Source organism: Enterococcus sp. DIV0436a (assembly GCF_051711605.1).
GTDB classification, from domain to species: domain Bacteria; phylum Bacillota; class Bacilli; order Lactobacillales; family Enterococcaceae; genus Enterococcus_B; species Enterococcus_B faecium.
In genome coordinates, this window is the sequence record NZ_JBIONA010000001.1 from 1,618,430 (window position 1) to 1,733,772 (window position 115,343).

The following is a 115,343-nucleotide window of genomic DNA, read 5'->3' on the forward strand; positions in this document are numbered from 1 at the left end:
AGAAAGGAACTGATTGAAATCCATTTCTTTATAAAACGGAACGAGTTTATCGAGATTTTTCCCTTCATACTTCAATGAGTCGATAGAGACATCCACAGGCGCTGAAGTATTGATGGTCGCCAATTTTTTCGATAAGAAAGCCTGCTCTTTGTCATTTATCAGATTTTCTTTCATTTTGCTTTGCTTCATTTCATCGATATGTTCATAAATTCCTTCGACTGAGCCATATTGTTTCAATAGCTTGATAGCTGTTTTTTCACCGATTTTAGTCACACCGGGGATATTGTCAGAGGCATCTCCGGCTAGTCCCTTCATGTCAATAATCTGTTTTGGCGTCAACCCATCATATTTTTCCGCTACATGTTCTGGTGTATAGCTTTCGATATCGCTGACACCTTTTACAGTGATATCCACTTTTACTTCTTTACTAGCTAATTGAGTCAAATCCCGATCACCTGAAAGCACGACGACATCAAATTGATCTTTGTCTACTTTTTCTGCCAAAGTACCGATAATATCATCTGCTTCATAATTGGGCAATTCGTAATACTGTACCCCTAGTCCTGTCAACAAATCACGTATATATGGCATTTGTTCTTTGAATTCGCCAGGTGTTTTGGATCTTCCACCTTTGTACTCCGCATACATTTCTGTCCGAAAAGTCGTTTTTCCTGCATCGAACGCAACCAGAACATGAGTCGGTTGCTCTTTTTGCATAACATTTTCAAACATCGTATTGAATGCATAGATTGCATTTGTATGAAGACCGTTTCTATTTTTGAAACGTTCAAGAGAATTGTGAAGCGCAAAGAATGCGCGAAAAGCCACACTGTTCCCATCAACGAGTAATAATTTATTTTTTGTCATCTTCTTAACTCCTTACTGTAAAGTTCTTATTCATTCTAACAAAGAATCCTGCGGAATGCGAAAAGAAAAAGCGGGACCATACCAAATAATTCGGTATAGCCCCAACTGATGAATTTTTTTCTTTTTTAGTTGTTCCGTCCAAAGATTCTCAGAAACGCCAAGAACAAGTTGATAAAGTCCAAATACAGCTTCAATGCCATGAATACAGCAATTCCACTATGTGCTGTTCCGTTTGTCTGGACATAGATATTACGGATGCTTTGGTTATCATAAGCTGTAATCCCTGCAAAGATGACGACTAACAGTAGGGAGATGAACAGCTCAACTACGCTACTTCTCAAAATGAAGATGTTCAAGACTAGTGCAATGATCACTCCGATTAAAGCTGCCTGTCCTGCTCTTCCAACCCCGCTAAGATCTCTTTTTGTTGTTACTCCGACAACAGACATCCCCATGAACATCAAAGTAGCTGTCAAGAAAGCTTGCGTTACTGTTCCAATATCGTAGTATGCAAGAGTAACCGCTAATGTTATGCCATTCAAAAGAGAGTAGGCAATAAATCCACCGATTGCTAAGCTCGGATTCTTTTGTGCTTTTACGCCTAGAACCATTACTAAAATCAGTTCAACGATCCACAGACCCACAAAGCCTAGTGGAAAATTATTGATAAAAGTTGCTAATTGCAAAGGAAATACCCAAAGAGCCAAGTAAGAAGTGACTGCACTAAGGGCAAGTCCCATACCTAAAAATCCATAAACTTTTGCATAAAAACGATTGATACCTGACATTGATGTACTTGGATTATTCATTCAATTCACCTTCACTTTCGATTGCTATTTCCAATTCAGGAACTTGTGGCGGTTGGACCATAACGACAGCATCCAACACACGATCTTCGTTCGTATTCTCCGCTTCTACAGAAATCGTCACCACATCCTTCATCTTATCTACTTTTATGACCTCAAACTGAAAAGTCAGTGTTTCATAATGGAAAACCGGTTCAATAAAATTGACAGAAAAATTGACAACATGTGATCCTGGTCCAGGAAGATGCTTTGAAATTGCACTTGTGATGATCCCCATCAGCATCACTGATGGAACGATTGGCTGTTGATATTCTGTTTTTTGTGCAAAGTCATGTTGGATATACAAAGGATTTGCATCATTCGTCAATCCCAAATACAGCAAAAGCTGGTTATCTTCAATAGATTCTGTTAAGGATAACGAGTCGCCTTCCTCGATTTCATTTATTGTTTTTCCTAGTTTTCTCGGCTTACCTATGTTCAAGATAGAAACCCTCCAGTTTATTTTTAATCATACATTATTGTACCAAAAGTAGCGTAAAAGGCAAGTTCTGCTCCCTTGATTTAACAGATTCCTATAGTTTACAGAGGTCGTGAAAAAGCTGTCCTGCATCAAATAATAAGAACAGCCAAGAAAAAACAGCTTCTCATATTTTTCATTTGGCTGGACTTATTACCGCAGATGCAAGCTTTTGAACACCGTTTATCTGAGGTCGTGAAAAAGCTGCCCTGCATCAAGTAATAAGAACAGCCAAGAAAAACAGCTTCTCATGTTTTTGATTTGATTGGGCTTATTACCGCAGATGCAAGATTTTGAACACCGTTTATCTGAGGTCGTGAAAAAGCTGTCCTGCATCAAGTAATAAGAATGGTCAAATAAAAATAGCTCCTCATATTTTTCATTTGGCTGGACTTATTATTACCGCAGATGCAAGATTTTGAACACCGTTTATCTGAGGTCGTGAAAAAGCTGCCCTGCATCAAGTAATAAGAACAGCCAAGAAAAACAGCTTCTCATGTTTTTGATTTGGTTGGGCTTATTACCGCAGATGCAAGCTTTTGAACACCGTTTATCATAAGTTGCAAAAAAGGGGGCTTGGCAAGATTTTTGCCACTCCCCCTCTTTCTATTTTTATAAGGACACTGCAGTAATTGTATTACAGTACATTTTTCGTCGTGCTGCTTAAAAGTTTTTCATACGCTTGTTCAAATTTTTGAACATCTCCAGCACCCATGAAGATTACTACTGCATCATGATAATCTAACAATGGAGATACATTATTTTCTTTGATGACTTCTCCACCTTTTTTGATTTTCGCTCCAAGGTCTTCAATCTTAACGTTTCCTTGTTCTTCCCGAGCCGAACCAAAAATATCGCATAAGTAAACTTTATCAGCTAAATCAAGTGCTTCTGCAAATTCATCCATCAATGCAATCGTACGCGTAAACGTATGGGGTTGGAAAACTGCAATTATTTCTTTATCTGGATATTTTTGGCGTGCGCCATCAATCGTTGCTTTGATCTCTGCAGGGTGATGCGCATAATCATCGACTACGGTCATGTCTGCTACGATCTTTTCACTGAATCGACGTTTTACTCCTGGGAAAGTCAGCATTTCTTCTGCAACTTCTTTCAGATCCAGTTTTTCGAAATAAGCTACTGCAATAACACCTAAAGCATTTAAGATATTGTGTTTACCGAATGCTGGTACAGTGAAGTGCCCAACAAATTCATCCCCATGATAGACATCAAAAGCAGAACCAGAAGTTGTGCGTTCGATGTTTCGTGCTTGGATATCATCGTTTTCTGTGACACCATAATAATAAATCGGCACATCTGCTTTTAATTTGCGTAAATAAGCATCGTCACCATACGCAAAAATAGCTTTTTTCACTTGTCCAGCCATTGTTTGGAAAGCTGTAAATACATCGTCGATACTTGTATAATAATCCGGATGATCAAAATCGATATTGGTCATGATTGCATAGTCTGGTGAATAGGCAAGGAAATGACGGCGATATTCACAGGCCTCAAATGAAAAGAATTCCGCTTGCGGATCACCATGTCCTGTTCCATCTCCAATTAGATAACTTGTTGGACGGACACCACTCAATACATGAGAGAGCAGTCCAGTCGTACTTGTTTTTCCGTGAGAGCCTGTTACAGCGATACTCGTATAGTTTTGGATAAAATGACCAATAAAGTCGTGATAGCGAATCACTTCCAAACCTAATTCTTTTGCTCGCTGGATTTCTTCATGTGAATCAGGAAATGCATTTCCTGCAATGATCGTCATCCCTGGTTTTACATTATCTGCGTTAAATGGCAGAATCGTGATATTTGCTTTTTCTAAATCTCTTTGTGTAAAGAAATATTTTTCAATGTCTGATCCTTGGACATTTATACCTTGTTCATGTAAAACAAGAGCCAAGGAGCTCATTCCTGAACCTTTGATACCAACAAAATGATACAATTTATTTTGATTTTCCATTTGAATCCTCTTCTCTTATCTAGCGTCCATTCTTTTAGCTATTACATTCAACACGCTCCTCATTATCTTATAAACGATTGAAAATTTCAACCAAATTTATTTGGAAAGGAGGATTCGCTTGCTAAAATGGTCAAGTACGGGAAAAATCCGTTTTTATTGACTCTTTAATTCTGGTGTAAGAAGACCAAACTTCCTCTGATATATCAATGTGAGGAATAAAATCTTTTCCTTTCGGACCATAGCCGTTCTCATCGTCATGGAGTCGTTCCATTTCTCCTAATACTAGCGCATGGAAATATTCCTTAGGCCATTGGTGGTTCAGTTCTTTTGCTGTAAAGATGATCTCTTCAGAAAAGTGAAGGATTTCCGGCACAAATGGCACAGCATTCGCGAAAATAGTTTGTTCATTTTGCCATACTTTCTCAAAAGTTGCTCGAGTCCTGCGTTGCAGTGTCGGATCATTCATCAATAAGATTTTTTCTGGTACAGCTCCTAAGGAATGAAGAATCTCCAGTGAAAAAGTGGCGTTCTCTCCAGAATTTGTAGACTTCGATTCTATCAGAAAAGCCTTATCGGGCAAATCATAGACTTCTTTTAGATACTGACGACAGATTTCACTTTCACTCATGCCATCTTCAAAATGAAATCCTTGCTTTTCAAAATTCTCATAAAGGATTCTAGTCGCATGCCCCACCCCTCCGACCAAAAACAATTGATCTACTTGGCCATTTAAATACATTTGTGCTGCTTTATCAGCTAAGATAGGAAGACAGTTTCCAGCTAAAATAAGTGTAGGTGCCGTCAGTTCCTCAAAATTTCCCTCTTCAGGTGCGGCTAAAAAATTTAATAGCTGATTCCAGTCTTTTAGATTCCTCTGCTCACTTTTTTCCAAAGGCCTTCTATCCTTTCATCTGATTTTTTGTGCTTCATTAAAGTCTTCTCTTTTTGTCTCAATCCATTTGATTTCTCCATGACATCTTCCACAACGATATTTGCGTACATCGATTCTTCTCTTGCGGCAGATCGTGGCAGAACAATCTTGGCATCGATAATACTCCATCTTTATCTGTTTCTTCGTCAAGGCTGGTGCATAGCGCAACCCTCCTGTTTTTTTCAAAAGATACTTGAAATCCATATCTTTATGCTGATACCCTCTTCCAGCTAGATGAAGATGATAATGGCAAAGTTCATGTTTGATGATTCCTGCAATCGTCTCTTCGTCTGACTCTTCAAATAGCTTCGCATTAAAATCTAAATGATGATCGTTTAAATGATAGCGCCCGCCAGTTGTACGTAAGCGTGGATTGAACATTGCTTGGTGCTTGAAAGGAAGCTGGAAGCTTTTTAATGATATCTCTTCTACTAACTGCTGCAGTTCTTCTTGTGTCAATTTTTGTTACTCCTCATTGTTACTCTTCATAAGGGGAAAGCATCGTCAAACTGATTCTGCCTTTTTTCGTATCGACTTGTTCTATCCAAACTGTTACGATATCTCCTACTGACACGACATCTGTAGGATGCTTGACGAATTTTTTGCTGAGTTTCGATATATGGACAAGTCCGTCTTGCTTCACACCGATATCAACAAATGCGCCGAAGTCAATGACATTACGGACCGTTCCAGTCAATTCCATCCCTGGTTTCAAGTCTTCCATACTCAATACATCTGTACGTAATAAGGGCGCTGGCATCTCATCACGCATATCTCGTCCAGGTTGTGTCAGCCCAGCTAAAATATCGGCTAACGTTTCTTCTCCGACTGATAGGCTTTCAGCCAGTTTCTCTACGGATAATCGTGTCAATTTTTCTACTGCTTCTTCTGTACCAAGCTCTTTTTCTGAAAGTTGGACTGAAGTTAATATTTCTTTTGCAATAGAATAGCTTTCGGGATGGATACCTGTGTTGTCCAAAATGTTTTTCCCACCAGGGACTCGCAAGAATCCGATTGCTTGTTCATATGCTTTTGGTCCTAAGCGTGGCACTTTTTTCAATTGAGTTCGTGCGGTGAATTCTCCGTTTTCTTCACGATAAATGACAATGTTTTGGGCAGTTGTTTTATTCAATCCTGATATATGCTGCAAGAGCTGCGGGCTTGCTGTATTCACATCCACGCCTACTTGGTTAACCGCTGTTTCCACAACAAAATCCAATTGTTCAGCCAAACGTTTTTGAGAAACGTCATGTTGGTACTGGCCTACTCCGACAGCTTTAGGATCGATTTTGACTAATTCAGCTAAAGGATCTTGCAGGCGACGGGCAATAGAAACAGCACTTCTTTCTTCAACTTGTAGATGCGGAAATTCTTTTCGTGCAATTTCACTAGCGGAGTAAACAGAAGCACCTGCTTCGTTGACGATGGCGTAATAGGTTTTATGGTCGGCGGATTTCAACTGCTCAGCCACAAAAAGTTCAGATTCCCGACTGGCTGTACCATTTCCGATAGCTACCATATCTACTTGATATTTATTAATTAATTGGATAAAAGCTGGTCCAGAAGCTTCTCTTTTTGCTTGCGCTGCAGGTTTATGAGGATAAATAACTTCGATTGCTAAAACTTTCCCTGTCGCATCTACGACTGCTAGTTTACATCCAGTACGATAAGCCGGATCAAATCCCAGGACAACTTTACCTTTTAGTGGCGGTTGCAACAAAAGATTACGGAGGTTTTCGCCGAAAATAGCGATTGCTTGCTCATCTGCCTTTTCAGTCAATTCATTGCGTAGTTCTCGCTCGATTGCTGGCTGAATAAAGCGTTTATAACTATCCTGATAGGCTTCTCTGACGAATGAAGAAGAAGGAGAGGCAGGATTTTTGACTATTTGGCGATCCAAGTAAGCTAAAATTGCTGCTTCATCTACTTGAAGGAATACTTTCAGAATATCTTCTTTTTCTCCACGATTAGTAGCTAATATTCGATGAGAAACCATTTTATGGACGGGTTCTGCAAAGTCATAATACATTTCATATACGCCTTTTTCATCTGCTTGCTCATCCTTGACATTGCTGACATACATACCTTTGTTATACGTATAAGACCGAATCCAAGTCCGAAATTTTGCATTATCGCTGACTTGTTCAGCAATAATCTCATGAGCACCGTGCAACGCTTCTTCGGCAGAAGAGACTTCTTTTTCTTTGTCAATATATTTTTCTGCTTCAGATTGCACCTCTCCATCTGTAAGCTGCATCAGCCACTTCGCGAGTGGTTCAAGTCCTTTTTCTTTAGCAATCGTTGCTTTTGTCCGTCGTTTTTGTTTGTATGGACGATACAAATCTTCCACTTGTTGCATTTTCACGGCTTGGGTGATTTCTGCTTCTAACTCGGGAGTCAGTTTCCCTTGTTCATCGATTAGCCGAATCACTTCAGTTTTACGTTTTTCTAAGTTTTCAAGATATGCATACCGCTCTTCGATTTCACGAATCTGGACTTCATCAAGACTTCCAGTCATTTCTTTTCGGTAACGCGCGATAAAAGGAACAGTGTTTCCTTCATTTAACAAATTAAGTACAGTAGTCAACTGCTTAGGACGATAGTCTGAAAGCTCTTTTTGTACAAGCTGAATGATCGTCTGGTTCAAATTTTCCGTCATTAAAATGCCTCTTTTCTGCTAAAAATTGCTTCTTTATTCTATCATACTTTTTATCCTGGGTTAAACTACTGAAAGAAACAATATTCTCTATACAAATAAAAAGAGCCGCAACAAAGTCACAGCTCCTTCATTCTTTCCATTAGTCAGATTCCATGCCAAGGTCCTTCGTTGTTCTGATATTCAATATCTTGAAGAATACCTTCCTTGTCAAAAACAACCCCATGCAATGACCCTCCGAATACAGCCCCACCGTCCATGCCGATTTTATGATCATGGATCCAGAGGTCTGTTGTTTGCATATCTCCATGGAGCATGGGTGTAATCGTATGTCCAAATACAATTGTCTTACCTGTATTGTTTTTCCCTTCATGAAATGGTTCCCTTATCCAAATAAAGTCTCTTAGACTTGTCTTACGCCAGTCTTTCTTTGTCAAATCCACACCGGCATGGACAAAAAGATAATTTTCCCATTCATAATACAAGGGGCGCTGGACTAAAAATTTAATCAGTTCTGAATATCTCGATTGGATCATCATCGAGATTTCAGTTGGGGAGTATTCCTCCGATGCCCCTGGGTGAAGCAGGCTTTCAAACGTTTCTTTTCCACCATTTCTCATATAAGGCGCATACCAGTCCTCCGGTGATTGCAGAAATTGCAAAAAATATTCTTCATGGTTTCCCCGGAGGTAAATGGCTCCTGTTTCTTCGACTAATTGCTTTCCTAATAAAAAACATTCTTTTGTACGAGGACCTCGATCATTGAGATCCCCTAATAAAACAAGCTGATGGATCTTTGGATCATAATAGTGAATAAGTTTTTCAAAAAGCTCATATTTGCCATGGACATCCCCAATAGCATAAAGTAATGATTTCATATAGATCACCATCCTCAACGCTAGTATAGCGCATATTGGAAATGGTCGACAATCAAAACTATTGTTTTCTATTTACTTAAAGCTGTAAACCGCAGTTCTGCTTCTTCTGGAGAGATTCCATGGTCTTGAACATAGCGATTGCGCGGATGTTTCGCACACTCTACGCTACATGCTCCTAAATGTTTTTCTTCATTTTCAATGGAAGCAAGAATCTGACGATTGCACTCAGGATTGCTACAATTGATATATCGTTCACATGGTGTTCCGTCAAACCAGTCGCGACCGACGATTTGTTTATCTACTTGGTTGATATCGACAGCGATCCGTTCATCAAACACATACATCTTGCCGTCCCATAATTCTCCTTGGACTTCAGGATCCTTACCATAAGTAGCAATACCGCCATGCAGCTGTCCGACATCTTTGAATCCTTCACGGACAAGCCAACCAGAAAACTTCTCGCAACGAATGCCACCAGTACAGTAGGTCACTACCCGTTTTTCCATAAATTCTTCTTTGTGCTCGCGGATCCAGTCTGGAAGCTCTCGAAAACTGCGTATATCTGGGCGTACAGCCCCTCGAAAATGTCCCAAGTCATATTCATAATCATTCCGTGCATCAATCACCACTGTTTGTTCATCTAAAATAGCTTCTTTAAATTCTTGCGGTGAAAGATAGGCACCTGTCACTTGGTTTGGATCAATGTCCTCTTCTAACTTTAAACTTACAAGCTCTGAACGGTATCTTACAAACATCTTCTTAAAGGCATGTCCTTCGCTTGGATCGATCTTGAACATCGTATCAGCAAATCGAGGATCAGCTTTCATTGCTTCCATATAGGCAGTCGTGTTTTCAACGGTTCCAGACACAGTACCATTTATTCCTTCTTCAGCTACTAGAATACGACCTTTAAGATCCAAAGATTTGCAAAAGGCTAAATGATTTTTGGCAAATTCCTCTGGTTCTTCGATTTTTGTATAATTGTAATAAAGCAGTACTTGATAATCCATGTATTTCTTCCTTCCTTCTTTTCGTTCCTAAACAGTATAAAGAAGGCGTTCGCATTTGACGATTTATTTGCTTGTGTATAATTACGCATGGAAAGTTTTTTGTTTACATAATATTATTATTTGAATTAAAAAGACTTCGCTTTCCTGTTTCGCACAGAAAAACAAAGTCTTTATTTCTATTATTTACCTGTAACCGCAAAGTAGTTGCCATCGGGATCAGCAAAGTTAAAGACATATTCTTCTCCAAGCTGTACCATATCACCTAATGTGACTGATTGCGTCTGCATTTTTTTATATAGTCCAAAGATATCTTTACTGTAAAACATCAAAGATGGGGCACTAGTAGCTGTGCCAGGTGAATGGGACTCAACAAATGCTCGATCATATAACAGAAATGAGGTTTGACTATCCTCAACTCCTACTTCAATTATAAGCGTCCCATCCATTTCTTGACGATCTTTTTCTGCAAAGCCAACTGCTCTCCAAAACGTTGCATTTTTTTCTACATCGTCCACATAAAGCATGATTTTTATTTCATTCGTAAACATCTGTTTCCTCCTAAACGATCTGTTCTAACATTCTCAACTTTGTCAGTTTACCATAGGAAAATGGGAAAATCTACGAAAGCTCTCAACAGAATCGTCCTACTTAAATACGCTTTTCTTTAATAATAAATAAGTTGGTTGTTTTTGTTATTTACGCTTTCACTTTTCGGAATAAATAATGTGTATTTATATGGAATAAATAAAAAAAGAGGTCGTGACTAAAAACAAGTCACAACCTCTGGTAAACGGTGTTCTCCTGACAACTCCTCGGTCACAAGACACAGTATTCAACAAACATGAGAAGCTATTTTTTGAAATTGCTCTTTGTGACTCAGAGTGAAACGGCAGGCTCACGACCTCTTTCTTAAACGGTGTTCAAAAGCTTGCATCTGCGGTAATAAGCTCAACCAAACGTAAAATATGAGGAACTATTTTTGTTTGGATGTTCTTATTACTTGATGCAGGGCAGCTTTTTCACAACCTCTTATTCACGGTGTTTCAGAAGTAGCTTCTCGGAAATAAGCCGAAATTTCACAAAAATTTGAGAAGCTATTTTTAGGAAACTTCTTCTTATTTCTTAAAGCTGACCACTTCTATCACAACCTCTTTTTGACTATGCATTCACATCGATCACTTTAGAATCATCATTGATGGCATCGCGATCTAAATCTTTGATGCGTGCACTTGTCACGATACCAGCTACCATGCTACCGCTGACGTTTACTGCTGTACGTGCCATATCGATCAATGGTTCGACAGAGATAACTAACCCAACGATTGCTACTGGCAAGTTCATTGCCCCTAAAACGATCAGTGAAGCAAACGTTGCGCCCCCACCGACTCCAGCTACACCAAAAGAACTGATTGTTACAATTGCCACAAGCATCAAAATAAATTCCAAACTAAAGACATTCACTCCAGCTGCTGGTGCGACGATCGTTGCCAACATAGCTGGATAAACGCCAGCACAGCCGTTTTGTCCAATAGACAAACCAAAACTTGCTGAGAAATTAGCTGTTGCATCATCTACTCCTAAAGCTTTTGTCTGAGTCTCGATATTCAATGGCAAAGCTCCAGCACTTGAACGTGAAGTAAACGCAAAGCTCAATACCGGAAAGGCTTTTTTGAAATAGTTGATTGGATTGACTTTTGCACCAATCAAAATCAGTGAGTGGACAATCAAAACAGCAAGCAATGCTACGTAAGAAGCAACGACAAATTTACCTAAATTGACGATAGCTGCAAAATCACTTGTTGCCAAAACGTTTGTCATCAAAGCAAATACTCCATAAGGTGTCAAACGCAAAACAAGCGTCACGATCCGCATAATGATTTTATACAGACTGTCGACTAAATCTGAAAAGAATGCTGCTTCTTTTGGCGCTTTTCTTTTCACGCCTAGATAAGCGATTCCGACAAATGCCGCGAAAATAACGACTCCAATCGTACTTGTTGCACGACTACCTGCTAAATCAGCAAATACGTTTTTAGGGATAAAGGATAAAATCTGCTGTGGAATCGATAAGTTTTCAACTGTTTCCTGACGTGTTGCCAGTTCAGAGATTCGTGCTGTTTCTGCAGCTCCTTGTGTGAATTTAGCTCCTTGGAGTCCGAACAGCATTGTTGAACCAATTCCGATCAATGCTGCAATAGCTGTTGTTCCAAGTAAAGAAGTCAATACAGTCGCACTAATTTTTCCTAGCTTTTCAGAAACTTTCATTTTTGTGAATGCACCAATGATCGAAATAAACACTAAAGGCATAACTAGCATTTGCAAGAATGATACATATCCTTGACCTACAATCCCGATCCATTCCATGGATTGAGTAACGACTTTGTCGTCTACACCAAAGATCAATTGAAGCAGACCGCCAAAGACGATACCAACTCCTAATGCTGTAAAGACGCGTGTTGAAAATTTTGTATGGCGCTTTTGCATACGATAGAACACATATAATAATGCCGCAAAAACTAGAACCACTAAAACTGTGATGAGTGTTGTCATTTTTCTCCTCCTCATATTATTAATGACAAGTCCATCGAAGGAAGTAAAGGTTCCCGAGAATGATTCTTCAACCATCCTCCTGAAAAATTTTTTCAGTGACTTTTATATTTTAGACGATTTTTATCGAAATGACATTCTTTTTGCTTACAATTAGTAATAAAAAAACATACCTGTGATAGCTTTAATCTATCGCAGGTATGTTTTTACTGTCTATTCTTGTTTTTCTGATTGAAAATTCAATTTTACCCCAGGCTGATCCAAGGCGATCTCTGTCACCTCATAAGACATTCGGCGTACGATATCGAATAACGGTGCTACTAGCTCGTCCACTTCTTCTTGTGTGACATCATTTTGACCTTCAATTTTCCGATTGAGGATATGATTGATCTGACTCACACTTCCAGATAAAACATATGTATCAAACACTAAACGGAACTCTAAGCGTGCTCCTACGATGCTATGTTCTTTCGGATAGTTTTCGATCGTTTCTTTTAAAGGCGAGAAGCCCACTTTCAAATCTGTTTCTACTTCTTGGTTCGGCAATCTCATATCATAATGAAATGCTTCTACAACTTCTTTTTGTCTTCTGATTTCCATATAATTTTATCACTCCTTTATGAAAATTATAACATATCTCCTTTGAAAGGGGATACTACTTTTTAATGATGCTCTGCAAGGTAAGGATTTCATTCAGATTTCCTACCACATAATCTGCCGGGATCTCACCCAGAAAATGATCGATGTCGTAAAGACAAGTAGCGACTCCTGCATTTTTCCCTGCTTCGATATCTAAACGACGATCGCCGATCATCATCGTGTCTGTTCTTTCTAAATGAAAAGTATCGATCAAATAATTTAAAGATGCTGGATCAGGTTTACGAGGAAAGTCCTGATCGATCCCTACTACTTCCTCAATCAGATGTGCCAATCGATGTTCTTTTAACAGGCCCCATGTTGATTCTGTCAAACGGTGGGTCAGGATGAAATGACGACCGCCGTTGTCTTTTAGCATTTCCAGTACTTGTTTCGTTTCTGGAAATGGACGGGAAACTACCGTACTTTCTTTTTCATATCGGTGAAATAATTCATTAAACTCTTTGGCATTCAAGTTTGATTCATTGATCAAATAACTAGTAGAATATTTTTTCATTTTGAAGTAGATTTCTTTTTTGTCCATACTGATACCAAAATCTTTTAGTGCTTGCCATGCACCATCTACCATTGCGGGATACGTATCAAACAATGTACCATCAAAGTCCCATATATAATTTTTCATGTTCCTTTTGTTCCATTCCTTTGCTTCTTTTTTCTATCTCTCACTTTAGATAAAGGTGTTCTTTAAAGTATTTTTTTGTCCAGAATTGTCAAATCATCTGCTAATGTATACTGGATTGGTTGTGCATTTGGGATATCGATCGTATCCATTTGATCTTCAGGAACATCTTCTAAATATTTTGTCAGTGCTCGGATGCTATTACCATGACCCACAACTAGTAAATCTTGCCGATCTTTTAGTTTTGGTGCTAGATGATCTTGCCATAAGGGAATGATCCGATTCACTGTCATTTCCAGACTTTCTCCGTATGGGATCAAATGCGGGTCCAAGTGATCATATCTGCGGTCAAATCTATTTTCTGCGGTTAACGGCGGAACTTCCGTATATCCTCTGCGCCATTTTTTTACTTGATCTTTTCCGTATATTTCTTTCATCTTATCTTTGTTTTTACCCACAAGATCCCCATAATGCCGTTCATTTAGACGCCATGTTTTTATTATAGGAAGCCATAACTGACCCATTTCTTCTAGTGCGACTTGTCCGGTAAGAATCGCACGTTTCAAAACAGAGGTATAAACGGCATCGAATTGAAGGCCAGCTTCAAGCATTTTTTGACCGGCTACTGCTGCTTGTTCTTTTCCTTTTTCTGTTAAGGCGACATCTAGCCATCCTGTCCAGTAATTTTCAAAATTTGCTTCGCTTTCGCCATGACGTAATAATACTAATTTCATTCTTTTCTCCCTTAAACATTCGTTTCGAATTTTATACCACATGTTTTGCATGTCACGCGTATTCGTCCTTTTCCTTTAGGTGCACGCTGCTTTTGATGACAATTCGGGCACTCAAAAAAAGTATAACTTTTTCGATCCATTTTAGCTTGCTTTTTGTTTGTTATCTGATGATATTTTTCTTTGACTCTATCAAGATATTTCAAATAACGTTGATTCTCATTTAGTCTGGGGTAGATTTTTTTTGATAGGAAACGAAATATCATCCATCCGAAAAAGACGATGAACAACAATTGTCCGATTCTATAGGGCAACCAACGACTTAGCAAACTAAAGACAAGCGCAGCAATCAATAGACCGCGATTCAACTGATCAAATTTCGCATATCTTCCCTGCATAAGTTTGTGATAGTTCTGCTGAAATCGTATTAGCCTTTCTAACCATGTTTGCATCATATTATCTCCTCCATCATCTAATATTTATTATGACAAAAAAATCCAAAAAGAAAAAGCCTTAATTGGCCTTTTCCATTGCAACTTGGTGAAGGACATTCCGATTTCTGGTAAAGTCAATCACAATCACTTTCTTTTTATCTTCTCTGTTGACTACTCGAAATGTGTCCGTCAATGGAAGAAATAGCTTCTTAGATGGTAGCTGTTGCATACGTATAAAACGATGGATCATCGTAATCAATTGAGGAAATTGAATAGACGTGTGAAGCAGACCTGGATATTTTTTCAACAGCTGTGTCGTTTTGATCAGATTCCGTTTTTTACTGATCACTTTTAAAAAGCTTTTTAGAATCTTTTGCTGACGTCTAAAAATAGAAAAAGAATTTTCGTCATCTATTTGATAACGCATTTGTTTTTGCAGTTCTGCTGCAGTCAGATGGATCTTCCCATCGTTTGTATCGATCATTAAACCTTCTGGAAACAGTTCAACCACTGCTCGATCCCAAGATTCAAGAGAAAGCTCGATATAATCTTTTACTGGTAATTCCAATTCTACCTTAAAAAAGTGCAAAACAGCCGACAGCCCTTCTGCTTGATAGATTTCTCCTAATGTTAGCCCCTCTAGATGGAACTCTGGTGAAAAATGCAGCAATGTTTTATTTTCCTGCAATTGAACATATAGAAATGTAGATCGCTCAATCAGAGTATCTTTTAAAACAACTAAAAAATTCATTTTTCTCCCCCTTTTTTCATCATTTTTAAAATAGCATATTTTGAAAAGAAAGTCTGATGCTTAGAGTAGAATTTCATAAAAATTTACTATTTCATAAGTATTCACGAGAAAATACAAACAAAAAAGCGGAAATAACGCTCATCCGCCTTCTTGTTTATGTTTATTTCCTCTTCAAACGCTTGTCTATGATTCAGACTTTTCTCTATCTTTATTTTCATCTAAAAGTTCTTGCATTCCGATAATTTCTCGATATTGATGAATCTTAGTGATACCAATGACTTTGTCTACATCAATACTAAAACAAATACCATTACCTGGAATATCGATGTTGATGCCTTGACCAATCGCATCCATTACTTTATTCGTCAAACTATCGGGTACTAATGTCAACACAATATCTTTTTCTGGCGAAATGTCCAAACCTAAAAATTTCCCTGAATCATGTACACCAGAACCTCTTCCATGTAAGATCGTTCCGCCTGCTGCACCTGCTTCTTTTGAAAAGTCGATAACATCTTCGCCCGTTCCTCCGTCAACGATCGTCACAATCATGTGAAGATTCAATGCTACAAGATCTTTCATTTGCTTTCCCCCAATTTTTGCAATCTTTCTTTTTCGATTCTGTCTTTTTCATCTTTTCGTTTATAAATATATCCTAGTACTAAAGTGGATAATATTGGTGTCAATGCAATCATTGCAACCACACCAAACCCGTCAATGATCGGATCTCTTCCCTCAATTTGTGCAGCGATCGCCACGCTCATTGATAAAATAAATGTCGAACACATCGGGCCCGTTGCTACTCCACCGTTATCAAAAGCCATTGCTAAAAAGATCTTGTCCACTTTTCGTCCTAAAATAAATGCTAGCCCGTATCCTGGGATCAAGAAATAATAAAGAGAGAATCCGACGAGCAAACGCCACATAGACAATCCTACTGCTGCGCCGATCCCAATCGAAATCACCATCAACATGACTTTTGACCGGATCCTTCCTTCACTCAATTCTTCAACCTGTTTGACCATTACATGAATCGCCGGCTCAGCAAACCCTACTAAGAACCCCATTAAAAAGCCAAGGGGAACCAGTATATAATTGTAAGGCAATCCCGCAATAGCACTGCCTAAATGCTGTCCTACCGGTACATAAGCCATATTGACTCCGTGCAGGAAAAGGATCAACCCAATAGTCGTTATCAAGAAACCTTTCATAATGTCAAAGAAACGCTTTTTGCGCATACGAAAACTAATGATATTCATTAAAACAAATAGGATTACGATAGGTGCCACTGCCAAAATGACTTCCATGGTAACGATTTCGATTCCATCTATCACTTGCTGCCAGAAACTCATTGGAAGATCACCCCCAAAATCATCACGGCAAGAATCGGCCCTAACGAAGCAATACCGACCATTCCAAAACTGTCATTTTCATTTTTCTTTTGTTTGATCATACTAGTCATCCCTCCGGCAAGGGCCAAGATAAATGGAACAGTTACTGGACCAGTAGTCACTCCCCCCGAATCAAAAGCAATCGGCATAAATTCGGAACTGGTGAAAAATGAGGCGATCAAAACGCCTATGTAGCCTATAGCCATCAATTGATAATAGGATAGCTTGAATACGACCCGAAGCAGCGCAAAGGCTAGAAATACTCCAGTGCCGACGCTGACGATCCCAATCAGCAACACTCTGCCAATCTCTCCGTCAGATATATCATATACTTGTTGTCCCAAAACTTGCACGGAAGGTTCAGCAATCGTGATCACGATCCCGATAGCAAATCCCAAACTGACCAAAACAGTCAAACTTTTCTTTTTGATCATATATTTCCCTACTAGATCTCCGACTTCCATCATAGAATAATCTGCTCCAAACAAAAAGAGCGTCATTCCGATCATCATGATTGCCGCACCAACCAGAAATGAAGCGAGGTCTTCTCCTTCTAACGGTGCAAAAACAAACGTTAAAATGACAATCAGGACAGTCATCGGCAATATAGCAGCAATCACTTCTTTAAAATTTTTTAGCATGTATCCTCCTCCTTTACTCTTTAAGTTTACCTTAAAATGAAAGAGTTTTCGAGCACAAACTTAAAACGTTATCATTTAATTTTTCTCAACATAAAATAACACACGTCCCAAAAGTATCTTTTTACTTGGAAAAATGACTTTGAAGGAACGCGCTTATTGTGTTTTTTTATTTTACAGAGCCGATCATTCCTTGAACGAATTGCTTTTGCAAAACGAAAAATACGATGGCAGTTGGTAAAGTAGCGATGACTAATCCAGCCATGATCATTCCATAGTCTGGTGTATAGGAAGCACCCATAGCAGATAAAATAAGCGGAACCGTCCGTTTATCAGGAGATTGCAAAGCTACTAAGGGCCATAAATAATTGTTCCAGCTACTCATGAATGTGATGATTGCAGCCGCGGCATAGGTATTTTTAGCCATCGGCATATACACTCTAAAAAAAATACTTAGTTCTTTTAGACCGTCTAATCGAGCGGCTTCTACTAGATCTTTTGGAAAAGATTTAACATTTTGTCGAAAGAAGAAGATCAAAAAAGCAGTGCTAACAGATGGCAGGATGACAACCAAGAAACTGTTGATTCCCAAAACCGTTCCGTTCAATTGTGAAAACATTCGATACAAAGGGATCATCAATGCCGCAAAAGGAACCATCATCGATAGCAGTAGAATATTGAAAATTAGGTCTTTTCGTTTACTTTGATAAATCTCAAATCCATATCCTGCCATTGACGAAATCAGCAATGCAAACACAGTGGTCACCAAAGCGATCATCGCTGAATTCCAAAGGGAACGAGTAAAATTCAGCTCATTGGAAAACAAATTTTGAAAATTGATGATCAAGTTACTGCCAATCTTTATTTTTCCCGATGTGATATCCACGGGTGTATTCGTCATTCCCAAAACCATCCAGACAAAAGGGAAAATGGAAATAAATGATAGGATGCTTAATGCTGTATACTTTAATACTGACCCAATTGTCGAACGAAGTTCTAATGCTTGTTTTTTGACGTTGGGGCGTTCGATTGTTTCTTTTTCTACCATATTTTTCATCGACTTTCTCCTCCTACTTTCGTTTGGATTATCGACAATATCACAATAAAGGAAACAATAACAAAGGAAACTGCTGCCGCATATCCAAAATTAGGCGTGAATTTATAACTCAAATTATAGATGTATTGAGATAGGGTGGTCGTTGCATTTGCTGGTCCCCCGCCAGTAATATTTTGTACTTCATCAAAAAGCTGCAATGTCCCGATCGTCGAAGTAATGGAAGTAAACAAAATGATTGGTTTTAAATTTGGGATCGTCACTTTGATAAACTGCTGCCATTTAGAAGCACCGTCAATAGATGCTGCTTCATAAATCTCCGAATCAATATTTTGCATGCCTGAAAGGAAAAAAATCATATTGTATCCAGTCCAACGCCAAGTGATCGAAAGAATGATCAGAACTCTCGCCCAAATTGGATGAGTCAACCAGCCAATCGGTGTGTCAATCATACCAATGCCCAACAACAAGTTGTTTACAAGGCCAGATTGAGAAAATAGACTTTTCATGATCAGAGAATAACTGACCATCGAAGTGATACATGGAAGAAAGATAGCGGTTCGAAACAACCCTTTATATTTCAACTTTTTATCATTTAAAAGGTTGGAAATAAAAAGTGCTAGAAACAACATGATCGGTACTTGTACAAGTAAATACAGGAATGTATTAAAAAAAGCTTTTTTAAAAGTTGCATCTGTCAACATCCGCTGATAATTACCTAACCCGTTAAATGTCATATTGACAGGGGGACCACTTTGAAAAGACGTGATCAAAGCCAAAACCATCGGAATAAAAACCATGATTGATATCAAAATGACTGGCAAGATTAAAAAAGCATGCCCGTTTTTGAATAAATCTTTCTGCTTCATTCTTTTCCCTCCAATTCTATCATTGATTATCTACATGAAAAGACAAGAAAGACAACATCTGTAAGGCAGACGTGATCTTTTTTGTCTTTTCGTTTGTCTGATGAAAAAGCGAAGAAATTCACTTTTTTACCACCGATCAATTAGCCAATTGTGCTTCTACTTGTTTTTGTGTATCTGCTAGTACCTTGTCTGTCTCTTCTCCATTGATGATTCGATGAAGAGCTTCAGCTACGACTGCTTCAATTGCATAGGTCTCATGTCCGTAATTCACTTCTGGTATTTCAGATGTCCATGTTGAAAAATCGTCAAAGATCTTTTGACCACTGTAAAATTCAGAAGCTTCTTGATAAGCTTCTTGTTCATTCGCGCTAAGCATCGTAGATACTAGTCCGATTTCTTTCGCAAGAGTGCCCATCAGTTCTTCATTCGAAGCAAACGTTGCTTCTAGGAAATCTTTCGCTGAATCTTCTCCAGCTACTCCTTTGATCACATACCAGCCAGCGCCGCCAAGGTTAGAAGCTTGCGCTTTTTGCAGATTTTCTGGAAGTGCAGGTATTGGTGCAATCTTCCATTTTCCAGATTGGTTTTCTGCTCCTTGGATCGTTGAAGAATACCAAGCGCCAGTTGGGCTAGAAGCTACTGCTCCTGATTGTATCGCAGTTACTCCAGCATTCCAGTCAGAGGTTTGTTCGACTAGATCTTCTTTCAAAAGAGTGGCAAACAATTCAAGACCATACTTTAAAGATGCATTGTCTTGGATCGTGACTGTCTCCCCATCTTCAGATGTATACCATTCTCCTGCCTGTTGCATAATCATCCTTACTCGACCAAGGTCAGAAGGATTGACTTCAGCGATTTTCTTTCCCGTCTTTTCTTTGACATCTCGCGCTACTTGAATATACTCGTCCCACTTCAGATTCTCCATATCCTCTTCTGTATATCCTGCTTCAGCCATCAGATCCGTACGATAGAAGTTTGCTGTTACGCCCGAATCGAAAGGAACACCGTATATTTTATCTCCTACTTTGTTTACCGCAAATTTATACGGTGCAAAATGATCTTCCTTTACAATAGCAGACAAATTAGCGAATGCATCTGGATAAGAAGTCAAATAGCCTTGTATCCTATAATCTTCAATCAAGACGATATTGGGCAATCCTTCTGTATTCCCGCTCGCTAAAGCGGTGTTCAGTTTCTGAACGATATCATCCTGAGACATCGTAACAACTTCTATCTCTGTTTCTTCGTTCTCATAAACTTTTTTTGCTTCATTCACTGCTTTGATATTGAATGTCTCATCCCACGCCCAGACAGTGACTTTTTCTTCGTTGTCTGCTGTACTACTAGTACTTCCGCATCCTGTTAAGAAACCTGATGCTGCCGCTAAACAAACGACTCCAGCAATTAACTTTCTGATGTTCATTTTTATTCGCTCCTTTTCCATCCATTAGTTGTTTACGTTTGCTACATTCATCATACCAAAATTCGAAAACGGTTTCTTTGTTATTCAGATACTTCAAAAATTTCTCCTAAAATAATAAAAAAATACAAATCAACTATGACAAAAGGAATAATCTTAGCATCTAGACCAAAGATCGAAATGGTGAGGTTTCTTTAAAATAAAAATATCCTTGCATTTTCTCCTAGAAATAAGTATTTTTAAATTACAAGACTATTCTTAAGGCGGGTAAAAAAATGCCAATACGCGTAATTCTTATCGATGATGAACAGACGATTTTAGACGGAATGAAACAGTTGATCAATTGGTCTGAGCACGGGTTTCAATTAATAGGGACTTTTTCCAGTCCGTTGAAAGCGCTTGATTTTTCTTTGGTACATGCAATCGATATCGTGGTCACAGATGTAATGATGCCTGAACTAAATGGGATCGAATTATCGCGGCTATTAAAACAGCAACAACCTGAAACACAGATCCTTATCCTCTCTCTAGCTATGATGAGTTTGATATGGTTAAAGATTCTTTTAAAGAAGGCGTCGCTGATTATCTTTTAAAGCCTCGATTGAGTCCTGATTTTTTTCTAAATTCCTTAACTGCCGTTTCACAAAAAATCAAAAAAAAGCCCAACAAAAGCCCAATCACCAATCGTTATGAGCAGATCTGCGAGAATCTTTCACAGCAGATTGCTGGACAAACTCGTCCATTGCTTGACCCTCTTCTTTTTGAACACACCCTGTTTTTTCTGTTATATACCGAAATACGGCCATTCAGTTCAAAACAAGGCTCTAAACAAAAACAGTCGATCACCCATTCATTGATGGATAGCGACGATTCGTTTACTATTTATCCTGTTTCTACCTTTTCGGAAGAATCCGGCTATGTGATCAATACTGATTCCAAAGATACATTTAGGAAGTTTGTTCAAAAGTTTCGTCAAGAAGTTTTTCCAGGTGATTTTTTTGTTGTTTCTGATTCTTTTGCAATCCAAGATATCAATGAAATATTCCAAGAGATCAGAAATTGCACCAAAGGACAACGTTTCTATCATAAGGGAAAGAACCTTGCTTATCAGCATGAACTTCTTCCGTTATTAACCAACCACGAGCAGCAAGCAAGTAGTTATTTAACAAAAATCGTTCATAAAGACTACGCTTTAGCTATCAAAGAACTTGAGAATTTCTTCACGACGATATTGGAACAGCCTATTGATCCAGCTTATTTGAAACATGAGGCAATCAATCGTTTCTATGCATTACTCAACGCTTTGGCTGACGAGCATGTTGGGAATGAAGAACTTTCTTTGCTCAAGATCGCCCTTCCTTCTTTATTAGCCGATGCTGAGTATTTCGAAGATTTTTCTATTCTTGTCAAAGAAACACTTGAGAAACTCACCCACTTTTCTGCAAATGCAAAAAAAGACAATTTCGATATCTTGACTTTGATCTACGAGTTCGTCCAGGAAAATTATGAGAAAGAAATCAATTTACAACTTCTATCCGAAAAATATCATTTTTCATATAGCTATCTTTCAGCCATCTTTACTGAAAAATTTGGCATCAACTTTTCAAAATATCTAAAAAAAGTCCGTATCAGTAAAGCCAAGCTCTTTTTAACGGAAACACGGCTTACTTTGACGGAAATCTGTGAGAAAGTCGGCTATACCGAACTGGGTTATTTCTCCAGAGTTTTTAAAGAAGAGACAGGAATGACACCTTCTCAATACCGTAAAGGAACTTTTGTAAAATGAGAAAAAAAATCAAAGAGCATGAACTCTTTACCAAACTTCTGTTCATTTTGTTCATCGGTCTTTTTCTGCAAGCCATCGTCATCTCTTTGTTTATTTATCATCGATCAAGGGATGCCTATATCCAGCTGTTCAATCAATCGAATGATGTGGTACTAAAAAAGATTCAATCTGAATTTGAAAGTTTGAATGATACAATCGAGAATACATTAGCCGCTTTTGATTCTAATCCAGCTGTCGAAAGCTATTTTTCCAATGATCCAGCCCAACATATGGAACAGCTTCAGCAACTAAGAACAATCCAAAAAATGAATGACTCTCTTTCAAAAATCCATCCAATGATCGATTACGATATATTGATCTTTGGAGAAAATGGAAGAACTTTTGTCGGAAACGACATGCTCACTGCCGTATCTGCCGATTCTTTTTTTCAATCTGCGATTGCTCAGAGAGTGAATGAACGTGCTGCTGATACACAAATGCTTTTTGCACACCACGGATTGACTCTTCGCGATAAGAAAGCACCCAGCGTCTTCTTTGTCAAAAAACTGAAAAATACATTGAATCACGTTTACGGATATGCTGTTTTATCGATCTCATCCAAGCAACTAGCGAATCTTTTTCAATCTGTAGTAAATCCTGAGATATCGAAGATCTCCTTCATGAACGAAGAACAGACGATCATCGCATCAAATGAAGAAAATACAATTGGGAGCCGATCAATGATTTTCAAAAAACTAACAGTAGGTGAAACAACGATTTCAAATGGACAGCAGTTGACCCGTCTTCCTTTGTACCGCCAGGATTGTACATTACTCAGTCAAGTCGATCTTCATTCTTTGTCTAACCAAATGGGCGTGATTTTTCCGATTATTTTGTATAATATCGTGACACTTGCTTTTGCTGGCTCATTGGTATTTATGTATTTGGATCGACACACAAAATCGATCTACCGCTTGATTGATTCGCTAAAATGGCTAGAGGAAGATGGCTTAAAAGCTACTGTTCCTGTACAAGGAAGCCATGAAGTCCAATTGCTAGGGAATACGATCAATCAATTGCTAAGTAATGCGCAGCATCATTATGAACAGACGATCCAAGACGAAAAGAAGAAACGTTCGCTTGAAATCCAAACTATGCAAGCACAGATACAGCCCCATTTTATTTATAATACGCTGACTAGCTTGAAATTTTTGATTTGGCAGAAAAAAACAGATGAAGCAGTTCAAGGAATCGACAGTTTCATTACTTTACTAAGAAGTACGATTGGGAAAAAAGAAGAAGTGATTCCAGTCAAGGAAGAAATCAAAAGCGTACAAAGTTACATCGATCTTTTGAGTATGCGATATGGCGAAAGAATCTCGGCTAAAATAATGATTCCTGATGAACTGCAGTCATTATCTATGCCGAATATGATCCTTCAACCAATTATCGAAAACGCCTATCTTCATGCTTTTCACAATAAAACGCAAGGATTCATCACGGTGTACGGCAAAACAAAAAATCAGCTTCTTTTATTCGAAGTGATTGATAACGGCGATGGCTTCGATACTGAAAATACCAAACAAAAAAATGATCATTTTTCAGGAATCGGCATCAGCCATGTAGATGAGCGGATACGCCTAATGTATGGCGATGCATATGGCTTAACAATCCAATCAGTGATTGGGACAGGAACGACTGTAACGATTTGTCTACCGCTTCTTCCTAAAAATCAATCAGAATATCAAAAATAAAGAATAGCCAAGCGCTGATTTTTTTATTTTAAGTTAAATAAATCAATCAGTATTCTTGACTTTCATCTACGCGTCTCTTCTACTGTCAGCACTGGATAACAGCCCAATATTTGACTTTCTCCTCCGAGCATCTTGATTTCTTGGAGCGCATTCTCTACTAATGTCATTGGGCGGTCCAACAACAAATCGATCACGAAAAAATATTCTCCCAAGCTAGTTTTCAATGGTCGGGATTCAATCTTACTTAAGTTGATTTCCCGCCAGCTAAAAGTTGCCAGCATTTTATGAAGCATCCCTGGCCGATTAGCAGGTAGTGTCAAGATGACACTCATTTTTACTGGAGCTGACTGCTGGCTGGTCATCTTTCGGTCACCGACGATCCAAAAACGTGTCTGGTTCAACTCATTATCTTGGATATTCTCAGCTAAGATCTCCAATCCAACATGCTGTGCTGTTTCTAATGAAGCAATCGCTGCTGCGTCTTCTTTCGGATGTTCTGCTACATACATTGCTGCAGCAGTTGTTGATTCTGTTGCTACTAAAGGAACATTAGGATAATGCGTTTCTAAAAACTGTTGTGATTGTGCTAGTGCTTGTGGATGTGAAAGGATTTTTGTAATCTTTGTTGCTGGATTGCCTAAAAGCTGCTGCTTGATAGGAAGAACGATTTCACTTTTAACTTCGACTTCTGGATGTTTGGAAAGAAGATCGATTGTGTGATGAACAGATCCTTCCAATGAATTCTCTACAGGAACGACAGCCAGATCGACTTGTTTGCGAAACAAAGCGCGCAAACAAGCAGGGATGGAAGCATACGCAGTCAATTGTTCTGTAGGAAATAGCTGACAAGCCGCCTGATAAGTGAATGAACTTTCTGGCCCTAGATAGCTGACGTTCATATGCTTTTGATCCTTTCTATAATGGTATCGATGATCTTTTCTGGTGTTTGATTGGTCGTGTTGATTCGATGTGTCGCACTTTCTTCATACCAAGAAAGTCGTTGTGCCAATAATGCTTTTATTTCTTCTCTTGTTTTTCCAAGAGCTAAAGGTCGAATAGACGTTTCATCTTGTTGGATACGATCAACTAGACAGTCCGCTTCTGCCTCTAAGTAAAGAACAATCGGCTGTGTTTTTAAAAAACGCCGATTTTCTGCACTTTGGACAATCCCTCCACCAGTCGCGATAATTTTGTCTTCATTTGACAGCTTTCTTAAAATATCTGACTCCACTTTTCGAAAGCTTTTTTCACCGTAATAGTGAAAATATTCGGCAATCGACAATTGGATATGTTCCTCAATCTTTGTATCTAAATCTACATACTCTTTTTGTAAACGTTGAGCTAACCCTTTACCGATTGTTGTTTTTCCAGCGCCCATGAAACCAATCAGCAAAATGCTAGCCATGAGCTTCTCCTCCTGACACAAGTTCTGCTAAATCGTCAAAAAATGCCGGATAAGAGATTGAAACAGCTTCAGCTCCTTCTAGTTCGCAAGGTCCATCAGCTATCAAAGCAGCTACTTGCAGCATCATACCGATTCGATGATCGCCTCTGCTGGACACTTTTGCGCCCTGCAGAGGTGTCGGCCCATGGATGATCAGACCGTCTGCTGTCGCTTTTATCTTTGCTCCCATTTTCTGTAATTCTTCTGCCACCGCATCAATTCTGTTGGTTTCTTTTACTTTTAATTCTTCTGCGTCTTTGATGATCGTGATTCCTTCTGCTTGAGTAGCCACTAAAGCTAGAATGGGCAATTCATCAATCAGACGTGGAATGATTTCTCCACCAATCGTTGCTTTCTTCAAATGACTCGTCTTGACACTTAAATCAGCCGATTGGTTCTGTTCATTGTGTTTCGTCTGGGTAATCGCTGCGCCCATTTCCTCCAACACATCTAAGATACCGGTTCTTGTTGGATTGACCCCGACATTTTTTAACAACAGTTGGCTTTCCGGAACAAGAAGCCCTGCTGCTAGAAAGAAAGCAGCCGATGAAATATCGCCTGGAACAGTTATCTGTTGACCAGTTAATTTTTGTGGTCCTGTTACCGTGATTGTTTTACCTTCTACTGAGATCCTTCCGCCAAATTGACGAATCATTTCTTCCGTATGGTTACGGGAACGTTCTTTTTCAACGATTACGGATGTGCCTTCTGCTTGTAATGCCGCAAACAGCAAAGCAGATTTGACCTGTGCACTGGCTACAGGCATATTGTATCGGATAGGTGATAAAGAGTTGGTTCCTGTCACAGTGATTGGTAGATACTGCTCATTCTCTTTTCCTTGCAAGTCAGCGCCCATCTCGCGTAAAGGTTCCATCACTCGCCCCATTGGACGTTTAGACAACGAAGCATCCCCGAACAGAGTAGTCGTAAAAGGCTGTCCAGCCAAAATACCCATCAATAAACGTATGGTCGTACCGGAGTTTCCCATGTCGATTGATTCGGTTGGTTGGACAAATGAGTGGCTACCGCGACCATGAATCTTGATCATCTCTTCCTCTTCTTCGATTTCAACGCCTAATTGCTGGAAGGCATGTAAAGTACTCAGACAATCTTCTGCGCGCAAAAAATTTTGTATAGTCGTCGTTCCTTCCGCAATTGCCCCAAACATGATGCTGCGATGAGAAATTGATTTGTCTGCTGGTATCCTAACAGTTCCTCTTAATCCATGTATTTGTTGTAATAATTGCATTTATCCAGCCTCCTATTTGATCCAGCAATGATAACTGGTATTAGACATAATGATTCTTTTTGCTTGTAACAAATCCTGTTGGTTTTTAAAACTGATTTGCAGTATTCCTAAAATATCTTCCCTGGTCTCTTGGATCTTCAAATTAATCAAAGAAACTCCCGCTTTTCCGATCAGTCCAGTTACTTCTGCAATCACGCCAGGTTCATCTGGCACATCGATAAATAAATCAAAAAAGGCAGGAATCGCACCTTGCTTATGGATAGGCAACTGGTCTCGACTTTCTTTTGCCCGATTGAAAAAAGAAAAGATTTCCGATTGGTTATCAGTCATGATCCATTCTGCTATTTGTGCCATTTCTTGCTGCCAATCCGCCAATCGTTCCAATAATATCTGCTTATTGCTCAACAAAATATCTGTCCACATAACAGGATCCGAGGAAGCGATCCTAGTGATATCTCGAAAGCCTCCTGCTGCCAGTTGTTTGGCTCGCGGATACTCTTGATTGAATTGTTCTGCCTGATTGACTAAGCCAGCTGCCAGAATATGTGGAAAATGACTTAGCATTCCTGTTATACGGTCATGTTCTCTTGCTGTAAGAGTTACATATTTTGCTTTGGTTCCGCAAAATAGTTCTTGCAGTTTTTCAACATCTTTTTTCGTCTTTTCCAAAGGTGTAAAGATGTAATAGGCATTTTCAAATAGTTTAGCATCTGCTGCCTGTATACCTGATTTATGAGAACCAGCCATTGGATGTCCACCGACAAACCGAAGATTTTTCTGCTCAGCGGATGTCACGACTTGCTGCTTCGTACTGCTGACATCCGTAATGATGACGTGATCAGACAAGTTGATTCTTTCAAGGACATCAAGATAAGCTAAGGTTGTACGGACGGGAACGGCTAATAAGATAACGTCTGCTTGTTCTGCACCTGTTTCAAAATCACTTGCAACGTAATCAACGATCTGCTGTTCTACTGCTTGCTCACGGGTTTTTGACTGACTATCCCAACCAACTACTATCAGTTCTGGATTGGTCTGACGAATACAAAGTGCCATAGAAGCACCAATCAGTCCAAGCCCCACGATAAAAACATGTTGTGCCATCTTATTTGCCCCCTTTTTAGTAATGTTTCAAGTAGTCACGGTACTCCTTCACTGCAGCTTTCAACTCAACAAGCGAATCACTTGGGAATTTTGACAATAGCTCTGTCGCTACCACAGTGGCTACAACATTTTCCGCAACGACGCTAGCTGCAGGAACTGCTGTACTATCCGAACGTTCTACACTTGCTTTGTAAGGTTCTTTTGTATCGATATCAACACTTTGAAGTGGCTTGTACAATGTAGGAATGGGTTTCATGACCCCGCGAATGACAAGTGGTTCGCCATTGGTCATTCCGCCTTCGAAGCCGCCTAGATTATTGGTACGTCGGAAATAGCCTCTTTCTTCTTCCCATAGGATCTCATCCATCACTTCTGAGCCTGGTAATGAACCAGAAGTGAATCCGACCCCAAATTCTACGCCTTTAAAGGCATTGATACTAACCACAGCTTGTGCGATTTTGGCATCTAGCTTCGTGTCCCATTGTACGTAGCTTCCTAATCCAGCTGGAACGCCTCCAACGAGCACTTCTACAATTCCTCCGATCGTATCTCCATTTTTCTTTGTCTGATCGATCAAATCTTTTATTCTTTGCTCAACTGCTGGATCAACAACTCGTACTTCTGACGCTTCAGAAATTTCTTTGATTTCTTGAATCGAGATATTTCCAGGTATTTCTGCTTGGATTCCACCAAGACAAATCACGTGTCCTGCTACGATGATGTCAAGTTCTTCCAGAATTTTCTTGGCAATTGCGCCGATTGCTACACGCATGGTCGTCTCTCTTGCAGAGGACCGTTCAAGCACATTCCGAAGATCTCGATGATGGTATTTCATACCGCCTACCAAATCCGCGTGTCCTGGACGCGGACGTGCAACTCGCCGCAGTGATTGGTCTTTTTCAGGCACTTCTGCTACAGACATGACAGTTGTCCAATTTTTCCAATCTTTATTTTCTACCACTAAAGTGACAGGTGAACCAATTGTTTTGCCGTGACGGATGCCAGACGTGATCCGAACACGATCTTTTTCGATCTTCATCCTTCCTCCTCTGCCGTAACCAGCTTGTCTGCGAGCGAGTTCATGATTGATTTCTTCTTCTGACAGAGGTAATCCTGCTGGTAGTCCTTCAATAATCGCTGTTAATTCTGGTCCATGAGATTCTCCCGCAGTCATATAACGCATCTTACAGTCCTCCTAAGTAATCTTTGAATGTCTCTGTGGGAACAGGAACGATTTTTGCTTGCCCAATCTTTTCTAGCAAGATGATATTCAATTGGCTTCCTCTTGCTTTCTTATCATGGGTTATCGCGTGGAATAATTCATCTGGATGACTTAGATCGTACGTAATCGGCAGATGGAATTTTTGAAGTATCCTTTCTAAAGCAGCTGTCGATCCAGTTGGAGACAAGCCGATTTTTTCTGCATGAGAAGTGATGGCTACCATTCCAATAGCTACTCCTTCTCCATGACTGACTACCCCATATCCTGCTGTATTTTCAATTGCATGGCCAATTGTATGACCAAAATTTAAAATAAGTCGATTTCCTTGGTCAAAGACATCTTCTTCCACTACTTTTCGTTTGATTTCCAACGTAGCAGTAATGATTGGAACAGCATGTTCCAGAAGATCTTTTTCGTCTTTCAGCTCGTTCAGCTGTTTCCAAAGCGTTGCATCTGCTATAGCTGCTGATTTGATGATTTCAGCGATTCCTTCTCGTAAACGACGTACCGGCAAAGTTTTTAGAACCTCAGGATCAATCAATACACCAGCTGGCTGGCTAAATGTTCCGACAAGGTTTTTCGCTTTGTTTGTATTGACTGCTGTCTTCCCGCCAATACTAGAATCTACTTGTGCAAGTAGCGTAGTCGGAATTTGAACGAAATGGATCCCACGCATGAACGTCGAGGCCACGAATGCGGCTAGATCACCCACCATTCCTCCACCAAGTGCAAGTATCCCATCGCTGCGGGTAAAATCATTATCTGCTAAAAAATCGTATAACTCAGCTGCTTGTTCTAAAGATTTACTGGTCTCACCCGCCGGTACGATTGAAAGGACTGGTTCAAAATTAGCTTGTCTCAATTGGAACATGATTTTTTCTGCATATAGTGGAGCAACGTTTGTATCAGTGATCACAGCTACTTTTTGAGGTCTCCAAATCGTTTGAAGCCATGATCCAGCCTGTTCTAGTGCGCCTTTTTCAATATGAATATCGTATTTTTGGTTATCAACATGTACAGTAAGCATTCGTTTCACTTCTTTCTTTTAAAAAGCTGGAATTAATCGAGTGTCTGAATCTTTTCCATTGCTTCTTTCATGATCGTAACTTCTTTCATCATGCGTGAGTAAGTCTTTTCATTCAACGATTGGGGACCGTCTGACCAAGCATTTGCAGGATCAGGATGGATCTCTACGATCATGCCATCTGCTCCGCTTGCCACACCCGCACGAGCCATTGGTGGCACAAGTTCCCAAATTCCTGTACCATGACTTGGATCAACAATCACAGGGAAATGAGTTAATTTTTTCATCAATGGGACAGCACTTAAATCAAACGTATTACGTGTCGCTGTCTCGTAAGTCCGAATTCCACGTTCGATAAAAATGACAGGAGATTTGTCTTCGACTGCAATGTATTCTGCAGCATTAAGCCATTCATTGATCGTACCGGAAATTCCACGTTTCAATCCAACAGGTTTACCTGTTTTACCGACAGCAGATAGCAGTTTAAAATTTTGCATATTACGTGCGCCAATCTGTAGGATATCGCTGTACTCAGCCACCATATCGATATGCCCTTCATCCATCACTTCAGTAATCACTTTCATTCCAAATTCATCAGCCGCTTGACGGATGTATTTCAATCCTTCTTCTTCTAAACCTTGGAAAGCATATGGAGAAGTACGTGGTTTGAAGGCACCACCTCGCAGAATTTTTGCGCCCCCGGCTTTGGCCATTCGCGCACATTCTCTGATTTGGTCTAATCCTTCGATAGAACAAGGACCAGCCATCGTCACGAAACTGCCGTCACCAATTTTTACTCCGTCTACATCCACGACTGTATTGCCAGGATGGAATTCTCGAGAAGTCAATTTGTATGTGTTTAAAATACGCACAGCATTTTCTACTCCTTCATAGCGTGTAAATGCTCCTTCTTGTAAACTTCGCGTATCACCTTTTAGTCCAATCACTACTCGTTCTGTTCCTTGATCGATTGAGACTTTGAATCCTTCTTTTTCGATATGATCGACGACTTTTTTTATTTGTTCTTCCGTTGCTTCTTTTTTCATAATTACTATCATTGTTTTTCCCGCTTTCTTTTGTTTACTTATCTATCTTGGCTGATTTTCTCTACTTTTTCAAGGTGGTTTTACATTAATTCCTACTAAATGACCGTGTCCTGTTGTTCTCATTTTCGCTCCTTCTTTCCTGCTTATGACCCAGATAATCAACAAAAAAAGATGTCCCTGTAGGAAATTGCCTCTACAGTGAACATCTTCAACGAGCCTTAAAAAGCGCTGCAAAAATATAAAATAGCCACTATAGATGAATTTCTCTACGTGGCTGTAAGTCGTGTTTAAAAATCTTTAGCCATCATAGATACAAACCTGGTTTGTTTGTACCCACGAAGTCATGAATACAAACCTATCTAAAATAGCTAAAGTAATACGTATTCAGTTTTGTAAGTTTTCTAGATTTCATAAAAAATCGCTCCAAACTGATGTAAGAATTGTACCTAGTATAGACATAAAAAAATCGACTGTCAATCATTTTTATGAAACTTTTTTTAATTTTCTGATAGTTGACTTTGTTTTTCAGAAAAATAACAATTGGTTTTATTGAAGAAAATAGTCATGAACAAAAGTATCTGAGAACTTTTTTACTCTCTTGTTCATGACATATAGAATAAAGCAGCTTTGTCTTGTACACTCCGTTTTTCAAATAATAATCTAAAGATTGCTACTGAATAATAAAGCCGATTTCATGGTCCTCTTCGCTGCTGATTCGGTAAGGTGACTCAACATCCGCTCCCCAGCTATTGATACCCCCGACTCCTCTTACTTTTGCAAAAATCGTAAGAACCGTTCGTCTTTCTGGCGGTAGTTCTTCTATATGTGTTGCCTGTTCCAGTTCTTCTGCTTTGAATGGTAAAGCGGAAAAAGCAAATGGCGTATCCTGCTGTTCAAATCGCAACGAAAAATCTTCTTGATCTTTATCCGTATTATCCAACGTTTGATTTCTTGTTAGTTCTACCCATTTCGTTTCCATATGCATGCCGCATTCTTGGGGAACAAGGTATGGGGAAACGGGGAGTCCTGCCACTTTATAAATACCTTCGACACCACCAGCCATCCGATCCGGATATGTTTCCCCTGATAGGCCTTCATACTCAAAAAATTTTGCTTTCGTTGGCATAATGAACCTTAAACCCAATGCGGGTAATTCCGGTAATCCTTTTTGTCCATAATAATGCATATTGACAAGCATTTTACCCTCTCCAGCGATTTGGTAGGAAATTGTCACTTGGGTTTTTGGTACTGTGTTGATTTCCAGTGTAAAAATGATTTCAACCGTTTCAGCGTATTCATTACTTGAATATTGATTATTTACTGGAGCAATCGGCAAATCGATCTTTTTATTGTCCACCAGTACTTCTATTTCTTTGACTTTTGGATACAATCCGGCTCCTAACCACATACCGGATTTAAATCCAAATCCGCTACCTCTGTCATTATCGGTCGTTGCTCGCCAAAAAACTGGAAGTGTTTCCCGGTATAGCCATTCTTTTCCGTTTTTATTGAGCGATTCCAGTCCGCCTCTTGTATAAGAAAAAATATAATGCGTATTCCCCGATTTGACACCTAATGTACAGTCGCCGAAGACGATTGCAACTTTTTCCGTATCCATATGACTTTTATTTACTGTATTTTTCATAATAATATCTTACCTCCTGCATGGCGGGTTTTTCTTGTCCATCTGCAAAAACGATTCCATTCCCTGAGAATTCATAGTCACTTGGTTTATCGTCAAAGTCACCGCCATAGCGCATCACTTCTCTGCCTGTGATTGGATCAGTCACTTGGATCGCCTGATCTTTAAAATCCCATATATAGCCTCCTTGGTACATTTCATAACGATCAAGCAACGTCATGTAAGAATCCATTCCACCTAACGAATTCCCCATGTCATGCATATATTCACATAAGATGAACGGTTTTTCCGCTTTATTTTCAAGGTAGTCAATGATCTCTTCTGGTGGCGCATACATGCAGCTTTTTACATCTGAAATCGAATCTTCGAATGCTGGATTTGGAAAATTCCCTTCATAATGGACAAGTCGATCGGGGTCTACTTTTTTGAAGTAATCGTTCATTTGTCGAATGTTTTCTTCCGCATAAGATTCATTTCCAAGAGACCAAAAAAGAATACTTGGATGGTTTTTTAATGTTTCGAAATTCGTTTTTGCTCGATCAAGAACAGCCGCCTGCCACTGAGGTACTGCACCTGGTACGTTGTAAGAAGGCTCAAATGCGCCCATTTTTTGCCATGAGCCATGGGATTCGAGGTTCGTTTCCGCCATCACATGGATTCCTGCTTGGTCGCATAAATAATACCAAGTGATCTGGTTGGGGTAATGAGATGTCCGTACGCCGTTGATCTTTGCATTTTTTATGATAGCCAAATCTTTTTCCATATCTTCTATAGTGATGGCGCGTCCTTTTTTCGGATGCCACTCATGTCGATTTACCCCGTTGATAATCATCCGTTTTCCATTGAAGTATATGATTTTATCTTTGATTTCGATTTTACGAAAACCGAAGGAATAGTCAATATATTCTGTTACTCTTTTTTCTTCGTCTATCGTCTCCAATTCAAGCTTATATAAATTGGGCTGAAAATGCCCCCACAGTGCCACATTTTCAAATCCATCGATGCGAATCGTCATTTGCTCTTTTAACGGATATTGCTGTTGATAGATTTCCTTCCCATCAGGATCTAGTATCGCTACATTCAGCTGACTGTTTTTGGCTACTTGCTCAAAAGACAAATCTACTTCAAGTTTGCCATTTTGACATTTGTCATCTAAGCGAGGTTTGATCCAAAGATCTTCTAAATGGTTTTGTCCTCGAGCAACTAAGAAGACATCTCTGAAGATCCCAAAAAATCGGAAAAAGTCCTGATCTTCCAAGAATGCAGCTGTACTTCTTTTGTAAACCTCCACAGCTAGAATATTTTCTTCTTCCAAATAAGGTGTTAAATCAAATTCAGACGGAGTGAACGAATCTTCGGCATACCCGATAAAATGACCATTCAACCAAATAAACATTGCTTGTTCTACACCAGCAAAATGAATCGAGATTTGTTTTCCCTTTAGACCTTCTTCTAATCGAAAAGTCGTCAAATACGAACCAACCGGATTGTCTTTAGCAGCTGAAAAGATCCCTTCCGCCTCTTTCTCAGGGCTTGTCGTGAAAGGGGGACGGCGAAATACATGTCCCTCCCACGGATACATCGTATTGATGTAATGGATCTTGTCATAATTTGCTAATTCAATATGACTAGGAACAGTGATTTCATCAAAAGAACAGGCATCAAAATCTTTTTTATAAAATGTTTTTGGTCGTACCGAAGGATTTGGCGAATAACAAAAACGCCATGATCCATTTAAAGACTGTTTAAGGGAGGATGTGGTTTCTACTTCTTCCCTTGTTGCATAGCAAACATGATCGCTATGTGCATTTGATTGGTTCACTCTAAAAACTTGTGGATCATCTAACCATTTTATATTTGCTTTCATACTTTTTTCCTTCTCTCTCATAACTTTTTGAAATGAAGCAGTTCTGTTTGGAAATCACCTTGAAAATCGGGGAAGTAAAGTCCAACTGTCATCAATTCGGCCCCCGAAAATATCCGCTTCGAGGTCTGTTCCTGATAAAGTGCCTCATCATCTAACCCCATCAGATATACTTCATGGAACGCTGGTTGAGCTGAAGCTAGTATCCTCCCTAAAAACACAATAGCTTCATCTTGTTTAGGAGACACAAACATCCATGCGGCAATATTTTCTTCAAAAGGACTCGCCAAACGATAATAATGGCCATACTGGATCACCGGACGAATCGTTTGATAGGATATAATTTGGTCTTTGACTTGCTTTTTTTCTTCAGGAGACAGCTTTGTCAAATCCAGTTCATAACCAAAAACAGCGCTCATAGCTGTTTCTCCTCTTGTTTTCAACGAAGTAGATCTGTCGGTCTGATGATTTGGTACAGCTGATACATGAGCTGTGATGGACGAAATCGGATAAGCAAGGCTTGTTCCATATTGGATTTTCATACGCTCCACTGCATCCGTGTTATCACTTGTCCATGACTGCGGCATATAATAAATAAACCCGGCATCAAACCGTCCACCTCCACCAGAACAGCCTTCCCATAAGATTTCCGGATAATCAGTTGTCAAATGTTCAAGTAGTTCATAAAGCCCGAGCATATAACGATGCGCTACTTCTCCTTGTCTCTGTGGGTCAAGGGTAATCGAATAGACATCTGAAAGCGAACGGTTCATATCCCATTTGATGTAGTCAAGAGGAATCGTATCTAAAATCTTTCTCATTTGTTTCTCAATCGTCTGCCGAACATCTAACCTTGTAAAATCCAGTACATGTTGTGATCTGGAAGCAGAAGGCATTCTACCTGGCTCCTGCATAAGAAAATCAGAATGTGTTCGATACAGTTCAGAATCAATCGAGATCATTTCAGGTTCAAACCATAAACCAAATTTCAACCCTTTGCTATGAGCATAATCTGCTATTTCACGTAATCCATTTGTCAACTTGCCTTCATACTCGAACCAGTCTCCTAATGAAGAATTGTCCGCATCTCTTTTTCCAAACCAGCCATCATCTAATACGAACATTTCGATGCCTAGCTCCTTTGCTTCATCAATGATCGCCTTGATTTTTTCACTATTGAAGTCAAAGTAAGTGGCTTCCCAGTTATTGACCAGAATCGGCCGTTCAGCAAATTGATGACGACCTCTTGCGATTCTTTCACGTAGCAACTCATGGTGGATCTGACTCATTTTGTTCAATCCCTGACTTGAGTAAGAAAGGATCATTTCAGGTGTTTGAAAAGACTGGCCTGCATTCAATTCCCACGAAAAACGATGGCTGTTGATCCCACCGACGACTCTCAATTGATTGATTTGATCTTTTTCAAGTTCGAAAGAATGGTTGCCGGAATAAACAAATTGAAGTCCGATCGCTTCTCCAGTATTTTCTGTCGTATGATGATGAACTAAAGCAATAAAGTTATTCATATGGTGACTGCTCGTTCCTCGACGGCTTTCAAATACTTTTGTTCCAGATAAAACAGATTGCCGTGAAATCTGTCTTTCATTGACATGTGCTCCTGGCAAAGCAATGACTTCATCAAATCGCCTAGTATGGGCAAAGTCTAGCTGGAAACTAGCTGCTTTTTCTAGTTTGATTGTTTCTCCGGTTTCATTTCTTATCTTTACAGATCGTGTGATCACTGCTCTATCAGTAAATATGGTATAAAACAAATCGAAATAAATCGCTGTTTCTCTATCCTTAAGTGAAATCACCAACGTTTGTGCCTCTGACTTGTCCATCACATAAGTTTGAGGCAAGCCTTCGATCTCTGGCTTCCCATCTGTAATATAATGGCTGTCATATCTCAGATCCAGTAAGTCTGACCCATTCTTGCGCTGAATGATCGATGCGGGCGTTCGAAAGTCCATGCTGCCATGAGAAGAGTATTCTTGCGGTAGTGTATCTTTCGACAGAGACCGGTCAGGATTTAAGGGAACATTTCCTGAAAATCCACGATCTCTTCGGGGATAATTTTTATTGTCTTTGTACTGCTTGACTGGTTTGCCAAAATAAATATGCGCCAATACATTGCTTTCTTCTATCTTTATCAGATAAGAAAGAAATGTATTTCGTAAATGGAAGACTCGGCTCTTTTCATCAAATAAGATGAAATTTTTATCTGTTTTTCTATGCGTAATATCCATCATTTCACTCCCATCAAAACGGAAACCGTTTACTTTTTTTTATAATTCCTGTATACTGTTTACTAAACAATTTTGTCAATAAAAATTTTTTATTTTTTTGAGGAGTGTGTAAAAATGGTTGGAATTAGAGATGTCGCACGAAAGGCAAATGTCTCTCCTGCTACAGTTTCCCGCGTGTTGAATAACGATCAGACGATCCATGTGGCTCAGACTACTCGGCAACGGATAGTAGAGGCAGCTGCTGCGTTGGATTATGACATCAGTACTCGTAAATATATCAAAAAGAGAATGCCTTCGATTGGTGTGATCTCTACGATCGGCAAAGCGAGCGAAGAACAGGATATCTATTACAAACATTTGCGAGTAGGGATGGAAGAAGAAGCTCGACGTCTGCATTTAGGGATGAATCGAATCTATAATCTATCTGATAATCCTAAACAATGGGAAGATCTAGATCAGTTAGGCGCGGTGATCGTTGTTGGGACTGTTACGAAAGAATCGATTACCGCCTTGTTAAAACAAAACATGCAAATAGTCGTCGTGGATAACCCTGACATCCAGCAAGAGGTCGATATGGTGTATGCAGATCTTGAACGGATGACTAAAACCGTACTGGAATTGTTCTTAGAAAATGGTCATAAAAGAATAGCCTATATCGGGGGATATAAAGTCGATATGGATGAATTCGGTGGGAAGCAGATTTCTATAAATGAAAAGAGGATGCGTGCCTATCAGCATTTTATGATCGATCATCACTTAGAAAAATATATGTCTTATCATCTAGGTGGCTGGACAGAAAAACAAGGTGAGGTACTTGCGACTGATCTATTAGAAAATGAATCCCCTCTTCCTACTGCCATTCTTGTCGGGAGCGATCCAATGGCAATCGGTGTCTATCGGGCATTGAAGCAAAAAAACATCCAAATTGGAGAAGAGATTGTTGTAGCAAGCTTCGATAATATCGAGACAATTGCAAATCTCTCCCCTGGCTTGACCAGTGTTCAAATCAATGCAAAATCAATTGGGCAAGCAGCTGTTCGAATGGCATTGGAGCGAATTGACGGTATACGTGATGAACCGATCATTTTGACTTATCCTGCACGATTGATTGTTAGGGAAAGTTTTATCCCAAGAACAAAAAGGTATTGAAAGAGAGGTTGTGAAAAGCCGCTTCGTTTCTTCATACTCAAAACGAAACGGCTTTTTCACAACCTCTTACTTATACTTATTCACAAAATCCAATGTCTGCTGGTAACAATTTTGCGATTCTTTTAGCGTGTAATCAAATTGGTATTCATGGGTAATCTCTTTTTTTGTATCTGTATAAAACAAGGATTGCACGGGTACCTTTAATTCTGTCAACCGATTTTCTAATGCTTGACCTTGCTCCTGGAATGAGTATGCATTTCCGTCAGTTATATACGTTGGCGGAAATTCCTTAGAAACATGGTCAGCCACACTAGCTTCTTTCAATTGCTCACTCGTTTTCCAATCTTTTGTTCCAATCAACGACCATGCAACAGTTTTGACGAAGAACTTCATAAATCGATCATCCGAATGCTGCTGTGCTGTTAGCTTCAAATCAACAGGTCCGCAATAAGAAATGGTTCCTTTCAGACTATCTTTTGGAAGTAGCTGTTTGATTTTCATTTGTTTAGCATACGCGTCATTCGTTTGTATAGCTGCATATTGCAATGCGATTTGTGAACCTGCACTATCTCCACCAAAAAATAATTGTTCCATGTCTAGCAATTTGTCGTCTTTTTCTTCAGCTAATAAATCTTTAATCAGTTCATTCACTTGAAGAACTTGATTAGGGTATTCTGAATCAGGCGCTAATTCATAATTCATCGCAACCACTGCGATGTTGGCGTCTGAAACTAATTTTGTCGCAAATTCTTTGACACCCGATTTATCTCCGCCGACGAATCCTCCACCATGTACCCAAAATAGAACAGGAACAGGCCCCTTGCTGTTTTTTGGATAGTAGATGTCATAAGTATTCTCTTTATACTTGGACTCATACGTCAAATCTGTTTTTTTCGTCACGTTTTTTTCTGCTTGATCGAACGTTTTTTTATCAGTGATTTGAACAGTATTTGAAAACATATGGTTGATCAAGAATGCTCCAGGTCTGGGGGAAAGCTGGAAGGCAAGAAAGATTGCAAACGCGATCCCAAGAATGATTCCGAAGAACCATCCGATAAATTTAAGAATTTTCTTTTTCATAAGGCTCCCTCAGTAGTTAGTATTAAGCATTCTGATTATACCATAGTGTTATTTCCTATCAAGCTCTCCTAGATGATTTAATGATTTTCCCCAAACTTCTTCTGCAATGCTTTTGACAAAAGAAATTTTTTCCATTGTTCTTCAAACAAAACATTTTCTTCTTCTGTTGAAGCAAATCCACATTGAGGACTTAAGCACAAACGATCCAAAGGCAGATATCGTGTCGCTTCGTAGATCCGGTCAATCACTTGCTAGTGCTCTTCCATTTCGCCATTTTTCGTTACAGTCAAAATCTAAGACAACTAATTTATCTTCAGAGACTTTCTCTAAATGAACAAAACTCCCAGCACGTTCACTATCGTATTCTAAATAATAGGCACGGACATTTTCTTGAGTAAAATAATGGGTCTGCTACGTCGTCATAACCCCCTGATGCCACCCAAATCGAATAATAATTTCCGCGTCAAATATGTATATTTAGTGTTGAATCATTTGAGAATATGAAAATAAAAATCTTTTTGATCAATCAGTTAATCAAATTGAAATAACGAAAAATCTGAGACAGAATGACGTTCATTCTGACCCAGATTTGATTTTGCACAACTCAACAGTCCTTATTGGCAAATCGCCAAAATAATGTAGACTAACTAAAAAGACTAAGAAACAATAACAAAAGTTAACGCTTCTTAGTCTTTCTTTAGCACGTCTATTTATTAAAGATTTTAGGGCCTTTTCTCATGTTTTTACGATCATTTTTAGGTGTTTCCATTTGTTTGGATCGGCCTCCACCTTGTTTCTTTTTGATCAATTCTTTCATTTTTTCTTTTTGGTCCATTTTTATTCTCCTTTAACGAATGAAGCGACTAATTCGATATGATGGGTTTGCGGGAAAAGATCTACAGGCTGAACTTTCTTCACGGCGTAACCTGCTTCTGCAAATAACTTAGCATCTCTTGCAAAAGTTGCTGGATTACAAGAGATATAGACGATTCGTTCTGGTGACATTTCGATTGCTGATTCAATAAAATGATGATCTAATCCTTTACGTGGAGGGTCTACTACGATCACAGATGGTTTGACCCCTTTTTCTTGCCATTTTTTCATGACTTTTTCTGCTTTTCCGACTTCATAATGAACATTTTCGATTTTATTATTTAAGGCATTGAACTGTGCATCTTCAATTGCTTCTGGAATAACTTCCATCCCATATACCTTATCTACTCTGTCAGCTAGAGACAATCCGATTGTACCTATTCCTGAATAAGCATCGATCACAATGTCTTTTTTATCCAACTCGGCAAATTCGATGGCTGTTTGGTACAAATACTCTGCTTGTTGAGTATTTACTTGATAAAATGACTTCGCTGAGATTCGATAGGTTTTTCCTAATAGCTGATCTTCGATATAGTCTCTGCCATATAAAACTTTTTCTTTGTCTCCTAAAATCACATTTGTTTTTTCTTCATTGATATTTTGGATGACCGAAACCACTTCTGGCAATTCTTCATGAATGGCTTCAGCAATTTCCTTGGATTTAAAGAATTTTTCTTTACGAGTAACTAAAACGACCATCATTTCATGGGAATAATGACCACGACGGATAATGATGTGACGAAGCTGTCCTTCATTTTTTTCTTCATTATATCCTCGTACTTGGAACCGTTGCAAGATATCTCTGACTACTTTGATTGCTTGATCGATGACAGGATCTTGGATATAAAAATCTTCGATAGGGACTAGATCATGGCTATTCTTTTTGTAAAAACCGGTGGCTAACTGTCCATCGATACGGCGAACAGGGATCTGTGCTTTATTACGGTAGCCAAATGGTTCTGCCATTCCGACCGTTGGAAGTACAGGAACTTCTGGCATCTTAGCAATCTTCGCCATTACATGCTCTACTTGTTTTTGTTTGAAGACAAGCTGTTGTTCATACTTCAAATGGGCTAAAGGTGCGATACCTGTGCGAAGTAATGCATTGTTTTCTACAGGCTGACGATCAGGTGATTGTGTAATAAATGTTTCGACTTTTCCATATCCAAACTTATTGCCTGCTTTTACTACTAGTATTTCTACTTCTTCTCCAAGGAGTGCATTTTCGATAAATAATGGATAACCATCGATTTTTGCTACCCCCATCCCTTCATAACTCAAGTCGACGATTTCGACTGTATATCGTTCGTTTTTCTTTACTATTTGCTGTTCTGTCATATTTTGCTCCTTTAAGCCTATTTTTCAATCCTACTGAACTCTACTATAAATCAGCTAATTACACAACTAAAACCGGCACTGACCTTACTACGTTCAGCACCGGCTTTTGATTAATTCTTTTGATTAGGTGTTTCGTCTGCTATTTTTCCGTCACCGTCGATATCTTCATCCGTTAAACGTTCGACTTCTTTTACAAATTCTTTGCTAACAACCTCTAATTCTTCTTCATCTGTGCCTGTGATTGCTTCATCAGGAATCTGATCGGTATTGGCAAAGAACTCAATATGCTGATGAAGATTTTGGAAATGCATCGGTGCTTCCCCACCATATTCACCATCTAAGTTGATCATTACTGGTCGATTGATATCATCTTCTGTTTCGACGAACAAACTGCTTGTTTTGGTATAGATTACTCTTGGATCATCGACATGTCGACCGCCATTTAGCATGAGTGCCGCAATATGCAAGATCTCAAAGATATTTGCTGTCTTCACAATGATTAAAGAAAACTTCCCATCATCCAATTTGGCATCTGGCGCGATCTGTTCGAATCCTCCAACAGAGTTCGTCAGCCCTAGGAAAAACATCGAAGCATTTCCGATATATTCCCCTTCATCATACTTCAAGCGCATTTTGATGGGCTTTACTCGAGGGAGCATCTCTGCTCCTTTTGCAAGATAAGCAAGATAACCAAAAATACTCTTTAGTTCTGATGGAACTTCATAAGTCAATTCTGTCAAATAGCCACCTGCAGCGATATTGATGAAGTAACTGTTATCAGAAAGGCCGATGTCCATTTTTACGGTTTGATGCTTTTTGATCACTTCTGCGGCTGCTTTAATATTATCTCTAGGAATTTTTAATGCTCGAGCATAGTCGTTCGTTGTACCAGCTGGGATGATGGCCATTTTAGGACGGTGTTCAAGCGGAGCGATTCCATTAACCACTTCGTTGATTGTGCCATCGCCACCAGCTGCCACTACTAGATCAAAACCTAGTTCTGCGACTCTACGTGCTTCATTCTTGGCTGAATCTGGTTCTGGTGTAGTTGCATAGGCGCTGGCTTCAAATCCTGCTTCTTCTAATGCCTGTAGGATATCCGCCAAATTTTTTTTCAATAATTCTTTTCCCGAGGTGGGGTTATAAATTACGCGTGCTTTTTTCATTTTCAGCCTCTATCGTTTCGCTAATTCATCTTTAAGTAGCTTATTCACGACACCAGGATTTGCTTGTCCTTTAGTTGCTTTCATGATTTGACCGACTAGGAAGCCAACCGCACGATCTTTTCCATTTTTGAAATCATCGACAGATTGTTGGTTGTTATCCAAAATTTCATTAATGATTGGCAGTAGTTTGTTTGGATCAGATAATTGCACCCAACCATTTTTTTCAACTACTTCTTGGGCTTCTCCGCCATTTGTGATCAATTCACGGAAGACTTTTTTGGCGATTTTTGAGCTGATCGTTCCATCGGCGATCAAACGAATCATTCCTGCTAAGTTCTCAGGTGTCAATTTTGTCTCAGCTAATTCCAGTTTCTCACTGTTCAAGTAAGCAGAAACTTCACCCATCAACCAGTTAGATGCTTGCTTGGCATCTGCACCATTTTCCAAAACAGCTTCAAAGAAATCAGACATTTCTTTTGTAAGTGTCAATACCATTGCGTCATACTCTGGAAGACCAAACTCACGGATATAGCGTTCGCGACGAGAAGCTGGCATCTCAGGCAAACTAGCTTTTACTTTTTGAATCCATTCGTCATCGATCACGAATTTCGGGATATCAGGCTCTGGGAAGTAACGATAATCACTAGACCCTTCTTTGACACGCATCAAAACTGTTTTATTCGTTGTTTCGTCAAAACGGCGTGTTTCTTGTTGGATTTCTCCTCCTGAAAGAAGAACTTTTGCTTGACGTTTTTCTTCAAAAGCTAAACCTTTTTTCACGAAAGATAAAGAGTTCAAGTTTTTCAATTCTGCTTTCGTACCGAACTCTTCTTGTCCATAAGGGCGAAGAGAAATATTGGCATCACAGCGCATAGAACCTTCTTCCATTTTCACATCGCTGACTTCTGTAAATTGGATAATTGAACGCAATGCTTCTAGATAAGCGTATGCTTCTTCTGGTGAACGCATATCAGCTTCAGAAACGATTTCGATCAAAGGCGTGCCTTGTCGGTTCAAATCAACGTAAGAATAACCGCCAATACCATGCATGTTTTTTCCAGCATCTTCTTCTAAATGGACACGTTCGATCCGGATTTTTTTCTTTTTACCTTCTACTTCGATTTCAATCCATCCGTCATGACCGATTGGTTGATCAAATTGGGAAATTTGATATGCTTTTGGATTATCTGGGTAAAAGTAATTTTTCCGGTCAAAATGAGTATCTTTAGAGATTTCACAGTTTAATGCCAAAGCTGCTTTCATCCCGAATTCCAGCGCAGCTTTATTCATTACTGGCAGCACGCCTGGATAACCCCAGTCGATCACGTTTGTATTGCTGTTTGGTTCTGCACCAAAATGAGCTGGCGCTGGAGAGAAAATTTTTGAGTTGGTTTTTAACTCGACGTGGACTTCTAGTCCAATGACTGTTTCAAAATTCATTCGTCTTTCCCTCCTAAAATAGCTGGTTGTTGTGTGTGGAATTCTGTTGCTTGTTCAAACGCATATGCCGCTTGATACATCGTTTTTTCATCAAAATAATTACCGATGATCTGCAATCCAACTGGTAATCCTTCTGACAATCCTGCCGGTACAGACATACCTGGAAGTCCAGCCAAGTTGACAGGGATCGTTAAGATGTCACTCATGTACATTGTGATTGGATCGTTAATATTCTCACCGATTCCGAATGCAACTGTTGGTGAAGATGGCCCGATGATCAAGTCATAATCTGCAAAGACTTTTTCAAAATCTCGTTTGATCAATGTACGGACTTGTCCTGCTTTTTTGAAGTAAGCGTCATAATAACCCGCACTTAAGGAGAATGTACCTAACATGATACGGCGTTTTACTTCTTCACCGAATCCTTCTGAACGTGAGTTGACATATACATCATCTAATGATTTCACATTTTCAGAGCGATAACCGTAGCGGATACCATCGAATCGTTGCAAGTTGGAACTTGCTTCTGATGAGGCAATGATATAATAAACAGCCACACCGTATTTTGAATGAGGCAAGCTGACTTCTTCCACAACAGCACCTAATGAACGGAATGTTTCTGCTGCTTTCAATACAGCTTCTTTTACGCCAGGGGCCACACCTTCGCCTAAGTATTCTTTAGGTAAAGCAATCTTCATTCCTTTGATGTCGCCTGTCAGTCCCTCTGCAAAATTAGGAACTGAAACGCCTGAAGAAGTACCGTCTTTTTCGTCATAACCGCTGATAGCTGTCAATGCTAATGCATTATCTTTCACCGTACGGGTCATTGGTCCAATTTGGTCAAGAGATGAAGCAAAGGCAATCAAACCAAAACGTGAGACACGGCCATAAGTAGGTTTCATCCCTACGATGCCGTTAAAAGCTGCTGGTTGGCGGATACTTCCCCCAGTATCACTACCTAAAGAAACTGGAATTTGTCCAGCTGCAACTGCTGCTGCAGAACCACCAGAAGAGCCACCAGGTACTTTTGTTGGGTCCCAAGCATTTTTTGTTTTCTTGAAATAAGAAGTTTCTGTACTTCCACCCATAGCAAATTCATCCATGTTTAGCTTACCAACAGGGATCATATCTGCTTGATAGATTTTATCCATGACCGTTGCATCATAAATTGGTTCAAAATTGTAAAGGATCTTAGATGCAGCGGTTGTCAAGATATCTTTTGTTACGATATTATCCTTGATACCAATTGGAATACCAGCAAGGACGTTGCTTTCATCAATCCCTTTTTCATCTAAAGCTTTTGCCTGTTCCAATGCTTTTTCTTCGTTCAATGTAATGAATGCTTCGACCTCAGGCTCTGTTTCTTTGATTCGTTCAAATGTTGCTTTTGTCAAATCTTGTACAGTGATTTCTTTCGATACAAGCATATGATGCAGTTCTTCTAGAGAACGATTGTGTAATTCTGTCATTATGCGCCAGCCTCCCCATTATCGATGATTGCGGGTACTTTGATAAAGCCGTCTTCTGTTTCCGGCACATTTTTCAATAATTCATCGCGGTTCCATCCAGCTTGCGCCCGATCTTGTCGCATCACGTTTACTGTTTCAACCACATTCGACGTAAATGGAACACCTTCTGTATCTACTTCTTCCAGCATTTCAACCATATCGATGATTTTACCTAATTGGTCGGTAAAACTTGCAAGTTCTTCATCTGCGAACGCAAGTTTTGCTAATTTGGCAACGTGTTTCACTTGTTCTTCACTAATCGCCATACTACCCCTTCTTTCTAAACGAGTTAAAAACTTTGCTCTCTATTTTAACACAAGAGTGCCGTGTCTGAAATTGTTTATTGAAATTTGTCTGAAAAAACTCATTTTTCATTCTTCTACTGAGCGACTTTTAGCCAATGCATCTGCCATTTGATCTTCTGTCCAAACTTCGATTCCTAATTCTTGTGCTTTGGTCAGCTTGCTGCCAGCATCTTCTCCTGCTACCACGATATCCGTTTTTTTCGATACGCTACCAGTCACTTTCCCGCCAAGATTTTCGATCGTCTCTTTTGCTTCTTCACGAGTAAATCGTGTTAGTTTACCAGTAAGGACTACTGTTTTTTCTTTAAAAGGAGACTCGACTTCTTGCAATTGGGCATTTCGAAGCCCTTTGTATTCGAAATTGACGCCTGCTTGTTTTAATTCATTCATCAATTCATGGACTTCTTCGTTACTGAAATAAGTGACTACACTGTCGGCAATGATATCACCGATCGTATCAAGCGCAATAATCGACTCATAGTCACTTTTACTCAATGTTTCTAGATCACCGAAATGTTCTGCTAAAATTTTTGCTGCTTTCGCTCCGACATGTCGGATTCCTAAACCGAAAATCAACCGCTCGACCGAATTATCTTTGCTGTTGTCGATTGCTGTCAAAATATTATTTGCTGATTTTTCTTTTATTTTGTCCAACGTCAATAACTCTTCTTCTGTCAATTTGTAAAGATCAGCAACATCTGCTACTAGTTTTTTATCATACATCTGTTCTAGTACGCGCGGCCCCAACCCATCGATATTCATCGCATTTCTTGAAACAAAGTGGTTCAAACCTTCTTTCATTTGAGCAGGGCATTTAGGATTGATGCACCGTAAGGCTACTTCTTCATCCAAATGGACAAGTTCACTTCCACAAACTGGACAATGTGTAGGCAATTGGTATTCTTCGCTGTCTTTAGGTCGTTTATCTAACACGACTTGCGAAACTTCTGGGATGATGTCTCCCGCTTTATAAATCAGAACTGTATCTTTCAAGCGGATATCCTTCAACTTAATATAATCACCGTTATGCAGGCTGGCACGGCTTACTGTCGTTCCTGCTACTCGGACTGGTGTCATGATAGCTGTTGGCGTTACTACCCCTGTTCGACCGACTGTCCATTCGATGTTTTCGATTAGCGTTTCAACTTCTTCTGGCGGAAACTTGTAAGCTGCTGCCCATCTCGGTGCTTTGACAGTAAAACCAAGTTGATCTTGTAGCGAGAATTCATTCACTTTGATGACGATTCCATCGATTTCATAGGGCAAATCCACACGTTTGTCATGATATTCTTCAATGTATGACCACACTTCATCAATCGAATGACATAGACGTTTTTCCCGATTCGTGTGGAATCCAATTTTTTCTAGCTCTTCTAGCGCATCATACTGGGTTTTTGCTTGCATAGGACCGAAATCAGCTACTGTGTATAAAAAAGTGTCCAGATTTCTTTTCGCTGTGATTTTAGAATCTAACTGACGCAAAGAACCAGCTGCGGCGTTCCGAGGATTCGCAAAGATATCTTTTCCCTCTGCTTCTCTGTCTTGGTTCAATTGGACAAATGACCGTTTTGGCATGAAACATTCGCCTCTTACTTCGATGTTCATTGGTTCTTTTAATTTGATTGGGACCGACCGGACAGTTTTTAGGTTTTCAGTGATGTTTTCTCCTACAGTTCCATCCCCGCGAGTCGCACCTCTCACGAAATTTCCATCTTCATAACGCAAAGAAACGGAAAGTCCATCTATTTTTAGTTCACAGCAATAGTCAACTACACGTCCCACTGCTTTTTGTACACGTTGATCAAAAGCTATCAGCTCTTCTTTGCTGAAAACGTCGTTCAAACTGTAAAGCGGAATATCATGAGTGACTTTTTCAAAACCTTCTAATACTTTTCCGCCTACTCGTTGAGTGGGAGAATCAGACGTGATCAAATCAGGATATTGTTCCTCGATTGCTACTAATTCTGCGTATTCTTTATCATAAACATAGTCTTCCACTGTTGGTTTATCTTCTACGTAGTATTCGCGAGACCATTGGTTCAGTCTTGTACGAAGTTCTTCTGCTCGTTTAGCAGCTTCGTCAATCGTCATTTCATGTTCCATCATTTACCCTCCACTACTAAGCTTTTTCAATTGGCGCAAAGGCAGCCAAAAGACGTTTTACTCCTTGACTTGGGAAAGCCACATCTAGTTCTAGATCCTTCGACGTCCCGCTTACTCGGACGACTGTTCCTAGACCCCATTTTTTGTGTTTGACTTTATCTCCAGGTTTCCAGCTGTTATTTTCCCCTCCAGTAGCACTTTTAGAGGGAACAACCGCTGTCTCTGGCTGTTTATAGCTATATGCTGTTTTTTTAGCGAATACAGGTGTTTTTTTAGGCGTAGGACGCATGCCTTCGATTTCCAGTAACTCCTGATCGATTTCTTCTACAAAACGAGAAGGTCGGTTATATTGCGTCCGTCCATATAATGTTCTGGAGAAAGCATTTGTTAAATACAACGCTTCTTCTGCTCGCGTGATCCCCACATATGCGAGACGGCGTTCTTCCTCCAGTTCGCTTTCTTCCATCAATGCTCGAGATAAAGGAAAAACCCCCTCTTCTAGACCAATCAGGAATACAACTGGAAATTCTAATCCTTTGGCTGCATGCAAAGTCATCAATGTCACTTGGGAAGCATCTTCTTCTAAATTGTCAATATCGGAAACAAGTGCCAGATCATTTAAGAAGACCGTTAGTTTTTCTTCTGGTGCATCAGCGTCTTCTTCATTTTGCTGTTCGAATTGTTTGTCGAATTCTTGTGTGACCGTTAAAAATTCCTCCAAGTTTTCGATGCGTGCTTGTGCTTCTAATGTATTTTGGATTTTTAAGTCTTCTAGATATCCGCTACGATCCAAAACCTCTTTCGTCAATTCTGTCACTGTCAAGTATGGGATCATCTGAGTGACTTCTTGGATCATCTCTCCAAATGCACCTAATTGCTGTCCTGCTTTTCCACCGATATTTGCCAGATCCACATTTTGCGCTGCTTCAAGCAGTGGCCATTCATGAAGAGAAGCAAAACTGCGTAGTTTTTCGATAGATCCTGGTCCGATGCCTCGTTTGGGCGAATTAACGATACGCTCAAAACTGATTGAATCTTGAGGATTTGCCAGCACATTCAAATACGCTAAAATATCTTTGATTTCTTTACGATCGTAGAACTTGTGCCCTCCAACCATTTTATAAGGAATATTTGCTTTCAACAGAGTTTCTTCCATTACACGAGATTGTGCGTTCGTCCGGTACAAGATGGCAAAGTCGCCGTAATTCCGATGATTGCTTCGAATCTCTTCTTGCATCCGGTCTACGATAAAACGGGTTTCGTCTCGTTCATTATCTGCACGGTAGTAAGTGATTTTGTTTCCTTCTTTGTTTTCTGTCCACAAGTTTTTTGGTTTTCGATTGCTATTGTTTTCAATGACTTGGTTTGCTGCGCTAAGGATGTTTTTCGTGGAGCGATAGTTTTGTTCTAGCAAAATTACTGCAGCATCTGGATAATCTTTTTCAAAATCCAAGATGTTCTGCATATCTGCACCGCGCCAGCCGTAAATACTTTGATCTGCATCTCCCACGACGCACAGGTTCCTAAATCTACCTGCCAATAAATTGACTAGCGTATACTGTGCGTGATTTGTATCTTGGTACTCATCTACATGAATATAATGGAATTTGTTTTGATAATATGTGAGTGAATCAGGATGTTCTTCAAATAATCGAATCGTATTCATGATCAGGTCGTCAAAGTCCATACATTGATTATATTGAAGCTCTTTTTGGTAAGCAGCATAACATTTTGCCGCAATCTCTTCGTAATAACTGCCTTGCATTTTTGTAAAATCCTGAGGGGTCTGCAGGCTGTTTTTTGCTTGAGAGATTGTTCCTAATATACTTCGAGGATCATATTTTTTCGGATCAATGTTCAGTTCTTTTAGTATCCGTTTCATCAAGGTCAGCTGTTCAGAAGAATCGATGATTGTAAAGTTCCGGTTATACCCGATAAAATCAACATCTCTTCTTAAAATACGCACACACATCGAGTGAAAAGTCGATACCCAGACATCTTCGCCTCCAGATGCGAGAATCGCATTGACACGTTCTTTCATTTCTTTTGCAGCCTTATTGGTAAAAGTAATCGCTAGGATGTTCCAAGGATTGACTTCTTTTTCCTCAATCAAATAGGCAATGCGGTGTGTCAGCACTCTCGTCTTTCCACTTCCTGCACCTGCCATTAGCAGTAATGGTCCGTCAGTGTGAAGAACAGCTTCTTTCTGACGGGGGTTCATCCCGTTTAATAATTCAGCTTTGGATGACATTAACAACATCCTTTCTTTTATCAATCTTGTTAATTATAGCATTTTCTTGGCTTTCATTAAACTAGCTAGTTCAAAATCATTTGTTTCTTTTTATGGATTTTCCCTTGTCAATTCGTTGATTTCGCGCTAAATTAAAAGAAAGCGAGGCGTTTGAATGGAAAAAAAAGGAAAAATCAAGAAATTAGATAAGACTCAGATATATTTTATTCTAAAAGGAATATTTGTTGGACTGCTGACAGGAATCGTCGTTAGCCTGTTTCGATTATCTATCGAAAAGCTAAGCGATTTAGTTCGAAGTATCTATGAAATGAGTCGGGAACAGCCGATTTACTTAATTGGCCTAGCTATTTGCTGCATCCTTGCAGCATTTTTCGTGGGTTATCTGGTCAAAAATGAACCGGATATCAAGGGAAGCGGGATTCCACAAGTAGAGGGACAGCTTCGCGGGGAATTATCAATGAACTGGTTCTCTGTTTTATGGAAAAAGTTCATTGGCGGTGTACTTTCAGTTGGTGCGGGCCTTTTTCTAGGTAGAGAAGGACCTTCTATACAGCTTGGCGCATCCATTGGACAAGGAGCTGGACAATTGTTTCGGAGTCCATCTTCAGAAGAAAAGATTTTAATTTCTAGCGGTGCAAGTAGCGGACTTGCAGCAGCATTCAATGCTCCTATCGCAGGATTACTCTTTGTTTTAGAAGAAATCCATCACTCCTTTTCTCCACTTGTTTGGCTGACATCATTTGCTTCAGCAATCACTGCTAACTTCGTCTCTCTTTACTTTTTCGGCTTGAGACCTGTTTTATATCTAGGTGATCTTCCTTCTTTGCCGTTGAAATATTATGGTTCCTTAGTGATCTTAGGAGTACTTCTAGGCGTCTTAGGTTTTATTTATCAGAAGGTCTTGCTGGCTTTGCCAAAATTTTACAACCGATTGCCTTTACCAGCTTATTTTCACGGGTTCGTTCCTTTCTTGCTGATTTTGCCAATTGGTTATTTATGGCCTAGTACTCTAGGCGGAGGCAATCAAATCGTTTTAGCTTTTGGACATGCTTCCTTGCCAATCATTATGATTATCGGTTTGTTTGTTCTTCGATTCGTTTTTTCCATGATTTCTTACGGTGGGGGTCTTCCAGGGGGAATTTTCCTTCCGATATTGACATTGGGGGCTTTAATCGGTAGCTTTTATGGAAACATTATGGTTGATTTCGGGATGGATCCAATCTACATCAAGGATTTTGTCGTTATTGCCATGGCTGGTTATTTCACAGCGATTGGAAAAGCACCGCTGACAGCAATTATTTTAGTGACAGAAATGGTTGGCTCTCTTAATCATCTGATGCCTTTAGGATTGGCTGCTCTTGTTGCTTATATCGTCAATGACCTTCTCGGCGGTAATCCAATTTACGAATCATTATTGGAACGTCTACTTGGAAATACTCAGACCGCCTCACTAAAAGGTGCAAGGACAACTTTTGATTTTCCAGTAACGGCAGAGAGTTCTTTAGACGGATTAATGGTACGAGACTTCAATTGGCCTAAAAATATGCTGCTAATCTCTATACGCAGAGGAAATCAGGAAATCTTGACTCACGGTGATACGATCATGAATGTAGGAGATATTTTGGTTATCTTGACTGATGAAGCAAACTTGCCAAGAATCAAGCAGGAAATCGAGGCTAAATCTTCTATCACAAATTTGAAGCAATCATTTTAACGAACATGGAAAAACTATTTTACAACAACTATTCATCTACACTACTTGATTCTATATGATTCTATAAAAAAAGAAGAGACTGGGAAAACCCAGCCTCTTCTTTTTTATTTCTATGCTTCTGCTGCTGCAGGAGCTTTTCTCAATAAACCATAAATCACACCAGATACGACTGCTCCGATAGCAATAAACACCAAATACATGACCGGGTGACTCAGTAAGAATACAACGAAAATCCCGCCATGAGGAGCCAGTAATTTGATCCCGAAAGCTCCGACTAATCCGCCAGTTAAAGCAGAACCAATAATAAAACTTGGAATGGCACGAATCGGGTCAGCTGCTGCAAATGGAATCGATCCTTCCGTGACAAACGATAGTCCCATCACGATGTTCGTCAAACCAGCATCTTGATCTGTTTTGCTGAATTTATTTTTAAACAAACGTGTAGCAACGAAAATTGCCAATGGAGGTACCATTCCTCCAGCCATAACAGAAGCCATCACGACACTTCCGCCAGTTGCAACAGTCGTAGCTAAAGTTGCTGTACCAAACACATAAGCGGCTTTGTTGATTGGACCGCCTAAATCTGCCGCCATCATTCCAGCTAATAATGCACCAAGTAAAGCAGCATTCGAACCACTCATACTTGTCAAGAAACCGTTCAATGCATCATTGATTGCTTTCATAGGGACATTGACCAGCAACATCAAGAAACCAGTAATCAGTAAGCCAAACACTGGATAAAAGAGGATCGTTTTAATTCCATCCAATGATTTTGGTAAGTTCTTGAATAATTTACGTAAAAATACGATGACATAACCAGCTAAGAATCCACCAATCAGTGCACCTAAGAATCCTGCACCGCCTGTATTAGCTAATGCACCAGCAGCAAATCCAACGATCAAACCAGGGCGGTCACCGATACTTGAAGCAATAAATCCTGCTAATACCGGCAGCATGAAACCAAATGCAGCTTGTCCGATTTGGTTGAACCAGCTAGCAGCTTGATTGTAATTCCCTAGATTTGATAATTGATCATGTGGCACGCCAATAAATTGGTCGATCATGAAAGAAAGCGCAATAGCGATTCCTCCACCAATAACGAAAGGTAACATGTGTGATACGCCGTTCATCAAATCTTTGTAGATTCTTTGTCCGATAGTACCATCCGCATTTCCTTCTTCTGAACTGCTTTCTTTTCCATCACCATGGAATACTGGTGCAGTACCACTAAGGGCTAGATTGATCAGCTCTTCTGGTTTACGGATACCATCACTGACAGGACGATTGATCAGTTCTTTTCCGTCAAAGCGATTCATCTCTACTTTTTTGTCTGCTGCAACGATTACACCTTCTGCACGGGCGATGTCTTCAGCAGTCAATCGGTTTTTGATTCCTTCTGAACCGTTCGTTTCGACTTTGATCTCCACACCCATTTCTTTCGCTTTTTTCTTCAGAGCATCTTCTGCCATGTAAGTGTGAGCGATCCCTGTTGGACAAGCTGTAACGGCTACAACGAATTTTCTTTCTGGATGAGCAGAAGCTTCTGCTGCTTGTGTTTCTTGTTCTGCTTTTTCTTCTGCTTCTTTTTGCTCTTCAGCTGTTTGGAACAAGTCTTGGACTTCTTCTGGTGTATTTGCTTCTTTTAATTTTCCTACGAAATCTGCGTCAATCAGCAATCGAGATAGTGCTGCTAATGCTTGCAAATGTGTGTCGTTTGCGCCTTCTGGAGCTGCGATCATGAAAAACAGATAAGTTGGCTGTCCGTCTAAGGCTTCATAATCTACTCCTTTTTGGCTTTTTGCGAATAAAACTGTTGCTTCTTTAACTGCACTGTTTTTCGCGTGAGGCATGGCGATTCCATCACCAAGACCTGTAGAAGTTTGTGCTTCGCGGGCTAGAATTCCTTCTTTATATGTTTCGATATCGGAAATCCGGCCGGCATCAAACATTTTTTGGACCATTTCATCGATTGCGCCTTTTTTATCAGTCGCTTGCAAATCCATGATCATCGCTTCTTTGACCATTAAATCCTTGATATTCATGATTATCCTCCTTGAAACTAATCAATTTTTGTGATTTCAACTTCTGGCAGCAACTCATCAATCAATTCGCGAGCTGCCAAGTCATCAGAAAAAGCTGTTGCGCTTCCGCAAGCAACTCCCCATTTAAAGGCTTCGATTGGATCTTTCGTACGGCTGTAAGCCCCAATAAAGCCGGCAATCATTGAATCCCCTGCACCTACTGAATTTTTCAATGGGCGAACTAATACATTCGTTTTATAAGTTCCTTGTTCCGTGAAGAGCAAAGCACCGTCTCCAGCCATTGAGATCAGCACATTCTGTGCCCCTTCAGCTAGCAATTTTTTACCATACGGAATGATTTCTTCTACAGATTGGAAGGTTGTATTGTAAAGCTCAGCTAATTCGTGATTGTTTGGTTTGATCAACAATGGTTTCTTAACAAGTGCATTTTTTAGGTCATCACCTGTTGTATCAATCACGAAATCTGCACCTTTTTCTCGAATGATATCAATCAGTTCTTGATAAAATCCTTTTCGCAGGCTAGCCGGCGCGCTTCCTGACAATACGACGATATCTCCTTGTCCTACTGTTCCTAATGCTTGCTTCAACTCATCGATTTCTTCATCTGAAATAGATGGGCCCAAACCGTTAATTTCAGTTTCAGTATCTGATTTTAGTTTGATATTGATTCTTGTATCTTCTTTTACGGTTGTGAACAAAGACTGGATTTGTTCTTTTTCAAGCCACTTCGAAATAAATTCGCCAGTGAACCCTCCTAAAAACCCTAGTGCTGTAGATTGAGAATCGATCCGTTTCAAAATACGGGAAACATTGATCCCTTTTCCTCCAGGTAACTTGAAGTCTTCCTTCATTCGGTTCAAATCGCCTAGTTTTAACCCATCTACGCGTACGATATAATCAATTGATGGATTAAGTGTTACTGTGTAAATCATTGTATTGCCTCCTTAATTGTTGTCTTTTCACGGAATTCATTAACGAATTCTAATGGACAACGCTCGGTTATGATCGTGGCTGCTTCCAAAGGTGCAACAGAGGTGAAGGACAACTGGTTGAATTTGGTATGATCAATCAATACAAATGTCTCTTCGGAATTTTTCATGGCTAAACGTTTAACAGCTGCCTCTTCTGGGTCCGGAGTCGTGAATCCTTGTTCAAGATGGGCACCGTTCATTCCCATAAATGCTTTATTAAAATGAAAATTTTTTAGTTGTTCTATCGCATTAGATCCTAAAACAGCATTAGTTGCCAGCTTTATCGTTCCACCTAAAATAATGGTAGCAAGCTCCAAATCAACTAAATTTGCCGCATGTTGAACGGAATTTGTCACTACTGTGATCTGTTTTCCTTGCAGAAAAGGAATCATTTCTAACGTAGTAGAGCCAGCGTCTAAATAAATGACATCTTCGTCATTAATGGTTTCAGCTGCCGATTTGGCGATTTGCTGTTTTTCGTGAACGTTTTTGAGTGATTTTTCACTCATATTCTGCTCAAAATTCAATAATTGCTCTTTCTTAGCTCCGCCATGAACTCTTTCTAGAAACCCACTATTCTCCAGCTCTTGTAAATCACGTCTTATCGTTGATTCAGAAGCATTCAAAAGGTTTACAAGATCTTGTGATTTCACGATTTTCTGCTGTTCAAGCAAGTCTAGGATTTTTTGTCTACGTTCCTCTGTAAGCATTTTCACGATCACCTCAATACAAATAATAGCATATTTTTTTTCTACTCGCAATATAAATCAGTCAAAAACGTTCATAAAAATTATAAATCAGTCAAAAAAAATAAAAAACCAGTCAAAAAGACTGGTTTTTTATTTTTTTGTCTATCATCAAGCCGTTTTATCGTTTTTATTTTCGCTTCTTGTTTTTTTCATATAAACAGAAGCAGGTTTTCTTTCCTTATGAAGAAGATAATAATAAAGTCCCATCCCGCCAAACATGACCAAAAAACCGATGACTGATCGAATAGGAAAATTAGGAACAAAAAAGAGACAGACGGATAATAATGATGCCGGAACCATTATTCGATAATAGAGTTGTTTATCCATTTTCTTCACCTCATATTTTTTGTAAAGTAATCAATTGTTCTAATTCTCGGTAATCTAAAAATTGCACACGCAGATGCTGCTCACCTTTCTTGACATCGAATTGGATACTTCGCCGCTTTTTCTTTATTCGTTTGAAGGTAACATCAGAGAGTCTATGTTTGATTTCCTTTAACGGTAATTCTGACAGGGATTCTGAAGGAACATAGATTCTTAAGGATAAAAGATACTCTTGATATTTTTCATCTGTTACCTCTACTTCTAGATATTCCCTAATATAATAACAATAAGCTTCGATTCCATTATCCAAAGCAACAGTCGGATCGATAACTTTATAGCACATCATGCGCGAGCGATTCTCGTCAACCCAAGGAAAATACGCCTGAGCATTTAGTGTTCCGCGAACACGCCTTTCTTTATAATCTCCTTGTTGAATATCATAACTTTTTGTTACAAAAAATGAAGCATTCTTTTTAGGAACAGGTTGCATTTGTGCATTCTGATACTGGACAGATTGGATCGTATGGTCAGTGTAAATGTATTCAACGAATGGCGGTTTCAATAAACCGACACCATTGTCCCAAGCAAGATGATCAAACCCAAGCTGGTCCCTAAAATAGGATTGAAACATTTGATTGTTTGGCTTTTGCCAGTTAAAGGGGTCTCGATAAAGCTGGATACATATGACTTCGTTTTCTAATTCCTTCACTTTTTCTACTTGTTGGATGTCGAGAAAAATCGGTTTAGGGATGATTTGATGATAATAGCGACTATAATACATTTCCCAACACGAAGTGAAACATAAACCTTGGTAAAAAAGATCGTATCCTGGAAATTGGTTGCAATCGACTACTACTTCCCCGTTTTGTTGTTTCATTTTAGGTAAATGTTCGATTTCATCCTTTTTCTCAAACAATAGCCGTTGAGAGATCTGTTTTGTATTGTGATAGATAAACTCGCTATAAGCTCGCATATAGGCGAACACCCCATGAGCAATCATTTTTTTCTGAATGAAGTCTCGAATCAAAAATTGCTTTTCTTTGAAAACAGAGATAGACAATACATTTTTTATCAATAATTGATTATCTTCCAAGCGAAAACTACATTCGTTCTCGTCATTTCCTACAACTAACCAACTTTCGTCTCTTACCGATGCTAGCATTATTTTTTCTTGAAGCTTTCGAAGATCATACGGATCCGCTTGTTGTGTGAAAGAGCGGATAAATGTTGGCTGGATCAACAGACGTGTCAAAATAGCCCAATCGCTTATTTCCTGTTTTTTTTCTTCTTCATTTAAGTCTGTGAGCTGGATAGTCATCAATAATTTATCTTCGCCAATCATTTTCTCACCTCTTTCAAATCTTTTTATAATTTAATTATAACCAATGATAAAGAAAAACTAAAACTTTATGTCTTAGAAACCAATTTGGACGATTACATGATAGACTAAGCAAAAAGAAGCAAAGAGGTGTTTACAATGGGGTTGAAATTTGAACGTACAGATAATTTAGATAAACTTTTCGAATCATTTGCTGTCGATCCGGAAAAAACAGTTGCACCAAAAGAAGAGATCGATCGATTTCTAAAACCACAGCCACAAAATGAAAAGAAAAAAGACAAGAAACAAAAGTAAGTTAAGCTCAAAAAAAGACTTACCAGCCAAACTTTTATGAAAGAGTTTGACTGGTAAGTCTTTTTTATTCTTTTTATGATTCAATTGCTTGTTCGATTGCTGCCCACGCTTCTTCTTTTCCCTGTTTTGTAACGGAAGAAAAGAGAATAAACGTGTCATTGCGATCAAAATCCAACGCTTTTTTGATTTCGCTCTCATGCTTGTTCCATTTACCACGAGGGATCTTATCTGCCTTAGTGGCAACAACAATTACAGGGATATCATAATACTTCAAAAATTGATACATCTGGATATCTTCTTGAGAAGGCTTATGACGCAAATCTACTAAAGAAACGACCGCACGTAGCTGGTCTCTAGTCGTTAAATATGTCTCGATCATCTTTCCCCATTTTGCTCGCTCAGTTTTGGATACTTTTGCATACCCATATCCCGGAACATCGACAAAATGTAATGCGTTCTCGATCAAATAAAAATTCAATGTCTGGGTCTTTCCTGGCTTACCGGAAGTACGGGCTAAATTCTTTCGATCAATCAATGTGTTGATAAAAGAAGATTTCCCTACATTTGATCGTCCTGCCAGAGCTATTTCTGGCAATTGTGTATCTGGATATTGTTTTGGTGCCACTGCACTTATGATAATTTCAGCTTGATGGACTTTCATGGTCTCTCTCCTTAACAAGGTGATGAATAAAGCAAGCGGCTGTCGCAAAAGCCAAAATGACTTTTACGGCAGCCTCTTTTCATCAACCCGCTTTTTTCTCTGAATCTTTATAGATTACTGTTGGCTCACCAGACAATTCAGCTGCTTCTTTTGTGATAATCACTTTTTCGATGTTTTCATTTGAAGGGATATCAAACATCACATCCATCATGATTTCTTCAATGATGGAACGAAGTCCTCGAGCACCGGTATTGCGTTCGATTGCTTTTTTCGCAATGGCTCTCAACGCTTCAGGTTCGAATTCAAGTTCGGTATTATCTAGAGAAAGAAGTTTTTGATATTGTTTGACTAGCGCATTTTTCGGCTCAGTCAAGATCCGTACCAGATCATCTGTTGTCAATTTCTCTAAAGCTGCCATAACAGGTAATCGTCCGATAAACTCAGGGATCAATCCGAATTTTAGTAAATCTTCAGGAATGATATGCTGCATGACACTTTCGTCTTCAGAAAGTTTTTGGTTTTGTGTACCAAATCCAATCGTCTTTTCGCCCATACGATTCTTCACAATCGTTTCGATGCCATCAAATGCACCACCTACGATGAACAATATGTTCGTCGTATCAATCTGAATAAATTCTTGATGTGGATGTTTACGTCCTCCCTGAGGTGGCACGCTTGCAACAGTTCCTTCTAGAATTTTCAGCAAGGCTTGTTGGACACCTTCGCCGGAAACGTCACGAGTAATAGATACATTTTCGCTTTTACGCGCAATTTTATCGATCTCATCAATATAGATGATCCCTTTTTCTGCACGTTCCACATTGTAATCAGCAGATTGAAGCAATTTAAGCAAAATGTTTTCTACATCTTCCCCCACATAACCAGCTTCTGTCAAACTTGTCGCATCTGCGATTGCAAAAGGTACATTCAATGTTTTTGCTAATGTTTGTGCTAAAAATGTTTTACCAGACCCTGTAGGTCCGATCAAGCAGATATTGCTTTTTTGCAGTTCAACATCATCTGTGTTTTCTTGTGCTTGCTGATTGACACGTTTATAGTGATTGTATACGGCAACAGCTAACGAGCGTTTTGCGCGATCTTGTCCAATCACGTAGTTATTCAATACTTCAAGAATTTCTAGTGGTTTAGGGACTTCAGTGAATTCGCGTACAGCTTCTTCATAAAATTCTTCATCAATGATTTCTTTACATAGGTCGATACATTCATTACAGATGTAGACCCCTGGACCAGCTACGATCTTTTTCACTTCTTCTTGGGTTTTCCCGCAAAAAGAACAGCGTACGGTCTCATTGCTACTTGGATTGTCATACATGGTCTTCACCCCTTAACTTGCAAAAAGTATGCAAGAAACTATCAAAGACTTTACAGTCTTTTACTATCATAACATAGTTTAGTAAAAAGAAAAAGTGTTTAACAAAGGATCAACTGACCTATACCTTTGCATTTTTTACTCTTAACAAAAAATAAGGAACTGTGACAAAATCGTGTCACAGTCCCTTATTTCGAATAAACAATTTTCTAGAAGTAGCTTCTTCAGAAATGATTTATTACTTGATTTCTATTCTTTCGCTTCTGTCGCTGTACCTGTGATCAATTCGATTGCTTTTTTCATTGTCACATCATGTTCCAGCATATCTTCTGTCAACACGCGTTTGATTTGTTCGATTGGCATGTTGTATGTTTCTGATAATTCTTGGATTTCTGCATTGATTTCTTCTTCTGTTGCTTGAAGATTTTCAGCAGCTGCAATTGCTTCGATCACAAGATTTGTTCTTGTGCGCATTTCTGCTTCACCTTCGAATTGTTTATGCAAGTCTTCTTCTGTAGAACCAGTTAATTGATAGTACATTTCAGGAGAGATACCTTGACGTTGCATGTTGTTCAAGAATTCGTCCATTGAACGATGTACTTCATCATGAACCATCACGTGTGGCAATTCAACGATTTCTGCGTTTTCAACAGCCATACGGATCGCTGCTTCATCTTTTGCATCGTCCGCTGCTTTTTCTTTTGTTTCTACTAATTCTTTGCGATATTTTTCTTTCAATTCGTCTAATGTTGATACTTCGTCATCAACATCTTTTGCGAATTCGTCATCTAATTCAGGCACTTCTTTTGCTTTTACTTCATGGATTGTCACTTTGAAGACTGCTTCTTTTCCAGCAAGATCTTCTGCTTGATAATCTTCTGGGAAAGTTACATTTACATCTAGACTTTCACCTGATTTATGACCAACTAATTGATCTTCAAAACCTGGAATGAATGAGCCTGAACCTAATTCAAGTGAGTAATTTTCGCCTTTTCCGCCATCAAACGCTTCGCCATCTACAAAGCCTTCGAAGTCGATTACTACTGTATCGCCATTTTCAGCTGCAGCATCTTCTTTGATAACTAATTCAGCTTGTGCTTCTTGTTCACGTTTGATACGTGCATCCACGTCAGCATCTGTTACTTCACGGTCTTGTTTTTCAACAACTAGATCTTTATATTGTCCTAATTTTACTTCTGGTTTCACTGTTACTTCAGCAGTGATTACCCAGTCTTGACCTTTTTCCATGCTTTCAACATCGATTTTTGGTTGAGAAACAGGATCGATGCCAGCTTCTTTGACAGCAGCTTCATAAGCTTCTGGTAATACAGCATTCAATGCATCTTCATATAAAGCTTCTTCACCGTACATACGGTTGAATACTTGACGAGAAACTTTCCCTTTACGGAATCCAGGTACGTTCAAGCTTTTTTTCACTTTATTAAACGCAGTTGTTAATCCTTTTTGGATTTCGTCTTGCGCAATCGTAAATTTTAAAACACCATCATTCGTGCCTTTTTTTTCAAATGTTGCAGTCATTTAATTCCCTCCGAGTTTAGAAATTCATTTTATACATCAAAAACGTTTCATGCATACCTTTAAATAGTACACTAACCCTTTCAAATTGTAAACATATTGAATGGATAGAATCCTTGTTTTTCATAACATTTTTATCTTTTTCACTGATAAAATCTAATGGAAGAAGATCATTTGCTGCAAAATTTTTTCTCTTTTTTTTAAAAAATCTTGTTTTTCATCTTCTGTACCTTCATACATCGTTTTTCCTGTACACGCCTCTACAGTCAGTTGAAACCAGCGCTTCGGGTCTTCGATGTATGTATCATAGACAGGATAAACAATTGCAGATTGCAACGTGAATTCTTCATTTAACACGGAACTAAGCAGCGCATCTTCATTACCGTAACGATCTGAAAATACACATAATTGCTGGTAACTTGCCTGCTGCTGCGGCTTTGGCAGATCTTTTGGTATGACTTTGACTAACTTTTCTTCAATCGTCAAATAGAAAACAGGATGGCATTCGTTCAATTGCCTAAGTGTCTCCAGTAATTTTGCCCTTGCTAAAATATGGACCTCTGGCGATACAATAAGTTTACTCGCTGTTTGGATAAACTCATGATAAGGAAGCTGTTCGATCTCATCAATAGACGCAAGCTGACGTGCAGGTTCCAACGAAGGAAGTTCCTCCGATTTATTGTGGAGTGCCTTGATCTTCTGCCTCTCCATTTGTCCGGATAATTCTTCTGCAAATTGGATTTTTTCAATGACCCGCTGCTCGAAAGCTTCATAAAAATCTGTACTTGCTATCAATTTTCTAGCATATAAAAAATCTTGTGTACTGATTAACAAGTCAAAATAAAATTCAGCAAACTCCTCATTTTGAAGATACTGTTTTTCATGCAAGAGTGCTTGCTTCAATGCTTCTTTTTTCTCGTCCAACTCGTAAAGACAAAAAACAAGCAGGCTATTAGCCTCAAAGCTTTCTTTCAACTCGTAAGCTCGTTGAAATAATTCTTTTGCCTGCTGATATTGCTGGTTTGCTAGTGCTTGTTGTGCTACTCGCATTAAATTCTCATATTTTTCTGGAAAATCAATCGGCTTCACGCAGTGTCCTCCTCTTGCTCATGTTCAGCTCATGTTCAATAGTAGCAAAACAAAAAAAGCATGACAATTAAAAATAACTGAAGCACCCTCTAAAAGCTAGATTTTAGATCTGACTTTTAGAAGGTGCTTTCAACTGTTACTGCTTTTTATTGCTCATCAGCTGTTGACTTCCTGGTTGAATGCTTTGATCAGATTGATCGTAACAACACTTGTATTAGTGAAAAAATCGCCTAGATGTTGCTTTTTCTGATTAAAGATTGCTGGAAGATACCCTAACATCAGCAAAGGAAATTTTAGAATGAACCGGCAAGCACCTTCTCTAACTAAAACGGTTGACCAGCTAAGTTCTTCTTCATCAAAGCTGATGACTCGAATACCAAAGATCATTTTCCCAATCGTTTGACCATGATTGAATTTCGTCAATAAAATAAAATACGCTAGATAAATAAGTAAGGCTGTGAATCCGTAGATACTCAGATAAGAATCTGAAAAATTAAGCCAACCTAGATTTTTGGCAATACCAAGTGTTAAACGCGTAATAGCTCCGATACACAAAAGATCGACCAAGAAAGCAAACATTCGGATAAAAAAACCTGCATAGAAATACTTAGGAAAATCATTTGCTTTTGGCGGTTCATTTCTTGTGTCCGTATACTTTTTCCATTTACGTTGTTTCTTTTTGATTTCTTCGGGCGTCAAAGGCTCTCTTTCAAAAGAGCTCAGTACCTTTTGGGAAAAGTTGGAGTCAGGTCCTACAGCAGGCTGCTGTTGCTTATCTTTTTCTTGTTCCTTATTTTCATTTGAAAGCTCTGACATGCTTACTCACCTCCGTAATAATACATTGCTTTTGGTGATTCCGCTGTCCCTAGATTCTCAAGAACGGATAAGATCTGACTAGTCTCAGAAGGCTTCAATCCCTGGAATTCTGCTAGTTTACTTCCTAACCATGTACTAGCAAACCCAGATGGCGTGGAAGAATATTCTACTAGTTCCGCATCTTCAAGCTGTTGTTCCTTTCGCATAGCTTTTAAAGCATCTTCAGGAAATCCCAATTCATCGACTAAACCTACTTCTTTTGCTTGGACACCATCATAAATCCTTCCATCAGCAATTTTTTTGACTTCTTCTTCAGATTTATTCCGTCCCTCGCTGACGATTGCTACAAAACGACTATATGCGCTGTCGATATATGCTTGAAGCACCGCTTCTTCTTCTTTTGTCTCTGGTCGCGTTCCTGAACCCATATCTTTCAACGCTCCGCTTTTAACTGTTGTATCTTCCACACCCAGTTTTTCTAGAAGTCCTGAATAATTCAATCCTGACATGATCACACCAATTGAGCCGGTCACTGTTTCTTCTGTTGCAAAGATTTTATCTGCTTGAGCAGAAATATAGTAGCCACCGCTAGCTGCCATGTTTTTCATGCTGACATACATTGGGATATCATGTTCTTTACGAATCGTATCCAATTTCTTAGCGATTTCCGCACTTTCGTAGACACCGCCACCAGGAGAATTTACTTCTAAAAAGATACCTTTGACTGTTGGATCTTCTTCAATCGCCTTCAGTTGTTCCATAAAATTTTTATGATTGTAACCTTCAGAAGCAAATAAACCTGAAGACCCTCCCGCAGCAATCGTTCCATCTACTGATAATTTTACGATTTTTTGCGTACTGTCTCCCTCTTCCAACACATTTGAAGCTAGTTCTTCATCCCCATATAACCAACTGTTCAATCCCTCAATTTGATCGTTTTCCTGAGGCTTAGTCAAACTAGCTGAAACTAACGAAACCACAAATAATCCTGCAGCAATCAGAACTGCTGCCCAACGTCTCTTATTCATTCTTTCTCCTTTCTAATACAAGTTTTTTATGACGATCACAGTTTCTGACTGCTCAGAAGTGTCGAACCGCTCTGGTTTTTCTTCCCGCGCATACCCGGAAAACGACTCTTTTGTCAATTCATCTTCTACCGTAAACTCACGAGCTTGAGCAACTTCCAAGGCATCAGGTGCGATTTCTTGGATGCTATCCCAGCCAGTATCTAAAAATATTTTCGTATCATCTGATACACCAGCTGATGCTTCGAATTTGGACAATTGTTTTTTTAACATTCCCAGTGTCATGATCTCAATTTTTGAATCCATTTTTACTCCTCCTCTATCCGATTACTTTCTATTGTACCGAACTCCTGAAAAAGATGATAGATAAAAACCCATTATTTTTTGACATAAAAAGAGCATTTGACAAAGCATTTGATATATACCAATTTATTTTTTATTCTTTTTTTGTTGACAAGAACATTCGCAAAAGGTTATGATTTTAAATGTTTCCAGATAAAAAACAAAAGAGGAGGATAGTTATACCTTTTAGGATAGCGCCAGGTCTGTGTAAACAGATGACGAGGAGAGGGTTTATCGAAAGATTCGGCGGATGGCCCTAGGGACTGCACTCTACAGAAAATCCACAAAAAATATCTGCAAAGATAAAACAAAAGGATTTTCCTGCAGCTGGAAGCATTCATACGAATTCATTATAGAAAGTAGGATGTTTTTTATGTGCGGAATTGTTGGAATGATTGGATTAAAAAATGTAACACCAGGATTGATTGACGGTCTAGAGAAATTAGAATACCGTGGTTATGATTCAGCTGGTATCTTTGTCTCAGATGGCACAACTGATTATCTGGTCAAAGCACAAGGCAGAATTCAAAATTTGAAAAACAAAATAAATATTGATACTACAGGAAATATAGGTATTGGTCATACACGCTGGGCAACTCACGGGCAACCTTCTGAAGAAAACGCCCATCCACATACTTCCCAAAGTGGACGCTTCGTGCTCGTTCACAATGGCGTAATCGAAAACTTTGAAGAACTTAAAATTGCTTATTTAGCAAATGACCACTTTATTGGTGAGACCGATACTGAGATTATCGCTCATCTAATTGAAACTTTCGCGAAGGATACTACAACGCAAGAGGCGTTTTTAAAAGCTTTGCGGGTCATCAAAGGTTCTTACGCTTTCGCTTTGATTGATCGGACAGCACCTGATGTTATTTACGTCGCTAAAAATAAAAGTCCACTATTAATCGGACTCGGCGATGGATTCAATGTGATTGCCAGCGATGCAATGGCTATGCTTGCTCATACGAAGGAATTCGTTGAGATTGAAGATGAAGAGATGGTTACCGTCACATCAGAAAAAGTTATTATTCAAAATTTTGCAGGTGACATCGTAGAACGTTCTTCATTCGAAGCACAAGTAGATTCTTCAGATATCGAGAAAGGTACCTATCCTTTTTATATGCTGAAAGAAATCGACGAACAGCCTATTATCATGCGTCGTATCGCTCAAAAATACGTAACAGAAGACAATCGTGTCTCTCTTGATCAAAAGCTGGTCGATACATTGTCTGATAGCGATCGAATCTATATCGTTGCTTGCGGAACTAGTTACCATGCGGGGTTAGCAGGTAAACAGACTTTGGAAAAATTGACACAGATCCCTGTTGAGGTTCATTTAGCCAGTGAATTTGGCTATAACACACCTCTTCTTTCAAAAAAACCATTCTTTATTTTCTTGAGTCAAAGTGGCGAAACAGCAGATAGCCGCCAAGTTCTGGTAAAAATCAACCGTCTCGGCTACCCTTCACTTACGATTACAAATGTTGCTGGTTCTACTCTTTCGCGGGAAGCATCCTTTACACTGCTATTGCATGCTGGACCCGAAATCGCAGTAGCATCAACGAAAGCTTATACTGCACAAATAGCTGTACTAACTTTATTAGCCAAAGCTATCGGTGATAAAAAAGAATTTGAAACTTCTCTTGTATTCGATATCACTCATGAATTGAGTTTAGTTGCTAATGCGATGGAATCGGTCATCGCCCAAAAAGATTATTTAGAAGAGTTGGCAGAAGTATATCTCAGCGATACAAGAAATGCCTTTTACATTGGACGTGGCGCTGACTACAACGTTTCTCTTGAAGCTGCTTTGAAATTGAAAGAAATCAGTTATATCCAGGCAGAAGGTTTTGCCGCTGGCGAATTGAAACATGGAACGATTGCTTTGATCGAAGAAGGAACACCAGTGATCGGAATCATCAGTGAAGAAGTGACTGGTGCGCATACTCGAGGAAACCTGAAAGAAGTCGAAAGCCGTGGCGCTAAAACACTAGTTATTGTCTCAGAGGGATTAGAAAAGGAAAGTGACCAGCTGGTGCTACCAACTGTCCACCCTTATCTAACTACTCTAACCACAGTCGTACCGACTCAATTACTTGCATATTACGCAACGCTATTACGGGGATTCGACGTTGACAAACCACGTAATTTAGCGAAATCAGTGACAGTAGAATAATAAAAGAACAAGGACCAGTGTCAGACATCTGACACTGGTCCTTGTTCTTTTATTTTTTATGAAAATATCTCTTAATCCAGTCCGATTTCTTCTTTGACTACTGCCGCGATTTTATCGACATAGTAATTAACTTTCTCATCAGTAGGCGCTTCTGCCATCACTCGAAGTAATGGTTCTGTACCGGAAGGACGAACTAGGATTCTTCCTTCTGATCCCATTTCAGCTTCTGCCTCTTCAATCACTTTTTTGATTGCCGGAACATCCATCGCACCGTTTTTATCACTTACGCGGATATTCACTAATTTTTGCGGATAGATTGTTACCTCTGCTGCAAGCTCTGATAATTTCTTACCTGTCTGTTTCATGATATTCAGTAACTGAATTCCTGAAAGCATCCCATCTCCAGTTGTGTTAAAATCTAAGAAAATCATGTGCCCAGACTGCTCGCCGCCAAAGTTATAATCGTTTTTGCGCATTTCTTCTACAACGTAACGATCACCAACTTGTGTAACGACATCTTTCAAACCGATTCCTTCCACCGCTTTGTGGAATCCTAAGTTACTCATGACAGTCGTAACGATCGTATCTTTTTTCAATCGATTTTTTTCTGCCAAGTATTTAGCACAGATAAACATGATTTTATCACCGTCGACAATGTTTCCAAGTTCATCCACCGCAATAATACGATCGCCATCGCCATCGAAAGCTAGTCCAGCATCTGCTCCTTTTTCAACGACCATCTCAGCTAAACGTTCTGGATGGGTAGAGCCTACGCCATCATTGATATTTAACCCGTCTGGATTTGTGCCCATGGTATAAAAATCTGTTTCAAGATCGGCAAACAAACGATTAACACTTGTTGAAGTTGCTCCGTTTGCTGCATCGACACAAATGGTCAAACCGGAAAGGTCACCGTTGATCGTTTGTACAAGGAATTGAGAATATTTCAATAAGCCTTCTGGAAATTCTTCTACAGTTCCCAATCCTTCAGCTGATGGACGAGGCAATTCATCCACTTCAGCATCTAATAATGCTTCAATTTCTAGCTCTTGGTCATCTACTAGTTTAAAACCATCTGCACCGAAAAATTTGATTCCATTATCTTGTGCTGGATTATGAGAAGCAGAAATCATGACCCCTGCGCTTGCTTTTTGCAAACGTGTCAGATAAGCAACACCTGGTGTAGAGATCACACCTAGCTGGAACACTTCGATACCCACCGATAAAAGTCCTGAAATCAGCGCTTCTTCTAACATTTGACCTGAGATTCTTGTATCCCGCCCTACTAACACGCGTGGGCGTTTTCCTTCTTCTTCATGCTGGCTTAGGACATAACCTCCGCACCGTCCCAGCTTAAATGCAAGTTCTGGCGTAAGTTCCTTGTTGGCTTCACCGCGTACGCCGTCTGTTCCAAAATATTTACCCATAGTTGTAAAATTACTCCTTTAACTTAATTTTCTGAGGAATTTGTTCTGCTCATTTGTGTTGATTCGCTTGTTTCTGATGTTTCTTCTGTACTTGTGGTCGAGCTGCTTGTCCCAGATTCCGAACTGGAAGAAATGGTTGTTGTCGATGGTTCCGTTCCTGAATCAGCAGATGAAATACTTCTACTCGTACTTGTATTTTCTTGTGTCCGACTGCTCGTCGAAGCAGAGCTACTGCTTGACGTTTGCAACACGGGTGTAATCTCCACACTAACTGATTCGGGCTTGATACTTAACCCCTCTTCTACTGGTATTTCAATTTTACGAGTTGTTCGATGATTGATACCTGAGACATTGATCGGTACAGCAATACTGTCACCGATCGATGCAAGCAAATCGCTAGAGCCGCTTACTTCTGCTTCCAGTTTTGAAAAACTGAAATCATAGCTTTCTACCCCGGCAGCAGGTGTTCCTTGCTGTATCCCATAAAGTCGTACCGACTTGCTTGGCTTGATCGAATCAGCTCTCACTGTTACTTGCACTGGATCAGAGACGATACTTAATACTTCCCCTGCTGCATTCAGCGCCTGTATTGGGACCTCACTATTAATCCCATCATCTGTGACCATCGAAGCGTCCACATCAGCTACTACTCGTTTGATTTCTGCCAATGTTTTGTCACCTGTAGTGATAGAGACTTTTTTAGGACTAACGGAAGTATCATCAAGTTCATATCCAGATGGTGTGAACGTTGAAGGAATCAACGTTTCCACATCGAAATCTTTTATTACCTTTTTCTCAACCGTTACTGTAATAGTCGATGGTTCGATCTTTGCTGTGACAGCACTGCTCAAATTTTGAATTTTTAGCGGAACCTCATGTGTTCCTTCGCCCAGCTTAGTGATATCTGCTGTGACGCGGAACATCCGTGTATCTTCGTTTGCCTCTGCATTCAACTGAACTCGGTTTGCACTGGAAAGTTTGACAGTCACTGCATTTTCATATCCATGGATATAGTAGCGCTTTGAATCATAAGAAATCTTGATCGGCACCCCAGTAACTGTTTGATTATACGCTTCATTTCCAGAAAGCGTATTTGGAACGGACTGGCCATTTGCATTGAAGTACAGCGCAATACTGAACAGCAATGCAATAAAACTGTAAAGAATGCTTGTCCGTTTCTCTTTTGAGATCATTTGCGATCCCCTCCCTTAGTCATACCGTCTAGGAAAGATTGAATCACGTTTTTCTTGTTTTTTGTTTTCTCTTCAGCAATCAGTTCTCTACGCAAAATTGCCAAATATTCTTGCTGGGATAAGCCAGCCATCAGTTCATTATCTAATGTAATGCTGACATCCCCAGTTTCTTCAGAGACAACGATGGTAATCGCGTCGCTGACTTCGCTTATACCGACAGCTGCCCGGTGTCGAGTCCCGAATTCTTTTGGAATCAACATACTTTCTGATAGAGGAAGATAGGCGCTTGCTACTGCGATCTTTCCTTCTTTTACAATAACTGCACCGTCATGCAGCGGTGTATTAGGAATAAAGATATTGATCAGCAGCTCTCCAGTGATATCTGCATCTAATGCAATTCCTGTCTCAATATACTCATCTAATCCAGTATGCCGTTCGATAGTGATCAACGCACCGATTTTTCGCTTGGACATATATTGGATGGCTTTGTCAAAAGACAAGATCATCTTCTCATCTTCCTGCTGTTCGCTTTTTGATTGTTTGAAAAGCGAACTGCGTCCAAGATGTTCCAGTCCTCTCCGGATTTCCGGCTGAAAAATCACGATAGCAGCTATCACCCCGTACGTAATGACTTGGTTCATCAGCCAAGACAAGGTGTGCAGACCAATGATTTCCGCTACGATTCGGATAACAATAAAAATAGCTACACCTTTCAGAAGCTGAATCGCTTTTGTGCCTCGCAGCAGTTGGATCAGTTTGTATACAAGATACCAGACAACCAGAATATCAAGTATGTTCACCAAAAAATTCAGAGAGAACAAGTCACCGGAAAACATTTGCTGCCAATAGTCCAAATTAAAAAGTTCCCCGATTTGAAATGACATAAAAAGCCTCTCTTCTCTTTTGAGATTTCCTCTCTAGTATATCATATGTTTTAATTTTAGAGGCTGATCTGCTCGTATTTTTCTTGAGAAAAACGCATAATTTTCAGGAAAATTGCAAGTATGCGTTTTATTTTTCTCTGCAATAAATATTTTTAAACTTCAGAGAATTATTCATTATATTTTTTCTGTTATTTTTCCTTTTTTTCTTTTGTAGCTTGTTCCATTTTTTTACGTCGTTCTGCTCTGGCAGCTCTTCTAGCAGCTCTTCTTTCTTCTGCTTCAAGGTCCGTCGTTTTTTCTTTTCTAGTCTTAACGGGTACATCGATAGATTCCTCTGGTTCAAGTCGTTTCTTGATTTTTTCTAATTCTCCCGTCAGTGCAGCATAGTTGTAAAAACGTGTTTTAGCGTCTTGGACAGTCTTTTCAAATAAAGCTTTTGCAAGATTTGGATTTGCGTTCTCTAGCGAGGAAAAGCGAACTTGTTTCCTCATGAAATCAGGCATAGCAGAGAAATCAGGTTTTTTGTAGTCCAAAGTCATTGGGTTCTTGTTTTTTTCGACCATTGCAGGGTTATATCGATATAATGACCAATAGCCAGAAGAAACAGCTTCTTTTGCTTCTTTAAGCGATTCTTTCATTCCACCAAGCAAACCATGTGTGATACAAGGCGTATAGGCAATGATTAAAGAAGGTCCAGGATACTTTTCTGCTTCTTCAAAAGCCTTTATCGTCTGCATTTGATTGGCACCTGAAGCAATTTGCGCCACATAAACATTTCCATATGTCATCGCCATCATTCCTAGATCTTTCTTTGAAGCATACTTTCCACTAGCCGAAAATTTAGCGATTGCCGAAGCTGGTGTTGCTTTTGAGGTTTGACCGCCAGTATTGGAATAGACTTCGTTATCCAAAACAAGAATATTCACGTCTGCTCCGCTGGCAAGTACATGATCGATCCCGCCAAAACCAATGTCGTAAGCCCATCCGTCTCCACCAATCATCCATTGGCTGTTTTTTACGAATAGATCCTTTCTCTTGTATATATCCTCCAGTTCAGGGACAATTGATCGTTCGCTTTCGATCGCAGCTTGCAGTTTTGCTGCTCTTTGCTGCGTTCCTTCACTCTCAAACATGTGTACCAACCAGTCTTCCATCAATTCTCGTAGTTCTTCTGATACTTTTGGCAATACTTCTTTGATTGAACTTGCCAAAGCCTCGCGACGAGTCTGTGCCGCTAGAAGCATACCATAACCAAATTCAGCATTATCTTCCAATAAAGAATTTGACCATGCAGGCCCTTGACCACATTCATTTGTCGTATAAGGAGAAGCAGGAGAAGCACCGCCCCAAATAGAAGAACAGCCTGTCGCATTCGCGATCATCATTCGATCACCGAACATTTGTGTCAATAATTTTACATAAGGTGTTTCGCCACAGCCTGAGCAAGCGCCCGAGAATTCAAGAAGCGGTTGATTGAATTGTGTAGACAAGACAGTATTCTTTCCTTTGACTGGATTTGCTTTTTGTCTTAATGTCATTGCAAAAGCCCAATTCACAGCTTGTTCTTTCTGTTCTTCATAAGGCTTCATCACTAAAGCTTTTTCTTTTGCGGGACAAGCCTCTACACACAGACCACAACCTGTACAGTCTTCCACTGAAACTTGGATACGGTATTTTACGCCGTCTGCGCCTCGCATTTCTCTCACGATAAATCCTTCTGGCGCTTCTTCCATTTCCTCTTCATCTGCTAAAAATGGACGGATGGCAGCATGAGGACAAACAAAGGCACATTCATTACACATCGTACAGCGATCACTAATCCACTCAGGTACTTCTAAAGCGACGCCCCGCTTTTCCATAGAAGCCGTTCCTAAAGGCATTTCGCCAGTTGTCATTCCATTTGCTACAAGTGTACCAACAGAGAGTTGATTTCCTTCCTGTGCATTCACTGGTTCAAGTATTTCTTGTACATAACCAGTGTTCCTTTTATTGATTTTTTCAGGCATCTCCAACGTTCTCCAATGGTCTGGGATCGCGACTTGATGAAGCAGTTCGGTCGTCCGATCGATTGCTTGTATGTTTTTTTCTACGATAGCCATTGATTTATGTCCATAGCTTTTCAGGGCTTCTTCTTTTAGCAGCGGAATCACCTCATCAAAAGGAATGATGTCAGCTAATTTAAAAAAAGCCGTTTCCATTGCCGTATTGATCCGGCGTCCCAAACCGACTTCTTGGGCCAATCTCATGGCATTGATCGTATAGAATCTAATGTTATTTTCAGCCAAGTAACGTTTTAATTTTAAGGGCAGATGCGTTTCTAATTGTTCGTCGCTCCAAAGAGTATTCAATAAAAAAATGCCACCTGGCTTCAATCCTTTGACCAAGTCATAGCTATGCAGGTAAGCTGGTGTGTGACAGGCAACAAGGTCCGCATGCTCGACAAGATACGCAGAACGTATCGGCGTATCTCCAAAACGAAGATGAGAGACAGTTAGACCGCCAGATTTTTTCGAATCATAATAAAAATAGCCTTGCGCATATTTATCGGTGTGATCTCCAATAATCTTGATAGCTGATTTATTTGCTCCGACTGTTCCGTCAGATCCAAACCCCCAAAACTTGGCCTGGAATGTTTGCGGTTCTGTCAAATCCAGACTTTCCTTTGGTTCCAAAGATTGATAAGTCACATCATCAACGATCCCTATGGTGAAACGTTTTTTGCGTATGCTTGGGTCTTTTTGCAATTCATCAAAAACTGCTGAGATTTGGTCGGGAGTCACATCTTTAGACCCCAATCCGTAGCGACCACCAATAGCAGCCAGGCGAAGTTCAGAATCATATAACGCACTTTGAACGTCTAATAAGAGAGGTTCTCCACCTGCCCCTGGTTCTTTACTTCGATCAAGAACAGCAATTGTTTTTACTGTATGAGGCAACTTTTGCACGAATGTTTCCACTGGAAAAGGACGATAAAGATGGATATTCAAAAAACCTGTTTTCCGTCCGTTTGCATTCAAGTAATCAATCGTTTGTTCAATCGTCTGTGCAACTGATCCCATAGAAACAATGACTTCTTCCGCATCGTCTGCTCCGTAATAAGTCACCAAGTCATAAGAAGTTCCTCGTAATCGGTTGATCTCTTTCATATATTTTTGAACGATTTCAGGTAATTTATCATAATAGGGGTTGATCGTTTCACGTTGTTGAAAATGGATGTCTGGATTCTGGTTCGTACCACTAACAGTCGGATGATTGGGATTCATCCCTCGTTTACGAAATGAAGCTAATTTCTCCTGATTGATCAGAGGAGCTAATTCTTCATATTCCAAAACTTCGATTTTTTGAATCTCGTGACTCGTACGGAATCCATCAAAGAAATTCAAAAAAGGGACTTCTCCTTCAATAGAAGCAAGATGGGCAACAGGTGCTAAATCCATCACTTCTTGTACACTGCTTTCAGCTAACATAGCAAATCCTGTTTGTCTTGCAGCCATCACGTCTCCGTGATCTCCGAAAATATTCAACGCATTTGTCGTCACTGCCCGACTAGCAACGTGGAAAACACTTGGCAGTAGTTCCCCAGCAATCTTGTACATATTCGGTATCATCAAAAGCAGCCCTTGTGAAGCGGTATATGTAGTTGTCAGTGCACCAGTTTTCAATGATCCATGGACCACACCAGCTGCTCCTGCTTCGGATTGCATTTCTACTACTTTTACTGGTTGACCGAATACATTTTCTTTTCCTGCTGCTGACCATTGATCTACTAATTCAGCCATGGTCGAACTGGGTGTTATTGGATATATTGCAGCAATCTCGGTAAATGCATAAGAAATATATGCGGCTGCCGTATTGCCATCCATTGTTTTCATTTTTCGCATGATTCATCATCCTTGTTCATATTCTCTCTTATTATCTGTTCCATTATAACGTAAAACATTCCATTTTTTTCTTTTATTTATAAAAATATTTTACATATATCTATTTGAATTGGTCATCTAATTTTTAGACAAACAGTCTAAATCGTTGCCTTTTTTTGTCAGACATGTATAAACTATAAGCGAAAGAGGTGTTTTAACATGGATATATCAGTGATTGATGCAACGAAAACAAATACACAAAAAGGAATCCTTTATGGTTCATCGAATGCTCCTAAAAAAATGGTCGAATTCATCAACTTAGCTTGTCCGTATTGCCGACAATGGTTTGAAGAATCTTATGATCTATTAGAAGAAGCAGTCCAAAGCGGGCAATTGCAGCGAGTGATCAAATTGTTCGATAAAGAAAAAGAAAGCTTGCAGCGAGGAAACGTGATGCACCGGTATCTCACAATCAGCGATGGTCAAAAAGCGATCAAAGAGATCAAACAAATATTCGATACTCAAGACGAGTGGAAACATCTTTCTCTCCAAGAAGTAGCGGATTTTGCAGTAGATAAACTAAAGCTGACAGAACAAAAAGACGAACAGCTGAGCCAAGCTGTTATCAACGAAGCTGAGCAAGCACATATTCGATTTGTTCCGACTGTCATCTTGGGTAAAGAAATCTTTGATGAATCTATTTCAATAGAGGAATTAAAAGAATTGATCCAAACAAAATAAAAAAATAAGGAGCGTGGGACAAAAGTAAAGAACAATTTTGTCTCACGCTCTAAACACGTATAAACGGCGGAAGCAGAAGCAACTCCTTCTTATTTCTTGGAGTTAAACGCTTCTGTCCCAGCCTCCTTATTCCGAATAAATGGTGTCCAAAAGCTTGCATCTGCCAGATTATCTCATTTCTTATGACAAGCTGAGCAAATTATCTTCACCAAATAATTTATTCATATTTTTGACTTGCGCATACTATCTAATTCTTAAATTTTCATACAAAATTTCTCAATTTCCCTTAACGAGTAATATTTATGTACGGTGATTCTCACTAGTATCCCAATCACTTTTTAAGTTATCCCGATTTCAATTCTACTTCAAAAATAGTTGCTTTTATGTATGCTGTTAGTTGATTAGATGGTCGTTTGTTGAGCTAGGTCGTTTATTTTAAACAAGTTGTTTCTTTAGCTTATACCTATCTCGTCTACCAAATGCAAGATGGCAAACACAAATGCATACGCATCTATATTTGCCACTTTGATTCGTATAAAGCTAACAACTCTTAACTCCTCTCATCTAATAGTTGCTCTCTTTTTTATTCAGATTCATTTTTGCTGATCACAGCCTAGTATTTCAATGGTTTTGAACACTAAACCAAATTGTTCCATTACAACATTCACTGGCTGATGAAATGGATTAGTAGATTTCGATTATTCAAAACGATTTTCTATTGGTGGATCGTGTTCCCAACTAACAAGACGGATTCCAAACCTATCGTACAGATCTTCTAAACCACTTATAAATTTTGCACCTATTTCAGGTGTTTTATTGCGTGGATATTCTATTGTTACGCCATTAAATGGATACCAATTAGGATTAGGCTCTCTTTCTTTCTGTACATCTCCCATAAAATAGTTAGCACTTTCTGGGACATAATATATTCTTCGACCATCCTCTAATTCATCTAATAAGATATTTCGTGATCGTCTATCACTTGCTAAATGTAGACGCCACGTGCGATACCATGCCATGCTACCTGCATCTGCAGAAAATCCATCAAATAATGCAACAATTGTATCTTCTATCACAATCCTTTCCCCATCTACTTCATATTCTAATCTAAAATCAAACTCCCCTCGGGTAATTTCTGGTCTTGGTGGCTTAGGACCCAATATTATTCTACTTAAAACCGCATTCGTTCCCAGATGAAACTCAGCTATAACAACAATAATGATTAATATTTTGTTTCTATTTGATAAATTTCTCATTATTCGCACATCACCTCTACATTCTCACATATTAGTTCGTAATACTCCTTTAATATCAAAATATCTACTGGTCGTAATAATATTCGCTATGAATTCCTACTACTCGTATAAGAAAGGCCAAATCATCAGCTTTTACTTGCTGATGATTTGGCTTGTTTCTATTTATCGTAATTGTTTTCTAATCACCAAAATTGTTAACAATCGGTTCAGATATTTCCCAGTTGATTAAGGTAATTCCGTATTGTGTCAAAACTTCTTGCGCTTCTCCGAAATTAAGTACAGTTCTTATGTATCCACTTTCTCCTAATATAAAGTCTACCTCTCTTCTAAAACCTTCCTCGAGATTTCTAAGGGCTATATGTGGTTTTAATGACATTGATTGTACATTTTCCCCCATATAATATTGCGCACTTCCTCGACTAAAATAGATTCCTAGATCGTCCCCAAAAGGTAGATCTTCTCTACCACTAGCTAATCTACTTCTCCATCTTCGTTCTCTTTTCATAGAACCTGCGCTGAACTCACATCCGTTAAACTCAGCTATGACAGTATCTTCAATTATGTTAAGCTGTCCATCTAATTCGTATTCAATCCTAAATGGAAATTCTCCATAGGTGATTTCCGGTTCGGGTATTTTAGGCGAGATTAATGCAAAGAAAGGAAATATTAAGCTTGGTAACATCAAAAACACTCCTCCTATAATCACAATTCCCGATGCAATCCAAAATATAATTTGTACAATTCTCATTGATCCATTGTATTCCATTTTATTCCCCCTATTACTATTCATATCCGCCTATCTATATCGATCTTCCAATGCAGACATAATTGCTTCCATACCTTGATTTTTTACTGAGTTACCTATGCGAGATATCATTCTCCACTAAGGTGCATCATATTGTCTATCTAACATGATTAACTCTCCAATCGGACTACTTATTCCACCGAAAAAATTATTTAATGCATCTCCTTCGACAACATAAGCTACCATGTTTGCTGTATATGTGTTTGAGTCTAATTCATAAGCAGATAAATTTACTGTCGCTGGATTAAATATAATCGCATTCGTATTTATAGCTACTGCATTTGCTGCTTCAGCACCACCTTTTGAATGTCCGATCATTGTGATTTCAATAGTAGGATTTACGTGGACAGCCCTCACCGTTTACCCTGACCATTATAGAAATCGCTTACTTTTTTGAACTACGCAACAAAGGATACAATGCTCCTAACTTCACTGTCTCCATTTTTGTCCACTAAGGAATATAAAAAATAGGCATTAGTTCATTTAATTCGGTCACAACACATTACCTTTTAAATCATTATACTGTATCTCATACATTATTATCAATAAACTATTATAAAAATGCAAAAAATGCTTTATCAATCTATTTTGTAATTGGTCATAATATCATTGAAATCATACCCTGTATCGATTTTTCCTATGAATCTCGTCTCTTTGTGATTGACGAAAAAGAGGCAAGACAGACACTAGAATGGTAATTTTACCCACTATTTTGCTCCAACTATTTGTAATCGTACCCACTTTTGAAATACCAAGATGATCATTTTAATTGATATGCTGATTCCCAAGCAAAACCCCAAGAAATTAAATGCTCTATCGCATCTAGCTTCTTGGGTTTTGCTTATATAAATTCCAACATTTAAATTTTTTATGCTGTTCGGTCTCAGAAATGCCGTTTTTGCTTATATCACAATATCAAGATGTCAAATTATTCGTGTTGCCGATGACTTTGATTAATTTTTTTCAAATTGTTTATTAAGACTAATGCTGTCTTTTTGCAGATACCAATGTTCGAACTTTTTAACATTATCATATGATCCTGCAAGTTTTAACTTCTTACCATTAGATGTTATCAAAGTTATAATTAACCTTGCCTTTTTCCCATTAGGATCTTTTATTTTATGAATTTTCTGCAGGTAATCTCTCCTAATGGCAACTATTTTTACCTCATCAGTGCTGATAAACCATTGATCATCCACATACATACTGCCATACTGCCTGTTATGTTGTGTTTTTCCATTTCTTCCGAGAACGAAAAGTTTAAGGCTCGTTCTTGCTTCCAAAGTTGAATGAGTCCATGGATTGGACTTAGTGTGAGAATTGAGAACAACAATAAGAAGCCATATCCTCCCGCAAACATCCCTAAGGCTATACTGTCTCTCCATCCATAAGTAGGATTAGAAGAGAAAAGAGTCACCGTTTGTAATAATATGAAAAGGAATAATCCAGCACAAACACCAAAGATAACAACTCCAAACATTGAATTTTTATACAATGACCATTTATTTATAGGCTTTTCTTTCATTTTACTTCCCCCTACTGTTCTGTTCACACGGAATGAATTCAAAGTTCATAAGTCCTCCTCTTTGACCATATGAATACGACTTGCTAACTATACTTTAAAAAAGCTTGTTTTAAGCGGTTATAGGCGGGTTGTAATCTCTATTCATCTCATTAGCAAATATCTTGCCGGAAAGTCTACTGAAATTAAAGCAGATAGTAGAAGAATTATCTAGCCAGGATAGACACTATTTGTGAAACATATGCCTTTACTTTTGAAATTCTATGATGAAAAGCCTTGGAATACAGTAACTCTTAATTGGTAATACTTTTTCCATTATAAATAACCTCTTTTCATTTTATATTTATCCCCTCTAAAAATAATATTTAATCTAATATTTTAAACTTATATTTCCCTCGCTGTGCTAATAGAGCATTACTAAATAAATAGAAACTAGAAAAAAGCATTACGCCTGCCAGAATAAACCAATTATTTGAAACTATAAACGCCACCATAGAAGAAACAGAAAACAGTATAAGCATTATAAAAATTATCAACAACCTTGATCCTTCTTTTATAGATTCAGGAAACAGTATAATTTTAGTACTAGACAAATTGTTTACACCGATTAGTGTTAAAATATCTTTATTCTTCTTGCTAACATAACCCTTTATGCACAAAAGAACAGCTATACTTAAAGTAACAAATAAATAACGAATCTCAATAGAAAAATCACTATAAATACTCTCTAGGATAGGACCGACAATTGAAGAAGTCACTACCGCAAATGCTGGACCTATCCAAGCAACATTAGAATGTTCTTTCTCTCTTTTCCTTTGTAAATCTTTGTTGAGTATTAATCTATTTATTTCTTCTGCAGGCAAGTTAATTTTCATAACCTTATGGGGGATTATCCAATTAAAAATCGGAAAAAGGTAGCCTCCCCAAAAAGTATAGTGATCTGTGTCAATCAGATAATAACCTGATTTTGATTCCAGAATAACATATCTCAAAGCCGAACGAAAATTTTTCATGAATATCCATAATCTCACTGTTTCCACACCTAATTCCCCCAATTCCAATTAAATGGATTTATAGCATCACCAATTATGTTAACTGCCTGACCAACCTCATTGATAAAATTGATGCCCCTATCCCATGCTTCAACAATGCTATATATCTATCAAACAAAAAATGGAAAACTAAATACTCGCGCACATAAATTTTACATTCTGTTTTTTATAAGACTAATAATAATCATTGAAAAAATTTCTTATCGGTGGCGCATATTCCCAATTGATTAATGTGATCCCATATTCTGCAAGTATTTTACGAGCTTCTTCTAAGTCATAGTGAGAAAAATGCATAAAACCTGCAATACGATCACGGACTGTGAGCTGTGGCTTGCTTCCACCATCATTCATAAAATATCCAGCAGAGCCACTACTTAAAGTGATTGTTACATCTTCACTTTCTATTATTAAGAATTCATAATGAAATGCTTTCAACTCTCCACTATTATTTAAAAGTTTTATACTCCAACTTCGTCTAGGTTGAGTTGTCACATTCCCTCTAAAACTTCCTATAAATTCTGCAATCACCGTATCTTCAATCAAAATTCTTTCCTCATCTATTTCATATTCAAGACTAAACGGAAATTCTGCATATGTAATCTCTGGCAATGGTGGTGCTGTAGTTCTCCAAATAAATACAATAACTGTGAATAGAAAAATCCAACGATCGATATAAATGTTATGAGACCTGCTCGAAGTAAAACCCGATATAATAAAAATGCTGTATTTCGCTTTACTATATCTAGAAAAATAAAAAGTACTGCAATCATAATGATAGTAAAAGTTGTAAAAAAGCACACTTTTTGCCCTCCCTTTACAAACATCGATTCTCAAATTCTAAACCAAATCTTGATAGTTCAAGTTCAGGTATAACGTATACCAACCATACATCCCAATTACTATTTATGAACTTATGATTATCACTGAATAAATCACTCCATCCCCTTGTTAAAACTTCTACATTAATTACACCTGGTTGTTTTCGACTAGCTAATCCAATGAACTTATCAACCAACCACGAGAATCTTGACCAGAAGTAAGAAAAACAGTTCTCAAGGTTGATCGAGCAGTTCCTTCCAGTTTTTAATTAATCTCCAGTTATAGATAAATACTTGATCCTATCTATATCAGGACTTCTATATTAAGCAAAAGTTTATGTATAAAACTAAAATCTTCATTCAGTTGTCTCCCCGCTTTTTATACGATTGTATTAAAAAACAATAGAAGCCTTTCAAAATTATGTTACTCCAGTAAAGTTGGAATTATAGTTTGACGGAAGAAAAGTAAGTATAGCTTTTAAAAAAAAACTGATACATTCGCATCTCCTGCTTCATGTATCAGTTTTTTCTTTGGATTAAACTGCTTCTTCACGCAGTTTTTCCGCAAATTCATTTATTTTGCGAATTCGGTGATTAATTCCCGATTTTGATATTGCACCTGAGGGAATCATTTCCCCTAATTCTTTCAAGCTGACCTCTGGATGTTGAAGCCGAAGTTCTGCGATTTCCTGAAGTTTTTCAGGAAGGGCATGTAGACCGACCTTTGCTTCGATCAATTCGATGTTTTCGATTTGTTTAGAAGCCGCATCAATCGTCTTGTTCAGATTTGCTGTCTCACAATTGACTAGACGATTGACCGAATTTCTCATATCCCGTACGATTCGAACATCTTCAAATCGGAGCATTGAGTTGGTTGCACCAATCAATGTTAAGAAATCAGCAATTTTTTCTGCTCCTTTTAAATACGAAATATAGCCATTGCGCCGTTCAAGCGTTCGAGCATGTAGACCGTAATAATTTAACATATCGCAAATGTCTTGGTTATGCTGTTCATAAATAGAAAATATTTCCAAATGATAACGGCTCGTTTCCGGATTATTGACTGAACCTGAGGCCATAAAAGCACCACGTAAGTAAGAACGCATTTTTTGCGAATTTCCCATAATCTCGTCCGAAACGTGTCCATTGAACATCATACCATCCATGATATCAAGATCCATCAACACATCTTTTGTGCCTTGCTTCAACCGGACGATATAGACATTGTTCTTTTTTAATTTCATTTTTTTACGAACGAGTAGCTCACTTCGTACCTGATAATGATCTTTCAAAAGAGAATAGATACGTCTGGCAATTGCAGCATTTTCTGTTTGGACGTTCAAAATAAACTGCTGGTTCACAATACCTAAAGAGCCGTTCATTCGCAGCAAAGCAGCTAATTCCGCTTTCGCATGTTCTCGATGAACTTCCAAACCAGTTAGTTCTTTCTTCACATCTGCAGCAAATGACATCCTATTCTCCTCCTTTCTCCAACAATAAATTGCTTAATATTTTGAACCGAAAACTAAACGGAACAATTCTTCTACTACTTTGTCTCCATCGTGGAAGACACCACCATCTTTCAATTCTAAAAAGTCGGTGGAAATCACTCGACATCCTTCATTTCTCAATCCGTTGAAGTCGTGTGCGACTTGTACTAGATACTCATCATAGATCTCTGGGTCCATATAATCTTCAGGCACTTTTTCCGTATTGACCAATACTGTATCGATAAAAGGCTGATTCAAATGCTTGTGTAAAACACGTATATGATCGGCATCTGTGAAATGTTCCGTTTCCCCTTTTTGAGTCATGATATTACAGATATAGACGGTTTCAGCAGTTGTCTTGAGCATTGCTTCGCCGATTTCTGGTATCACTAAATTTGGAAGGATACTGGTGAATAAACTTCCGGGTCCCAAAACGACCATGTCGGCGTCCATAATTGCTGAAACGACTTTTCGAGCCGCTTTGGCTTCACTTTTATCATTTGTGTTGCAGACATACACACGGTCAATGGTTTTACGGTCGATCGCGATTTTAGATTCTCCTACTGCAGTCGTTCCGTCTTTAAAAACAGCATGCAAGGTCAAAGGAGTTTCTGAAGAAGGATAAACATGTCCATCTACATGCATCATTTTTGCTAATAATTGAATCGCCTCATAAGTGCTTCCCCGCATCTCGGAAACTGCGGCAATGATCAGATTACCGATCGTATGATTGGCTAAAAACTGATCTTCCTTTTTGAAACGGTATTGGAAAATATCTTCATAGAATTGTGGCATATCCGATAACGCCACTAAGACATTTCTCAAGTCACCAGGAGGAGCCATAGCGATCGATTCTCTGATTGCACCGCTGCTTCCACCATCATCTGCAACAGTCACTACTGCTGTGATATCTGCTCCTTGATTTCGTAAACTTTTCAGGATAACTGGCAGACCAGTGCCACCGCCGACCACTACGATCTTTGGTTTTCTTATCCGGTAGGTTTTCATTTTCACGACCGGTTCACCGTCTCTTTCCTTTTATCCTTGTCCCGATGTGTCACATTGACTTTATAGTTTTTCCCTAAAGCATTTGCCAAACGTTCAGTCAATGCCACAGAACGGTGTTGACCGCCTGTACAGCCGATTGCAACTGTCAAGCTGCTTTTTCCTTCTTTAATGTATCCAGGCAATACAGTTTCCAGAAGATCCAAAAATTTATGGTAGAATGATTGCGTTTCATCAAAGGACATCACATAATCATAGACTGGCTGATCTTTTCCGGTCAATGGTCTTAGTTCCGGGATATAATGAGGGTTGGGCAAAAAACGCACATCCATCACAATATCCGAATCGATCGGCAACCCGTATTTAAAACCAAATGATACAAATTCGATCCGAAATCCTTGGTCTCCCTTTGATTTGAATGACTCATTGATTTTTTCACGTAATTGTCGTGGTGTCAATGTTGTCGTATCAATGATCACGGAAGCTTGGGCTTTCAAGTCGTCTAGTATCGCCCGTTCTTTACGTATCCCTTCAGTGATCAAACCGTCCATCGCCATTGGATGTGCTCGTCTTGTTTCTTTGTAGCGAGCCACTAGTTCTTCGTCTGAAGCATCTAAAAATAAGATAGAAGTGTCGATGAAGTTCGTATTTTCGATTTCGATCAGCATGTTTTGGATTTCTTCAAAGAAGGAACGAGAACGCAAATCCACTCCTAAAGCCATTTTTGTGACTTTACCTGATTCTTTGATCAATTCCCAGAATTTTGGAATCAATCGAGGCGGCATATTATCGATACAAAAATAGCCCATATCTTCAAAACTTTGGATAGCTACTGTTTTCCCTGCACCACTCATACCTGTTATGATGACTAATTGCAAATTACCTGTCATATTTACGAACCCCTCTCACATTGTGCATAATAAAATTATATCATCCCGGGCGTATCATTACCAGTTTTCTTTTTCTTTTACAAAAAGATTTGGACCAAATATCTTTTAGGATATTTGCCCCAAATCCAATTTTTTTACTTTTCCGATGCTGTATCCAATGCCTCGCTTCTTTCAGCTAATGCACGTTCGATCGTTCGATCCGCTAAAATAGATTGAGCATCGATCACTGGGTAATGATTATCTTCAGCAAATTCATGCATCAAAGATAATTCTGTGCAACCTAGGATGACTTTTTCACAGTTTAGGCGCTCTACCGCTTCCTCTAAGATTTCGTAATAGAGCTCTTGATTCAAATAATCCGATTCCTTGATCTCATGATAGATCAGGTAATTGATTTTTTCTTGAAGCGCAGTATCAGGAATCACTGTTTCGAAACCAAGATTTTTGACTTCGCGTTCATAGATTCCAGCTTTCATACTTCCTTCTGTTCCTAGAATCGCTACTCTCCCTGTCGTATGCTGACGGACAAGTTCATTTGCTGCTTCTCTTGGCATATGCAAGATAGGAATATCCGTTGCCGCTTGTAACTCTTCAAAAAAGTAGTGTGCGGTGTTACAAGTCAACACAATGAAGTTTGGTCGCAATAAATTTTGTTTCTCAATATCATCCAGCAGAAACGGCATTGGATTTTCTTCTGATCGATCTAAAATATAAGCTGTACGATCAGGAACTGTTGCATGATTGAATAAGACATAATTCAAATATTCTTGATCTTTTGTAGCTTTCGTTCGGTGGTTGATCAAGCGAACAAAACTTTCTGTCGCCATCGTGCCCATTCCGCCTAAAATACTGAAAAAATTCTCCATGAACTAGCCTTCTTTCACATGAAAATACTTTTTGAATCTTGGAATATAGTTATGGAACATATATTTCATCAACAACCAGCGCTTGATTGATCGGTCTTTTTCATAAAATACAGTAGTACCGTAACGATTTTCTTTGATCATTTGCTCAGCTAGTTTTTTGTCTTCATTTTCCCGAGCATATTCTAAAAAGATTTTTTTGGGCACACCCATCCATAATCTTGCTTTATCTGATTGATTCGTTCCATAGGTCGTTTCAACAAAGGGTTTGTTGAACACTCGATCTTCTGTGACAAAACGAGCCAGATTCAAGCCGTTCAATGTCACAAAGAAACTGCTACGACCTTGTCTCAAATTGATTTCAAATAATTTATATTCTCCATCTCTAGGATCATACTTCATATCGAAATTGGCAAAGCCTGTATATTCGATTTTTTCCAAAAATGCCTTAATGGTTTGATAGATTTTTTCGTTATAATCTGGCATGATCACAACGTAATTACCAATCGATGCTGGTGTAGGATCTTCTAACAGTGGATGACCAAGGCACATCATCCGAACTTGATGATCTTCATCTACATACGCATTTAGCACACGCATATTACTATCATCACCCGGGATAAAATCTTGTACAATCATTTCACTTTTATAACCGGCTTCGTATATCCGGCCTAAAATTAAATCGAACTCTTCTCTAGTCTCTAAAATAAAAGCTTTTTTTCTTCCTTCAAATTGGACAGAAAGATACTCCACACTGTTTGCAGGTTTCAAAGCAACTGGGAATTCAAAAGGCAATTCCTGTTCCAAATGTCCATTTACTAACATTTCTTCTCTGACGATCAATGTTTTAGGATACGGAAGATCATATTCTTCACAAACTTCATAAAAGCTTACTTTATTGATCAGTCTTTCAAATAAAGAATAATCAATATATGGACAGATAAAATATTCTGACAGCTCTTGTTTATGTTGGGAGATCAATTCTGCATATCCATCACCACAAGCAATCAAAAGATATTTTTTACTCTTATCAGAATATCTTTCTTTTGCCAAACGAAGCATCGTCTCGATAAATACAGGGTCTTTATCAAATCCTGGAATAACTTCTACATTGACAATTTTACTGTAGCGGGTAGGGGCTAACTGATCCGAAGCATATGCTTGGCAGATTTTGCCGTATGCTTCATTAAAAGAACGTGCCATACCATAAACGTTCATGTCGCTTCCTAATAATATAGGGATAAATTCTTCATTTTCAATACTGTTCATCATTATCTCTCACTTACTTATAATCTCTTGTTTTTCTTTTCCAACTACACAAGGAATATCATACCATAAAGAAAAAAGCAATCAAAGGAAACTCCTCCGATTGCTCAATTCTTTTTTGAACGGATTGAACTTATAGGAAGTTTTTATCTATACCAATCAGTGTAGAAAGAACTACCATGTAATGATTCTAGAACACTGATATTAATAAAACAAGCAAAAATTCATTTTTTTTATGTTTTTTTAACTATCTCAGCTATCTATCCTCTTTATACCATTATTTTTTTCAAATAGTGACCTGTATAACTTTCTTTTACGTTAATGATTTCTTCTGGTGTTCCAGTCGCAAGGATCGTTCCTCCACCTTCTCCACCTTCTGGTCCTAAATCAATGATATAATCTGCTGTTTTGATTACATCTAGATTGTGTTCAATCACTAAAACTGTGTTACCAGCATCTACTAATCTTTGTAATACATGCAACAAGCGGGCGATGTCATCGCTATGAAGTCCTGTCGTTGGTTCATCTAGTATATAGAAATTCTTTCCATTAGAGATTTTGTGCAATTCACTGGCAAGTTTCATCCGTTGTGCCTCACCACCGGACAATGTCGTTGCTGGTTGCCCCATCGTCACATAACCTAAGCCAACATCAACAATCGTTTGCAGTTTGCGATGAATCTTTGGAATATGCTTGAAGAATTCTACAGCATCCTCTACTGTCATTTCCAAAATATCAGCAATGCTTTTTCCTTTGTAATGCACTTCTAATGTTTCAGAATTATATCGTTTACCATGACATACTTCACAAGGAACATAGACATCAGGCAAAAAGTGCATTTCGATCTTAATAATTCCATCCCCGCGACAAGCTTCACAACGACCGCCTTTTACGTTGAAACTAAAACGCCCTTTCTTATAACCCCGCATTTTTGCCTCGTTCGTTTGAGCAAATAACCCACGGATATCATCAAATACACTTGTATAAGTCGCTGGATTACTTCTCGGCGTCCGGCCGATTGGGCTTTGATCGATATCGATGATCTTTTCGATACTTTCGTAGCCGGAAATTGTCTTGAATTTACCTGGCTTAGCAGAATTCTTATTTAATTTTTGCGCTAACGATTTCTTTAAGATACTATTGACCAATGTACTCTTTCCAGAACCAGACACACCTGTGACTGCTACAAATTCTCCTAATGGAAATTCAACACTAATATTTTTCAGATTGTTTTCTGAAGCACCAGTGATCTTGATTGCTTTCCCATTACCTTTACGGCGTTCTTTTGGTACAGGGATTGATTTTTTCCCTGAAAGATATTTCCCTGTCAAAGAATTTTCATCATTAGCTACTTCTTCAGGAGTGCCTGCAGCCACGATTTGTCCGCCTTGTTCTCCGGCCCCAGGTCCGACGTCAATCAAATAATCTGCTGCCCACATCGTATCTTCATCATGTTCGACTACAACGAGGGTGTTGCCAAGATCACGCATTTTCTTTAATGAGCCAATCAGTCGATCGTTGTCGCGTTGATGCAATCCGATCGATGGTTCATCTAAAATATACAAAACTCCAGAAAGATTCGATCCAATTTGTGTAGCCAATCTGATTCGCTGCGCTTCTCCCCCAGATAATGTTCCGGAAGCGCGACTCAAAGTTAGATAGTCTAGTCCCACATTTTCCAAGAATGAAAGTCTGTCATTTACTTCTTTTAAAATCGGTTTGGCAATTACTTTCTCTTGTTCAGATAACGTTAAGTTTGAGAAGAAATCTACTGCTTTTTGAATAGACAACTCATTTGTTTGCCCGATATTCGTTCCATTGATTTGAACAGATAGAGCTTGGGGATTCAATCGATAACCTTTACATGTCTGACAAGTTAATTCTGTCATATAAAGACGCATTTGCTCACGCGTGAAATCACTGTTCGTATCATGATAACGACGCTCGATATTCTTCAATACCCCTTCGAAAGTCGTTTCTACATCGCGAACGCCACCAAAATCATTTTCATAATGGAAATGGAAAAGATCATCTATCCCATTCAAGATGATCTCCTGATGCTCTTCCGGTAATTCTTCGAATGGTGTATCTAAATCGATACCGAAACTTTCACAAGCCTGCGCTAACATTTGAGGATAATACTGAGAGCTGATTGGATTCCATGGAACGATAGCACCTTGACTAAGTGTCTTCGTTCTATCTGGAATCACTAAATCTTGATCGACTTCTAATTTGACACCTAAACCATCACAGTCTGGACAAGCTCCAAAAGGCGCATTGAATGAGAACAGTCTTGGTTCTAGTTCGCCAACAGTAAATCCGCAATAAGGACAGGCATAGTGTTCGCTAAACAACATTTCTTCTTCACCGATCACGTCAACCAGAGCATAGCCGTCTGCTAATCGCAGGGCCGCCTCTAAAGAATCAAATAGGCGAGAACGAATCCCTTCTTTCACAATGATCCGGTCGATGACGATCGCGATATCATGTTTTTTGTTTTTCTCCAGCTCAGGCACTTCACTTAAATCATAGATCTCACCATCGACTCGAACGCGGACGTATCCCTCTTTTTGGATTCGTTCGAATATTTTTTTATGTTGTCCTTTTTTCTTTACCACGATCGGTGCCAACACTTGGATCTTTGTGCGCTCAGGCAAAGCCATTACTTGATCTGCCATTTGATCTACTGATTGACTGGTAATCTCGATATGATCGTTGGGACAAATCGGATGTCCTACACGTGCAAACAACAAGCGTAAATAGTCATTGATTTCCGTCACAGTACCTACTGTCGACCGAGGATTTTTACTTGTTGTTTTCTGATCAATAGAAATCGCCGGACTCAATCCGTCGATGCTATCTACGTCCGGCTTATCCATTTGTCCTAAAAACTGACGAGCATAAGCAGAAAGGCTCTCTACGTATCTCCGCTGCCCTTCAGCGTACAGCGTATCAAATGCTAGGGAACTTTTTCCAGAACCGGACAAACCTGTAACGACCACGAATTTATCTCGTGGAATCGTTACATCTATATTTTTCAAGTTATGGGCACGTGCACCATGAATCGTAATTTTATCGTTAGCCATGTTGTCCTCCTACTTTGAAGCTTTTAATTCTAAAATCATATCTCGCACATTCGCGGCTGTTTCAAAATCCAAAGCTTTTGCCGCATCTTTCATTTCTTTTTCTAATTTCATCAATAACGTGTCTTTTTCTTCCTTCGTCATTTCTTCGTACGAGACTTGTACCGCTTCTTTTGTATCATCTTCCGATTCTTTCGTAATAGAAATCAAATCTCGGATTTCTTTAATGATCGTTTTTGGAACGATCCCATGTTCTTCATTGTACTTCTGCTGAATCGTACGACGTCTTGACGTTTCATCCATCGCTAGACGCATAGAATCTGTTACTTTGTCTGCGTACATGATTACTTTACCTTCTTCATTCCGAGCAGCTCGTCCAATCGTTTGGACTAAGGAACGTTCACTACGTAAAAAGCCTTCTTTATCCGCATCCAAGATAGCAACAAGGGAAACTTCAGGTACGTCTAATCCTTCACGAAGCAAATTGATTCCAACTAACACATCAAATTCACCTAATCGAAGATCTCGAATGATTTCTGTTCGTTCCAGCGTTTTGATATCACTATGCAAATATTTGACTTTGATCCCTAATTCTTTGAAATAATCTGTGAGGTCTTCTGCCATTTTTTTCGTCAATGTCGTTACAAACACCCGCTGGTCTTTTTCGACTCGTTCATTTATTTCGCCTACTAGATCATCGATTTGTCCCATGATTGGACGAACTTCGATCACTGGATCAAGCAGCCCTGTCGGACGGATGATTTGTTGGATAACGGTATCTGTTTGTTCATGTTCATATGGTCCTGGCGTCGCAGAGACATAAATGATCTGATTGACATGTTTTTCAAACTCTTCTAACCGAAGTGGCCGATTGTCTAAAGCAGATGGCAAACGAAAACCGTAATCTACTAGCATCTGTTTTCTCGCTCGGTCACCATTATACATTCCTCTGATTTGAGGCATGGTTACGTGCGATTCGTCCGCCACGATCAAAAAATCTTCAGGAAAGAAATCCAATAGCGTATAAGGCGGTTCACCTTCTTTACGTCCGTCCATATGCCGAGAATAATTTTCAATTCCCGACGTGTAGCCCATTTCTAACATCATTTCAATATCGTAATTGGTTCGCTGTTCTAAACGTTGAGCTTCCAGAAGTTTGTTTTCATTTCGCAAGACAGTTAAACGCTGTTCTAATTCCGCTTTGATATTCGCTACGGCATGCTCCATATGTTCATCGTTCGTCACAAAGTGAGTCGCCGGGAAGATTGCTACGTGTTCCGTTTCTCCTAAAACTTCACCTGTCAGTGCATTGACTTCTCGGATACGTTCGACCTCATCTCCAAAAAACTCCACACGTAAGGCACGTTCATCTCTTGAAGCCGGAAAAATCTCCACGACATCACCGCGCACTCGAAAACGACCGCGCTGAAAATCTATATCATTTCTTTCGAATTGGATACTGACTAAGTCACGAATCAACTGATTGCGATCTAGTTCTGCTCCCTGTCGAATCGAAACTACTTGTTTTTGGTACTCAAAAGGCGAGCCTAATCCAAAAATACATGAAACGGATGCAATGACGATCACATCATTTCTTTCTAATAATGAACTAGTAGCCGAATGTCGTAATTTGTCGATCTCATCATTTACACTTGAATCTTTTTCGATATACGTATCGCTTGAAGGCACATAAGCTTCAGGCTGATAATAATCATAATAAGAAACAAAATATTCAACAGCATTGTTAGGGAAAAATTCCTTGAATTCCCCGTACAGCTGACCAGCCAATGTTTTGTTATGGGCAATAATCAGTGTTGGTTTATTCACTTTCTCAATAAGATTGGAAATCGTATATGTTTTCCCTGTTCCAGTCGCACCTAATAAGATTTGTGCTTTTTTCCCGCCGACTACGCCATCCACTAATTGGTTAATCGCTTCAGGCTGATCACCAGCCGGTTGGTATTTCGAGACAAGCTCAAAGTGTCGGGAGGTATCTCTCTCAATCATTCTTCGTCCTCCTTTTCATTCATTCCTTTTCATTTTACGACCAATAAAAAGAAAAGGAAAGCAAAGGCATTCCTTACTAAAAAATTATACCACACCGAACATACTTTCGCCACTTTTTTATCTTATTATGCATGTTACATTTTATAACATAAAATGTTAGAAACTCGCATTTTTTTCATTTTTTCGAGCTTACAGTCTTGTCTGATTCAGCACTTTTCGCCTATAATAATAAAATATTGGAAATTTAGGAGGTTGATTATGAAAAGAAAGCATTTATTTCACTCATTTGTTTTCTTAATGACAGGACTTGTGACACTTGCGTTTGGTCATGTTGCACAAGCTGACAACACTACAACGGCAGAGTCAAGCACAAGCGAGACAATGCAAAAAATAGAGCCCAAAAAAGACGTATACGTAATTGCCAGTGACTCTGCTTTTGCTCCATTTGAATTTCAAAACGCAAAGGGCGAGTACGAAGGCATCGATGTAAAATTGATGGAAAACATCGCCAAACTGCAAGGATTTAACATCCGAATGGACTACCGTGGTTTCTCTGCTGCTTTGCAAGCTTTGGAATCAGGACAAGCAGACGGAATGATTGCCGGAATGACTGTAACAGATGAACGAAAGAAAAGCTATGATTTTTCTGATTCTTACTTTGATAGCGGGATCCAATTAGCTGTCAAAAAAGGAGATACTTCGATCAAGTCTTATGAAGATTTGAAAGGAAAAACAGTCGGAGCAAAAGTTGGTACCGAAAGTGCTGAATTTTTAAGCGACCATGAATCTGAATATGGCTATTCTATCAAATATTTTGATGCTGCTGATCAATTGTACGACGGGTTAAAAGTTGGCGCAATCGATGCAATGATGGATGATTATCCGGTAATCGGTTATGCGATCAAACAAGGACAAGAATTGGAAACACCGATCAAAAAAGAATCTGGCGGAAAATATGCATTTGCCGTTAAAAAAGGACAAAATCCTGAGCTTCTTAATATGTTCAATGAAGGATTGAAAGAATTAAAAAGAACAGGCGAATACGATAAGATTATTAAAGAATATGTAGCGGATGGTTCAGAAACTTCCAGTGAGTCTTCCACTGCTGATGAATCAACATTTCTTGGACTTATCCAAAACAACTATCAAGCATTGTTGAAAGGACTTTGGAGAACAATTCTCCTAACTTTGATCTCCTTTGCTTTGGCTATAGTAATCGGTGTGATTTTTGGATTATTCAGTGTAGCACCAATACGCGCTCTTCGCACAATTGCTAGTATTTATGTCGATATCATCCGAGGAATTCCAATGATGGTTCTTGCGTTCTTTATTTTCTTTGGGTTGCCTGGTATCGTTGGATTTACGATTCCTGACTTCCTTGCTGGTGTTATCACCTTGACTCTTAACGCAAGTGCTTATATCGCAGAGATTGTTCGAGGCGGGATCAACGCCGTTCCTGTCGGACAAATGGAAGCTTCCAGAAGTTTAGGTCTTTCTTATAATCGGACAATGCAAAAAATCATTTTGCCGCAAGCGATACGCATCATGATCCCATCATTCGTCAATCAGTTCGTTATCTCATTAAAAGACACAACGATCATTTCCGCAATCGGTGTAGTCGAATTGCTGCAAACTGGTAAGATCATTGTTGCACGTACAACACAAAGTACGTATGTTTACTTGATCATTGCGATCATGTACTTGATTTTGATCACAGCATTGACAAAATTAGCAAAAGTTTTAGAAAAGAAGGTGAAGTAAGATGGCAGAAAAAATCTTAGTTGAGCATTTAGTCAAAAAATACGGCGATAACACAGTATTAAACGACATCAATGTATCCATCAACGAAGGAGATGTCGTCTGTATCATTGGCCCTTCAGGTTCAGGAAAAAGTACATTCTTGCGTTGCTTGAATCGTTTAGAAGAACCTTCTGACGGTGAAATTATTATTGACGGCGCCCACTTGATGGATAAAAGCACAGATATCAACTTGGTGAGACAACATATCGGAATGGTATTCCAGCACTTTAACCTATTCCCTCATCTTTCTATTTTGGAAAACATCATTTTAGCACCGATGGACCTGAAGAAAGAATCTAGAGAAGAAGCAGAGAAAAAAGCAATCAAATTACTGCAGACAGTTGGTCTAGAAGATAAAAAAGATATGTATCCTGAAATGCTTTCTGGTGGACAAAAACAGCGTGTGGCTATTGCTCGTGCTCTAGCGATGAACCCTGACATCATGCTTTTTGATGAGCCTACTTCTGCACTTGATCCTGAAATGGTCGGTGATGTCTTGAACGTCATGAAAAAGTTAGCAGAACAAGGTATGACGATGGTTATCGTTACGCACGAAATGGGGTTCGCTAAAGAAGTGGCCAATCGCGTCATGTTCATTGACGACGGAAACTTTTTAGAAGACGGAACGCCTCAACAAATCTTTGAAAATCCGCAAAATGAACGGACAAAAGATTTCTTGAATAAAGTATTAAATATTTAATAAAAACCAAAAATGCACGGTCGCCATGAAGGGACCGTGTATTTTTATCTTCTTATTTTCTCACCTAATCGTATCATCAGCCGCATCGCTTGTTTTCCTGCACAAACAAGCAATCGCTCTATCTGTTCCATCGCATAAGAAAGTACCATCGGTTCATTGATGATATCAAGTACATAGTCGATACCACCCTCACTTAATTGAGCTTGATTTTTCTTCTCCATATTATGTAGTTGTGGGACAACTTTCTGACAACCAGCAATTGTGTTAAGAACGGATCAATCCTTTATTGGAGTTGCTCGAAAGGATCTTCTCTTATTACGGACAGGCTTTGTTCACTGTACATAGACAACAAATCATTATCCTAGTCAATCGGATTTCCAGAGCCTCATTGCTATCATTGCTTGACAAAATCCAGACAAAGTTTAATAAAATGTATCAGTTACAGCTAAACTTTGGAATTGGGTCGCTTTGTTATACAGAGCAAGAGACACCGCAATCTTTCCTTCATGCCCAACACGCTGTGAACGGATAACTTTCCATCAATCTGTGAACGAGATCCGCTTTTTTGAAGATTTAGACCTCGGGATCATTTTACCAGCAATCCCGTCAGATCAACGAACATTATATGTAAAACGTATTTTGAAAAGCCTGACAGAAGAAGAAGTACATTTGTTCAAGAAGACTTTGGCATGCTTCAGTAAAAATAACGGAAGCATCAAAAATTGCTCAGAAGAATTATTTATTCATAAAAACACCTTGCAATATCGATTGAACAAGTTCCATTCTCTCACTGGTTATACCCCTAGAAACTATGACGATTATCATATTCTAAAGCTGGCTTTTTTGTTGGTACAAACATGACAACTACAAAAAAACCAGGCGAACATATGATTGTTCGTCTGGTTTTTAATTATTAATGACTTAGCGTTTTTACTAGAAAAACTACTTCCGCTTTTTCCCGCCAAAAGCATCTTTAAACTTATCGAAGAAACCGTCTTCTTGCTGTTCTTCAACTTTGATGCCGCCAGCTTCAGCGAATGCACGTAATGCTTCTCTTTGTTGTTCATTTAGATTTTTCGGTGTGATCAGTTTTACTTTGACATGTTGGTCGCCTGTTGCACCACCACGTAACTTCGGAGCGCCTTTTCCACGCAAACGGAAGTTCGTACCTGTCTGTGTTCCAGCAGGGATCTTCAATTTCACATCTCCATGGACAGTTGGTACTTGGACTTCATCCCCCAAAGCTGCTTGTACAAAACTTAAAGGCAATTCATAGTAAATTTCAGAACCTTCACGATCAAAGATATCACTTTCTTCTACACGGAAGACCACATACAAATCACCAAATGGTCCGCCGTTTTCTCCAGCTTCTCCTTGACCAGCTAAACGCATTTGTTGTCCTTCTTCTACACCAGCTGGTACATTCACTTTAACTGAATGTGCTTTCTTCTCATGTCCTGAGCCATGACAGGTTGGACAAGGTTCTTTGATTTCTTTCCCTGTCCCATGACAAACATCACAAGTTTGACGGCTCATCACTCGTCCAAGTGGTGTTTGGCGTTCTACATTGATCGTACCTGCACCATGACATTTATGACAAGTAGTTGGTTGTGTGCCTGGTTTTGCACCGTTCCCACCACAAGTATGACAGATTTCTTCCCGATTATACTTGATTTCTTTTTCTACACCAAAAATCGCTTCTTCAAAAGACAAGTCGACCGTATATTGCAAATCAGCACCTTGACGAGGCGCATTTGGATCGACTGACCGACCGCCTCCTCCAAAGAAAGAGTCGAAGATATCTTCAAAACCACCGAAGCCGCCACCAGAGAAGCCGCCGAATCCACCAAATCCGCCACCAGCTCCACCAGCACCGTAATTTGGATCTGTGCCTGCATGCCCGTATTGGTCATATGCAGCGCGTTTTTGCGGGTCACTTAAAATCTCATATGCTTCTGATACTTCTTTGAATTTTTCTTCCGCATCAGGTTCTTTATTGATGTCAGGATGGTATTTTTTCGAAAGCTTACGATAAGCTTTCTTTATTTCATCTTCTGATGCTCCTTTTGAGAGCCCTAAGACTTCATAATAATCACGTTTTGTTGCCATAGGCTTTCCTCCTATTGGTTCTCATCATTTTCACGTCGCTTGTTATCATATCATATTTTGTTTGAAACAAAAACCGATACTTCAAACTATTTTTCAAAAGAAAAAGCCAAAGTAGCAACTTTGGCCTTCTCTCGAAATTCAGTGAACTGATTATTTATCGTCGCCATCGACTTCTTCAAAATCAGCATCAACGACATCATCTGCTCCGCCTTGAGCTGCTTCTGGGTTTTCTTGAGCTTGTTGTTGTGCCGCTTGTTCGTATAGTTTAACAGTCAAGTTTTGAACGATTTCGTTCAATGCATCGCGTTTAGTTTTCATTTCTTCGATGTTGTTTGCTTCAACAGCGGCTTTCAATTCATCGCGAGCTGTTTCTGCTTTTTTCACTTCTTCTTCGTCCACTTTGCCTTCTAATTCTTTCAATGTTTTGTCCACAGAGAATAGCAATGCATCTACATCATTACGTAGGTCAACTTCCTCTTTACGAGCTTTATCTGCTTCTGCATTTGCTTCTGCATCTTTTACCATACGTTCGATTTCTTCGTCTGTTAGACCTGAAGAAGATTTGATCGTGATTTTTTGTTCTTTTTGTGTACCTAGATCTTTCGCAGATACATTTACAATCCCGTTTTTATCAATATCGAATGTTACTTCGATTTGTGGAATACCACGAGGAGCTGCTGGAATATCTGTCAATTGGAATCTTCCTAGAGTTTTGTTGTCAGCAGCCATTGGGCGTTCACCTTGTAATACATGGATGTCTACTGCTGGTTGATTATCTGCCGCAGTTGAGAATACTTGTGATTTACTTGTTGGAATCGTTGTATTGCGGTCAATCAATTTAGTGAACACTCCACCCATTGTTTCGATACCTAATGACAATGGTGTAACGTCAAGTAAAACAACATCTTTCACATCACCAGTGATCACGCCACCTTGGATAGCAGCACCCATAGCAACTACTTCATCAGGGTTAACTGATTTGTTTGGTTCTTTTCCTGTTTCTTTACGTACTGCTTCTACAACTGCAGGGATACGAGTAGATCCACCGACTAAAATAACTTCGTCGATTTCTGATTGTGATAGACCTGCATCTTTTAACGCTTGACGTACTGGTACTTTTGTACGTTCTACTAAGTCAGCTGTTAATTCATCAAATTTTGCACGTGTCAATGTCATTTCCAAATGCAATGGTCCAGATTCTCCTGCTGTGATAAATGGTAAGCTGATTTGTGTGCTTGATACGCCAGATAAATCTTTTTTCGCTTTTTCAGCAGCGTCTTTCAAGCGTTGTAAAGCCATTTTGTCTTGAGACAAGTCAATGCTGTTTTCTTTTTTGAATTCTGCTACCATGTAGTCGATGATTTTGTTATCAAAGTCGTCCCCACCTAGATGGTTGTCGCCAGCTGTTGACAATACATCAAAGACACCGTCTCCTAGTTCAAGGATAGATACGTCAAAAGTACCGCCACCAAGGTCGAATACTAAGATTTTTTCGTCGCGATCTGTTTTATCTAAACCATAGGCAAGAGCAGCTGCAGTTGGTTCATTGACGATACGTTCTACTTCTAGACCAGCGATCTTACCAGCATCTTTTGTTGCTTGACGTTGTGCATCATTAAAGTAAGCTGGCACAGTGATAACTGCTTTTTCGACTTTTTCACCTAAATAGTCTTCTGCGAATCCTTTGATATATTGAAGGATCATTGCTGAGATTTCTTGTGGTGTATATGATTTACCTTCTACATCTACTTTGTAACCTGCTTCACCGATATGGCGTTTGATTGATGAAATCGTATTTGGGTTTGTCACAGCTTGACGTTTTGCAACTTCCCCTACTTGGATTTCTCCATTTTTGAATGATACAACAGAAGGTGTTGTACGGTTTCCTTCTGGGTTAGCGATGATTTTTGCTTCGTTTCCTTCCAATACTGCTACTGCAGAGTTAGTCGTACCTAAGTCAATACCGATAATTTTACTCATAATTAACGTCTCCTTCTTTAATTGAAAGTGTAAGTTTTATATCCGCACAATTATTGTGCAACAATGACCATAGTTGGTCTTAACACGCGATCATGTAATTTGTAGCCTTCTTGTAGTACTTCTACAATCGTATCGGCTGGTGTATCTTCAGTCGCTGGAACAGTTTGTACCGCTTGATGAAGATTAGGATCAAAGGCTTCTCCTTTAGCAGGGATTTTTTCAATTCCTTCTTCTTCCAGTGCGTTACGCAAACTTTCCAAGACCATTTCCACGCCTTTTTTCAAACCTGCCCCTTGATCATCTGACACTTCTGTGGCTAATGCACGTTCCAGGTTGTCAATTGATGGAAGTAATTTTTTGGCTAAATCTTGTGAACGGTATTTTTGTAATTGCTCACGCTCATTTTTTCCTCGATTTGCCATATTTGCGATTTCAGCACGAGCCCGCAAGTATTTATCTTCCATTTCTTCTAACTCAGCTTTTAATTTCGCTGTTTCGAATTCTTCCGCTTCAGCTTCTGAAATACCCGAATCTTCTGCAGCTTCGACATCGATTTCCGGTTCTGGCTGAGCATCTGTCATTTCTTTATCTAGTTCTTCTTGATTTTCTTTCACGATACAGTCTTCCTTTCATTATTCAGTCAGCTGTTTGATTGCTCTTACTAAGAAAGAGAGAACGATCAGCTGCAAATAGCTTCGTTATTCACATTACGAGTTTGACAAGTCAAGCGAACGGTAGTAATCAGCAAGTTTAGCTGCTAGTTCTCTTCGATAAACATCGACTAGACCGAACATCCGAGAATAAGGCATACTAGTAGGCCCTAACAAGGCTATTGTACCTCTTCCATGACCATCTATCTCGTAACTTGCTTGAATCATACTCATATTCTGCAATAAATCATTGCCTAATTCAGCACCAATCTTGATATGAATATTGCTATCCATCGGAGTGATCATTTGTGTAAGTCCGTCTGAGTCTTTCATAAAAGAAAACATCGATTTGAACTGATCAAGATCTTGACGGGGCTCATAATCCAAGAGATTCATTTGTCCACTGACGTAAACCTTATCTTCAAAAACATGACCAAGAACGGTGTCAAATAACTGAGACATCCCTTCTGTCGTCTGGAAATATTTATGAAGAATCATCGGAATCTCCGTACGAAGTTTATGGTACACCGTCATCAGAGGATCTCCGACTAGACGGTCGTTTACAATCTGTACCATTTTTTCTAGTTCCTGACTTCCCATATATTCGGGAAGAGTGAACACTTGGCTTTCTACATTCCCCATATCTGTTACGACGATAGCAATAATCTGTCGATTATTCAAGGGTACGATACGAAAGCCAGTCAGTCGGCGGTCTTTTATTTCAGGTCCCAATGAAAAAGTCGTATAGCTTGTCAGCTCAGATAATATCTCAGCAGATTGCTTAATAATCTCATTGATTTCATGAAATTCTCTGCCTAGAGACTGACGAATCAGCAGCAAATCATCTTCTGCTACGCGAGCAGGTTTTAACAAATGATCCACGTAATAACGATAGCCTAAAGCAGATGGAATCCGCCCAGAAGAAGAGTGAGTCTTCAACAGCAATCCTTCATCTTCTAATGCTTTCATATCATTGCGAATCGTTGCTGAGCTGGCCTTGACTCCCTCAGACATCAATGTTTTGGAACCAACGGGCACGCCACTACTCGTATAGTGTTGGATGATCAGACGTAAAATGTCGTTTTGTCGCTTTGTTAACATCTTCCTCACCTCTCATTAGCACTCATATATTCTAAGTGCTAATCCACTTATAAATATAGCAAGAAGCCCTTCTCCTGTCAAGAGAAAGACTCCATTTTTTAGCACTCTAAACACAAGAGTGCTAATTCTAAATAATTGATGTAAATCCAGTTATATCAAAACTTCAATACCTCATTGTCAAACTTTCTAAACTTTTTCTTTTCAAGTTTCGATAAAAAACAAATATTCTTTAAACTATTTTTCAAACAAAAAGCGCTCAAACACATTGTTCCCCAAAAAGGTCCCTCTTGGTGTCAAATAAACACGGTCTTCTTCATTAACAAGTAACCCTTCTTGCTCTAATTCCCTTAGCACATCACCGTACACCGATTCAATTGTTTTTTGATAGCGATCATAGAAATGTTTTTTAGTAATCCCTGTTTTTTTTCTTAATCCTAAGAACATTTCTTCTTCTATTTGATTTTTTCGTGTCAATTTTTCTTCTTCCAATACCGGGCGTTCATTTGCTCGTAATGGGCGTAAATAGTGTTGGATTGGTCCTTTGTTGCGGTAACGAATATCTCCAAGATAACCGCTAGCACCAGCTCCAAACCCAAAATAGTGGTCATTGTTCCAGTACATGAGGTTATGTTGAGATTCATGTCCGGAGAGCCCAAAGTTACTTATTTCATATTGGTGACGTCCATGCTTTTCCATTGCTTCAATCGTCTCTTCAAACATTCTGGTTTCCGTTTCCTGATCAGGCAGTTCGAGTCTTCCTTGTCGTACCCAGTTCATGAACATTGTTTTGTTTTCGAGGATCAATGAGTACAAAGAATAGTGAGGCAGATCCAAAGCCAAAGCTTTTTCCAAAGTATCCAGATATCCTTCTAGTGTTTGTCCCGGTAATGCATAAATCAAATCGATGCTTACATTGGTAAAATTTTCTGCTTCTAAAAATTGCATAGTTTGATACACATCTTCTGCGGTGTGTTTACGTCCAATTTTTTTCAATAAGCGATTATCAAATGTCTGCACTCCCATGGATAAACGATTGACGCCATAGTTTTTCATTACTTGAAGTTTTTCACGGGTCAAATCACCTGGATTCGCTTCTACAGTAAACTCATTACCATTTTGAAAAGGCAGGATCTCTCTAGCACCTGATAACAGTCGATCAAGTTGTTTAGCAGATAAAGAAGTTGGTGTCCCGCCCCCTACGTAAAGTGTTTCTAAATTCGCTGTCGGATGACTTTCTAGCATTATTTTCATTTCATTCAGCAGCATTTCCACATACTCATCTACTGGCTGCCCTTCTAAAAAAACTTTATTAAAATCACAGTAATAGCAGATATGCTCGCAAAATGGGATATGGATGTACGCAGAAACCTTATTTTCTGCGGGATTTATTGTTTCTATCATTGAAATTCTTTCTCCTTACGTCGAAAAGTCGTGCCTGTTTTCGACCTTCTTAAAATCGCGTTCAAGCACCAACTCATTGAAATAAGCCGCATATTTAGAATCAAGGAAACCTAGCTCTAAAAATGCTTGCTTATTGTCATCGGAGCTACACGGTGCTTTTACAGCCTCTCGATAAACGGTAATCGCAAAGCTGACCTTCGGCATTAAGTCAAAATCTGCAAAAATATGAAAAGCTATTTTCACAGATTCCTCCTTAAGTGCTTAGACCACAACGCTTTGCTTACAACCTCTCATATACGCATACTAAACGTATTTGGCGAACAAATCCACTAAAAAATCCAAGAATCGACTTCTTGGATGATTTTTTCTTTCATTAAACTGGTTACCTAGTTATATATCTCTAGGGTTGTTTTCATGTCTGAGTGCTCGATATGATTTATTTTTCGTTTCTATAATTACTTTTTGCCTTCCAGTTTCTTTTAATATTGTACTCAAGCAAGTGGGAATTGGTTCTTTTGTCATCCATGTATGCAAAATGTTATAATGCTGGTAAACAAAAATGATTACCTGTCATTTTTATTTAGTTCGTATTTAATTAAGTTGACTGTCTGTATACTCTGTCTAAAACTTAAGAATTGTTGTTTTCGCTGTCGCTACCCAATTTTAATGAATGTCTGTAGGTTAAAACTGTTGTCCTTGTTATAGATAGTAAAGGAGAGCTTGAAAATGAAAACTGCGATTACGTTTCTATTAGAGGAATATGCCGATTGGGAAGGTGCTTATATTACTAGCACACTAAACCAAAATGAGAAATGGCAAAACAAAACTGCTTCTATCCAATCAGAGGTCACTTCCATTGGAGGATTAAAAACAAAAATCGATTACTTAATCGAACAAATACCTGAAAAAGTTGACCTTTTTATTATGATCGGTGGCAATTCATGGGACATAAAAAATCATCATTTATATCAAATAATCGATAAATTGTTAAAAACAGACGTACCAGTAGCTGCTATTTGTGGGGCAGTTGATTATTTAGCTCAGAGCGGATTATTGCAAGGTTACAAACATACCGGAAATGCGCAATTTCCTTGGTTAGAATCGGAAAATTATCAGAATAAAGAAGATTTTATAGAACAACAAGCTGTGAAAGATCGTAATTTGATTACTGCGAATGGAACAGCTCCTATAGAATTCACAGACTTGATTCTTCAAGCAGTCCATTTTGAAACAGAAGAAATAAGAGAAAAAACGATTCGTCTATACAAACTTGGATTCTATGATTACTATAAAAAGTACGGAGATCCTTTCTCCTAATCATTCTCTTCAATTAAATACTCCTTATCAATAGTGTGACAAGTAATTTTACTGATGATTATTTGTCACACTTTTTCTGACATTTATCAAAGAAGATACACTCTATTTATATTCATAGACAAGGTTTTACGGATTCAAAAATTCAGGATTATGCTATACTGGTATTAAAAAAATAATGAGGTATTTTATATGAAAAAGTTAGGTTTTATTTTATTGTTGGTCTCTTTATTCCTTGTAGGATGTACGTCTCCTAGTAAAGAAAATAGTGATCCATCTGCGACCACAGACAAAAGTTCAATCAGACAAACCAGTTCAGCTGAAAAATCAAGTACTCAGAAATCAGCTTCTACTGAAACGAATACATCTTCAACAAGCAGTAAAGTCTCAGAGCCCAATACTTCTTCTACATCTAGTAGTACAGTTGAGACAAATATTTCTTCTTCAACAATAGACACAACCTCCTCACAGTCTTCTCAGTCAATAGATCCGTTAGCAGGATATTCTGATCTACAAATTGAGTACGCACGTGTTTGGCTAGCTATTAGAGGTAATACTTTTAGAGATACATCGGGTGATTTCGAATTACATGTTATTCATTATCCTGCAGGAACACCTATCGCCCCTTATGATGCAGGGAGTGCAGTCTATCCGAAAGATGTGGTTATGCTCACTGGGAAATACAGTTACCAGGGAGTTTTAGTGTATTCAAGTAACCATGACGGGACAATCACTAGTTATCCAGTTCCTTCACATTGGCAAATGCCTGCAGATCAAACATCTTATCCAGCGTTCATTAGAGAAACAACTCAAGAAATCATTGATAATGCATCTGTAGTAGCTATTCCTACAGGAAATCCAAATGATGTGAAACAGCTGATCAATGTGATAGTTATGGATAATTAAAATTTCTAATAGATCATACAAAAAGAAGCTGGCAAAATACTGTCAGCTTCTTTCATTTTCTTTTCTATTTAGATTTGTTGGTCTTTGATAAACTCCAAGGCAGGAAAAAATTTTTTAAATAAACGTTTGCAAAACAGTCGCTTTTCTATCTTCTACCGCTACTTCTGCATAGGCACCATTAATCAATGTCAGTTGTGGCGGTACATGACCACAATCAATATCATACAAGATCGGTAGTTTTAATTCCTTTGACAGATCTTCGTATACATCCTTCATTTTATAATCTAACAAATCCTCTGCCGCACTTCTACCGAACATGATCCCCGAGCTGCCATCAAACCAGCCTGCCAGTTTCATCTGAACAAGTGATCTTCTTAAATCAACTGACGATAGCTCACAGTTTTCTAGAAACCACAAGATCGGCTTTCCATCATTATACTTTCTTTTAAAAGATTGGACATCTCCATAAGGGGTACCGATTAAATGCCTGATCGTATCAATACAGCCACCTAATAATCGTCCCTTCATCCTTACTGCATCTCCGCTGACTGATTGCCAATTTGTTGGTTCAGTGAGATGGAAAACAGAAGATGATGAATGCTCATGGGGCCACACTTTTTGATACTTTTCAGAAGATTGCTGTAGAATCGATTCTCCTTCTCTTGTTTTCAGTACACTTTCCCACATTGCTGTCGTTTCATCCAAGTACTCTCCTCTTAAATCAATAAGGTTAGTTCCATGTGCAGTGGCTATCCCTGTTTTTAATGTGACAGCAAGTAGCAACGTACTAATATCTGAATAACCTACTATCCATTTTGGTTGTAGAGCATCAAAATCGACAAAATCGAGAATCTCAATCAATAATTCTCCTCCCCAAGGCGGAAAGATCATTTGGATATTTTCATCTTGCATCATTTGATTGAATTCATCTGCTCGTTTTCTTGCTGGACCTGATTTTTCCTTATCTTGCGTCCAAAGCGTCTTTCCAGTAACTACTTGGAAAGATTTTTCTTCCATTCTCTTTAAAGCTGATTCGAGTAACGAATGGTGTTCCTCTGATACGCCTGAGGATGGTGCAGTAACCCCAATCGTTGCATTTCTTTCTAATAATGGATAACTTATCATGTTGCTTCACCTCCAAGTATGCACTATTTTACTTGGTTAATTGTTTTTTTCGTTTGCCGGCATCAAAAATATCGGCATCTCAAGTAGCTGGATGATTTTGTTTAAGTCAACCGTTTGGATGACCATCGTTTGATCTGGTCTACCTGGTGCAAAAACAAGTTTTTCATTTGATAAGAGCTCTTCATCAATAATAATCGGAATCTGTTTTTCATAACCAAACGGAGAAACAGCGCCCTGCTTTTGTCCCGTTTGTTCTTCCATGCGTTCTGATGAAACAATAGAAAGCCTTTTACCGACGATCTTCCCTAATGCTTTGAAATCCGTTTGTTTCGTAGTAAAAGTCAGATATACGTAGTTATTATCTTTTTTATCTTTTAAGAATAAGCTTTTGGTCTCTGTACCTGTAAATCCTTGTTCTTTCTTTATTACCAAAGCATCTTCATTTGTATAAATGGCTCGATGATGATACAACTCAAAATATATATTTTCGTGTAAGAATTTCTTTGCCAAGTCAATCATTTTTATGTCTCTTTTCTATTTTACTATTTGAGACATCTTATCATATAAATATAGCGGTTACAACATTACTTGTGTTTTGTTCGTTTTTTATACATAACTATTGTTTTTCTGGTAAAATAAATCAAACCACTTAATGGAGGCGTTTTAGAATGGAAAAATTTCAGCCGATCATCAATCAGATCAAAGAAAAAGAACATCAACAAAAGATCAAAGACCTTTTTGCTAAGATAACAGAAACGTATCCCCAGCTAGACACAACTGTAAAATGGAACCAACCTATGTTTACTGACCATGGTACCTTTATTATTGCATTTAGTTTTGCTAAAAATCATTTTTCTATCGCACCGGAAAAAGCAGCGATTCGTGCCCTTGAAAAAAATATCCAAGAAGCAGGCTACGTATATACGGATAACGTCATCAAAGTTCCTTGGAAAAGTGTAATCAACTGGGAATTGATTGAACAATTGATTTCATTTAATATTGAAGATAAAAAAGGTCATGATAAATTTTGGCGATAAAGCTTTATACGAATAAACCCTTTACTGGCGAGGAAACTATTCATCACCTTATACAGGTTTTGTTCAATCCTATCCTTTTTATCATCCCTGGTTAAACACTTAATTGACAAAGTATCTGCTATTTTTATAAGGAGTCTTTCTTGTGCTGAAAAAAATCACTGATTGAATGGCTTTGAATTTTCCACTTAGTAAAATTATTTTTTCAGCAATTTTCCTGCAAAACTTTTGAATAAGGAAAAAATACGAGAAAATATCAGTGATCTTTCATAATACTGCCCATTATTTTCAGGTATATTTAAATATAATATCACTTTAGGAGAGAAGGAATTTCTTTAGAGAAATAAAAGTTAGAATTTTCTGACTTGATTTTTACAATGACCTTAATTAAAATCGTTCTTTCTACATTTCGTGATTAAGCAAATATCAACTAAGTCAGTAGAACCATTCACATAGGAGGGTGAACATTGAAAGATTTTTACTCAGTAAATGAATTAGCCGAACAATTAGGTGTTACTACACGTTCTATCAGAAATTATCTTCATGAAGGAAAACTAAAAGGAACAAAGGTTGGCGGGCAATGGAAATTTTCTGAACGTAATCTTTTTGAGTTCCTATACGGAGATCAAGCAGAGGAAGCAGCAAAAGAAATGCAGCGATTCATGCTAAATGCACCAATCACGATGCGTTTCAACCTTCAGTATCGTGATTTTACAGCAATCAATCAATTCCGAGAACAATTAGTCCAGTACCATAACGATGTTTACGCAAATAAAAAAGACCGTCTTTTACAATACGATCTTTATAAAGACAATCATGCGGAGATACTAATCGGTGGTAACTTCAATTATGTCGTAAACTTTAGTCAATGGATCAATGAAAAATTATTGATCCAGACAGATATTTCCCTTGTATCTTAAACAATTAAAAAGCGCTAGAAATTCCAGAGATGTTGGAAATTCTAGCGCTATTTTTTTATAAGTACTTACTGTTTGGTTCAAACAAATATTTTTTTAATAAATGAGATTTTACCATCTTTATCCTCAAATAAAGACCGTGACCATGCTTCCTACTACGATCAGCAATAATCCGATAATCGTTAATTTTTTTTCTTTTGGTGTCTTATTTTCATGCAGGATGTACATACCGCCTAATGTAGAGATAACTACGTTTAGCTGTGTAATGATATATGCAGTAGCAACCCCATTTTCATTTGCTGAAAAAATATAAGCCAATGCTGACACACTAAAGATGGCTCCAACGATCGTTGCTTTCCAACTCTTGTCTTCAGAAAATGCGGTTGGTTTACGGAAAATCACATAAATCACTGCCCCTAAAAAGACACCGATCATTTGCGGAAAGAAAATGGAAAGTCCGCTTGCATCAACTAGTTTAGGCAATGCACTGTATACCCAATAACCAATACTTGTTGATGCTAATAGACTAATTCCTTTTGTGATACCGCCTTTTTTTCCAGGATCATCACTGATTGCCGTTAAAGCAGAACCAAATACAAGAAGAATGATTGCTGCTGCTCCAATGATTTTCCCCATACTTCCAGACCATTCTCCAAAAGCGAAGACACCAATCAACGAGGTTCCGACTAACTGTAATGCAGTCGAAATTGGCATCGTTTTAGAAACACCAATCAAGTTGAAAGATGTATACTGTCCTGTTTGTCCAATAACCCAAAATGCACCAGAAAGTAAACTAATCAAAAATGTAGTCACTGAAATACCAGCTGGAGAAGCGAATAATTGAACGAGTAAGCCGACAAGCACCGCTCCAATACCAGTTCCTAATATCTCATTTGTTGGTCTGCCACCAATCTTTTTCAAAATCAGTGGCTGGATCCCCCAGCCAACTGCCGGGATCAATGCAATCAATAAACCCATTTTTATTCACCCTTATCCTTTTCCACCTTGGAAAGAAGGATATAAAGTCATCCCACCATCTGCAAATAGTGTAATACCTGTAACATAACTGGATTCGTCTGAAGCCAACCATGCAGCTGTCGCCGCTATTTCTTTTGGTTCACCTACGCGTCCTAGTGGGATCATACTTTCCAAGAGTTCTTTTTGTTCAGGATCATCAAATTTTGCCGCATTAATAGGTGTACGGATAGCACCAGGGCCTATACTATTGATTCTGATTCCCTTCGGTGCATACTCCATTGCTACCGTTTCGGTAAATAATTTTACCCCGCCTTTTGAAGCAGCGTAATGAGCAAACGTTGGCCATGGGATCTGTTCATGAACAGAAGACATATTGATGATATTTCCTTTTTTATTATTCTCTGTAAAGTAATTTAAAGCCGCTTTCGTTCCGATAAAAACGCCAGTCAAATTGACTTTTAACACTCTTTCCCAATCTTCAAGGCTAAGTTCATGGGTTGGATGCTGATTTTCCATCCCAGCATTATTAACCCAAACGTCCAGTGTCCCAAAATTTTCTAAAGCCGTATCAAGTAAACGCTGTATTCCTTCTTCAGAACTGACATCTGCTTGTACAGAGACTGCTTTTCCGCCTGCCTCTTCGATTGCTTTGACTGCTTTTTCTGCTCCTTCTTTATCCGAGTTATAGTTGACAACTACATTCATTTTTTCTTTCCCGAATCGTTGAGCAATCGCTGTTCCAATCCCCTTTGAGCCACCAGTTACTACTGCGACTTTGTTTTCTAATTCCTTATACATAGTACCCACTCCTTTTTCATACCTAAACCTGTTATTACGGATAACTTTTATTTCCGTCTTAAAGTGAGTGTACACCAAGATATATAGTCTAAAGCAAATGATACGCTCTAGCAATCGTTTTCATGAATTGCTAGTGTCCTTTTACTTCTATAAAGAAAGAGGTTGTGACAGAAGTGGTCAGCTTCAAGAAATTTCGGCTTATTTCCGAAGAAACTACTTCTGAAAAACCATTTATTTGGAAAAAAAGGCTGTGACAAGACTTTTGTCACAGCCCCTTTCCTGGGCTTATTTATCACCCATTTTATTGTAATTGCTAGTTATACATAAACAAGAGATTTTATGCATAATGTTTTATTGCTGAGAAAAATATTCAGCTGTTGCTTGTTCATCCTCTTTGAGTTGTTCAATCAATTCCTCTACACTAGAAAATTTCACTTGATCTCTTAAAAATTGATTCCAGCGTACTGTGACATGTTCACCATAGATATCTTGATTAAAGTCCAAAATGTACAATTCTACAGTCAGCTCCCGTCCTTCACCGAATGTATCATTATGTCCAATTGAACCCATGGCTGGATACCAAGTTTCCCCAATTTTTATTTCCGATACATAAACACCTTCTTTAGGCAAATGAACTGTGCTCTTTACTTTGACATTTGCTGTAGGGAATCCTAGTAGTCTGCCTCGTGCATCGCCATGGACAACTACCCCTTCTACCTCATATGTGCAACCTAATAGTTTTGCTGCTTCTTTTACTTGTCCGCTGTCTAGTAATCCTCGAATACGAGTAGAGCTGATTTTTTCACCTTGTTCTTCTTCTTTAGAAACTGTGACGATTTTGAATCTTCCTTTGGCATATTCAGGAAAATGAGCGACATCTGCAATGTCTTTTGGTCCATACGTATAATCAAAACCGGAAACAGCATATTTTGCATGTAACCCTACGATGTATTGATCAACAAATTCCTGCGGTGCTAAATGAGCAAAAGAAGAAGTAAAATCAACTTCATATAAATAATCTATACCCAAAGCGGCCATTTTTTCTTCTTTTTGCTTAAGGCTAGTCAAATATTTCACGCTGCTAGGATCGATCTTTTTAAAGACAATCGATGGATGCTGATTGAAAGTCATCAATGCTAATTTCAATCCTTCTTTTTGTGCAATTTCCATACCTGTCTTTATGACTTTCTGGTGTCCGATATGCACGCCGTCGAAAAATCCCAGCACTAAAACGACATCGTCTTCTGGAATTTGTTCTGATTGGTAAGGATGTCTGATCTTGATGATATTCATTCGTTATTCCTCATTTCTCAATACTTTACTAGGTTTTAATTTGTTTTTTTCTTTCGGGTTTGGCTGATAAATACTGACAACTTTTCCTTTATAAAACAAAGCAATTTCTTCTGACGGCATTTCTGGGAGCGCAAATACAGTATAATCAAGTCTCATACCGTTTTTTACTTTCTGCCATACTTCATCAGTAATATCTACTCGTTTGAACCGTTCCACTCCTTTTTCTATTGGCAGCAAACAATCATCGATTGTCCCATTTTTCACAGCTTGAGCTACTTCTTCTAATGTCAGAGCATCCTTCTGGGACATACCGGCACTTGCTGTTCGGGTCAGATCAGACATGTGCGCAGGGTAACCAAGTTTCTTGCCTGTATCTACAGCTAATGTGCGGACATAGGTTCCTTTCCCGCATTCTACTTCGAAGCGCCAAGAAATGGTTCCTGTCACTTCGTCTCTTGTCAATTCACTTGTCCGGATAAAACGGTAAATCTGAGCCTTTCTAACAGGACGCTCCACTGTTTCATTATTGCGGGCATATTCATATAACCGCTTACCGTTGACTTTTACCGCTGAGTACATTGGTGGTATCTGGGTGATCTCACCAATAAATGAAGCCATCACTTCATCTATTTTTTCTTCAGATAAAGACATATCTACTGGTTTTGTTTCTACCCGTTCTCCGGATCGATCTTCCGTCGTTGTACTGAAACCTAGAGTTATCTCGCCTACATAGATTTTCCCAGAATCTGTCAAATATTCGATAACTTTTGTGGCTTTTCCAATACAAATGGGCAACACACCGTCTACGTCTGGGTCAAGCGTACCCCCATGTCCGATTTTTTTCGTATGTAAGATTTTTCTTAATTTGAATACGCAATCATGACTTGTCATTCCGCGTTCTTTCCATAAAGGTAATAACCCGTCCATGTCTTTTCTCCATTTCATTTTTGATTTAACTGAATTATTATAACACATTGCATCAATTACTGACGAATTTGACATCATAATGAACGGTTTTTATTTTTCGGCAATAAAAACGTAACAAAATTCATGCTCACGTAAATAGAAATCATGTTATGCTTTTTTAAAGGAGGGAATAGAATGGAAGATTTTTTCTTTGCACCATTTGATTGGATTTATGGGTGGCTTACAGGTAAATAGTTTGGTTTTCATTTCCCAAAAACGAAAAAAAAGACTGGCCATTCTTCCAGTCTTTTTTCCGTTTTTTTTATTTATTTTTTCAGTTTCTTAATCAATGTAAAAAATTCTGTTTTGCGGGATCGATTTTATCATTTTATTGGTCAAGATTTTTCCATTTCCAATCCAATACTTCTGGCAGATCAATACCATTTTCACGAATATAGTTTTGATGTTCTTGTAATTTCTGATCCATTTTTTTCGCAAAATCTTCTGCTTGACTTCCTTTGATTTTTAAAGCTGCGTCTTTTGCCAAATGATAACGATCAAGTTCATTTACTACACGCATGTCAAATGGTGTCGTGATATCTCCATTTTCTTTGTAGCCATGAATCATTAAATGATGGTTATGACGATCAAAGAAAATCGTGCGGACCAATGTTTCATAACCGTGGAAAGCAAATAAGATCGGTTTGTCTTTTGTAAAATATTGATCAAATTCTTCATCGCTCAACCCACGCGGATCTTGACTTGGATGACGTAATTTCAATAAATCTACGACATTGATGAACCGAATTTTTAGTTTTGGGAATTCTTCCAGCAGCAAAGTTACAGCTGCTAATGCTTCTAAGTTAGATTCCGTTCCTGCAGCAGCAATGACCAATTCAGGTTCCTCCTCTTTTGCTGTCGAAGCCCAATCAATGATTTTCAAGCCTTCATTCACTAAGACGGCTGCTTCTTCTGCTGAGTAAAATTGAGCACGCGGATGTTTGGAAGAGATGATCAAATTGATTTTTTCTGACGAGCGGAATGCTTTATCCATGACTGCGAGCAATGTATTTGCATCCGCAGGCAGATATTCACGGATGAACTCCGCCTTCTTTTCTGCCAAATGTGTCAATATTCCTGGATCTTGGTGGCTATATCCATTGTGATCTTGCTGGAAGACTGTTGAGCTTGCAATGAGATTTAGCGAAGGATAATCATTTCGCCAAGAAAGGTCATGTGATTTCCGCATCCATTTGAAGTGCTGAGTCAACATAGAGTCAACCACTCGCAAGAATGATTCGTAACTTGCAAAAAAACCATGACGTCCAGTCAGAACGTACCCTTCTAAGAACCCTTCATCTTGGTGTTCCGATAATTGACTGTCGATGACGCGACCAGATGACGAAAGCCATTCATCATTTTCTGGTTCGATTTTTTCCATCCATTGGCGATTTGTCGTTTTGAAAACTTGATTCAATCGGTTTGATTTTGTTTCATCTGGTCCAAATATACGGAAATTTTCTGGATTTTTCTCAATGATCTCGCGAACGAATTTACCAAGTTCGGTCATATCTTCTGCTTTAATGGAGCCTGGTTTTTCAAATTGCAAAGTATATTTTTTCCAATCTGGCATAATAAGCGGTTTTGGATCGATTCCACCATTGGTGATAGGATTTTTTGCCATTCTTTGGTCATCAGTAGGCGCGATTTCTCTGATTTCTTCTAAAATACGTCCTTGTGCATCAAATAATTTTTCTGGTTCATAGGATTTCAGCCAACGGAGTAAAGCATCTGCATGATCCATATGTTCTTGATCTACAGGAATCGGTACTTGGTGTGCTCGGAAGGTTCCTTCAATTGGTTCCCCGTCCCATTCTTTTGGACCGGTCCATCCTTTTGGTGTGCGTACGATCAATACTGGCCATTTTGGCATCACGACATCTGTTGCTGTCTTCAGGCGAGCTTCTTTTTGGATGGATTTGATTTTCTCGATTGCTTGATCCATTTTTTCAGCCATAACAGGATTTAATTTTTCTGGATCATTTCCTTCAATAAAGAAAGGTTCCCAGCCAAGTCCGTTAAAGTAATTTGCTAATTCTCCATCTGATTTACGTGCCAAGATCGTTGGGTTGGCTATTTTTGCACCATTTAAATGAAGGATCGGTAAAACAGCTCCATCTATCACTGGATTGATAAAGACATTTGAGAACCAGCTTCCAGCTAAAGGACCGGTTTCTGCTTCACCATCACCAATCACGACAGCAGAGATTACTTCAGGATTGTCTAATACAGCTCCGACTGCATGTGAAAGAGAGTATCCAAGCTCTCCGCCTTCATGGATAGAACCTGGTGTTTCTGGTGCTGCATGAGAAGCAATGCCTCCAGGAAATGAAAATCGCTTGAATAATTTTTGCATTCCTGTCTCATCTTCCGTTACTTCTGGATAGATCTCTGTGTAACTTCCATCTAAATAAGCATTCGATACCATGACTTGTCCGCCGTGTCCTGGCCCTTCGATATAAAACATGTTCAAATCATATTTATTGATGACTCGGTTCAAATGGACATAAATAAAATTTTGGCCAGGAATCGTTCCCCAATGACCGATTGGATGTTTTTTGACATCTTCTGGTTTCAGTGTACGTCTCAGTAAGGGGTTATCTTTAAGATAAAGTTGCCCAACAGAAAGATAATTAGCAGCACGCCACCAAGCCGTCATTTTATCAAAGTATTCTTTACTAGAATAATCCATACATAACACTCCTTTTCATTATTACTCTTATTCTAGCGCAGATACTCCCAATTGAAACCTAATAAGCACTTCTGTTCATTTGTTTGGATTTTATATCTAGCCAAATGAACAGGTATAAAAAACCACGAAATTTTTCCTTTCGCTGACGTTTTTTACATTGATCCAAAAAACTTGTCGTTATCACAATGGCTGTTCCGCAGTTCATTTCGCTCCTCATCATGCATAATTTGCTGAATGACGCTAGGCCAGTTAACACATTGTTGGAAAACTGGGGCTGGATCGAGCAATTCCTTTCCTGATTGATCCGTTTTATGTAAAAGTCTCTGTTATCTTTGTCAATATGTGAATTGGTATCCCAGCTACTATGCTAATTTCTCCAGGGATTATCCAAAATTTGGATCGTGACCAAATCGAAGCGGCGTAATCGGAAATATCAATAACTTCAACGTGATTTTTCTTTTAACTGTCAACGGACCGACAAACTCAAACTTTTATGGTGCAGGTTCCACTGATCTTCTAGTTACTTGGCTATACCTGACTGTCACTAAAATAGATTACAATCTAGCTTCCGTTATCGGTATCTTGATCTTTATCTATATGCAAAAATTTATATACTACTAGAAAAAAGAAAGTCGAATTTTTTACTTTTCTTTTTCTCTTTTTTGGTTAGCTGACACGCTACCAGACTAAAGTCATGGAACTCTTAGGTAATACGTCTTAATGAAAACAAAAAAATCCCGCAACCCCTGATTTCACAGGATTTGCGGAATTTTTTGATTAGTCTTTGTTCAAGTCGCGAAGCAATTCATCGATATGGTTGCCATAGACAACTGATTCATCAAGTTCAAAGAACAATTCAGGTGTCTTATAAATACTTAGATTGTGCCCTAATTCTCGACGAATCAATCCTGATGCTTTATTCAATCCATCTTGTGCTTTTTTCTTATCTGATGCTAAGTCAGATAAAATGCTGTAATAGATCGTTGCTTGCTGTAAGTCCCCCGTAACTTTCACATCTGTGATCGTTACGTTCTCCACACGAGGGTCACGGACCTTTTTGCGCAAAATATCATTGACTTCTTTTAAGATTTCTTGACCGACTCGGCGATCACGGTAGTTAGCCATAATGATTGGCCTCCTTTTATCAGTTTTTAGTCATTTTTGACTTCTTCCATGATAAATCCTTCAATTACGTCATCTACTTTGATGTCATTGAATTTTTCAATCATTGCACCACATTCATAACCCATTTTGACTTCTTTCACGTCATCTTTGAATCGTTTCAGACTTGCAAGTTGTCCTTCATAGATTACGATTCCGTCACGGATTACACGGACACCGCTATCTCTACGAATATATCCTTCTGTTACATAGGCACCTGCAATCGTACCAACTTTAGAAACTTTGAAGGTTTCACGAACGATCATTTGACCAGTGATTTTTTCTTCAAATTCAGGGTCTAGCATCCCTTTCATCGCAGTTTCGATTTCTTCGATGGCTTTATAGATGATACGGTGAAGACGAATATCGACTTCTTCAGTATCAGCTTGCACTTTTGCCTGCGGTGTAGGACGAACGTTGAAACCGATGATAATAGCGTTGCTGGCTGCTGCTAAGGTTACATCACTTTCATTGATTGCTCCGACAGCTGAATGGACGATTTTTACACGGACACCTTCCACATCAATCTTCTTCAATGATGCAGCCAGTGCTTCTGCTGAACCTTGTACATCTGCTTTGATGATTACGTTAACTTCTTTCAATTCGCCTTCTTTCAGGCTTTCAAATAAGTTGTCCAAAGTCACACGGCTTGTGGCAGCACGGTTTTCCAATAATGCACGTTTTGCGCGTTCTTCACCCGCTGCACGTGCTGTCTTTTCGTCTTCGAAGACTACGAAACGGTCACCTGCTTGAGGTACATCATTTAAGCCAGTGATTTCTACTGGCGTTGCAGGTCCTGCTTCTTTATCGCGACGGCCAAGATCGTTTGTCATTACACGGACACGTCCGTAAGTATTACCGACAACGATTGGGTCACCAACATGAAGTGTTCCTTCTTGGACAAGTAAGGTTGACACAGGACCTTTACCTTTATCAAGACGTGCTTCGATCACTGTTCCGATTGCGCGTTGTGTTGGATCTGCTTTTAAATCTTCTACTTCTGCGACTAACAGGATCATTTCCAGCAATTCTTCGATGTTTTGGCCGAATTTCGCTGAGATCTCAACAAAAATCGTTTCTCCACCCCATGCTTCAGGAATTAATTCATACTCACTTAATTCTTGCATAACATGCTGAGGATTTGCACCTGGTTTATCAATTTTGTTTACAGCGACGATGATTGGAACGCCTGCAGCTTTGGCATGGTTGATTGCTTCAACTGTTTGTGGCATGACGCCATCATCTGCAGCAACAACTAAGATCGTGATATCTGTGATACTTGCTCCACGTGCACGCATACTTGTAAAGGCCGCATGTCCTGGTGTATCCAAGAAAGTGATTGGTTTGCCATCAATATCAATCTGATAGGCACCAATATGCTGTGTGATTCCGCCGGCTTCGCCGCTTGTTACACGTGAATGGCGCAATGTATCCAATAAGGTTGTTTTCCCGTGGTCTACGTGTCCCATAATCGTTACTACTGGCGGACGTGAGACTAATTTATCTGGATCGACTTCTTCTGCC

Annotated in this window: 97 protein-coding genes and 7 pseudogenes (2 of these 104 running past the window's edge); 16 read left to right on the forward strand and 88 right to left on the reverse strand. The window is 38.9% G+C overall.

Features of this window, described 5'->3' with window-relative positions:
• The 22 genes from polA to IGL15_RS08030 form a co-directional block, all read right to left on the reverse strand.
• On the reverse strand, positions 1–867 hold the 5' portion of the coding sequence (gene polA, locus IGL15_RS07925; protein WP_002303538.1) for a DNA polymerase I. 1,779 nt of this gene lie to the left of the window's left edge; only the first 867 of its 2,646 coding nucleotides appear in the window; the start codon lies at positions 865–867; the stop codon falls past the left edge of the window.
• A 125-nt stretch (positions 868–992) separates the two neighbouring features.
• A complete protein-coding gene (locus tag IGL15_RS07930; RefSeq protein WP_002296397.1) occupies positions 993–1,676 on the reverse strand; it encodes a Bax inhibitor-1/YccA family protein in 684 nt (227 codons plus the stop codon).
• Positions 1,669–2,154 carry a MaoC/PaaZ C-terminal domain-containing protein gene (locus IGL15_RS07935; protein ID WP_002296398.1) on the reverse strand — a complete coding sequence of 162 codons (486 nt, stop codon included), beginning with the start codon at positions 2,152–2,154 and terminating at the stop codon, positions 1,669–1,671. Before IGL15_RS07935 ends, IGL15_RS07930 begins: the two co-directional genes overlap by 8 nt.
• A 673-nt stretch (positions 2,155–2,827) precedes the next feature.
• Positions 2,828–4,162: a UDP-N-acetylmuramate--L-alanine ligase gene (murC, locus tag IGL15_RS07940; RefSeq protein ID WP_104765469.1), complete on the reverse strand. Its 1,335-nt coding sequence runs from the start codon at positions 4,160–4,162 to the stop codon at positions 2,828–2,830.
• Positions 4,163–4,292: 130 nt separating this feature from the next.
• Positions 4,293–5,054 (reverse strand): YdcF family protein, encoded by a 762-nt coding sequence (locus IGL15_RS07945; RefSeq protein ID WP_002296401.1) that lies wholly within the window; start codon positions 5,052–5,054, stop codon positions 4,293–4,295.
• Between the two features lie 15 nt (positions 5,055–5,069).
• The gene (locus tag IGL15_RS07950) at positions 5,070–5,552 is read right to left on the reverse strand and encodes a SprT family protein (RefSeq protein ID WP_002296402.1); all 483 of its coding nucleotides are present in this window, start codon (positions 5,550–5,552) and stop codon (positions 5,070–5,072) included.
• 19 nt (positions 5,553–5,571) lie between these two features.
• Complete coding sequence (locus IGL15_RS07955; RefSeq protein ID WP_104765470.1) at positions 5,572–7,752, reverse strand: Tex family protein; 2,181 nt, start codon at positions 7,750–7,752, stop codon at positions 5,572–5,574.
• Positions 7,753–7,895: 143 nt separating this feature from the next.
• The gene (locus IGL15_RS07960; RefSeq protein ID WP_081156650.1) at positions 7,896–8,627 is read right to left on the reverse strand and encodes a metallophosphoesterase; all 732 of its coding nucleotides are present in this window, start codon (positions 8,625–8,627) and stop codon (positions 7,896–7,898) included.
• Between the two features lie 68 nt (positions 8,628–8,695).
• Positions 8,696–9,637: an oxygen-dependent tRNA uridine(34) hydroxylase TrhO gene (gene trhO, locus IGL15_RS07965; protein ID WP_104765471.1), complete on the reverse strand. Its 942-nt coding sequence runs from the start codon at positions 9,635–9,637 to the stop codon at positions 8,696–8,698.
• Positions 9,638–9,816: 179 nt separating this feature from the next.
• A complete protein-coding gene (locus IGL15_RS07970; protein WP_002296407.1) occupies positions 9,817–10,185 on the reverse strand; it encodes a lactoylglutathione lyase in 369 nt (122 codons plus the stop codon).
• Between the two features lie 610 nt (positions 10,186–10,795).
• Positions 10,796–12,187 carry an L-cystine transporter gene (locus IGL15_RS07975; RefSeq protein ID WP_104765472.1) on the reverse strand — a complete coding sequence of 464 codons (1,392 nt, stop codon included), beginning with the start codon at positions 12,185–12,187 and terminating at the stop codon, positions 10,796–10,798.
• A gap of 210 nt (positions 12,188–12,397) precedes the next feature.
• Positions 12,398–12,784 (reverse strand): DUF1149 family protein, encoded by a 387-nt coding sequence (locus tag IGL15_RS07980; RefSeq protein WP_002291995.1) that lies wholly within the window; start codon positions 12,782–12,784, stop codon positions 12,398–12,400.
• Positions 12,785–12,839: 55 nt separating this feature from the next.
• Complete coding sequence (locus IGL15_RS07985) at positions 12,840–13,463, reverse strand: HAD-IA family hydrolase (RefSeq protein WP_104765473.1); 624 nt, start codon at positions 13,461–13,463, stop codon at positions 12,840–12,842.
• A gap of 62 nt (positions 13,464–13,525) precedes the next feature.
• On the reverse strand, positions 13,526–14,194 hold the full coding sequence (locus tag IGL15_RS07990) for a 2,3-bisphosphoglycerate-dependent phosphoglycerate mutase (RefSeq protein WP_002324009.1): 669 nt from the start codon (positions 14,192–14,194) through the stop codon (positions 13,526–13,528).
• Between the two features lie 11 nt (positions 14,195–14,205).
• Positions 14,206–14,646: a hypothetical protein gene (locus tag IGL15_RS07995; RefSeq protein ID WP_002324957.1), complete on the reverse strand. Its 441-nt coding sequence runs from the start codon at positions 14,644–14,646 to the stop codon at positions 14,206–14,208.
• A 58-nt stretch (positions 14,647–14,704) separates the two neighbouring features.
• Positions 14,705–15,376, reverse strand: coding sequence for a transcriptional regulator (locus IGL15_RS08000; RefSeq protein ID WP_002295199.1), 672 nt, complete (start codon positions 15,374–15,376; stop codon positions 14,705–14,707).
• A 183-nt stretch (positions 15,377–15,559) separates the two neighbouring features.
• Positions 15,560–15,958 (reverse strand): P-II family nitrogen regulator, encoded by a 399-nt coding sequence (locus IGL15_RS08005; protein ID WP_002331417.1) that lies wholly within the window; start codon positions 15,956–15,958, stop codon positions 15,560–15,562.
• The gene (locus IGL15_RS08010; protein WP_002324958.1) at positions 15,955–16,728 is read right to left on the reverse strand and encodes a DUF1538 domain-containing protein; all 774 of its coding nucleotides are present in this window, start codon (positions 16,726–16,728) and stop codon (positions 15,955–15,957) included. Before IGL15_RS08010 ends, IGL15_RS08005 begins: the two co-directional genes overlap by 4 nt.
• The gene (locus tag IGL15_RS08015; protein ID WP_002296409.1) at positions 16,725–17,408 is read right to left on the reverse strand and encodes a DUF1538 domain-containing protein; all 684 of its coding nucleotides are present in this window, start codon (positions 17,406–17,408) and stop codon (positions 16,725–16,727) included. Before IGL15_RS08015 ends, IGL15_RS08010 begins: the two co-directional genes overlap by 4 nt.
• A 166-nt stretch (positions 17,409–17,574) precedes the next feature.
• Positions 17,575–18,462 (reverse strand): carbohydrate ABC transporter permease, encoded by an 888-nt coding sequence (locus IGL15_RS08020; RefSeq protein ID WP_104765474.1) that lies wholly within the window; start codon positions 18,460–18,462, stop codon positions 17,575–17,577.
• Positions 18,459–19,328 carry a carbohydrate ABC transporter permease gene (locus IGL15_RS08025; protein ID WP_002289132.1) on the reverse strand — a complete coding sequence of 290 codons (870 nt, stop codon included), beginning with the start codon at positions 19,326–19,328 and terminating at the stop codon, positions 18,459–18,461. Before IGL15_RS08025 ends, IGL15_RS08020 begins: the two co-directional genes overlap by 4 nt.
• 136 nt (positions 19,329–19,464) lie before the next feature.
• Entirely contained in the window at positions 19,465–20,751 is a 1,287-nt protein-coding gene (locus IGL15_RS08030; protein ID WP_104765476.1) for an ABC transporter substrate-binding protein, read from the reverse strand.
• A gap of 272 nt (positions 20,752–21,023) precedes the next feature.
• Between IGL15_RS08030 and IGL15_RS08035 the strand changes: the two are divergent.
• From IGL15_RS08035 to IGL15_RS08045, 3 genes and pseudogenes are all read left to right on the forward strand, one after another.
• Positions 21,024–21,605 (forward strand): annotated as a pseudogene (locus IGL15_RS08035) (response regulator).
• Entirely contained in the window at positions 21,605–22,534 is a 930-nt protein-coding gene (locus IGL15_RS08040) for a helix-turn-helix domain-containing protein (protein ID WP_104765477.1), read from the forward strand. Before IGL15_RS08035 ends, IGL15_RS08040 begins: the two are co-directional and overlap by 1 nt.
• On the forward strand, positions 22,531–24,267 hold the full coding sequence (locus IGL15_RS08045) for a cache domain-containing sensor histidine kinase (RefSeq protein ID WP_002325753.1): 1,737 nt from the start codon (positions 22,531–22,533) through the stop codon (positions 24,265–24,267). Before IGL15_RS08040 ends, IGL15_RS08045 begins: the two co-directional genes overlap by 4 nt.
• A 62-nt stretch (positions 24,268–24,329) precedes the next feature.
• Here the strand turns inward: IGL15_RS08045 and pheA are convergent, their stop codons facing one another.
• From pheA to IGL15_RS08095, 10 genes are all read right to left on the reverse strand, one after another.
• Complete coding sequence (gene pheA / locus IGL15_RS08050) at positions 24,330–25,166, reverse strand: prephenate dehydratase (protein ID WP_104765478.1); 837 nt, start codon at positions 25,164–25,166, stop codon at positions 24,330–24,332.
• Positions 25,163–25,672 (reverse strand): shikimate kinase, encoded by a 510-nt coding sequence (locus IGL15_RS08055; RefSeq protein WP_002295213.1) that lies wholly within the window; start codon positions 25,670–25,672, stop codon positions 25,163–25,165. The genes pheA and IGL15_RS08055 overlap by 4 nt, the downstream gene beginning before the upstream one ends.
• Positions 25,665–26,960: a 3-phosphoshikimate 1-carboxyvinyltransferase gene (gene aroA, locus IGL15_RS08060; protein ID WP_104765479.1), complete on the reverse strand. Its 1,296-nt coding sequence runs from the start codon at positions 26,958–26,960 to the stop codon at positions 25,665–25,667. The genes IGL15_RS08055 and aroA overlap by 8 nt, the downstream gene beginning before the upstream one ends.
• 12 nt (positions 26,961–26,972) lie before the next feature.
• Positions 26,973–28,064: a prephenate dehydrogenase gene (locus IGL15_RS08065; protein WP_104765480.1), complete on the reverse strand. Its 1,092-nt coding sequence runs from the start codon at positions 28,062–28,064 to the stop codon at positions 26,973–26,975.
• Positions 28,065–28,080: 16 nt separating this feature from the next.
• The gene (aroC, locus tag IGL15_RS08070) at positions 28,081–29,247 is read right to left on the reverse strand and encodes a chorismate synthase (protein ID WP_002289142.1); all 1,167 of its coding nucleotides are present in this window, start codon (positions 29,245–29,247) and stop codon (positions 28,081–28,083) included.
• Position 29,248: 1 nt separating this feature from the next.
• Entirely contained in the window at positions 29,249–30,313 is a 1,065-nt protein-coding gene (gene aroB / locus IGL15_RS08075) for a 3-dehydroquinate synthase (RefSeq protein WP_002289143.1), read from the reverse strand.
• A 32-nt stretch (positions 30,314–30,345) separates the two neighbouring features.
• Complete coding sequence (gene aroF, locus IGL15_RS08080) at positions 30,346–31,368, reverse strand: 3-deoxy-7-phosphoheptulonate synthase (protein WP_002331429.1); 1,023 nt, start codon at positions 31,366–31,368, stop codon at positions 30,346–30,348.
• A 658-nt stretch (positions 31,369–32,026) separates the two neighbouring features.
• A complete protein-coding gene (locus IGL15_RS08085) occupies positions 32,027–33,001 on the reverse strand; it encodes a beta-galactosidase small subunit (RefSeq protein ID WP_002289516.1) in 975 nt (324 codons plus the stop codon).
• Positions 32,982–34,865, reverse strand: coding sequence for a glycoside hydrolase family 2 (locus tag IGL15_RS08090; RefSeq protein ID WP_002289518.1), 1,884 nt, complete (start codon positions 34,863–34,865; stop codon positions 32,982–32,984). Before IGL15_RS08090 ends, IGL15_RS08085 begins: the two co-directional genes overlap by 20 nt.
• 17 nt (positions 34,866–34,882) lie before the next feature.
• Positions 34,883–37,108, reverse strand: coding sequence for an alpha-galactosidase (locus tag IGL15_RS08095; RefSeq protein ID WP_104765482.1), 2,226 nt, complete (start codon positions 37,106–37,108; stop codon positions 34,883–34,885).
• 114 nt (positions 37,109–37,222) lie between these two features.
• On the opposite strand from IGL15_RS08095, the gene IGL15_RS08100 reads away from it, so the two are divergent.
• Positions 37,223–38,257 carry a LacI family DNA-binding transcriptional regulator gene (locus tag IGL15_RS08100; protein WP_010727612.1) on the forward strand — a complete coding sequence of 345 codons (1,035 nt, stop codon included), beginning with the start codon at positions 37,223–37,225 and terminating at the stop codon, positions 38,255–38,257.
• Positions 38,258–38,323: 66 nt separating this feature from the next.
• Here IGL15_RS08100 and IGL15_RS08105 read toward each other — a convergent pair whose 3' ends face one another.
• The 10 genes from IGL15_RS08105 to pcrA all read right to left on the reverse strand — a co-directional run bounded on the left by IGL15_RS08105 (position 38,324) and on the right by pcrA (position 50,321).
• Entirely contained in the window at positions 38,324–39,337 is a 1,014-nt protein-coding gene (locus IGL15_RS08105; RefSeq protein ID WP_104765483.1) for an alpha/beta hydrolase, read from the reverse strand.
• 77 nt (positions 39,338–39,414) lie between these two features.
• Positions 39,415–39,585 carry a methionine synthase gene (locus tag IGL15_RS08110; RefSeq protein ID WP_240186559.1) on the reverse strand — a complete coding sequence of 57 codons (171 nt, stop codon included), beginning with the start codon at positions 39,583–39,585 and terminating at the stop codon, positions 39,415–39,417.
• A 458-nt stretch (positions 39,586–40,043) separates the two neighbouring features.
• Complete coding sequence (locus tag IGL15_RS08115) at positions 40,044–40,172, reverse strand: 30S ribosomal protein S9 (protein WP_002295229.1); 129 nt, start codon at positions 40,170–40,172, stop codon at positions 40,044–40,046.
• Between the two features lie 2 nt (positions 40,173–40,174).
• On the reverse strand, positions 40,175–41,548 hold the full coding sequence (gene rlmD / locus IGL15_RS08120) for a 23S rRNA (uracil(1939)-C(5))-methyltransferase RlmD (RefSeq protein WP_104765484.1): 1,374 nt from the start codon (positions 41,546–41,548) through the stop codon (positions 40,175–40,177).
• Between the two features lie 110 nt (positions 41,549–41,658).
• Entirely contained in the window at positions 41,659–42,714 is a 1,056-nt protein-coding gene (locus tag IGL15_RS08125) for a diacylglycerol kinase (protein ID WP_002295235.1), read from the reverse strand.
• 9 nt (positions 42,715–42,723) lie between these two features.
• On the reverse strand, positions 42,724–44,154 hold the full coding sequence (gene gatB, locus IGL15_RS08130) for an Asp-tRNA(Asn)/Glu-tRNA(Gln) amidotransferase subunit GatB (RefSeq protein WP_002288473.1): 1,431 nt from the start codon (positions 44,152–44,154) through the stop codon (positions 42,724–42,726).
• Positions 44,151–45,623, reverse strand: a complete 1,473-nt coding sequence (gene gatA / locus IGL15_RS08135) for an Asp-tRNA(Asn)/Glu-tRNA(Gln) amidotransferase subunit GatA (RefSeq protein WP_002295237.1) — start codon at positions 45,621–45,623, stop codon at positions 44,151–44,153. Before gatA ends, gatB begins: the two co-directional genes overlap by 4 nt.
• A complete protein-coding gene (gene gatC / locus IGL15_RS08140; protein ID WP_002288477.1) occupies positions 45,623–45,928 on the reverse strand; it encodes an Asp-tRNA(Asn)/Glu-tRNA(Gln) amidotransferase subunit GatC in 306 nt (101 codons plus the stop codon). The genes gatA and gatC overlap by 1 nt, the downstream gene beginning before the upstream one ends.
• A 105-nt stretch (positions 45,929–46,033) precedes the next feature.
• Positions 46,034–48,070 (reverse strand): NAD-dependent DNA ligase LigA, encoded by a 2,037-nt coding sequence (ligA, locus tag IGL15_RS08145; protein ID WP_002323115.1) that lies wholly within the window; start codon positions 48,068–48,070, stop codon positions 46,034–46,036.
• A gap of 16 nt (positions 48,071–48,086) precedes the next feature.
• Complete coding sequence (gene pcrA / locus IGL15_RS08150) at positions 48,087–50,321, reverse strand: DNA helicase PcrA (RefSeq protein ID WP_002323985.1); 2,235 nt, start codon at positions 50,319–50,321, stop codon at positions 48,087–48,089.
• A 154-nt stretch (positions 50,322–50,475) separates the two neighbouring features.
• Here pcrA and IGL15_RS08155 point away from each other — a divergent pair, with 154 nt between their 5' ends.
• Positions 50,476–52,035, forward strand: coding sequence for a ClC family H(+)/Cl(-) exchange transporter (locus IGL15_RS08155; RefSeq protein WP_010727610.1), 1,560 nt, complete (start codon positions 50,476–50,478; stop codon positions 52,033–52,035).
• 110 nt (positions 52,036–52,145) lie between these two features.
• Here the strand turns inward: IGL15_RS08155 and IGL15_RS08160 are convergent, their stop codons facing one another.
• From IGL15_RS08160 to IGL15_RS08180, 5 genes are all read right to left on the reverse strand, one after another.
• Positions 52,146–54,077: a PTS fructose transporter subunit IIABC gene (locus tag IGL15_RS08160; RefSeq protein ID WP_002323114.1), complete on the reverse strand. Its 1,932-nt coding sequence runs from the start codon at positions 54,075–54,077 to the stop codon at positions 52,146–52,148.
• Positions 54,078–54,094: 17 nt separating this feature from the next.
• Positions 54,095–55,009: a 1-phosphofructokinase gene (gene pfkB / locus IGL15_RS08165; RefSeq protein WP_002288484.1), complete on the reverse strand. Its 915-nt coding sequence runs from the start codon at positions 55,007–55,009 to the stop codon at positions 54,095–54,097.
• On the reverse strand, positions 55,006–55,758 hold the full coding sequence (locus IGL15_RS08170; RefSeq protein ID WP_002288485.1) for a DeoR/GlpR family DNA-binding transcription regulator: 753 nt from the start codon (positions 55,756–55,758) through the stop codon (positions 55,006–55,008). The genes pfkB and IGL15_RS08170 overlap by 4 nt, the downstream gene beginning before the upstream one ends.
• Before the next feature lie 147 nt (positions 55,759–55,905).
• Positions 55,906–56,124, reverse strand: a complete 219-nt coding sequence (locus tag IGL15_RS08175) for a hypothetical protein (RefSeq protein WP_104765485.1) — start codon at positions 56,122–56,124, stop codon at positions 55,906–55,908.
• Between the two features lie 10 nt (positions 56,125–56,134).
• The gene (locus IGL15_RS08180; protein ID WP_002288487.1) at positions 56,135–57,463 is read right to left on the reverse strand and encodes a hypothetical protein; all 1,329 of its coding nucleotides are present in this window, start codon (positions 57,461–57,463) and stop codon (positions 56,135–56,137) included.
• Positions 57,464–57,598: 135 nt separating this feature from the next.
• Here IGL15_RS08180 and IGL15_RS08185 point away from each other — a divergent pair, with 135 nt between their 5' ends.
• A complete protein-coding gene (locus IGL15_RS08185) occupies positions 57,599–57,754 on the forward strand; it encodes an SPJ_0845 family protein (protein ID WP_002288488.1) in 156 nt (51 codons plus the stop codon).
• A 73-nt stretch (positions 57,755–57,827) separates the two neighbouring features.
• On the opposite strand, the gene yihA is transcribed toward IGL15_RS08185, so the two are convergent.
• The 7 genes from yihA to IGL15_RS08220 all read right to left on the reverse strand — a co-directional run bounded on the left by yihA (position 57,828) and on the right by IGL15_RS08220 (position 64,517).
• Positions 57,828–58,415: a ribosome biogenesis GTP-binding protein YihA/YsxC gene (yihA, locus tag IGL15_RS08190; RefSeq protein WP_002288491.1), complete on the reverse strand. Its 588-nt coding sequence runs from the start codon at positions 58,413–58,415 to the stop codon at positions 57,828–57,830.
• Positions 58,416–58,497: 82 nt separating this feature from the next.
• Positions 58,498–59,748 (reverse strand): ATP-dependent Clp protease ATP-binding subunit ClpX, encoded by a 1,251-nt coding sequence (clpX, locus tag IGL15_RS08195; protein ID WP_002294425.1) that lies wholly within the window; start codon positions 59,746–59,748, stop codon positions 58,498–58,500.
• Positions 59,749–59,994: 246 nt separating this feature from the next.
• Positions 59,995–61,284, reverse strand: a complete 1,290-nt coding sequence (gene tig / locus IGL15_RS08200; RefSeq protein ID WP_002292069.1) for a trigger factor — start codon at positions 61,282–61,284, stop codon at positions 59,995–59,997.
• Positions 61,285–61,437: 153 nt separating this feature from the next.
• Entirely contained in the window at positions 61,438–62,370 is a 933-nt protein-coding gene (locus IGL15_RS08205; RefSeq protein WP_002323140.1) for a hypothetical protein, read from the reverse strand.
• A 156-nt stretch (positions 62,371–62,526) separates the two neighbouring features.
• Entirely contained in the window at positions 62,527–63,186 is a 660-nt protein-coding gene (locus tag IGL15_RS08210) for an RDD family protein (protein ID WP_002323141.1), read from the reverse strand.
• Between the two features lie 2 nt (positions 63,187–63,188).
• Positions 63,189–64,214: a signal peptide peptidase SppA gene (gene sppA / locus IGL15_RS08215; protein ID WP_002323142.1), complete on the reverse strand. Its 1,026-nt coding sequence runs from the start codon at positions 64,212–64,214 to the stop codon at positions 63,189–63,191.
• Between the two features lie 12 nt (positions 64,215–64,226).
• Positions 64,227–64,517 (reverse strand): hypothetical protein, encoded by a 291-nt coding sequence (locus tag IGL15_RS08220; RefSeq protein WP_104765486.1) that lies wholly within the window; start codon positions 64,515–64,517, stop codon positions 64,227–64,229.
• Positions 64,518–64,926: 409 nt separating this feature from the next.
• Here IGL15_RS08220 and glmS point away from each other — a divergent pair, with 409 nt between their 5' ends.
• Complete coding sequence (glmS, locus tag IGL15_RS08225; RefSeq protein WP_002323144.1) at positions 64,927–66,732, forward strand: glutamine--fructose-6-phosphate transaminase (isomerizing); 1,806 nt, start codon at positions 64,927–64,929, stop codon at positions 66,730–66,732.
• 71 nt (positions 66,733–66,803) lie between these two features.
• Here the strand turns inward: glmS and glmM are convergent, their stop codons facing one another.
• The 4 genes from glmM to nifJ all read right to left on the reverse strand — a co-directional run bounded on the left by glmM (position 66,804) and on the right by nifJ (position 74,117).
• Entirely contained in the window at positions 66,804–68,159 is a 1,356-nt protein-coding gene (gene glmM, locus IGL15_RS08230; protein WP_002287824.1) for a phosphoglucosamine mutase, read from the reverse strand.
• A gap of 23 nt (positions 68,160–68,182) precedes the next feature.
• The gene (locus tag IGL15_RS08235) at positions 68,183–69,352 is read right to left on the reverse strand and encodes a CdaR family protein (RefSeq protein WP_002287822.1); all 1,170 of its coding nucleotides are present in this window, start codon (positions 69,350–69,352) and stop codon (positions 68,183–68,185) included.
• Positions 69,349–70,236 (reverse strand): diadenylate cyclase CdaA, encoded by an 888-nt coding sequence (cdaA, locus tag IGL15_RS08240; RefSeq protein WP_002287821.1) that lies wholly within the window; start codon positions 70,234–70,236, stop codon positions 69,349–69,351. Before cdaA ends, IGL15_RS08235 begins: the two co-directional genes overlap by 4 nt.
• Before the next feature lie 188 nt (positions 70,237–70,424).
• On the reverse strand, positions 70,425–74,117 hold the full coding sequence (gene nifJ, locus IGL15_RS08245; protein ID WP_104765399.1) for a pyruvate:ferredoxin (flavodoxin) oxidoreductase: 3,693 nt from the start codon (positions 74,115–74,117) through the stop codon (positions 70,425–70,427).
• A 198-nt stretch (positions 74,118–74,315) separates the two neighbouring features.
• On the opposite strand from nifJ, the gene IGL15_RS08250 reads away from it, so the two are divergent.
• Complete coding sequence (locus IGL15_RS08250) at positions 74,316–74,837, forward strand: DsbA family protein (protein ID WP_002306480.1); 522 nt, start codon at positions 74,316–74,318, stop codon at positions 74,835–74,837.
• Positions 74,838–75,535: 698 nt separating this feature from the next.
• Here the strand turns inward: IGL15_RS08250 and IGL15_RS08255 are convergent.
• From IGL15_RS08255 to uvrB, 14 genes and pseudogenes are all read right to left on the reverse strand, one after another.
• Positions 75,536–76,093: a hypothetical protein gene (locus IGL15_RS08255; protein ID WP_104765398.1), complete on the reverse strand. Its 558-nt coding sequence runs from the start codon at positions 76,091–76,093 to the stop codon at positions 75,536–75,538.
• 178 nt (positions 76,094–76,271) lie between these two features.
• A complete protein-coding gene (locus IGL15_RS08260; RefSeq protein WP_104765397.1) occupies positions 76,272–76,883 on the reverse strand; it encodes a hypothetical protein in 612 nt (203 codons plus the stop codon).
• A gap of 112 nt (positions 76,884–76,995) precedes the next feature.
• Positions 76,996–77,255 (reverse strand): annotated as a pseudogene (locus IGL15_RS08265) (hypothetical protein).
• A 596-nt stretch (positions 77,256–77,851) separates the two neighbouring features.
• Positions 77,852–78,138: pseudogene (locus IGL15_RS08270) on the reverse strand (hypothetical protein).
• A gap of 36 nt (positions 78,139–78,174) precedes the next feature.
• Positions 78,175–78,423: pseudogene (locus tag IGL15_RS08275) on the reverse strand (hypothetical protein); the annotation flags it as partial.
• Between the two features lie 362 nt (positions 78,424–78,785).
• The gene (locus IGL15_RS08280) at positions 78,786–79,460 is read right to left on the reverse strand and encodes a DUF443 family protein (RefSeq protein ID WP_104765396.1); all 675 of its coding nucleotides are present in this window, start codon (positions 79,458–79,460) and stop codon (positions 78,786–78,788) included.
• Between the two features lie 186 nt (positions 79,461–79,646).
• A pseudogene (locus tag IGL15_RS08285) lies at positions 79,647–80,296 on the reverse strand (hypothetical protein).
• Between the two features lie 530 nt (positions 80,297–80,826).
• Positions 80,827–81,762: a DNA-binding protein WhiA gene (whiA, locus tag IGL15_RS08290; RefSeq protein WP_002289698.1), complete on the reverse strand. Its 936-nt coding sequence runs from the start codon at positions 81,760–81,762 to the stop codon at positions 80,827–80,829.
• A gap of 33 nt (positions 81,763–81,795) precedes the next feature.
• Complete coding sequence (locus tag IGL15_RS08295; RefSeq protein ID WP_002306471.1) at positions 81,796–82,794, reverse strand: gluconeogenesis factor YvcK family protein; 999 nt, start codon at positions 82,792–82,794, stop codon at positions 81,796–81,798.
• Positions 82,791–83,675, reverse strand: coding sequence for an RNase adapter RapZ (rapZ, locus tag IGL15_RS08300; RefSeq protein ID WP_104765395.1), 885 nt, complete (start codon positions 83,673–83,675; stop codon positions 82,791–82,793). The genes IGL15_RS08295 and rapZ overlap by 4 nt, the downstream gene beginning before the upstream one ends.
• 134 nt (positions 83,676–83,809) lie before the next feature.
• Complete coding sequence (locus IGL15_RS08305) at positions 83,810–84,541, reverse strand: aspartate racemase (RefSeq protein WP_002296517.1); 732 nt, start codon at positions 84,539–84,541, stop codon at positions 83,810–83,812.
• A gap of 3 nt (positions 84,542–84,544) precedes the next feature.
• Positions 84,545–85,810: a D-aspartate ligase gene (locus IGL15_RS08310; protein WP_002294441.1), complete on the reverse strand. Its 1,266-nt coding sequence runs from the start codon at positions 85,808–85,810 to the stop codon at positions 84,545–84,547.
• 263 nt (positions 85,811–86,073) lie between these two features.
• Positions 86,074–88,890 (reverse strand): excinuclease ABC subunit UvrA, encoded by a 2,817-nt coding sequence (gene uvrA / locus IGL15_RS08315; protein WP_104765394.1) that lies wholly within the window; start codon positions 88,888–88,890, stop codon positions 86,074–86,076.
• A 9-nt stretch (positions 88,891–88,899) separates the two neighbouring features.
• Complete coding sequence (gene uvrB / locus IGL15_RS08320) at positions 88,900–90,894, reverse strand: excinuclease ABC subunit UvrB (RefSeq protein WP_002294444.1); 1,995 nt, start codon at positions 90,892–90,894, stop codon at positions 88,900–88,902.
• 258 nt (positions 90,895–91,152) lie between these two features.
• Here uvrB and IGL15_RS08325 point away from each other — a divergent pair, with 258 nt between their 5' ends.
• Both IGL15_RS08325 and IGL15_RS08330 read left to right on the forward strand, forming a co-directional pair.
• Positions 91,153–92,655: an amino acid ABC transporter substrate-binding protein/permease gene (locus tag IGL15_RS08325; protein WP_002296521.1), complete on the forward strand. Its 1,503-nt coding sequence runs from the start codon at positions 91,153–91,155 to the stop codon at positions 92,653–92,655.
• A gap of 1 nt (position 92,656) precedes the next feature.
• Positions 92,657–93,394 carry an amino acid ABC transporter ATP-binding protein gene (locus IGL15_RS08330; RefSeq protein WP_002292113.1) on the forward strand — a complete coding sequence of 246 codons (738 nt, stop codon included), beginning with the start codon at positions 92,657–92,659 and terminating at the stop codon, positions 93,392–93,394.
• 44 nt (positions 93,395–93,438) lie between these two features.
• Here the strand turns inward: IGL15_RS08330 and IGL15_RS08335 are convergent, their stop codons facing one another.
• Positions 93,439–93,615 carry a glycerate kinase gene (locus IGL15_RS08335; RefSeq protein WP_142652847.1) on the reverse strand — a complete coding sequence of 59 codons (177 nt, stop codon included), beginning with the start codon at positions 93,613–93,615 and terminating at the stop codon, positions 93,439–93,441.
• Positions 93,616–93,668: 53 nt separating this feature from the next.
• On the opposite strand from IGL15_RS08335, the pseudogene IGL15_RS08340 reads away from it, so the two are divergent.
• Positions 93,669–94,255: pseudogene (locus IGL15_RS08340) on the forward strand (PucR family transcriptional regulator).
• A gap of 81 nt (positions 94,256–94,336) precedes the next feature.
• Here the strand turns inward: IGL15_RS08340 and dnaJ are convergent.
• The 6 genes from dnaJ to IGL15_RS08370 all read right to left on the reverse strand — a co-directional run bounded on the left by dnaJ (position 94,337) and on the right by IGL15_RS08370 (position 100,878).
• On the reverse strand, positions 94,337–95,503 hold the full coding sequence (gene dnaJ / locus IGL15_RS08345; protein WP_002289374.1) for a molecular chaperone DnaJ: 1,167 nt from the start codon (positions 95,501–95,503) through the stop codon (positions 94,337–94,339).
• Positions 95,504–95,653: 150 nt separating this feature from the next.
• Positions 95,654–97,483, reverse strand: coding sequence for a molecular chaperone DnaK (gene dnaK / locus IGL15_RS08350; protein ID WP_002292134.1), 1,830 nt, complete (start codon positions 97,481–97,483; stop codon positions 95,654–95,656).
• 50 nt (positions 97,484–97,533) lie between these two features.
• Entirely contained in the window at positions 97,534–98,097 is a 564-nt protein-coding gene (gene grpE, locus IGL15_RS08355) for a nucleotide exchange factor GrpE (RefSeq protein ID WP_002296525.1), read from the reverse strand.
• Positions 98,098–98,190: 93 nt separating this feature from the next.
• Complete coding sequence (gene hrcA, locus IGL15_RS08360) at positions 98,191–99,234, reverse strand: heat-inducible transcriptional repressor HrcA (protein WP_002289532.1); 1,044 nt, start codon at positions 99,232–99,234, stop codon at positions 98,191–98,193.
• 234 nt (positions 99,235–99,468) lie between these two features.
• A complete protein-coding gene (hemW, locus tag IGL15_RS08365) occupies positions 99,469–100,635 on the reverse strand; it encodes a radical SAM family heme chaperone HemW (RefSeq protein ID WP_002289534.1) in 1,167 nt (388 codons plus the stop codon).
• Positions 100,636–100,650: 15 nt separating this feature from the next.
• Entirely contained in the window at positions 100,651–100,878 is a 228-nt protein-coding gene (locus IGL15_RS08370) for an adenosine deaminase (RefSeq protein WP_002300943.1), read from the reverse strand.
• Between the two features lie 483 nt (positions 100,879–101,361).
• Here IGL15_RS08370 and IGL15_RS08375 point away from each other — a divergent pair, with 483 nt between their 5' ends.
• Positions 101,362–101,952, forward strand: coding sequence for a type 1 glutamine amidotransferase family protein (locus IGL15_RS08375; RefSeq protein WP_002289535.1), 591 nt, complete (start codon positions 101,362–101,364; stop codon positions 101,950–101,952).
• A gap of 189 nt (positions 101,953–102,141) precedes the next feature.
• Entirely contained in the window at positions 102,142–102,855 is a 714-nt protein-coding gene (locus IGL15_RS08380; RefSeq protein WP_002323966.1) for a hypothetical protein, read from the forward strand.
• A gap of 114 nt (positions 102,856–102,969) precedes the next feature.
• Here the strand turns inward: IGL15_RS08380 and IGL15_RS08385 are convergent, their stop codons facing one another.
• Together IGL15_RS08385 and IGL15_RS08390 are read right to left on the reverse strand one after the other, a co-directional pair.
• Complete coding sequence (locus IGL15_RS08385) at positions 102,970–103,980, reverse strand: S66 family peptidase (RefSeq protein ID WP_002317625.1); 1,011 nt, start codon at positions 103,978–103,980, stop codon at positions 102,970–102,972.
• 36 nt (positions 103,981–104,016) lie between these two features.
• Complete coding sequence (locus IGL15_RS08390) at positions 104,017–104,499, reverse strand: YbaK/EbsC family protein (RefSeq protein ID WP_002294466.1); 483 nt, start codon at positions 104,497–104,499, stop codon at positions 104,017–104,019.
• A 149-nt stretch (positions 104,500–104,648) separates the two neighbouring features.
• Between IGL15_RS08390 and IGL15_RS08395 the strand changes: the two genes are divergently transcribed.
• Together IGL15_RS08395 and IGL15_RS08400 are read left to right on the forward strand one after the other, a co-directional pair.
• Positions 104,649–105,017, forward strand: coding sequence for an iron chaperone (locus IGL15_RS08395; RefSeq protein WP_002294467.1), 369 nt, complete (start codon positions 104,649–104,651; stop codon positions 105,015–105,017).
• Positions 105,018–105,481: 464 nt separating this feature from the next.
• The gene (locus IGL15_RS08400; RefSeq protein ID WP_002296526.1) at positions 105,482–105,934 is read left to right on the forward strand and encodes a helix-turn-helix domain-containing protein; all 453 of its coding nucleotides are present in this window, start codon (positions 105,482–105,484) and stop codon (positions 105,932–105,934) included.
• 123 nt (positions 105,935–106,057) lie between these two features.
• Here the strand turns inward: IGL15_RS08400 and IGL15_RS08405 are convergent, their stop codons facing one another.
• The 5 genes from IGL15_RS08405 to IGL15_RS08425 all read right to left on the reverse strand — a co-directional run bounded on the left by IGL15_RS08405 (position 106,058) and on the right by IGL15_RS08425 (position 112,658).
• On the reverse strand, positions 106,058–106,909 hold the full coding sequence (locus IGL15_RS08405; protein WP_002288523.1) for a GRP family sugar transporter: 852 nt from the start codon (positions 106,907–106,909) through the stop codon (positions 106,058–106,060).
• Positions 106,910–106,921: 12 nt separating this feature from the next.
• The gene (locus IGL15_RS08410) at positions 106,922–107,707 is read right to left on the reverse strand and encodes an SDR family oxidoreductase (RefSeq protein ID WP_002288522.1); all 786 of its coding nucleotides are present in this window, start codon (positions 107,705–107,707) and stop codon (positions 106,922–106,924) included.
• Between the two features lie 351 nt (positions 107,708–108,058).
• On the reverse strand, positions 108,059–109,000 hold the full coding sequence (gene ribF, locus IGL15_RS08415) for a riboflavin biosynthesis protein RibF (RefSeq protein WP_104765393.1): 942 nt from the start codon (positions 108,998–109,000) through the stop codon (positions 108,059–108,061).
• A gap of 3 nt (positions 109,001–109,003) precedes the next feature.
• Entirely contained in the window at positions 109,004–109,927 is a 924-nt protein-coding gene (truB, locus tag IGL15_RS08420; RefSeq protein ID WP_002338378.1) for a tRNA pseudouridine(55) synthase TruB, read from the reverse strand.
• A gap of 367 nt (positions 109,928–110,294) precedes the next feature.
• Entirely contained in the window at positions 110,295–112,658 is a 2,364-nt protein-coding gene (locus IGL15_RS08425; protein ID WP_104765392.1) for a phosphoketolase family protein, read from the reverse strand.
• 164 nt (positions 112,659–112,822) lie between these two features.
• On the opposite strand from IGL15_RS08425, the pseudogene IGL15_RS08430 reads away from it, so the two are divergent.
• Positions 112,823–113,279 (forward strand): annotated as a pseudogene (locus IGL15_RS08430) (carbohydrate ABC transporter permease); the annotation flags it as partial.
• A gap of 156 nt (positions 113,280–113,435) precedes the next feature.
• Here IGL15_RS08430 and rbfA read toward each other — a convergent pair.
• Positions 113,436–113,783: a 30S ribosome-binding factor RbfA gene (gene rbfA, locus IGL15_RS08435; RefSeq protein ID WP_002294142.1), complete on the reverse strand. Its 348-nt coding sequence runs from the start codon at positions 113,781–113,783 to the stop codon at positions 113,436–113,438.
• Between the two features lie 26 nt (positions 113,784–113,809).
• Positions 113,810–115,343, reverse strand: partial view of a translation initiation factor IF-2 gene (infB, locus tag IGL15_RS08440; protein ID WP_094850625.1) — the 3' portion only. The gene runs 773 nt beyond the window's last position; only the last 1,534 of its 2,307 coding nucleotides appear in the window; its start codon lies beyond the right edge, outside the window — the gene reads right to left on this strand; it ends in the stop codon at positions 113,810–113,812.

Excerpts from the sequence above, each read along its gene's own strand:
- IGL15_RS08085 (WP_002289516.1), bottom strand. The coding sequence starts at position 33,001 with ATGAAAAATACAGTAAATAAAAGTCATATGGATACGGAAAAAGTTGCA.
- IGL15_RS08095 (WP_104765482.1), bottom strand. The coding sequence starts at position 37,108 with ATGGATATTACGCATAGAAAAACAGATAAAAATTTCATCTTATTTGAT.
- IGL15_RS08160 (WP_002323114.1), bottom strand. The coding sequence starts at position 54,077 with ATGAATATCAAGGATTTAATGGTCAAAGAAGCGATGATCATGGATTTG.
- truB (WP_002338378.1), bottom strand. The coding sequence starts at position 109,927 with ATGGACGGGTTATTACCTTTATGGAAAGAACGCGGAATGACAAGTCAT.
- dnaK (WP_002292134.1), bottom strand. The coding sequence starts at position 97,483 with ATGAGTAAAATTATCGGTATTGACTTAGGTACGACTAACTCTGCAGTA.
- IGL15_RS08260 (WP_104765397.1), bottom strand. The coding sequence starts at position 76,883 with ATGAATAGTAATAGGGGGAATAAAATGGAATACAATGGATCAATGAGA.
- IGL15_RS08115 (WP_002295229.1), bottom strand. The coding sequence starts at position 40,172 with ATGGACCAAAAAGAAAAAATGAAAGAATTGATCAAAAAGAAACAAGGT.
- IGL15_RS08040 (WP_104765477.1), top strand. The coding sequence starts at position 21,605 with ATGGATAGCGACGATTCGTTTACTATTTATCCTGTTTCTACCTTTTCG.
- gatC (WP_002288477.1), bottom strand. The coding sequence starts at position 45,928 with ATGGCGATTAGTGAAGAACAAGTGAAACACGTTGCCAAATTAGCAAAA.
- IGL15_RS08210 (WP_002323141.1), bottom strand. The coding sequence starts at position 63,186 with ATGTCAGAGCTTTCAAATGAAAATAAGGAACAAGAAAAAGATAAGCAA.
- aroA (WP_104765479.1), bottom strand. The coding sequence starts at position 26,960 with ATGCAATTATTACAACAAATACATGGATTAAGAGGAACTGTTAGGATA.
- IGL15_RS07985 (WP_104765473.1), bottom strand. The coding sequence starts at position 13,463 with ATGAAAAATTATATATGGGACTTTGATGGTACATTGTTTGATACGTAT.
- IGL15_RS08015 (WP_002296409.1), bottom strand. The coding sequence starts at position 17,408 with ATGCTAAAAAATTTTAAAGAAGTGATTGCTGCTATATTGCCGATGACT.
- IGL15_RS08185 (WP_002288488.1), top strand. The coding sequence starts at position 57,599 with ATGGGGTTGAAATTTGAACGTACAGATAATTTAGATAAACTTTTCGAA.
- glmS (WP_002323144.1), top strand. The coding sequence starts at position 64,927 with ATGTGCGGAATTGTTGGAATGATTGGATTAAAAAATGTAACACCAGGA.
- IGL15_RS08385 (WP_002317625.1), bottom strand. The coding sequence starts at position 103,980 with ATGATAAGTTATCCATTATTAGAAAGAAATGCAACGATTGGGGTTACT.
- rbfA (WP_002294142.1), bottom strand. The coding sequence starts at position 113,783 with ATGGCTAACTACCGTGATCGCCGAGTCGGTCAAGAAATCTTAAAAGAA.
- IGL15_RS08425 (WP_104765392.1), bottom strand. The coding sequence starts at position 112,658 with ATGGATTATTCTAGTAAAGAATACTTTGATAAAATGACGGCTTGGTGG.
- IGL15_RS07955 (WP_104765470.1), bottom strand. The coding sequence starts at position 7,752 with ATGACGGAAAATTTGAACCAGACGATCATTCAGCTTGTACAAAAAGAG.
- IGL15_RS08020 (WP_104765474.1), bottom strand. The coding sequence starts at position 18,462 with ATGAAAAATATGGTAGAAAAAGAAACAATCGAACGCCCCAACGTCAAA.
- IGL15_RS08180 (WP_002288487.1), bottom strand. The coding sequence starts at position 57,463 with ATGATTGGCGAAGATAAATTATTGATGACTATCCAGCTCACAGACTTA.
- IGL15_RS08380 (WP_002323966.1), top strand. The coding sequence starts at position 102,142 with ATGAAAAAGTTAGGTTTTATTTTATTGTTGGTCTCTTTATTCCTTGTA.
- IGL15_RS07970 (WP_002296407.1), bottom strand. The coding sequence starts at position 10,185 with ATGTTTACGAATGAAATAAAAATCATGCTTTATGTGGACGATGTAGAA.
- IGL15_RS07980 (WP_002291995.1), bottom strand. The coding sequence starts at position 12,784 with ATGGAAATCAGAAGACAAAAAGAAGTTGTAGAAGCATTTCATTATGAT.
- rapZ (WP_104765395.1), bottom strand. The coding sequence starts at position 83,675 with ATGACAGGTAATTTGCAATTAGTCATCATAACAGGTATGAGTGGTGCA.
- ribF (WP_104765393.1), bottom strand. The coding sequence starts at position 109,000 with ATGAATATCATCAAGATCAGACATCCTTACCAATCAGAACAAATTCCA.
- yihA (WP_002288491.1), bottom strand. The coding sequence starts at position 58,415 with ATGAAAGTCCATCAAGCTGAAATTATCATAAGTGCAGTGGCACCAAAA.
- IGL15_RS08100 (WP_010727612.1), top strand. The coding sequence starts at position 37,223 with ATGGTTGGAATTAGAGATGTCGCACGAAAGGCAAATGTCTCTCCTGCT.
- IGL15_RS08395 (WP_002294467.1), top strand. The coding sequence starts at position 104,649 with ATGGAAAAATTTCAGCCGATCATCAATCAGATCAAAGAAAAAGAACAT.
- IGL15_RS07975 (WP_104765472.1), bottom strand. The coding sequence starts at position 12,187 with ATGACAACACTCATCACAGTTTTAGTGGTTCTAGTTTTTGCGGCATTA.
- IGL15_RS07990 (WP_002324009.1), bottom strand. The coding sequence starts at position 14,194 with ATGAAATTAGTATTATTACGTCATGGCGAAAGCGAAGCAAATTTTGAA.
- IGL15_RS07930 (WP_002296397.1), bottom strand. The coding sequence starts at position 1,676 with ATGAATAATCCAAGTACATCAATGTCAGGTATCAATCGTTTTTATGCA.
- IGL15_RS08390 (WP_002294466.1), bottom strand. The coding sequence starts at position 104,499 with ATGATTGACTTGGCAAAGAAATTCTTACACGAAAATATATATTTTGAG.
- aroB (WP_002289143.1), bottom strand. The coding sequence starts at position 30,313 with ATGCTTACTGTACATGTTGATAACCAAAAATACGATATTCATATTGAA.
- IGL15_RS08045 (WP_002325753.1), top strand. The coding sequence starts at position 22,531 with ATGAGAAAAAAAATCAAAGAGCATGAACTCTTTACCAAACTTCTGTTC.
- IGL15_RS08175 (WP_104765485.1), bottom strand. The coding sequence starts at position 56,124 with ATGGATAAACAACTCTATTATCGAATAATGGTTCCGGCATCATTATTA.
- IGL15_RS08090 (WP_002289518.1), bottom strand. The coding sequence starts at position 34,865 with ATGAAAGCAAATATAAAATGGTTAGATGATCCACAAGTTTTTAGAGTG.
- sppA (WP_002323142.1), bottom strand. The coding sequence starts at position 64,214 with ATGAATAAGAGACGTTGGGCAGCAGTTCTGATTGCTGCAGGATTATTT.
- IGL15_RS08155 (WP_010727610.1), top strand. The coding sequence starts at position 50,476 with ATGGAAAAAAAAGGAAAAATCAAGAAATTAGATAAGACTCAGATATAT.
- murC (WP_104765469.1), bottom strand. The coding sequence starts at position 4,162 with ATGGAAAATCAAAATAAATTGTATCATTTTGTTGGTATCAAAGGTTCA.
- IGL15_RS08170 (WP_002288485.1), bottom strand. The coding sequence starts at position 55,758 with ATGCTTACAGAGGAACGTAGACAAAAAATCCTAGACTTGCTTGAACAG.
- IGL15_RS08410 (WP_002288522.1), bottom strand. The coding sequence starts at position 107,707 with ATGTATAAGGAATTAGAAAACAAAGTCGCAGTAGTAACTGGTGGCTCA.
- IGL15_RS08010 (WP_002324958.1), bottom strand. The coding sequence starts at position 16,728 with ATGAGTTTCTGGCAGCAAGTGATAGATGGAATCGAAATCGTTACCATG.
- IGL15_RS08125 (WP_002295235.1), bottom strand. The coding sequence starts at position 42,714 with ATGAAAAAAGCACGCGTAATTTATAACCCCACCTCGGGAAAAGAATTA.
- trhO (WP_104765471.1), bottom strand. The coding sequence starts at position 9,637 with ATGGATTATCAAGTACTGCTTTATTACAATTATACAAAAATCGAAGAA.
- nifJ (WP_104765399.1), bottom strand. The coding sequence starts at position 74,117 with ATGCGAAAAATGAAAACAATGGATGGCAATACGGCAGCCGCATATATT.
- glmM (WP_002287824.1), bottom strand. The coding sequence starts at position 68,159 with ATGGGTAAATATTTTGGAACAGACGGCGTACGCGGTGAAGCCAACAAG.
- gatB (WP_002288473.1), bottom strand. The coding sequence starts at position 44,154 with ATGAATTTTGAAACAGTCATTGGACTAGAAGTCCACGTCGAGTTAAAA.
- clpX (WP_002294425.1), bottom strand. The coding sequence starts at position 59,748 with ATGTATGACAATCCAAGTAGCAATGAGACCGTACGCTGTTCTTTTTGC.
- IGL15_RS08105 (WP_104765483.1), bottom strand. The coding sequence starts at position 39,337 with ATGAAAAAGAAAATTCTTAAATTTATCGGATGGTTCTTCGGAATCATT.
- IGL15_RS08030 (WP_104765476.1), bottom strand. The coding sequence starts at position 20,751 with ATGAACATCAGAAAGTTAATTGCTGGAGTCGTTTGTTTAGCGGCAGCA.
- IGL15_RS08310 (WP_002294441.1), bottom strand. The coding sequence starts at position 85,810 with ATGATGAACAGTATTGAAAATGAAGAATTTATCCCTATATTATTAGGA.
- IGL15_RS08375 (WP_002289535.1), top strand. The coding sequence starts at position 101,362 with ATGAAAACTGCGATTACGTTTCTATTAGAGGAATATGCCGATTGGGAA.
- pheA (WP_104765478.1), bottom strand. The coding sequence starts at position 25,166 with ATGAACGTCAGCTATCTAGGGCCAGAAAGTTCATTCACTTATCAGGCG.
- hrcA (WP_002289532.1), bottom strand. The coding sequence starts at position 99,234 with ATGTTAACAAAGCGACAAAACGACATTTTACGTCTGATCATCCAACAC.
- IGL15_RS08220 (WP_104765486.1), bottom strand. The coding sequence starts at position 64,517 with ATGGATTCAAAAATTGAGATCATGACACTGGGAATGTTAAAAAAACAA.
- IGL15_RS08005 (WP_002331417.1), bottom strand. The coding sequence starts at position 15,958 with ATGAAAGATCTTGTAGCATTGAATCTTCACATGATTGTGACGATCGTT.
- IGL15_RS08305 (WP_002296517.1), bottom strand. The coding sequence starts at position 84,541 with ATGGAGAATTTTTTCAGTATTTTAGGCGGAATGGGCACGATGGCGACA.
- IGL15_RS08025 (WP_002289132.1), bottom strand. The coding sequence starts at position 19,328 with ATGAAGCAGAAAGATTTATTCAAAAACGGGCATGCTTTTTTAATCTTG.
- dnaJ (WP_002289374.1), bottom strand. The coding sequence starts at position 95,503 with ATGGCAACAAAACGTGATTATTATGAAGTCTTAGGGCTCTCAAAAGGA.
- IGL15_RS08335 (WP_142652847.1), bottom strand. The coding sequence starts at position 93,615 with ATGGAGAAGAAAAATCAAGCTCAATTAAGTGAGGGTGGTATCGACTAT.
- uvrA (WP_104765394.1), bottom strand. The coding sequence starts at position 88,890 with ATGGCTAACGATAAAATTACGATTCATGGTGCACGTGCCCATAACTTG.
- hemW (WP_002289534.1), bottom strand. The coding sequence starts at position 100,635 with ATGATAGAAACAATAAATCCCGCAGAAAATAAGGTTTCTGCGTACATC.
- IGL15_RS07960 (WP_081156650.1), bottom strand. The coding sequence starts at position 8,627 with ATGAAATCATTACTTTATGCTATTGGGGATGTCCATGGCAAATATGAG.
- whiA (WP_002289698.1), bottom strand. The coding sequence starts at position 81,762 with ATGTCATTTGCTGCAGATGTGAAGAAAGAACTAACTGGTTTGGAAGTT.
- IGL15_RS08255 (WP_104765398.1), bottom strand. The coding sequence starts at position 76,093 with ATGAGAAATTTATCAAATAGAAACAAAATATTAATCATTATTGTTGTT.
- uvrB (WP_002294444.1), bottom strand. The coding sequence starts at position 90,894 with ATGATTGAGAGAGATACCTCCCGACACTTTGAGCTTGTCTCGAAATAC.
- gatA (WP_002295237.1), bottom strand. The coding sequence starts at position 45,623 with ATGACAGAATTACACAATCGTTCTCTAGAAGAACTGCATCATATGCTT.
- IGL15_RS08250 (WP_002306480.1), top strand. The coding sequence starts at position 74,316 with ATGGATATATCAGTGATTGATGCAACGAAAACAAATACACAAAAAGGA.
- pcrA (WP_002323985.1), bottom strand. The coding sequence starts at position 50,321 with ATGTCATCCAAAGCTGAATTATTAAACGGGATGAACCCCCGTCAGAAA.
- IGL15_RS08330 (WP_002292113.1), top strand. The coding sequence starts at position 92,657 with ATGGCAGAAAAAATCTTAGTTGAGCATTTAGTCAAAAAATACGGCGAT.
- cdaA (WP_002287821.1), bottom strand. The coding sequence starts at position 70,236 with ATGTCATTTCAAATCGGGGAACTTTTTAATTTGGACTATTGGCAGCAA.
- aroC (WP_002289142.1), bottom strand. The coding sequence starts at position 29,247 with ATGCGTTATATGACTGCGGGAGAATCTCATGGACCAGAATTAACAGCG.
- rlmD (WP_104765484.1), bottom strand. The coding sequence starts at position 41,548 with ATGACAGAACAGCAAATAGTAAAGAAAAACGAACGATATACAGTCGAA.
- IGL15_RS08405 (WP_002288523.1), bottom strand. The coding sequence starts at position 106,909 with ATGGGTTTATTGATTGCATTGATCCCGGCAGTTGGCTGGGGGATCCAG.
- IGL15_RS08325 (WP_002296521.1), top strand. The coding sequence starts at position 91,153 with ATGAAAAGAAAGCATTTATTTCACTCATTTGTTTTCTTAATGACAGGA.
- IGL15_RS08000 (WP_002295199.1), bottom strand. The coding sequence starts at position 15,376 with ATGAATTTTTTAGTTGTTTTAAAAGATACTCTGATTGAGCGATCTACA.
- ligA (WP_002323115.1), bottom strand. The coding sequence starts at position 48,070 with ATGGAACATGAAATGACGATTGACGAAGCTGCTAAACGAGCAGAAGAA.
- IGL15_RS08065 (WP_104765480.1), bottom strand. The coding sequence starts at position 28,064 with ATGGCACAACATGTTTTTATCGTGGGGCTTGGACTGATTGGTGCTTCT.
- IGL15_RS08055 (WP_002295213.1), bottom strand. The coding sequence starts at position 25,672 with ATGGCTAGCATTTTGCTGATTGGTTTCATGGGCGCTGGAAAAACAACA.
- IGL15_RS08235 (WP_002287822.1), bottom strand. The coding sequence starts at position 69,352 with ATGATCTCAAAAGAGAAACGGACAAGCATTCTTTACAGTTTTATTGCA.
- aroF (WP_002331429.1), bottom strand. The coding sequence starts at position 31,368 with ATGATAGTAATTATGAAAAAAGAAGCAACGGAAGAACAAATAAAAAAA.
- pfkB (WP_002288484.1), bottom strand. The coding sequence starts at position 55,009 with ATGATTTACACAGTAACACTTAATCCATCAATTGATTATATCGTACGC.
- IGL15_RS07995 (WP_002324957.1), bottom strand. The coding sequence starts at position 14,646 with ATGATGCAAACATGGTTAGAAAGGCTAATACGATTTCAGCAGAACTAT.
- tig (WP_002292069.1), bottom strand. The coding sequence starts at position 61,284 with ATGACTGCAACATTTGAAAAAAAAGGCACGAATGATGGTGTTTTAAAA.